125 protein-coding genes and 1 pseudogene (1 of these 126 cut by a window edge) are annotated in these 107,821 nt (G+C 62.4%); 44 read left to right on the top strand and 82 right to left on the bottom strand.

Annotated features, from left to right (window positions below; all coding sequences use genetic code 11):
• Positions 1-154, bottom strand: the start of a protein-coding gene (locus H0241_RS23780) for a YciI family protein (protein ID WP_181060270.1). 176 nt of this gene lie to the left of the window's left edge; only the first 154 of its 330 coding nucleotides appear in the window; the start codon lies at positions 152-154; its stop codon lies beyond the left edge, outside the window.
• 130 nt (positions 155-284) lie between these two features.
• Entirely contained in the window at positions 285-938 is a 654-nt protein-coding gene (locus H0241_RS23775) for a glutathione S-transferase family protein (RefSeq protein WP_181060269.1), read from the bottom strand.
• Between the two features lie 167 nt (positions 939-1,105).
• On the opposite strand from H0241_RS23775, the gene H0241_RS23770 reads away from it, so the two are divergent.
• Positions 1,106-1,285, top strand: coding sequence for a CsbD family protein (locus H0241_RS23770; RefSeq protein WP_181060268.1), 180 nt, complete (start codon positions 1,106-1,108; stop codon positions 1,283-1,285).
• A 49-nt stretch (positions 1,286-1,334) separates the two neighbouring features.
• Here H0241_RS23770 and H0241_RS23765 read toward each other — a convergent pair whose 3' ends face one another.
• Together H0241_RS23765 and H0241_RS23760 are read right to left on the bottom strand one after the other, a co-directional pair.
• A complete protein-coding gene (locus tag H0241_RS23765) occupies positions 1,335-2,273 on the bottom strand; it encodes a tripartite tricarboxylate transporter substrate-binding protein (protein ID WP_181060267.1) in 939 nt (312 codons plus the stop codon).
• Between the two features lie 51 nt (positions 2,274-2,324).
• On the bottom strand, positions 2,325-3,437 hold the full coding sequence (locus H0241_RS23760; RefSeq protein ID WP_181060266.1) for a metallophosphoesterase: 1,113 nt from the start codon (positions 3,435-3,437) through the stop codon (positions 2,325-2,327).
• Between the two features lie 123 nt (positions 3,438-3,560).
• Here H0241_RS23760 and H0241_RS23755 point away from each other — a divergent pair, with 123 nt between their 5' ends.
• Positions 3,561-4,154 (top strand): hypothetical protein, encoded by a 594-nt coding sequence (locus H0241_RS23755; protein ID WP_181060265.1) that lies wholly within the window; start codon positions 3,561-3,563, stop codon positions 4,152-4,154.
• Between the two features lie 15 nt (positions 4,155-4,169).
• Here the strand turns inward: H0241_RS23755 and H0241_RS23750 are convergent, their stop codons facing one another.
• Positions 4,170-4,850, bottom strand: coding sequence for a TetR/AcrR family transcriptional regulator (locus tag H0241_RS23750; RefSeq protein WP_181060264.1), 681 nt, complete (start codon positions 4,848-4,850; stop codon positions 4,170-4,172).
• Positions 4,851-4,933: 83 nt separating this feature from the next.
• On the opposite strand from H0241_RS23750, the gene H0241_RS23745 reads away from it, so the two are divergent.
• Both H0241_RS23745 and H0241_RS23740 read left to right on the top strand, forming a co-directional pair.
• A complete protein-coding gene (locus H0241_RS23745) occupies positions 4,934-5,707 on the top strand; it encodes an NIPSNAP family protein (RefSeq protein WP_181060263.1) in 774 nt (257 codons plus the stop codon).
• A 107-nt stretch (positions 5,708-5,814) separates the two neighbouring features.
• Positions 5,815-6,576, top strand: coding sequence for an SDR family NAD(P)-dependent oxidoreductase (locus tag H0241_RS23740; RefSeq protein WP_181060262.1), 762 nt, complete (start codon positions 5,815-5,817; stop codon positions 6,574-6,576).
• 85 nt (positions 6,577-6,661) lie between these two features.
• On the opposite strand, the gene H0241_RS23735 is transcribed toward H0241_RS23740, so the two are convergent.
• Positions 6,662-7,411 (bottom strand): SDR family NAD(P)-dependent oxidoreductase, encoded by a 750-nt coding sequence (locus H0241_RS23735; protein WP_181060261.1) that lies wholly within the window; start codon positions 7,409-7,411, stop codon positions 6,662-6,664.
• A gap of 117 nt (positions 7,412-7,528) precedes the next feature.
• Here H0241_RS23735 and H0241_RS23730 point away from each other — a divergent pair, with 117 nt between their 5' ends.
• From H0241_RS23730 to H0241_RS23715, 4 genes are all read left to right on the top strand, one after another.
• Positions 7,529-8,428, top strand: coding sequence for a LysR family transcriptional regulator (locus H0241_RS23730; protein WP_181060260.1), 900 nt, complete (start codon positions 7,529-7,531; stop codon positions 8,426-8,428).
• Positions 8,429-8,539: 111 nt separating this feature from the next.
• Positions 8,540-9,937 (top strand): class II fumarate hydratase, encoded by a 1,398-nt coding sequence (gene fumC, locus H0241_RS23725; protein WP_181060259.1) that lies wholly within the window; start codon positions 8,540-8,542, stop codon positions 9,935-9,937.
• Between the two features lie 239 nt (positions 9,938-10,176).
• Positions 10,177-10,599, top strand: a complete 423-nt coding sequence (locus H0241_RS23720) for a DoxX family protein (protein WP_181060258.1) — start codon at positions 10,177-10,179, stop codon at positions 10,597-10,599.
• Between the two features lie 135 nt (positions 10,600-10,734).
• Entirely contained in the window at positions 10,735-11,148 is a 414-nt protein-coding gene (locus H0241_RS23715) for a DoxX family protein (protein WP_181060257.1), read from the top strand.
• Between the two features lie 25 nt (positions 11,149-11,173).
• Here the strand turns inward: H0241_RS23715 and ppx are convergent, their stop codons facing one another.
• Together ppx and H0241_RS23705 are read right to left on the bottom strand one after the other, a co-directional pair.
• Positions 11,174-12,706 (bottom strand): exopolyphosphatase, encoded by a 1,533-nt coding sequence (ppx, locus tag H0241_RS23710; RefSeq protein WP_181060256.1) that lies wholly within the window; start codon positions 12,704-12,706, stop codon positions 11,174-11,176.
• The gene (locus H0241_RS23705; protein WP_181060255.1) at positions 12,706-14,907 is read right to left on the bottom strand and encodes an RNA degradosome polyphosphate kinase; all 2,202 of its coding nucleotides are present in this window, start codon (positions 14,905-14,907) and stop codon (positions 12,706-12,708) included. Before H0241_RS23705 ends, ppx begins: the two co-directional genes overlap by 1 nt.
• A 237-nt stretch (positions 14,908-15,144) precedes the next feature.
• Between H0241_RS23705 and H0241_RS23700 the strand changes: the two genes are divergently transcribed.
• Positions 15,145-15,390, top strand: a complete 246-nt coding sequence (locus H0241_RS23700; RefSeq protein WP_181060254.1) for a zinc-finger domain-containing protein — start codon at positions 15,145-15,147, stop codon at positions 15,388-15,390.
• A gap of 19 nt (positions 15,391-15,409) precedes the next feature.
• Entirely contained in the window at positions 15,410-16,633 is a 1,224-nt protein-coding gene (locus tag H0241_RS23695; protein ID WP_181060253.1) for an FAD-dependent monooxygenase, read from the top strand.
• 24 nt (positions 16,634-16,657) lie between these two features.
• On the opposite strand, the gene H0241_RS23690 is transcribed toward H0241_RS23695, so the two are convergent.
• From H0241_RS23690 to H0241_RS23670, 5 genes are all read right to left on the bottom strand, one after another.
• A complete protein-coding gene (locus H0241_RS23690) occupies positions 16,658-17,323 on the bottom strand; it encodes a TIGR02117 family protein (RefSeq protein ID WP_181060252.1) in 666 nt (221 codons plus the stop codon).
• A gap of 89 nt (positions 17,324-17,412) precedes the next feature.
• On the bottom strand, positions 17,413-18,216 hold the full coding sequence (locus tag H0241_RS23685; protein ID WP_023671483.1) for an amino acid ABC transporter ATP-binding protein: 804 nt from the start codon (positions 18,214-18,216) through the stop codon (positions 17,413-17,415).
• A 21-nt stretch (positions 18,217-18,237) separates the two neighbouring features.
• Positions 18,238-19,395, bottom strand: coding sequence for an amino acid ABC transporter permease (locus H0241_RS23680; protein ID WP_181060251.1), 1,158 nt, complete (start codon positions 19,393-19,395; stop codon positions 18,238-18,240).
• Positions 19,396-19,400: 5 nt separating this feature from the next.
• A complete protein-coding gene (locus tag H0241_RS23675; protein ID WP_181060250.1) occupies positions 19,401-20,588 on the bottom strand; it encodes an amino acid ABC transporter permease in 1,188 nt (395 codons plus the stop codon).
• 63 nt (positions 20,589-20,651) lie between these two features.
• The gene (locus H0241_RS23670) at positions 20,652-21,680 is read right to left on the bottom strand and encodes an amino acid ABC transporter substrate-binding protein (RefSeq protein WP_181060249.1); all 1,029 of its coding nucleotides are present in this window, start codon (positions 21,678-21,680) and stop codon (positions 20,652-20,654) included.
• Positions 21,681-22,140: 460 nt separating this feature from the next.
• Between H0241_RS23670 and H0241_RS23665 the strand changes: the two genes are divergently transcribed.
• Together H0241_RS23665 and H0241_RS23660 are read left to right on the top strand one after the other, a co-directional pair.
• Complete coding sequence (locus tag H0241_RS23665; protein WP_181060248.1) at positions 22,141-23,313, top strand: cystathionine beta-lyase; 1,173 nt, start codon at positions 22,141-22,143, stop codon at positions 23,311-23,313.
• A 224-nt stretch (positions 23,314-23,537) separates the two neighbouring features.
• A pseudogene (locus tag H0241_RS23660) lies at positions 23,538-24,610 on the top strand (HPP family protein).
• A 64-nt stretch (positions 24,611-24,674) separates the two neighbouring features.
• On the opposite strand, the gene H0241_RS23655 reads toward H0241_RS23660, so the two are convergent.
• From H0241_RS23655 to H0241_RS23640, 4 genes are all read right to left on the bottom strand, one after another.
• Complete coding sequence (locus H0241_RS23655) at positions 24,675-25,571, bottom strand: LysR substrate-binding domain-containing protein (protein ID WP_235984433.1); 897 nt, start codon at positions 25,569-25,571, stop codon at positions 24,675-24,677.
• Positions 25,572-25,642: 71 nt separating this feature from the next.
• Positions 25,643-26,758, bottom strand: a complete 1,116-nt coding sequence (locus H0241_RS23650; protein WP_407941768.1) for a branched-chain amino acid ABC transporter substrate-binding protein — start codon at positions 26,756-26,758, stop codon at positions 25,643-25,645.
• 52 nt (positions 26,759-26,810) lie between these two features.
• Positions 26,811-28,133 (bottom strand): serine hydroxymethyltransferase, encoded by a 1,323-nt coding sequence (locus H0241_RS23645; protein ID WP_181060247.1) that lies wholly within the window; start codon positions 28,131-28,133, stop codon positions 26,811-26,813.
• A gap of 137 nt (positions 28,134-28,270) precedes the next feature.
• On the bottom strand, positions 28,271-29,170 hold the full coding sequence (locus H0241_RS23640) for a crotonase/enoyl-CoA hydratase family protein (protein WP_181060246.1): 900 nt from the start codon (positions 29,168-29,170) through the stop codon (positions 28,271-28,273).
• 83 nt (positions 29,171-29,253) lie between these two features.
• Here H0241_RS23640 and H0241_RS23635 point away from each other — a divergent pair, with 83 nt between their 5' ends.
• On the top strand, positions 29,254-29,844 hold the full coding sequence (locus tag H0241_RS23635; RefSeq protein WP_181060245.1) for a TetR/AcrR family transcriptional regulator: 591 nt from the start codon (positions 29,254-29,256) through the stop codon (positions 29,842-29,844).
• On the opposite strand, the gene H0241_RS23630 is transcribed toward H0241_RS23635, so the two are convergent.
• Both H0241_RS23630 and H0241_RS23625 read right to left on the bottom strand, forming a co-directional pair.
• Entirely contained in the window at positions 29,841-31,067 is a 1,227-nt protein-coding gene (locus tag H0241_RS23630) for an anion transporter (protein ID WP_181060244.1), read from the bottom strand. The two genes, H0241_RS23635 and H0241_RS23630, sit on opposite strands and share 4 nt — an antisense overlap.
• An 804-nt stretch (positions 31,068-31,871) precedes the next feature.
• Positions 31,872-32,108, bottom strand: coding sequence for a hypothetical protein (locus H0241_RS23625; RefSeq protein ID WP_181060243.1), 237 nt, complete (start codon positions 32,106-32,108; stop codon positions 31,872-31,874).
• A gap of 272 nt (positions 32,109-32,380) precedes the next feature.
• On the opposite strand from H0241_RS23625, the gene H0241_RS23620 reads away from it, so the two are divergent.
• On the top strand, positions 32,381-32,707 hold the full coding sequence (locus H0241_RS23620; protein WP_181060242.1) for a hypothetical protein: 327 nt from the start codon (positions 32,381-32,383) through the stop codon (positions 32,705-32,707).
• Between the two features lie 22 nt (positions 32,708-32,729).
• Here H0241_RS23620 and H0241_RS23615 read toward each other — a convergent pair whose 3' ends face one another.
• Positions 32,730-34,154: a PAS domain S-box protein gene (locus H0241_RS23615; protein ID WP_328824796.1), complete on the bottom strand. Its 1,425-nt coding sequence runs from the start codon at positions 34,152-34,154 to the stop codon at positions 32,730-32,732.
• A 264-nt stretch (positions 34,155-34,418) separates the two neighbouring features.
• Between H0241_RS23615 and H0241_RS23610 the strand changes: the two genes are divergently transcribed.
• The 5 genes from H0241_RS23610 to H0241_RS23590 all read left to right on the top strand — a co-directional run bounded on the left by H0241_RS23610 (position 34,419) and on the right by H0241_RS23590 (position 37,006).
• On the top strand, positions 34,419-34,736 hold the full coding sequence (locus H0241_RS23610; protein WP_181060241.1) for a hypothetical protein: 318 nt from the start codon (positions 34,419-34,421) through the stop codon (positions 34,734-34,736).
• Positions 34,737-34,869: 133 nt separating this feature from the next.
• Entirely contained in the window at positions 34,870-35,037 is a 168-nt protein-coding gene (locus H0241_RS23605; RefSeq protein WP_023694668.1) for a Thivi_2564 family membrane protein, read from the top strand.
• 100 nt (positions 35,038-35,137) lie between these two features.
• Positions 35,138-35,344, top strand: coding sequence for a hypothetical protein (locus tag H0241_RS23600; protein ID WP_328824795.1), 207 nt, complete (start codon positions 35,138-35,140; stop codon positions 35,342-35,344).
• A gap of 142 nt (positions 35,345-35,486) precedes the next feature.
• Positions 35,487-35,966, top strand: a complete 480-nt coding sequence (locus H0241_RS23595; RefSeq protein WP_181060239.1) for a GFA family protein — start codon at positions 35,487-35,489, stop codon at positions 35,964-35,966.
• Between the two features lie 479 nt (positions 35,967-36,445).
• Positions 36,446-37,006 (top strand): hypothetical protein, encoded by a 561-nt coding sequence (locus tag H0241_RS23590; protein ID WP_181060238.1) that lies wholly within the window; start codon positions 36,446-36,448, stop codon positions 37,004-37,006.
• On the opposite strand, the gene H0241_RS23585 is transcribed toward H0241_RS23590, so the two are convergent.
• The gene (locus H0241_RS23585) at positions 37,003-37,272 is read right to left on the bottom strand and encodes a hypothetical protein (RefSeq protein WP_181060237.1); all 270 of its coding nucleotides are present in this window, start codon (positions 37,270-37,272) and stop codon (positions 37,003-37,005) included. The genes H0241_RS23590 and H0241_RS23585 overlap by 4 nt on opposite strands.
• A gap of 168 nt (positions 37,273-37,440) precedes the next feature.
• On the opposite strand from H0241_RS23585, the gene H0241_RS23580 reads away from it, so the two are divergent.
• Positions 37,441-37,635 (top strand): hypothetical protein, encoded by a 195-nt coding sequence (locus tag H0241_RS23580; RefSeq protein WP_112392710.1) that lies wholly within the window; start codon positions 37,441-37,443, stop codon positions 37,633-37,635.
• 74 nt (positions 37,636-37,709) lie between these two features.
• On the opposite strand, the gene waaF is transcribed toward H0241_RS23580, so the two are convergent.
• The 26 genes from waaF to H0241_RS23450 form a co-directional block, all read right to left on the bottom strand.
• Positions 37,710-38,732 (bottom strand): lipopolysaccharide heptosyltransferase II, encoded by a 1,023-nt coding sequence (waaF, locus tag H0241_RS23575; RefSeq protein WP_181060236.1) that lies wholly within the window; start codon positions 38,730-38,732, stop codon positions 37,710-37,712.
• Positions 38,729-39,670 carry a glycosyltransferase gene (locus H0241_RS23570; protein ID WP_181060235.1) on the bottom strand — a complete coding sequence of 314 codons (942 nt, stop codon included), beginning with the start codon at positions 39,668-39,670 and terminating at the stop codon, positions 38,729-38,731. The genes waaF and H0241_RS23570 overlap by 4 nt, the downstream gene beginning before the upstream one ends.
• A gap of 421 nt (positions 39,671-40,091) precedes the next feature.
• Positions 40,092-40,610 carry a peptide-methionine (S)-S-oxide reductase MsrA gene (gene msrA / locus H0241_RS23565; protein ID WP_181060234.1) on the bottom strand — a complete coding sequence of 173 codons (519 nt, stop codon included), beginning with the start codon at positions 40,608-40,610 and terminating at the stop codon, positions 40,092-40,094.
• Positions 40,611-40,676: 66 nt separating this feature from the next.
• Positions 40,677-41,000 (bottom strand): hypothetical protein, encoded by a 324-nt coding sequence (locus tag H0241_RS23560; protein ID WP_181060344.1) that lies wholly within the window; start codon positions 40,998-41,000, stop codon positions 40,677-40,679.
• A complete protein-coding gene (locus H0241_RS23555; protein ID WP_181060233.1) occupies positions 41,000-41,191 on the bottom strand; it encodes a hypothetical protein in 192 nt (63 codons plus the stop codon). Before H0241_RS23555 ends, H0241_RS23560 begins: the two co-directional genes overlap by 1 nt.
• Positions 41,176-41,415: an ABC transporter permease gene (locus tag H0241_RS23550; protein ID WP_181060232.1), complete on the bottom strand. Its 240-nt coding sequence runs from the start codon at positions 41,413-41,415 to the stop codon at positions 41,176-41,178. Before H0241_RS23550 ends, H0241_RS23555 begins: the two co-directional genes overlap by 16 nt.
• Positions 41,416-41,511: 96 nt before the next feature.
• Positions 41,512-41,715, bottom strand: a complete 204-nt coding sequence (locus H0241_RS23545; protein ID WP_181060231.1) for a hypothetical protein — start codon at positions 41,713-41,715, stop codon at positions 41,512-41,514.
• Positions 41,712-42,413 carry a glycoside hydrolase family 108 protein gene (locus tag H0241_RS23540; protein ID WP_181060230.1) on the bottom strand — a complete coding sequence of 234 codons (702 nt, stop codon included), beginning with the start codon at positions 42,411-42,413 and terminating at the stop codon, positions 41,712-41,714. The genes H0241_RS23545 and H0241_RS23540 overlap by 4 nt, the downstream gene beginning before the upstream one ends.
• An 82-nt stretch (positions 42,414-42,495) precedes the next feature.
• Positions 42,496-43,017 carry a GNAT family N-acetyltransferase gene (locus tag H0241_RS23535; RefSeq protein ID WP_181060229.1) on the bottom strand — a complete coding sequence of 174 codons (522 nt, stop codon included), beginning with the start codon at positions 43,015-43,017 and terminating at the stop codon, positions 42,496-42,498.
• Positions 43,018-43,065: 48 nt separating this feature from the next.
• Complete coding sequence (locus H0241_RS23530; protein ID WP_181060228.1) at positions 43,066-43,965, bottom strand: hypothetical protein; 900 nt, start codon at positions 43,963-43,965, stop codon at positions 43,066-43,068.
• A gap of 1 nt (position 43,966) precedes the next feature.
• Entirely contained in the window at positions 43,967-44,407 is a 441-nt protein-coding gene (locus tag H0241_RS23525) for a hypothetical protein (RefSeq protein WP_181060227.1), read from the bottom strand.
• Between the two features lie 12 nt (positions 44,408-44,419).
• On the bottom strand, positions 44,420-46,294 hold the full coding sequence (locus H0241_RS23520) for a hypothetical protein (protein ID WP_181060226.1): 1,875 nt from the start codon (positions 46,292-46,294) through the stop codon (positions 44,420-44,422).
• 361 nt (positions 46,295-46,655) lie between these two features.
• Positions 46,656-46,862, bottom strand: a complete 207-nt coding sequence (locus tag H0241_RS23515; RefSeq protein ID WP_181060225.1) for a hypothetical protein — start codon at positions 46,860-46,862, stop codon at positions 46,656-46,658.
• A complete protein-coding gene (locus H0241_RS23510) occupies positions 46,859-47,254 on the bottom strand; it encodes an SMI1/KNR4 family protein (RefSeq protein WP_181060224.1) in 396 nt (131 codons plus the stop codon). Before H0241_RS23510 ends, H0241_RS23515 begins: the two co-directional genes overlap by 4 nt.
• 113 nt (positions 47,255-47,367) lie before the next feature.
• The gene (locus H0241_RS23505; RefSeq protein WP_181060223.1) at positions 47,368-47,643 is read right to left on the bottom strand and encodes a hypothetical protein; all 276 of its coding nucleotides are present in this window, start codon (positions 47,641-47,643) and stop codon (positions 47,368-47,370) included.
• A 143-nt stretch (positions 47,644-47,786) separates the two neighbouring features.
• The gene (locus H0241_RS23500) at positions 47,787-48,260 is read right to left on the bottom strand and encodes a hypothetical protein (RefSeq protein ID WP_181060222.1); all 474 of its coding nucleotides are present in this window, start codon (positions 48,258-48,260) and stop codon (positions 47,787-47,789) included.
• A gap of 48 nt (positions 48,261-48,308) precedes the next feature.
• The gene (locus H0241_RS23495; protein ID WP_181060221.1) at positions 48,309-48,593 is read right to left on the bottom strand and encodes a hypothetical protein; all 285 of its coding nucleotides are present in this window, start codon (positions 48,591-48,593) and stop codon (positions 48,309-48,311) included.
• Between the two features lie 72 nt (positions 48,594-48,665).
• Complete coding sequence (locus tag H0241_RS23490; protein ID WP_181060220.1) at positions 48,666-49,283, bottom strand: T6SS immunity protein Tdi1 domain-containing protein; 618 nt, start codon at positions 49,281-49,283, stop codon at positions 48,666-48,668.
• Positions 49,283-52,330 carry a lytic transglycosylase domain-containing protein gene (locus tag H0241_RS23485; protein WP_181060219.1) on the bottom strand — a complete coding sequence of 1,016 codons (3,048 nt, stop codon included), beginning with the start codon at positions 52,328-52,330 and terminating at the stop codon, positions 49,283-49,285. The genes H0241_RS23490 and H0241_RS23485 overlap by 1 nt, the downstream gene beginning before the upstream one ends.
• Positions 52,331-52,870 carry a glycoside hydrolase family protein gene (locus H0241_RS23480; RefSeq protein WP_181060218.1) on the bottom strand — a complete coding sequence of 180 codons (540 nt, stop codon included), beginning with the start codon at positions 52,868-52,870 and terminating at the stop codon, positions 52,331-52,333.
• A gap of 2 nt (positions 52,871-52,872) precedes the next feature.
• Complete coding sequence (locus H0241_RS23475) at positions 52,873-53,535, bottom strand: hypothetical protein (protein WP_181060217.1); 663 nt, start codon at positions 53,533-53,535, stop codon at positions 52,873-52,875.
• A 313-nt stretch (positions 53,536-53,848) separates the two neighbouring features.
• A complete protein-coding gene (locus H0241_RS23470) occupies positions 53,849-56,314 on the bottom strand; it encodes a hypothetical protein (protein ID WP_181060216.1) in 2,466 nt (821 codons plus the stop codon).
• Complete coding sequence (locus H0241_RS23465) at positions 56,311-56,913, bottom strand: hypothetical protein (RefSeq protein WP_181060215.1); 603 nt, start codon at positions 56,911-56,913, stop codon at positions 56,311-56,313. Before H0241_RS23465 ends, H0241_RS23470 begins: the two co-directional genes overlap by 4 nt.
• Before the next feature lie 287 nt (positions 56,914-57,200).
• Entirely contained in the window at positions 57,201-58,190 is a 990-nt protein-coding gene (locus H0241_RS23460; protein ID WP_181060214.1) for a Coat protein, read from the bottom strand.
• A gap of 44 nt (positions 58,191-58,234) precedes the next feature.
• Positions 58,235-59,146, bottom strand: coding sequence for a hypothetical protein (locus tag H0241_RS23455; protein WP_181060213.1), 912 nt, complete (start codon positions 59,144-59,146; stop codon positions 58,235-58,237).
• A 102-nt stretch (positions 59,147-59,248) separates the two neighbouring features.
• The gene (locus H0241_RS23450) at positions 59,249-59,821 is read right to left on the bottom strand and encodes a hypothetical protein (RefSeq protein WP_181060212.1); all 573 of its coding nucleotides are present in this window, start codon (positions 59,819-59,821) and stop codon (positions 59,249-59,251) included.
• A 92-nt stretch (positions 59,822-59,913) separates the two neighbouring features.
• Here H0241_RS23450 and H0241_RS23445 point away from each other — a divergent pair, with 92 nt between their 5' ends.
• From H0241_RS23445 to H0241_RS23435, 3 genes are all read left to right on the top strand, one after another.
• Positions 59,914-60,102 (top strand): type II toxin-antitoxin system HicA family toxin, encoded by a 189-nt coding sequence (locus tag H0241_RS23445; RefSeq protein ID WP_181060211.1) that lies wholly within the window; start codon positions 59,914-59,916, stop codon positions 60,100-60,102.
• Between the two features lie 5 nt (positions 60,103-60,107).
• Positions 60,108-60,509 carry a type II toxin-antitoxin system HicB family antitoxin gene (locus H0241_RS23440; protein WP_181060210.1) on the top strand — a complete coding sequence of 134 codons (402 nt, stop codon included), beginning with the start codon at positions 60,108-60,110 and terminating at the stop codon, positions 60,507-60,509.
• Positions 60,510-60,708: 199 nt separating this feature from the next.
• Positions 60,709-61,026: a YMGG-like glycine zipper-containing protein gene (locus H0241_RS23435; RefSeq protein WP_181060209.1), complete on the top strand. Its 318-nt coding sequence runs from the start codon at positions 60,709-60,711 to the stop codon at positions 61,024-61,026.
• Between the two features lie 111 nt (positions 61,027-61,137).
• On the opposite strand, the gene H0241_RS23430 is transcribed toward H0241_RS23435, so the two are convergent.
• From H0241_RS23430 to H0241_RS23415, 4 genes are all read right to left on the bottom strand, one after another.
• Entirely contained in the window at positions 61,138-61,638 is a 501-nt protein-coding gene (locus H0241_RS23430) for a hypothetical protein (protein ID WP_181060208.1), read from the bottom strand.
• A gap of 164 nt (positions 61,639-61,802) precedes the next feature.
• Complete coding sequence (locus tag H0241_RS23425) at positions 61,803-64,226, bottom strand: hypothetical protein (RefSeq protein WP_181060207.1); 2,424 nt, start codon at positions 64,224-64,226, stop codon at positions 61,803-61,805.
• Between the two features lie 189 nt (positions 64,227-64,415).
• Positions 64,416-64,739, bottom strand: a complete 324-nt coding sequence (locus H0241_RS23420; protein WP_181060206.1) for a Bbp19 family protein — start codon at positions 64,737-64,739, stop codon at positions 64,416-64,418.
• Complete coding sequence (locus H0241_RS23415; RefSeq protein WP_181060205.1) at positions 64,736-66,511, bottom strand: portal protein; 1,776 nt, start codon at positions 66,509-66,511, stop codon at positions 64,736-64,738. Before H0241_RS23415 ends, H0241_RS23420 begins: the two co-directional genes overlap by 4 nt.
• 294 nt (positions 66,512-66,805) lie before the next feature.
• On the opposite strand from H0241_RS23415, the gene H0241_RS23410 reads away from it, so the two are divergent.
• Complete coding sequence (locus tag H0241_RS23410) at positions 66,806-67,420, top strand: methyltransferase domain-containing protein (RefSeq protein WP_181060343.1); 615 nt, start codon at positions 66,806-66,808, stop codon at positions 67,418-67,420.
• 395 nt (positions 67,421-67,815) lie between these two features.
• On the opposite strand, the gene H0241_RS23405 is transcribed toward H0241_RS23410, so the two are convergent.
• Complete coding sequence (locus H0241_RS23405; RefSeq protein ID WP_181060204.1) at positions 67,816-68,385, bottom strand: hypothetical protein; 570 nt, start codon at positions 68,383-68,385, stop codon at positions 67,816-67,818.
• 132 nt (positions 68,386-68,517) lie between these two features.
• On the opposite strand from H0241_RS23405, the gene H0241_RS23400 reads away from it, so the two are divergent.
• On the top strand, positions 68,518-68,889 hold the full coding sequence (locus tag H0241_RS23400) for a nuclear transport factor 2 family protein (protein ID WP_181060203.1): 372 nt from the start codon (positions 68,518-68,520) through the stop codon (positions 68,887-68,889).
• Between the two features lie 54 nt (positions 68,890-68,943).
• Here the strand turns inward: H0241_RS23400 and H0241_RS23395 are convergent, their stop codons facing one another.
• From H0241_RS23395 to H0241_RS23380, 4 genes are all read right to left on the bottom strand, one after another.
• Positions 68,944-69,087: a hypothetical protein gene (locus H0241_RS23395; protein ID WP_181060351.1), complete on the bottom strand. Its 144-nt coding sequence runs from the start codon at positions 69,085-69,087 to the stop codon at positions 68,944-68,946.
• Between the two features lie 177 nt (positions 69,088-69,264).
• Positions 69,265-70,062 carry a DUF3037 domain-containing protein gene (locus H0241_RS23390; protein ID WP_235984440.1) on the bottom strand — a complete coding sequence of 266 codons (798 nt, stop codon included), beginning with the start codon at positions 70,060-70,062 and terminating at the stop codon, positions 69,265-69,267.
• Complete coding sequence (locus tag H0241_RS23385) at positions 70,062-70,880, bottom strand: HipA family kinase (RefSeq protein ID WP_328824813.1); 819 nt, start codon at positions 70,878-70,880, stop codon at positions 70,062-70,064. The genes H0241_RS23390 and H0241_RS23385 overlap by 1 nt, the downstream gene beginning before the upstream one ends.
• A gap of 187 nt (positions 70,881-71,067) precedes the next feature.
• Positions 71,068-71,823 (bottom strand): phage terminase large subunit family protein, encoded by a 756-nt coding sequence (locus tag H0241_RS23380; RefSeq protein ID WP_181060200.1) that lies wholly within the window; start codon positions 71,821-71,823, stop codon positions 71,068-71,070.
• A gap of 150 nt (positions 71,824-71,973) precedes the next feature.
• On the opposite strand from H0241_RS23380, the gene H0241_RS23375 reads away from it, so the two are divergent.
• Complete coding sequence (locus H0241_RS23375; protein WP_181060199.1) at positions 71,974-72,306, top strand: hypothetical protein; 333 nt, start codon at positions 71,974-71,976, stop codon at positions 72,304-72,306.
• Between the two features lie 59 nt (positions 72,307-72,365).
• On the opposite strand, the gene H0241_RS23370 is transcribed toward H0241_RS23375, so the two are convergent.
• From H0241_RS23370 to H0241_RS23360, 3 genes are read right to left on the bottom strand one after another with little or no spacing between them, the layout of a single operon-like run.
• Entirely contained in the window at positions 72,366-73,022 is a 657-nt protein-coding gene (locus tag H0241_RS23370) for a terminase large subunit domain-containing protein (RefSeq protein ID WP_235984439.1), read from the bottom strand.
• On the bottom strand, positions 73,000-73,389 hold the full coding sequence (locus tag H0241_RS23365) for a hypothetical protein (protein ID WP_235984432.1): 390 nt from the start codon (positions 73,387-73,389) through the stop codon (positions 73,000-73,002). The genes H0241_RS23370 and H0241_RS23365 overlap by 23 nt, the downstream gene beginning before the upstream one ends.
• Complete coding sequence (locus H0241_RS23360) at positions 73,382-73,786, bottom strand: hypothetical protein (RefSeq protein ID WP_181060197.1); 405 nt, start codon at positions 73,784-73,786, stop codon at positions 73,382-73,384. Before H0241_RS23360 ends, H0241_RS23365 begins: the two co-directional genes overlap by 8 nt.
• 507 nt (positions 73,787-74,293) lie before the next feature.
• On the opposite strand from H0241_RS23360, the gene H0241_RS23355 reads away from it, so the two are divergent.
• From H0241_RS23355 to H0241_RS23340, 4 genes are all read left to right on the top strand, one after another.
• Positions 74,294-74,734 (top strand): MucR family transcriptional regulator, encoded by a 441-nt coding sequence (locus H0241_RS23355; protein ID WP_181060196.1) that lies wholly within the window; start codon positions 74,294-74,296, stop codon positions 74,732-74,734.
• Positions 74,735-74,775: 41 nt separating this feature from the next.
• Complete coding sequence (locus tag H0241_RS23350) at positions 74,776-74,970, top strand: hypothetical protein (RefSeq protein ID WP_181060195.1); 195 nt, start codon at positions 74,776-74,778, stop codon at positions 74,968-74,970.
• 222 nt (positions 74,971-75,192) lie between these two features.
• Positions 75,193-75,456, top strand: a complete 264-nt coding sequence (locus tag H0241_RS23345; RefSeq protein ID WP_181060194.1) for a hypothetical protein — start codon at positions 75,193-75,195, stop codon at positions 75,454-75,456.
• A gap of 81 nt (positions 75,457-75,537) precedes the next feature.
• Positions 75,538-75,843, top strand: coding sequence for a hypothetical protein (locus H0241_RS23340; RefSeq protein ID WP_142867092.1), 306 nt, complete (start codon positions 75,538-75,540; stop codon positions 75,841-75,843).
• Between the two features lie 12 nt (positions 75,844-75,855).
• On the opposite strand, the gene H0241_RS23335 is transcribed toward H0241_RS23340, so the two are convergent.
• From H0241_RS23335 to H0241_RS23325, 3 genes are all read right to left on the bottom strand, one after another.
• Positions 75,856-76,269, bottom strand: coding sequence for a DoxX family protein (locus tag H0241_RS23335; RefSeq protein ID WP_181060193.1), 414 nt, complete (start codon positions 76,267-76,269; stop codon positions 75,856-75,858).
• A 159-nt stretch (positions 76,270-76,428) separates the two neighbouring features.
• Positions 76,429-77,052: a hypothetical protein gene (locus H0241_RS23330; protein ID WP_181060192.1), complete on the bottom strand. Its 624-nt coding sequence runs from the start codon at positions 77,050-77,052 to the stop codon at positions 76,429-76,431.
• Between the two features lie 231 nt (positions 77,053-77,283).
• Entirely contained in the window at positions 77,284-77,757 is a 474-nt protein-coding gene (locus H0241_RS23325; protein WP_181060191.1) for an Lrp/AsnC family transcriptional regulator, read from the bottom strand.
• A gap of 112 nt (positions 77,758-77,869) precedes the next feature.
• On the opposite strand from H0241_RS23325, the gene H0241_RS23320 reads away from it, so the two are divergent.
• The gene (locus H0241_RS23320) at positions 77,870-78,406 is read left to right on the top strand and encodes an RBBP9/YdeN family alpha/beta hydrolase (RefSeq protein ID WP_181060190.1); all 537 of its coding nucleotides are present in this window, start codon (positions 77,870-77,872) and stop codon (positions 78,404-78,406) included.
• A gap of 359 nt (positions 78,407-78,765) precedes the next feature.
• On the opposite strand, the gene H0241_RS23315 is transcribed toward H0241_RS23320, so the two are convergent.
• Positions 78,766-79,125, bottom strand: a complete 360-nt coding sequence (locus H0241_RS23315) for an SPW repeat protein (protein ID WP_181060189.1) — start codon at positions 79,123-79,125, stop codon at positions 78,766-78,768.
• Between the two features lie 276 nt (positions 79,126-79,401).
• Between H0241_RS23315 and H0241_RS23310 the strand changes: the two genes are divergently transcribed.
• Complete coding sequence (locus H0241_RS23310; RefSeq protein ID WP_181060188.1) at positions 79,402-79,590, top strand: hypothetical protein; 189 nt, start codon at positions 79,402-79,404, stop codon at positions 79,588-79,590.
• A 64-nt stretch (positions 79,591-79,654) separates the two neighbouring features.
• Here H0241_RS23310 and H0241_RS23305 read toward each other — a convergent pair whose 3' ends face one another.
• On the bottom strand, positions 79,655-80,035 hold the full coding sequence (locus tag H0241_RS23305) for a hypothetical protein (protein WP_181060187.1): 381 nt from the start codon (positions 80,033-80,035) through the stop codon (positions 79,655-79,657).
• A 482-nt stretch (positions 80,036-80,517) separates the two neighbouring features.
• Here H0241_RS23305 and H0241_RS23300 point away from each other — a divergent pair, with 482 nt between their 5' ends.
• Both H0241_RS23300 and H0241_RS23295 read left to right on the top strand, forming a co-directional pair.
• On the top strand, positions 80,518-80,829 hold the full coding sequence (locus H0241_RS23300; RefSeq protein ID WP_181060186.1) for a DUF982 domain-containing protein: 312 nt from the start codon (positions 80,518-80,520) through the stop codon (positions 80,827-80,829).
• Positions 80,830-81,019: 190 nt separating this feature from the next.
• Entirely contained in the window at positions 81,020-81,520 is a 501-nt protein-coding gene (locus H0241_RS23295; protein WP_181060185.1) for a hypothetical protein, read from the top strand.
• 16 nt (positions 81,521-81,536) lie between these two features.
• Here H0241_RS23295 and H0241_RS23290 read toward each other — a convergent pair whose 3' ends face one another.
• The 4 genes from H0241_RS23290 to H0241_RS36470 form a co-directional block, all read right to left on the bottom strand.
• Positions 81,537-83,633, bottom strand: coding sequence for an EAL domain-containing protein (locus H0241_RS23290; RefSeq protein ID WP_181060184.1), 2,097 nt, complete (start codon positions 83,631-83,633; stop codon positions 81,537-81,539).
• Between the two features lie 139 nt (positions 83,634-83,772).
• Entirely contained in the window at positions 83,773-84,330 is a 558-nt protein-coding gene (locus H0241_RS23285) for an RNA polymerase sigma factor (RefSeq protein WP_181060183.1), read from the bottom strand.
• A gap of 151 nt (positions 84,331-84,481) precedes the next feature.
• The gene (locus H0241_RS23280) at positions 84,482-84,871 is read right to left on the bottom strand and encodes a DUF427 domain-containing protein (RefSeq protein WP_181060182.1); all 390 of its coding nucleotides are present in this window, start codon (positions 84,869-84,871) and stop codon (positions 84,482-84,484) included.
• 52 nt (positions 84,872-84,923) lie between these two features.
• Positions 84,924-85,016, bottom strand: a complete 93-nt coding sequence (locus H0241_RS36470; protein WP_407941767.1) for a putative RiPP precursor — start codon at positions 85,014-85,016, stop codon at positions 84,924-84,926.
• A gap of 694 nt (positions 85,017-85,710) precedes the next feature.
• Between H0241_RS36470 and H0241_RS23275 the strand changes: the two genes are divergently transcribed.
• From H0241_RS23275 to H0241_RS23260, 4 genes are read left to right on the top strand one after another with little or no spacing between them, the layout of a single operon-like run.
• The gene (locus H0241_RS23275; RefSeq protein WP_181060181.1) at positions 85,711-86,202 is read left to right on the top strand and encodes a Csu type fimbrial protein; all 492 of its coding nucleotides are present in this window, start codon (positions 85,711-85,713) and stop codon (positions 86,200-86,202) included.
• A gap of 25 nt (positions 86,203-86,227) precedes the next feature.
• Entirely contained in the window at positions 86,228-86,950 is a 723-nt protein-coding gene (locus H0241_RS23270) for a fimbrial biogenesis chaperone (RefSeq protein ID WP_181060180.1), read from the top strand.
• A complete protein-coding gene (locus H0241_RS23265) occupies positions 86,922-89,339 on the top strand; it encodes a fimbria/pilus outer membrane usher protein (protein ID WP_181060179.1) in 2,418 nt (805 codons plus the stop codon). The genes H0241_RS23270 and H0241_RS23265 overlap by 29 nt, the downstream gene beginning before the upstream one ends.
• 14 nt (positions 89,340-89,353) lie before the next feature.
• A complete protein-coding gene (locus H0241_RS23260) occupies positions 89,354-90,298 on the top strand; it encodes a Csu type fimbrial protein (RefSeq protein ID WP_181060342.1) in 945 nt (314 codons plus the stop codon).
• Here H0241_RS23260 and H0241_RS23255 read toward each other — a convergent pair.
• The 7 genes from H0241_RS23255 to H0241_RS23225 form a co-directional block, all read right to left on the bottom strand.
• Entirely contained in the window at positions 90,292-91,278 is a 987-nt protein-coding gene (locus H0241_RS23255) for a branched-chain amino acid ABC transporter permease (protein WP_235984431.1), read from the bottom strand. The genes H0241_RS23260 and H0241_RS23255 overlap by 7 nt on opposite strands.
• Before the next feature lies 1 nt (position 91,279).
• Complete coding sequence (locus tag H0241_RS23250) at positions 91,280-92,167, bottom strand: branched-chain amino acid ABC transporter permease (protein WP_181060177.1); 888 nt, start codon at positions 92,165-92,167, stop codon at positions 91,280-91,282.
• 4 nt (positions 92,168-92,171) lie between these two features.
• A complete protein-coding gene (locus H0241_RS23245) occupies positions 92,172-92,876 on the bottom strand; it encodes an ABC transporter ATP-binding protein (RefSeq protein WP_181060176.1) in 705 nt (234 codons plus the stop codon).
• Positions 92,869-93,669: an ABC transporter ATP-binding protein gene (locus H0241_RS23240; RefSeq protein ID WP_181060175.1), complete on the bottom strand. Its 801-nt coding sequence runs from the start codon at positions 93,667-93,669 to the stop codon at positions 92,869-92,871. The genes H0241_RS23245 and H0241_RS23240 overlap by 8 nt, the downstream gene beginning before the upstream one ends.
• The gene (locus tag H0241_RS23235; RefSeq protein ID WP_181060174.1) at positions 93,666-94,874 is read right to left on the bottom strand and encodes an ABC transporter substrate-binding protein; all 1,209 of its coding nucleotides are present in this window, start codon (positions 94,872-94,874) and stop codon (positions 93,666-93,668) included. The genes H0241_RS23240 and H0241_RS23235 overlap by 4 nt, the downstream gene beginning before the upstream one ends.
• Before the next feature lie 227 nt (positions 94,875-95,101).
• On the bottom strand, positions 95,102-95,809 hold the full coding sequence (locus H0241_RS23230) for an SDR family NAD(P)-dependent oxidoreductase (protein ID WP_181060173.1): 708 nt from the start codon (positions 95,807-95,809) through the stop codon (positions 95,102-95,104).
• A 14-nt stretch (positions 95,810-95,823) separates the two neighbouring features.
• Positions 95,824-96,423, bottom strand: a complete 600-nt coding sequence (locus H0241_RS23225) for a YdeI/OmpD-associated family protein (RefSeq protein WP_181060172.1) — start codon at positions 96,421-96,423, stop codon at positions 95,824-95,826.
• A 297-nt stretch (positions 96,424-96,720) separates the two neighbouring features.
• Here H0241_RS23225 and H0241_RS23220 point away from each other — a divergent pair, with 297 nt between their 5' ends.
• Positions 96,721-97,332 (top strand): hypothetical protein, encoded by a 612-nt coding sequence (locus H0241_RS23220; RefSeq protein WP_181060171.1) that lies wholly within the window; start codon positions 96,721-96,723, stop codon positions 97,330-97,332.
• A gap of 263 nt (positions 97,333-97,595) precedes the next feature.
• On the opposite strand, the gene H0241_RS23215 is transcribed toward H0241_RS23220, so the two are convergent.
• Positions 97,596-98,507 (bottom strand): S1C family serine protease, encoded by a 912-nt coding sequence (locus H0241_RS23215; RefSeq protein WP_181060170.1) that lies wholly within the window; start codon positions 98,505-98,507, stop codon positions 97,596-97,598.
• A 378-nt stretch (positions 98,508-98,885) separates the two neighbouring features.
• Between H0241_RS23215 and yghU the strand changes: the two genes are divergently transcribed.
• Complete coding sequence (yghU, locus tag H0241_RS23210) at positions 98,886-99,755, top strand: glutathione-dependent disulfide-bond oxidoreductase (protein ID WP_181060169.1); 870 nt, start codon at positions 98,886-98,888, stop codon at positions 99,753-99,755.
• Positions 99,756-99,959: 204 nt separating this feature from the next.
• Here the strand turns inward: yghU and H0241_RS23205 are convergent, their stop codons facing one another.
• On the bottom strand, positions 99,960-101,159 hold the full coding sequence (locus H0241_RS23205; RefSeq protein ID WP_181060341.1) for an aminotransferase-like domain-containing protein: 1,200 nt from the start codon (positions 101,157-101,159) through the stop codon (positions 99,960-99,962).
• A 248-nt stretch (positions 101,160-101,407) separates the two neighbouring features.
• Between H0241_RS23205 and H0241_RS23200 the strand changes: the two genes are divergently transcribed.
• Positions 101,408-102,148: a sulfotransferase family protein gene (locus H0241_RS23200; RefSeq protein WP_181060168.1), complete on the top strand. Its 741-nt coding sequence runs from the start codon at positions 101,408-101,410 to the stop codon at positions 102,146-102,148.
• A gap of 27 nt (positions 102,149-102,175) precedes the next feature.
• On the opposite strand, the gene H0241_RS23195 is transcribed toward H0241_RS23200, so the two are convergent.
• The 4 genes from H0241_RS23195 to H0241_RS23180 form a co-directional block, all read right to left on the bottom strand.
• Positions 102,176-102,364 (bottom strand): hypothetical protein, encoded by a 189-nt coding sequence (locus H0241_RS23195; RefSeq protein ID WP_181060167.1) that lies wholly within the window; start codon positions 102,362-102,364, stop codon positions 102,176-102,178.
• Between the two features lie 266 nt (positions 102,365-102,630).
• Complete coding sequence (locus H0241_RS23190) at positions 102,631-103,356, bottom strand: Crp/Fnr family transcriptional regulator (protein ID WP_181060166.1); 726 nt, start codon at positions 103,354-103,356, stop codon at positions 102,631-102,633.
• Between the two features lie 171 nt (positions 103,357-103,527).
• Positions 103,528-103,701 (bottom strand): hypothetical protein, encoded by a 174-nt coding sequence (locus H0241_RS23185; RefSeq protein ID WP_181060165.1) that lies wholly within the window; start codon positions 103,699-103,701, stop codon positions 103,528-103,530.
• A gap of 225 nt (positions 103,702-103,926) precedes the next feature.
• Complete coding sequence (locus tag H0241_RS23180; RefSeq protein WP_181060164.1) at positions 103,927-104,082, bottom strand: DUF1127 domain-containing protein; 156 nt, start codon at positions 104,080-104,082, stop codon at positions 103,927-103,929.
• 268 nt (positions 104,083-104,350) lie between these two features.
• Here H0241_RS23180 and H0241_RS23175 point away from each other — a divergent pair, with 268 nt between their 5' ends.
• Together H0241_RS23175 and H0241_RS23170 are read left to right on the top strand one after the other, a co-directional pair.
• Positions 104,351-105,325: a nucleoside hydrolase gene (locus H0241_RS23175; RefSeq protein ID WP_181060163.1), complete on the top strand. Its 975-nt coding sequence runs from the start codon at positions 104,351-104,353 to the stop codon at positions 105,323-105,325.
• Between the two features lie 214 nt (positions 105,326-105,539).
• Positions 105,540-105,800 (top strand): hypothetical protein, encoded by a 261-nt coding sequence (locus tag H0241_RS23170; RefSeq protein ID WP_181060162.1) that lies wholly within the window; start codon positions 105,540-105,542, stop codon positions 105,798-105,800.
• A gap of 138 nt (positions 105,801-105,938) precedes the next feature.
• On the opposite strand, the gene H0241_RS23165 is transcribed toward H0241_RS23170, so the two are convergent.
• Complete coding sequence (locus H0241_RS23165; RefSeq protein WP_328824794.1) at positions 105,939-106,553, bottom strand: class I SAM-dependent methyltransferase; 615 nt, start codon at positions 106,551-106,553, stop codon at positions 105,939-105,941.
• A gap of 217 nt (positions 106,554-106,770) precedes the next feature.
• Here H0241_RS23165 and H0241_RS23160 point away from each other — a divergent pair.
• On the top strand, positions 106,771-107,821 hold a 1,051-nt coding region (locus tag H0241_RS23160), incomplete at its 3' end, for an adenylate/guanylate cyclase domain-containing protein (RefSeq protein ID WP_181060160.1).

Here is a 107,821-nt window from a genome sequence, read left to right as displayed (position 1 = left end):
CGCGCAGCTTGCCGCGCAAATAGTCGGCATGCCGGCCCATCAGTTCCCGCTCCTCCTCCGTGATGGTGAAGGCGAAGTCCGGCCGAGGCGGGATCAGCCGGCAATGGAAGATTGATGGCGCCCTGATTTTGCGCGGTCCGTCATTGCTGGCCATCGGTCTCTCCCCTAGAGCGTTTCACCGTTTCACGGAAACGGCGAACCGCTCTATCTCTTTTTTACGCAATTCCGGACGGAAAACCGCTCACACTTTTCCTGGAATTGCTCTCGGGATGTCGTCAGTCGACCTATTCGTCCGGGCCGGGTTCCGGCCACGTCTCCTTCGCCGCCTCGGCATACCAGTGCCGCATCGCCGGCGTTGCCAGCACGGCATCGACATAGGCGCGCGTATCAGGCGCCAGTTCGCCGCCATAGGTGTCGAAGCGGGTGACGACCGGCGCGTACATAGCGTCGGCTGCGGTGAAATGGCCGAACAGGAACGGGCCGCCCTCGCCATATTGTTCCCGGCACTGGCGCCAGATCGTTTCGATCCGCGCCCGTTGCAATTCGCCTTCGGCGTCGAGCGGCTTGTGGCCCTTTGGCCGGCGCAAATTCATCGGCCAGCCATAGCGCACCTCGCGAAAGCCGGAATGCATCTCGGTCGCCACCGAGCGCGCCATGGCGCGGGCGCCGATATCCTGCGGCCAAAGTTTTTTCTCCGGAAACAGGTCGGCCAGATATTCAAGGATGGCAAGGGTTTCCCAGACGATCCTGCCATTGTGAATCAGCACCGGCACGAGGCCGGTCGGCGACACTTTCGCCAGATTGGCAAAGGTCTCGGGCGTGCGCAGGCGCACGAAGCCTTCCTCGAACGGGATCTCCAAATGCTTCATCGCCACCCATGGCCTCAGCGACCAGGACGAAAAGCATTTGTTGGCGATGATGAGGTTGAATTCAGCCAAGACGGTCTCCCCCGGAAATTTTCGCCACACTAGCCACTGGATACGACGGCGGCAAAGCGTTTCGGCGACCATATAAGCGACCAAAGCGACGATGGCCTGTCGCCAAGGGAACCTAAGCCACGCCTGCCCGTTTGCCTCCTGCAAATGAAATCCCAGGAGATGCAAAGATGGTGAACAAGGATCAGGTTGCCGGCGTGGCCAAACAGGTCAAGGGCTCGGTCAAGCAGGCCGCCGGCAAGGCGACCGGCAACAGGCAGACCGAGGCCGAGGGCACGGCCGACAAGATCGCCGGCAAGGTGCAGAAAGCCTATGGCGATGTGAAGGAAAAGGTCAAGAAGGCGTTCTGATCGGGCGTTCGCCCATCACACTGCAGGGAGGCGGCTTAGGCTGCCTTCTTTAAGGCTTGGCACTGGCGGCTTTCATGAGTCGCGCCGCGCCTTCACTCTCGCTCTGCACGAAGCGCACGAATTCGGGCTGCGTCATGCTCATTGGCTCACCCCCGTGTCCAGCGATCCACTCGCGCAGGTCAGGCTCAGTGAGCACGCGCCCGATGTCATTCGCAAGCGTCTCCACCACGCCGGTCGGAGAGCCAGCCGGCGCCCACATCCCATACCAGATCGGGAAGTCGAAGCTGGCGACGCTCGCCTCCGCGATCGTCGGCACCTCCGGGAGCAAGGTCGAGCGCGTCGCTGTACTCACGCCCAGCGCAACGAGCGTGCCGTCGCGAATGTGGGGCAGGGCAAGAGAGATTGGCACCAAATAGTAAGTGAAGCGCCTCGCTATCGCGTTAGCGATGGTATCGGCATTCGAATCGTTCGGCGAGGAAGGCACGTGCAGCGCCTTGATTCCCGCCGCTTGATTGAATTTCTCGACTCCAACATGTGTGCCGGTTCCTATGCCGGTCGATCCAAACTTGAGCTCACCTGGCTTCGCCTTCGCCGCCGCAATGAGCTCGCCGACGGTGGTCACGCCAGTCGCTCTGCCTGCGACGAGTGCGTAGGCTTGCCTCGTGAGCGGAACGATCGGAATGAAATCCTTCAATGGATCATACGGGAGGTCCTTCAGGAGCGCTGCACCATATGCCTGAGCGTTGGTGTTTATCAGCAGCGTGTAGCCGTCGGCCGGTGACTTCGCGACCTGTGCGGGGCCTGCAGTGGCTCCTGCACCTGGGATGTTCTCCACTGTCACCGGTTGGCCCCACAGCGCAGAAAGCTTCGGGGCCAGGGCGCGAGCCAACAGGTCCGGCCCGCCGCCCGCCCCGAACGGGTCAATTATGCGTACCGGCTTGGCCGGATAGACTCGTGTGGACGCGGCCAGATTTGCTGTGCTTTTCATCGTGTCCTCATGTGCCTTTAAACGTGGGCACCAAGTGTTAGAATCTATCCACTAGAAGTCCCTGGAGAAAGCGTTGGTGAAAGCGACTTCGCCCTGGTCGCCGGTAGCCTCGCCCAGCACGACGTCCATGCTGTCACTGGTCACCCGCCCCAGCGCAAACCCGCCCATATAGGCGGCTTTCGGCTTGAACAGATCGACCCCGCCGCTGCGGTATATCATCGGCACCTCATGCTGGTGGCCGTGAAAGATGGCGACGACATTGTAGCCCTTCAGCGCCGCGAGCAGCGCCTGCCGGTCGGCCTCGCTCCACCAGTGCGGCGCGCCCGAGCCGCCGTCGTCGTAGGTGCGCTTGGCCGAATCCCAGCGTTCGACCGAAAAAGTGTCCCAGCCATAGTGCTGGAACAGGATGACGGGACGGCCGTCCGCGGCGTAGGTCGCCAGATCCTGCTTCAGCCATGGCAGGCTGCTCACCGCGCCATGGCCGATGTCGCCGGCAAAACGGTGCGTCTGGATCAGATGCAGGCCGCCCCAATCCCAGGAATAGCAGTCGGTGTCGACATCGTATTCGGTGGCCGGCACCGGCGGCTTGAAGAACACGCCAGGGCGGTGGTTGACCTCGACATAGTCGCGCAATTCACGCCGGTACCAGTCGACATGCGGCGGCGAACCGTTCTGGTCGAGATCGTGATTGCCGAGCCCGACATAGACGGGCATGTGCACGCGGTCCGGGCCGACGCCCTGGCTGTAGCGCTGGCTGAACTGCAAAAGCTGCGTGCCTTCGCTGGGCTCGGTGATCTGGCCGCCGCCATCGTCGGTGATGTCGCCGCCGACAACGAGGCCGAGCGGCGCACCGATGCGACTGCCGGCCGAACGCAGGCCGGTCGCAACGCCGTCGATCTCGGCCGGCCATTGCCGGTCGGCCAACCCATTGAGGGCCGCGACATTGCGCAACAGCGCGGCGTCCGTTTTGCCTTCCTGCAGGCAATTGGGGCTCAAGCCGCTCGCCATACGGCAGGCATGGACATCGGCGATGAACAAGAAGGTGGCGTCGATGGGCTGGATGCGCTTTCCGGTTTGGCCGAGAGCGGCGCGCGGCAGCAGGCCAGCCATGGCAAGGCCGGCTGCCTGTGCGAGGAAATTGCGCCGGGTGGAGATGCGATTCATGGTGTGAGTTTCAGCACAGCCAGCGCCCTGCCGTCCAGTTGCCACGCGTGGCAGGTCGACACGGCATTGTGGCTCTGGCATTTTTCCGCGCCGGTGCTCAGTGGGCGGGCAAAGGAGGATTTCATGAAAATTGCTTCGATAGGCATGGTGCTGGCTGGGTTGCTGCCGGCGGGTGCGGTGCATGCCGCCGATTGCGTCGACGCAAAATCGGCCAAGGCCGGCTTCGTTCTGGAAATGCCCGGCATCCGCAGCGAGTTTCGGCCGGTGGCCGGCGGCATGGTCTCCGTCGCCAACACTTACGAATCGCAATCGCCGCAGACACAGTTCCTGTTCGGCGGCCTGGTCGAAGTGTTTCGCGACAGCGATACCGGGCGGGTGGCGACGATCCCGTTTTCCGATCTGCGAAAACTGTTTCCGCTGAAGACAGGGGCAAAGAGCACGATAGAATTCGTCGAGCTGTCGCCGAACAAGCAACCGAAGAGCACCAAGACGCTGAGCCTGGTCGTCAAGGGCAAGGAGACGTTCAGCGTCGGCGGCTGCAAATACAACGTGCTGGCGGTCAAGGAGACCTTCAAGAACGGTGCCGGCGAGACGTTGGACACGTTCACCGCGCTTTATGCGCCCGATCTGCAAGCGTCTGTCGCCCGGCGTTACGATGAAGGCACCAGCGCGGAATCGGTAAACGGCTACACGACGATCAAGCCGCTTGCCAACTAGGGCGCGGCCTTCCCCTCAAGGTTTTCCCGGCCGCAGCAGGATTCTGCGACGTCGCTTCGCTCCGAATGGCGGCGTTGGGCTGCCCTCAAGTTCGGCCAGGCAATCGCGCAGCACGCTCGCATCCTGTGCCGTCTTGGCCATCGACATGGCGCCGGAATAAGCGGCGATGGCGAGTGCCGCAAAACGCTCGGGATCAGTGCCCTGCTCTCTTCCCGCCTGCTGGTCGGCCCTGATCTTGTCGGCGATCGCCTGACGCCATCCTGCAAAGATGCCGGCCAAAGCGAGGCGGAAATCCGGATCGGCGAGCGACAATTCATGCGCCAGATTGTTGAGCGGACAGCCGCGGACGAAGCCTTGCCGCTCCAGTTCGGCCGCCACCGCCTCGAACACCGCGCGCACGCCCTCGCGCGCCGAGCCTGCTGCCCGTACCGGGCTGATCCAGGTCTCGTCCAAGGCCGCTGCCACCCGCTCCTCTATCACCGCCAAGGCGAGCGCCTTCTTGGTTGGAAAGTGATGATGCAGCGCGCCGCCGGTGACCCCGGCGGTAGCCATCAGTTCGCCAAGGGCGGATGCATGATAGCCGCGCGCCTGGAACGACGCTTCGGCGACATCGAGCACCTTGTTACGAAGGCCTTCCGGATCGTTGGTGCGTTTTCGCGGCGGCCCTTTTGCGGCCCGGGCAATCTCTGCTGACATTTGAAAACGATAGCAGATTGACAAAACAGGACAACCGGTCTGTTTTATAAACCGGATGATCATCCTGTTTTGGAGACGACACAATGACCGTGCCCCGCAACGTGCCCGCAATGGCCAGTCTGCTCGCCTCACCAGTCGTCGAGTTGCGGCAATACACGCTAAAACCCGGCCGGCGCGAGACGCTGATCGACATCTTCGACAGGCGGTTCATCGATGGCCAGGAAGACGCCGGGATAACCATCATCGGCCAATTCCGCGACTTCGACCGGCCCGACATGTTCGTCTGGCTGCGCGGTTTTGACGACATGGAAGCGCGAAAGGAGGCGCTCACCGCCTTCTATGACGGGCCGGTGTGGACGGCGCACCGCGACGCCGCCAATGCGACGATGATCGATTCCGACGATGTGCTGCTCTTGAAGCCGGCATGGCCAGCCGCCGGTTTCGACCTGTCGGGCTCGCTGCGGGACGCCTTGCCTGCGGATGGAAAGCCGAGCGCGGACAATCACTTGACCGGCATCGTTGTCATCCAGATTCATCATCTGCGGCCTGACGCCGAGGCCGATTTCGCCGGCGACTTCGAAACAGACGTCGTTCCGATCCTTACGGCCGCCGGCGGACGGTTGCTTGGCGCCTTCATCACCGAGCACGCCGAAAACAGCTTTCCCCGCCTGCCGGTGCGCTTGGGCGAAAACGTCTTCATCGCCGTGACGGGTTTCGACAGTCTTGAGGCGCATGGTCGCCACGAAGCAGCGCTTGCCGCCTCGCCCCGGTGGCAACTGTTTTGGCAAGCGGCCGATATGACCAGGCCGACCGAAACCTTGCGCCTGTCGCCGACGTCGCAGTCGTTGTTGCGATAACTGGATTTGTACGCCGCCAACCGAAGTTCATACTGAGCGATAGGCCGGCGGCTTGACCGCCCTCGCCGATCGGCATTGCTTTCGTGATCCAACAGCGAGAGCGTTCGATGCGACTTCACGGCAAACGGGCATTGGTGACCGGCGGTTCGGATGGCATCGGCCTGGCCATATCGGACGCCTTCTTGCGCGAAGGCGCCGACGTGCTGATCGTTGGCCGCGACACCGGAAAGCTCGACGCGGCGCGCCAGAAACTGGCGGCTGCAGGCAGTGTGGGGACCCAGTCGGCCGATCTTTCGACCGCTTCCGGCATCGACGCCGTGGTCGAGCGCATGAAAGCAACCGGCCCGCTCGATATCCTAGTCAACAATGCCGGCGTCGCCTATCTGGTGCCGTTCGAGACCGTCACCGAGGACCAGTTCCAGCAGTCCTTCGCGCTCAATGTGACGGCGGCGTTCTTCCTCACCCAGCGGCTGCTGCCACATTTCGGCGCCAACGCCTCGGTCATCAACATCTCATCCTACTTCGCCAACAAGATGATCCCGAAGCGGCCGTCGAGCCTCTATTCTCTGTCCAAGGGCGCGCTGAATTCGCTGACCAAGTCGCTCGCTTTCGAGCTTGGCCCGCGTGGCATCAGGGTCAATGCGATCGCGCCCGGCACGGTCGACACCACCATGCGGCGCAAGTCGATCGAAAACCTGCCGGCGGCAGCGCAAGCCGAGCTCAAGGCCTATGTCGAGCGCAGCTATCCGCTTGGCCGCATCGGCCAGACCAGGGATCTCGCCGGCATTGCGGTCTATCTCGCCAGCGACGAGGCTGCGTGGACCAGCGGCGGGATTTTTGCCGTCGACGGAGGCTATACGGCTGGGTGAAGAACGATCCACAGCAGGCGAATGGGCACAGGCGCGACATCCATCTCAGGGCGGCGATGACCGATTCGCCACCCTGGATGATCGATCAGCGCTGGCCGCCTGAGACGGTAATTCTCTCTCCGGTCATCCAGGACGACTGATCGGACGCCAGAAACAGTGCGACCCGGGCGATGTCGTCAGGTTGGCCCAGTCGGCCCATGGGAATGCCGACCACAATGACCTTCTCGTATTCGGTGCCGACCGCGCCCATCGCCGTCAGACCTTCCGTGGCGGTGGCGCCGGGGGCGATCGAGTTGACGCGGATCTTCCTGCCGGAGAGTTCGTTGGCAAGCGCCTTGGTTACCGCGTCCACTGCGCTCTTGGATGCGGAATAGACGACCGAATTTGGCACCGGGTTGACGCTCGATATGGTGCTGAGATTGATGACGCTGCCGCCCGACGGCCCGAAATTCCAGACGGCCTCCTGAGTGGTCAGGATCGTTCCCAAGACATTGGTATCGAACTGGCGATGGAATTCGGCCTCGGTCACCGCCTCGAGCGGCTGGAACTGGAAGACGCCGGCATTGTTGACGAGGATGTCGAGTGGCCCGAACGCATCGCTTGCCTGCTTGAACAGGCGCTTCACGTCACCCGACCTGGCGACGTCCGCCTGGATGGAGACCGCCTTGCCGCCATCCCGGACAATGGCTTGCACGACCCGATCGGCGTCGGCTTTGCTGCTGGCGTAATTGACCACCACGGCAGCGCCCGCGGCACCGAATTGCCGGGCGATGGCTGCGCCAATACCTTTGGACGCGCCGGTAACGATGGCGACCTTACCCTTGAGTTCATTCATGATTCTTCTCCTGTTGCCGCCACTTGTGGAACTTGGCTGATGCGGTGATGGGGAGATAGGCGATGTCTGAAATAATAGGTATTGCCGTCGAACCCATATGATATATACGTTTTTCGTATGACTGATCGGCTGCAGCAACTCGCGCTTTTCGTGAGAACCGTAGAAACCGGCAGCTTTTCAAAAACTGGCCGCGAGTTGGGGCTGTCGCAACCGTCGGTGTCGCGCGCGATCGCGGCACTCGAAGAGCGTCTAGGGGTGAAACTCCTCCTGCGCACAACCCGTCGGATAACCGCGACTGATGCCGGACTGGCCCTGCTGATCCGTGCGAGGGAGGCGATCGGAAGCATCGACGATGCGGAAAATGCGGCACGTGGCGCAGACAGCCTTTCCGGCGTGCTGCGGGTTGCTCTGCCGACCGCTTACGGCGTACGCGAGATCGTCCCGTTGCTGCCGGCGTTCCTCGAACGCCACCCTGCGCTGAAGATCAACCTTATGATGTCCGATCGCTACGAAGACCTCATCGCCGAGGGTGCAGATCTGGCGTTGCGGCTCGGCAGGCAGCCGGACTCAAGCTTCGTCACGCACAGGCTGGCGACCACGCGGCGCCTGCTTGTCGCTTCGCCGGATTACCTCATGCGTCGCGGAACACCGCGAACGGTCGCCGAACTCGCGGCGCACCATTGCCTCGGCGGCCCTGCGGACCTCGATCGAGGGGTCTGGACATTTCACAAGAACGGCAAGGTGGAAAGCGTGACTGTCGACAACCGCATCTGGACCGGATCGGGCTCCGGCGTGGTTGCCTGTGCCGTGGCCGGGTTGGGGATTGCCGTCAGTTCGCGTTGGATGTGCGGCGACGAATTACGGGCAAGCAGCCTCGTCGAGGTCCTTGGCGATCAGATACTCGATTCGATCGACGCTTTCGTGGTCTTCCCGGCCGGACGGCGACCATCGCAAAAGGCGCGCACCTTCAGCGACTATCTGTCGGAAGCCCTGACCAGACGATATACGGAAGGGTAAGGGAAGGAACGCACCTTCAACCGATTTGCACCCGACCCGACCGCAATCTCTGCTTGAAGGCCATTGTGCAACACGATACGCCGTTGCCGAATTCGATCGTCGGAGGGACACGTGACCGCTGCCAAGACCAGAACCGAAACCGACACGTTCGGCCCCATCGAGGTCGCCGCCGACCGTTATTGGGGCGCGCAGGCGCAGCGTTCCCTCGGCAATTTCAAGATCGGCTGGGAAAAGCAGCCGGCCTCGATCGTGCGCGCGCTGGGCATCGTCAAGCGGGCGGCGGCCGAAGCCAATATGGAGCTGAAGCGGCTCGATCCCTCAATCGGCAGGGTGATCATCGAGGCAGCGCAAGAGGTCATCGACGGCAAGCTCAACGACCATTTCCCGCTGGTGGTCTGGCAGACCGGCTCGGGCACGCAGTCCAACATGAACGCCAATGAGGTGATTTCCAACCGAGCGATCGAATTGCTGGGCGGCGTCATGGGCTCGAAGAAGCCGGTGCACCCCAACGACCACGTCAATATGAGCCAGTCGTCGAACGACACCTATCCGACGGCCATGCACATCGCCTGCGCCGAGCGGATCGTGCACGACCTGTTGCCGGCGCTGAAGCATTTGCATGCCGCGCTCGAGACCAAGACCAAGGCTTTCGCCCACATCATCAAGATCGGCCGCACCCACACGCAGGACGCCACCCCCCTTACCCTGGGCCAGGAATTTTCGGGCTATGCCGCGCAGGTCGCCTCGTCAATCAAGCGCATCGAGATGACGCTGCCCGGCCTGCAGGAACTGGCGCAGGGCGGCACCGCGGTCGGCACCGGCCTTAACGCGCCGGTCGGCTTCGCCGAAAAGGTGGCGGCGCGCATCGCTGACATCACCGGCATCGCCTTCGTCACCGCGCCGAACAAGTTCGAAGCGCTTGCCGCGCATGATTCCATGGTATTCTCGCATGGCGCCATCAACGCGGCTGCCGCAGCGCTGTTCAAGGTCGCCAACGACATCCGCTTCCTCGGTTCCGGCCCGCGCTCCGGCCTCGGCGAACTGTCGCTGCCGGAAAACGAGCCGGGCTCCTCGATCATGCCGGGCAAGGTCAACCCGACCCAGTGCGAGGCGATGACGCAGGTCTGCGTCCAGGTGTTCGGCAACAATGCATCGCTGACCTTCGCCGGCAGCCAGGGCCACTTCGAGCTCAACGTCTACAACCCGCTGATGGCCTACAACTTCCTGCAATCGGTGCAGCTGCTGGCTGACGCGTCGATCTCCTTTACCGACAATTGCGTCGTCGGCATCGAGGCACGCGAAGACAACATCAAGGCGGCGCTCGATCGTTCGCTGATGCTGGTGACCGCACTTGCGCCCACAATCGGCTACGACAATGCCGCCAAGATCGCCAAGACCGCGCACAAGAAAGGCACGACCTTGCGCGAGGAAGCGCTGGCCACCGGGTTGGTCAGCGCGGCCGATTATGACCGGCTGGTGCGGCCCGAGGATATGACGCATCCGGGATAAACAAATTCCAGGAAAAGCGCTTAGCGCTTTCCCTTTGGAACTGCGTCGACCAGAACCCGGAAATTTGGCGGCGGGAAAATTTACTGCCGTCAAACGCCCGATCCGACACGAATTTTGCGCCTTTTTGCCGATCCCTGAAATGTACACTCTGTGAACAATGCGTCGCCGAACTAGTGGCTTTGGTGAACAGTCGGCTTGGTCTATCTGACAGGGCATCAACCCTTTTCGGAGAGCCCACCATGTCCATCAACACTTCCACCGCAGGCGCCGGCACCGCGTCCAACAGCTCCACCACCATCCTGCTCGGCCGCATCCTGCTCGCCGCCATCTTCCTGCTTTCCGGCTTCGGCAAGCTCACCGCCATTTCCGGCACCGCCGGCTATTTCGGCGCCATGGGTCTGCCGGTGCCGACCGTAACGGCCATTGTCGTCGGCCTGATCGAGTTGCTCGGTGGCCTTGCCATCCTCGTTGGTTTCCAGACCCGCATCGCCGCCTGGGTGCTCGCCATCTTCACCATCGCAACGGCCCTTGTGGCCCATACCGGCTGGGCCGACCAAAATCAGATGATCCATTTCCTGAAGAACGTCGCCATCACTGGCGGTTTCCTTCTGCTGGCTTCCTCGGGCCCCGGCGCCTACTCGATAGACGCCAAGCGCGGCTGAGCTTTCCCCTCCCAAGCCTGAAAAAAGCGGTGTGGAATTTTCCACGCCGCTTTTTCGTTGTCTGTCTAAACGCACGCACGCGCCCCTGCTAGGATCGGGATCAGAACAGCCGGCGAACAGACAACGGAGATGACCATGCCCCGCGACGCATTGCTTCTGCTTTCCCGGCTGCTGCTCGCCGCCCTATTCATCCCATCCGGTTATCATGCGCTTGCCGACATTGCCGGCACATCTGGCTATTTCGCCGGCCTCGGCATGCCGCTGCCGACGCTTGCCGCCTCGGGAACGGGCCTGTTCGAGCTGATCGCCGGTTTCCTGGTCCTAGTCGGCTTTCAGACGCCGGTCGTTGCGATGCTTCTTGCCGCCTTCTGCATCGTCGCGGGCGCCATTGGCCATTACGGCCAGGGCGGCGACGATCCAATGCTCGTCTTCATGCACCAGCAGATGCTGATGAAGGATATAGCCATCGCCGGCGGCTTCCTGGCGCTGGCCATGGCTGGTGCCGGCGCCTGGTCGATCGACGGGCGGATGGCTGCGGGCCGTGCCTGAGCAGTCTGCCGGCTCGGGCCGAAGACTACTTCACCGAGACGCTCTGACCGCCTTCAACCGCCAGCACCAGCCGGCGGTTGGTGACCCGCGCCAGTTGCGCCAGGCGTCCGGCCGGGCGTTCGCCGTAGAGATCGGAGAGCGAAGCCGGCAGCACCAACGCCAGCGGGCCATTGCCGCGGTTTTCCCATTTCAGCCTCGGCATGACGCCTGGCATTGCCGCAGTCAGCAGGTAGACGACGCGCAGCATCGCCGCCAGCACGCGGGCGCGCTCGAGATAGCGAGGCGTCGCCAGCGCGCGGAGTTCCGGCGCCGCATCGTTGAACACACCCTCGTGGCGAAACAGGCCGACCAGCGCCAGGAAGGCGCGGCCGGGGTGATCGACGCCGATGAAGGAGGCGTGGGCGATGATGTTGAGCGACTGCTTGCCACGATATTCCGGATGCGCGCGCCAGCCAATATCGGCCAGCAGGCAGGCGGCGTGGCGATAACGCGCCTCATCCTCGGTCTCGTCGATGCCGAAGGCGGCAAAGGCCTTGCCCGTCCATTCGACAAGCTCATGCGCATGAGTGGTCGAGCGCGAGCGCAGCTGGGCCAACTCCTCCGACGCCGAGATCAGTGGATCGGCCTTCTGCTCGGCCGCACCCAGCAGCGAATAGAGAAAGCCCTCGCGCACGCCGAGCGCAGAGACGATGATCTTCGACGGCTGCATCGCCGCCATAATTTCCTGCAGCACGATGGCACCATAGGGCAGCAACGAGCGGCGGTTCTTGGAGACGCCCTCGATGCCCCTGACCTTTTCGATCTCGCCTTTCGCAACCTGCTTGAGGAAGTTCGCCGCGCTGTCGGCGCTGATTTCGTAGTGGTGCATGACACCGAGCGGATAGGTGCTCATTTCCATATGCAGCCGGGCGAGATTTCGCCAAGTGCCGCCGACGGTGTAGAAGGGCCTGCCCTGGCCGCCCTTCAAGAGCTTTGCCCGCGCCAGCTGTTCGCGCGCAATCTTTGCCGCCTGGGCGAGCGAATTCTTCGCCATGTCCTGCAGCCGCAAGCCGCCCAGCGGCAGCGTGATGCCGTCGCCGATCGCCTCGCCATTGATGTCGATCAGCTCGAGGCTGCCGCCGCCAAGGTCGCCGGCAATGCCGTTGGCCGGGTGGAAGCCCGAAATGACGCCGAGCGCCGAATAGTGCGCTTCCTGGCGACCGCTCAGCACCCGGATCTCGGTCTTGAGCACGTCTTCGGCGCGGTGAATGAAGTCGGGGCCGTTGACCGCCTCGCGAGCGGCAGCGGTGGCAAGCACATATATATGCTCGGCGCCAACTTGATCCGAAAGGGCGCGGAATCGCCGAAACTCCTCCATCGAGCGCGTTACCGCCTCGGGATCGAGCTTGCCGGTCGAAACGATGCCGCGGCCGAGGCCGGCCAGCATCTTTTCGTTGAACAGCGTGGTCGGCGAACGCGCCAGCCCTTCATAGATGACCAGGCGGATCGAGTTCGAGCCGATGTCGATGATGGACAGCGGTCGGCGATCCTGAAGCCGGCCCTGGGAAGTTGCAATCATCAGCCGGACGCTGCAGCGTTTTTCTTGCGGCGCTTGAACTGCGCGATGCGCTTGGGCGCATGCGACTTCAGCGCATCGCCCCGTCCGGACAGGCTAGGATTGGTCATGAAATATTCCTGCGCGTTGAACGGTTCCTCACCCTCCTCCAGCACGACGCGCCGGGAGGTTCCGTCAGCCAATACGTCGAAACTTTGCTGGTTGTCCATGATGTTGCCCAGCATGATCTGGCCAAGTATCTGTTCATGCACTGTTGGATTGGTGATCGGCACCATGGTCTCGACGCGGCGGTCGAGATTGCGCGGCATCAGGTCGGCCGACGAGATGTAGACGATCGCCTCGTCCGAGGGCAGGCCATGGCCGTTGCCGAAGCAGTAGATGCGGCTGTGTTCAAGAAAGCGGCCGACAATCGACTTGACCCGGATGTTTTCCGACAGGCCGGGCACCTGTGGCCTGAGGCAGCAAATGCCGCGCACGACGAGATCGATCTCGACGCCGGCGCGGCTGGCATCATAGAGCGCGTCGATGATGTTCGGGTCGACGAGCGCGTTCATCTTCATCCAGATACGCGCCGGCCGGCCCGCCAGCGCATGGGCGATCTCGTCGGCAATGTGTTTCAGGATGCGGCTGCGCAGCGTGAACGGCGAGATGGCGATCCGCATCTCATCGGTCGGCTCGGCATAGCCGGTGATGAAGTTGAACAGCTGGGCGACATCGCGCGCAATCGTCGGATCGGTGGTGAAGAAGGACAGGTCGGTGTAGATGCGCGCGGTGACCGGATGGTAGTTGCCGGTGCCCAGATGCACATAGTTGCGCAGCTTGCCGTCCTCGCGCCGCACCACCAGCGACATTTTCGCATGGGTCTTCAACTCGAGGAAGCCGAACACGACCTGGACGCCAGCGCGTTCGAGGTCGCGCGCCCAGCGGATATTGGCTTCCTCGTCGAAGCGCGCCTTGAGCTCGACAAGCGCCGTCACCGACTTGCCGGCCTCGGCCGCATCGACCAGCGCGCGCACGATCGGGCTGTCATTGGAGGTGCGATAAAGCGTCTGCTTGATCGCCACCACTTCAGGGTCGGCCATCGCCTGGCGCAGGAACTGCACCACCACGTCGAAGGATTCATAGGGGTGGTGGACGACGATGTCCTTCTCGCGGATGGCCGCGAAACAATCGCCGCCATGCTCGCGGATGCGCTCGGGAAAGCGCGGATTGTAGGGCCTGAACTTGAGGTCGTCGCGCGGCACGGCGACAATCTCGGAAATCTGGCTGAGCGCCAGCGGGCCGGTCAGAACGCTGATGCGGCTCGAAGAGACGCCAAGCTCGCCGGCAACGAATTCGCGCAATTCGCCGGGCATCAACTTGTCGAATTCGATGCGGATGACCGAACCGCGGCGGCGGCGCTTCAGCGCCGTTTCGAACAGGCGCACGAGGTCCTCGGACTCCTCCTCGACCTCGATGTCGCTGTCCCGGATGATGCGGAAGGTGCCGGAGCCCTTGACCTCATAGCCGGGGAACAGCTTGCCGATATAGAGGCCGACCGCCTCCTCGAGCGGAATGAAGCGGACATGCTGCTTACGGTCGGGCAGGCGGATGAAGCGCTTCAGCGCCACCGGCAGGCGCAGAAGCGCGCTCATCTCCTCGCCGTTCTTGCGATGGCGCAATTGCAGCGCCATCGAGAAGCCGAGATTGGGAATGAACGGGAACGGATGCGCCGGGTCGATCGACAGCGGGGTCAGCACCGGGAACACCTGGTCCTGGAAATGGTCTTCGAGCCAGACCTTCTCATCCTTGGTCAGTGCATCGCGGGTGATGCTCTCAATGCCTTCCTTGTTGAGCAGCAGCATCAGCGCCGACAGGCTGTTTTGCTGGTCCTCCTGCAGCCGCTCGACCTCGCGCAGCAATTGTTCGAGCTGCTGCTCGGGCGTGCGGCCGTCGGGGCTCTTGAGCGCGATGCCTTCGCGAACCTGGCCGGCAAGACCGGCGACGCGGACCATGAAGAATTCATCGAGATTGGCGGCCGAGATCGACAGGAAGCGGACCCGCTCGAGCAGCGGATGGTGCTCGTTCTGCGATTCCTCGAGAACGCGCCGGTTGAACTGCAGCCAGGAGAATTCGCGGTTGACGAAACGGTCGGGATTGCCGCCCTCGGGGCTTGCCACCTCGACATTAATGAATTCGCTCTGCACCGGCTTCAGTTCATTCATGGTTTCCTGCCCGCAACCCGTTCCCTTGGAGCGCTGCACATGCCGAGATGGCCATGGACGCTCTAACATGCCTTTGTGACGCATAATCCGTCGCGGAGTAGCTCAGCTTCCGGGGTCATGCGCTTAACCGGCTTAACTTATCCTCTGACAGGGTTTTACGACAGTTTCATTTCATCGATCTTGCAAACAGAGCTGTTATGATCCAGATGCAGACGAGACTGCGTTAAGGAGACGATGATGGCAGGCGGTTCCATTCCCCATTTCCAGAACGATGCAGGCCATCCGGCCATCGACATCGGTGTCAGGGAATTCATGTGCACCGGCGCCAACCCACCCTTCGACCATCCGCATGTGTTCCTCGACATGGGCGACGACAATGAAAAGGTCTGCCCCTATTGCTCGACACTCTACCGCTATTCGGCGAAGCTGAGGGCGACGGAAACGGTGCCGGCCGGCTGCATTTACATCGACCAGGCCGCCTGATCCTTTCGCGGCAAGCCCGATGGAAGACATCAGGTCCCGGCAGGTCATAATCGCCGGGGCCGGCGTCGCCGGGTTGACGGCTGCCCTTGCCTTCGCCGAACGCGGATATCCCGTAAAACTCTTCGAACAGGCGTCGCGCCTCGAAGCGGCCGGCGCAGGCATCCAGCTTTCGCCCAACGCAACACGCATTCTTCGAAAACTCCGCGTGCTCGACCGGCTGCTGCCGGCGGCCTTGCGACCGGAAGCGGTGGTGCTCAAGGACGCAGCGACGCTGCGCGAACTGGCGCGGGTGCCACTTGGGCAAGTCGCAGAAGTGCGCTGGCAGGCGCCCTATCTCGTAGCCCACCGCGCCGATCTGCAGGCAGCGCTGCTGGCGCAGGCCGCTGACCGGCCGGAGATTGAGCTTGTCACAGGTGCCCGGGTGACCGATATCGCCACCAACGCGCAAGATGTTGCCGTGACCGCCGAAGCGGATGGCCGCGCGGTCGAGGCGCGTGGCCGGCTCCTGGTTGGCGCCGACGGTGTCTGGTCGTCGGTTCGGGCGCAGCTCACGGGCTTCGGCAAAAGCCGCTTCTCGGGCGAACTCGCCTGGCGGGCCACGATCGCGACCGAGAGTGCCGCCGGAGAGGCCTTTGCGGCCATCGGCGCCGCCGACTGCGTCACCACGTTCCTGCATCCCGGCTTCCACATGGTCGCCTATCCCGTCAGCAAGGGCCGCGCCTTCAATCTCGCCGCCTTCACCAAGGGCGAGCGTATAGCCGAAGGCTGGTCGGGCCGTGCCGATCCCGCCATCCTCAGTACCGCCCTGCGCTACACCGCGCCGGGCCTGGCGAAGCTTGTGGCGCTGGCCGGCCCCTGGACGGCCTTTCCAATCCACACCGTCGAACAAGCGCGGTGGACGAGCTCGCAGGGCATTGCCCTGATCGGCGACGCCGCGCATGCGATGACGCCGTTTGCGGCGCAAGGTGCCGCCATGGCGATAGAGGATGCCGTGACGCTGGCTGACGTCATTGCCGATTTCCCCGCCGATCCGGCGAAAAGCCTTCAAATCTGGGAAAACCTGCGGCGGCCACGGGTCGCCAAGGCCGCCCGTCGCGGCGCCGTCAACCGCCTGGCCTGGCACGCCGCCGGTCCGGTGGCGATCGCCCGCAACCTGTTCCTGGCAATCCGCTCGCCTGAAAAGCTCGCAACCGATCTCGACTGGCTCTACGGCTGGGAGCCGCAGAAAATCATTCGGCGCTGAGCGGCGCCGGGATGCCGTTTTTGCCTAGTTGTAAAGCCGCATCGACAGGCCGAGCGAGGCCGGCAGTGGGTTCCACCAGCCGGTGCGCAGGCCAGCGGTGCGCAGACCCGCCGCCGTCCAGGTGTTGCAGCCGACCAACGCGTTGAAATGGCCGTTCGCCTCGAAGAAGCGGTCGAAGCGGGAATAGGCGGCATTCTCGATGACAACCGGACCGTTCGGCCCTTGCTGGAAGCTCGCGTCGATGTAATCAAGCAGTGCTGCAAAACGCCCCTCATCGATGTCGAAGCCGGTGACGTCGGGATGCGGCTCGGCGATGGCGCCGGCGATATCCACATGCATGACCGAGGCGTCCAGCGTCAGCGCCTTGAGCACAGGCACTGCTTTCAGCTCAGACCAGCTCGGCGTCTCCAGATAGAAGGCGCGGCCGCCCCAGCCGAAGACGATGTAGCGCACCTCAGGAGCGTCCGCGGGGATGCCGGCATCGACCAGGAAGCGGAAGCGTTGGCGTACCTCGTCGTCGACGGGAATGGCGATGTCGGTGTGGATCGGATTCTTCAGCACCAGAATGTGGCGTGTGCCCTCACCCGCCGCCGATGCCGGCCAGAGCGGGCGCGGCACCAACGTGCCGAGCGTGGTGGCAAGCACGACCGCGACAACCAGCATGGCCAGGAAACGCAGGGCTTTTCTCATGCGGTCTCCCGGCGTCATCGTCCGGCCCCAAAAAAGCAAAAAAGCCCGGCCGCATTGCGGCTGGGCTCTTTTTGTTTGCATCGAAACGATCAGTGCAGGATCTGCGACAGGAACAGCTTCGTACGCTCGTGGCGCGGATGGTCGAAGAACTCGGCCGGCGTGTTCTGTTCCACGATCTGGCCCTGATCCATGAAGATCACCCGATTGGCGACCTTGCGGGCAAAGCCCATTTCGTGGGTGACGCAGAGCATCGTCATGCCTTCCTCGGCGAGACCCACCATCGTCTCCAGAACTTCCTTGATCATTTCGGGATCGAGCGCCGAGGTCGGCTCATCGAAGAGCATGATGCGCGGGTTCATGCACAGCGAGCGCGCAATCGCCACGCGCTGCTGCTGGCCGCCGGACAGCTGGCCCGGATATTTGTTGGCCTGTTCGGGGATTTTCACGCGCTTGAGGAAGTGCATGGCGATTTCCTCGGCCTGCTTCTTCGGCGTCTTGCGCACCCAGATCGGCGCCAGCGTGCAGTTCTCCAGGATGGTCAGGTGCGGGAACAGGTTGAAGTGCTGGAACACCATGCCGACCTCGCGGCGCACCTCGTCGATCTTCTTCAAATCGTTGGTCAGTTCCTTGCCGTCGACGATGATCTTGCCCTTCTGGTGTTCCTCCAGCCGGTTGATGCAGCGGATCATCGTCGATTTGCCGGAGCCGGATGGACCGCAGATGACGATGCGCTCGCCGCGCATCACCTTCAGATTGATGTCCTTCAGCACATGGAACTCGCCATACCATTTGTGCATGCCGATAATGTCGATGGCGACATCGGTGGTCGAGATGTGCATCTTCTTGGCATCGACCTTGATCTCTTCGGCGCTGACGGCGTTTTCTATGACCATGGCAGGTTCCCCTTTTTGTTCTTAGCGTTTGTGGCCGGTGTCGAGCCGGCGTTCCGTATACATGGAATAGCGCGACATGCCGAAGCAGAACAGCCAGAAGACAAAGGCTGCAAAGATCAGGCCGGACTTGGTGGTCTGCGGCGTCGCCCAGCTGGGATCGGAGAAGTTCTGCTTGACGACACCAAGCAGGTCGAACATCGAGATGATGATAACCAGGCTGGTGTCCTTGAACATGCCGATGAAGGTGTTGACGATGCCGGGAATGACCAGCTTCAGCGCCTGCGGCAGCACGATCAGAACCATCTTCTGCCAGTAGCCGAGGCCAAGCGAATCCGCACCCTCATACTGACCCTTGGGGATCGCCTGCAGGCCGCCGCGCACCACTTCGGCCATATAGGCAGCAGCAAACAGCGAAACGCCGATCAATGCCCTGAGATACTTGTCGAAGGAAACGCCGGCGGGCAGGAACAGCGGCAGCATGACGCTGGCGAAGAACAGCACGGTGATCAGCGGAATGCCGCGAACGAATTCGATGAAGACCACGCACAGTGTCTTGACGATCGGCATCTTGGAGCGCCGGCCAAGGGCCAGCACGATGCCCATCGGCAGCGACACGGCGATGCCGACGAAAGACAGGCTCAGCGTCACCAGCAGGCCGCCCCACAACTGCGTCTCGACATGCGGCAGGCCGAACATGCCGCCGACCAGCAGCACGAAGGCAACGATCGGCAGCACCAGGAAGAGCAGGATGGCGTTCAGCCCCTTGCGCGGCACGCGCGGGATCAGCAGCGGCACCAGCAGCGCCACGAACAGGATGGCGACCAGGATCGGCCGCCAGCGCTCTTCTATGGGATAGCGGCCGAGCATGAACTGGCCGAACTTGGCGTTGACGAAGGCCCAGCAGGCGCCGGACCAGCCGTCCGGCTGAATGCCGCCTTGCGCCGCCGTGGCGCATACCGTGCGGTCCGCTCCCACCCATTGGGCGCTGATGAAGGCCCAGTTGATGATTGGCGGCAGGATCAGCACGACCAGCGCGATGCCCAGGACGGTCAGGATGATGTCGCCCACAGAGCCGACCAGGTTCTTGCGAACCCAGGCCAAGGGGCCGCGCACTCCGGCCGGCGCCTGTTGCGCCAGTGCCATTTCGGTCCGCACCCAGGCGGTATCATGTTCCTGCATGGCCGTTACCTCTCCACCAGCGCCATTCTGGCGTTGACCACGTTCATGACTGCCGAGGTCACCAGGCTGATGACGAGATAGACGACCATCATGATCAGAACGCCCTCGACCGCCTGGCCCGTCTGGTTCAGCACCGTGCCGGCTGTCGCCGTCAGGTCGGGATAACCGATGGCGATGGCCAGCGACGAGTTCTTGGTCAGGTTGAGATACTGGCTGGTCAGCGGCGGGATGACGATGCGCATGGCTTGCGGAACGACGACAAGCCGCAGGATCGATCCCGGCCGCATCCCCAGCGCTCCCGCCGCCTCGGTCTGGCCCTTGCTGACACCGAGAATGCCGGCGCGCACGATCTCGGCGATGAAAGCCGCCGTGTAGCAGGACAACGCCAGATAGAGCGAAAGGAACTCCGGCTTGACCTGGAAACCGCCGGTCAGGTTGAAAGTCGATTGCTTCGGGAAATCGAAGGTCAGCGGAAAACCGCTCAGCACGTAGGCGAGCAGCGGCAGGCCGATGATCAGCGCCAGCGAGGTCCAGAACACTGGAAACTGTTGACCGGTCGCCATCTGCCGCTGGCGCGCCGTGCGAGCGACGAACCACGCCAGGGCGATACCGACAAGCAAAGCGACGAAGATCAGCCAGGAGCCGTCGCCCCAGACAGCGCGTGGAAAATAGAAGCCGCGCTGGTTGAGAAAAGAGCCGAACGGCAGGTTGATGCTTTCGCGCACCACGGGCAAGACCGCCAGCACGCCGGAATACCAGAAGAAGATCACCAGCAGCGGCGGGATGTTGCGGAAGACCTCGACATAGACCGTGCAGATCTTGCGGATCAGCCAGTTGTGCGACAAACGGCCGATACCAACAATGAAGCCGATGATGGTCGCGGTGATGATGCCGGCAACGGCGACGATGAGGGTGTTGATCAGTCCGACGACAATAGCACGCCCATAAGTGCTGTCCGAGCTATAAGCGATGGCGCTTTCAGAGATGTCGAAGCCGGCGCGGTTCTTCAGGAAGCCGAAACCGGAGGCAATGTGCAGGCGCTGCAGGTTCTCGATGACGTTGTGGACGATCCACCAGACGCCCGCCACCAGCAAGATGACGACAACCGCCTGGAAGAAAATCCCGCGGACTTTCGGATCGTTGATAAAGGAACCTCGGCTCGGTTCCTCGCGAAGAACTTCCTGCGACGCCATTGGACCATCCCCTGGAAAGAGAAACCGGAAGGCAGACGATCTGCCTTCCGGATCACATTTCGATCAGCGGATCGGTGGCGCGTATTGCAGGCCGCCCTTGGTCCACAGCGCATTGATGCCGCGCGCAATCTTCAGCGGGCTGCCCGTGCCGACATTGCGCTCGAACATCTCACCGTAATTGCCGACTGCCTTGACGATGTTGACGACCCAGTCATTGCTCACGCCAAGGTCGGTGCCGATCTTGGTTTCAGCTTCCTGACCGAGCACGCGCTTGATCTCCGGGCTATCCGAGGTCTTCATCTCTTCGACATTGGCCTGGGTGATGCCCAGTTCCTCGGCCTGCAACAGCGCGAAGTAGGTCCACTTGACGATGTGGTACCACTGGTCGTCACCCTGGCGCACGGCCGGGCCGAGCGGCTCCTTGGAGATGATCTCGGGCAGCACGACATGATCGGCCGGCGCGCTGAGCGTCAGGCGGATGCCGTAGAGGCCCGACTGGTCGGTGGTGTAGACATCGCAGCGGCCGGCGTCATAGGCGGCGTTGACCTCTTCCAGCTTTTCGAAGACGACCGGATTGTATTCCATCTTGTTCGCCTTGAAGTAGTCGGCGAGGTTGAGCTCGGTGGTGGTGCCGCTCTGCACGCAGACCGCCGCGCCCGAAAGCTGCAGCGCCGAATTGACGCCCGGCAACTTCTTGGCGTTGATCATGAAGCCCTGGCCGTCATAATAGGTGACGCCGACGAAGTTCAGGCCAAGCGCGGTATCGCGATTGATGGTCCAGGTGGTGTTGCGCGATAGGATGTCGACTTCGCCCGATTGCAGCGCGGTGAAGCGCTCCTTGGCGCTGAGCGGGGTGAACTTGACCTTGGTGCCGTCACCGAAGACGGCGGCCGCGACAGCGCGGCAGAAATCAGCATCGATGCCTTTCCAATCGCCCTTGTCGTCCGGCGCCGAGAACCCGGCCAGACCGGTCGAGACGCCGCACTGGATGAAGCCTTTCGCCTTGACGTCGTCGAGCGTGCTCGCCGACGCGGCTGACGCCATAAATCCGAGAGCGGCAGCGCCAAGAATGCCAATTGCAATGTGTTTCATAACCCACAGACCCTTTTCTGTTTTCAGGTAAACCCTGATCCTCAGGCAAATCCTGATCTTTTTCCCGTGTGAACCCGGCTCCCATCCGGTGCATTCCGGAACCCCGCGTCGTAACCGACGCCCGGCCCCTCCCATTCACGAACTGCATCGAAGGCGATTATTCCTGTGAGGTCAAGGGAAATGACCGATTCACGACAGCTTTGAAAACCAATTGCCGCAAATGCCTGAATTGCAGACAACAGCGTCATGAAAGCAGCAAGCCGCGCAAACAAAACCGGCAAAGTCCATCGACACTAATCCGCATCCGCCGGCGAAATCCGCGGCCCTGGATTACCAGGCATCCCAGACTGTTCATGGGGGAATTGGCCTATGCAAAGGGCGTCGCCTGGCGGGCGCCCGGCTGTTGCGCGACCCATGCCGCCGCACTATGGCTAGCGCTTTCACCACAAGGCGAACAGCTATGGCGACAGACGGCGGCGAACTGGGCATCAACACGCGGCTCGCCCATTCAGGCAACAACCCGCACGACTATTTCGGCTTCGTCAATCCGCCGGTCGTGCATGCCTCGACCGTGCTTTACCCCAATGCAGCGACAATGGCGGCCCGCAGCCAGAAATACACCTACGGCACCCGCGGCACGCCGACGACCGACGCGCTGGCGCATGCGATCGACGCGTTGGAAGGCTCGGCCGGCACCATCTTGGTACCGTCGGGCCTGGCGGCGGTGACGATCCCGTTGCTGGCGTTCCTGTCGGCGGGCGATCACATCCTGATCGTCGATTCGGTCTATCACCCGACCCGCAATTTCGCCGACACGATGTTGAAGCGGCTGGACGTCGAGGTCGAGTATTACGATCCATATACCGGCGCCGGCATCGCCAGGCTGATCAAGCCGAACACCAAAGTCGTGCTCACGGAATCGCCGGCCTCCAACACCTTCGAGGTGCAGGACGTCCCGGCCATTGCCAAGGCGGCGCACGCGGCCGGCGCTATCGTCATGATGGACAACACCTGGGCGACGCCGCTCTATTTCCGCCCGCTCGACCACGGCGTCGATATCTCGATCCATGCGGCGACGAAGTACCCTGCCGGTCATTCCGATGTGCTGATGGGAACGGTGTCGGCCAATGCCGATTGTTGGAAACAGCTTTGCGAGACATTCTACACGATGGGTTGCTGCGCCGGCCCCGACGACGTCTACCAGGTGCTGCGAGGCCTGCGCACGATGGGCGTGCGGCTCGATCACCATCAAAAGAGCGCGCTTGCCATCGCCAGTTGGCTGGAAGGCCAGCCCGGCGTGGCGCGCGTGCTGCACCCGGCGCTCCCCAGCCATCCCGACCATGCCGTGTGGAAGCGCGATTTTTCCGGCTCGAGCGGCATCTTTTCCATTGTGCTCAGGGGCGGCGGCCAGAAACAGCAGCACGCCTTCCTCGATGCGCTGAAGATCTTCGGCCTCGGCTATTCATGGGGCGGCTATGAGAGCCTTGCCGTCCCGGTCTTCCTCGGCGATCGCACCGTCGCCAAAGGCCCCTATGACGGGCCGCTGATCCGCCTGCAGATCGGGCTCGAGAATGTCGAGGACCTCAAGGCCGATATCCTGCGCGGACTGGCCGCTGCGGCTGCTGCGGTATGAACCGCAACCTACCAAGCTGAATCCGCAAACCGGCACAAAGGCCTGAAAAGACTGGCTGGAAGCTTTGTGAGACGCCCGATGTCGCAAAGCCGCTCATCGCTTGACCACGCGCAATGTTATTTCCCAAGTGCGCGCTTTTTCGGATCGGTTTGACTTTCAAAGTCGGCGATCCGGCATCATTGCAGGGTGCTTCGAGCTGCAATTCCAGCCATCCCGAGCTTGCCATGGCCTTTCGTCTCTTTGTCCCCATTCTCGCCGGCGCGACGCTGCGCGAGCGCCTCATCGCCTGTATCGGCGCGATGATCGGCATTGCGCTGACCGGGGCGATCGGCGCGCTGGTGCTCGGCAACGGCCCGCATGTGCCTCTGCTGGTGGCGCCGATGGGCGCGTCGGCGGTGCTGCTGTTTGCGGTGCCCGCGAGCCCGCTGGCGCAGCCATGGTCGATCATCGGCGGCAACACCATATCCGCGCTGATCGGCGTGATCGTTGCGCATTTCGTGCATGAGCCGGCTCTCGCCACGGGCATAGCCGGGCGCTGGCGATCGCCGCCATGTCGTTCACGCGTTGCCTGCATCCGCCGGGCGGAGCCGCCACGCTGACCGCCGTGCTCGGCGGACCAGCCGTGACCAGCGCCGGCTTCCTGTTTCCCTTCGTGCCGGTGGCGCTGAACTCGATCATTCTGGTCGCGCTCGGCTACGCTTTCCATAGGCTGTCGCGACGCAGCTACCCGCACCGGCCCTCTCCTGTCGCCAACAGCCACGGAACGGCCGACCCGCCGGCGGTGCAGCGCGTCGGCTTCCAGCCCGAGGATATCGATGCCGCGCTCGGCGCACTGGACGAGAGCTTCGATATCGATCGCGGCGATCTCGAACTGCTGCTGCGCCAGGTCGAATTGCAGGCCATGGTCCGCTCGCACCGGACGTTGCTGTGCGCCGACATCATGTCGCGCGATGTGGTGTCGGTGCCTGAGCATGCTTCCGCCGACCAGGCGCGACAGCAACTCCTCGATCACAACGTCCGCACCTTGCCGGTTGTCGACGCAGAGGCAAGGCTAGTCGGCGCCGTCGGCCTGCGCGAATTGACGAGAGCCACCGAAACGGTAAGAGGCGTGATGTCGAACGCCGGCACCGCCTCCCCCGACACACCGGCGATGAGCCTGCTGCCCATACTCACCGACGGGCGCAGCCATGCCGTGGTCATTGTTGACGGCGAGTGGCACATTCTCGGTCTGATCACGCAGACGGATCTCCTGGCAGTAGCGGCGCGAATACAAACGACGCCTCTGGTGACCGCCTAGCGGCGGCGCTGGCCCGCCTTGCTCGCCTAGCGCTGGCGAGATCGCCGAACGGGCTGCCACCACGTCAGTCCCGTTTCGTGCCGTCCTGCGCAAGCAGCCAGTCGATCATCTGTGCGGCTTGCGCGGGCGGACGGTCCGGCGCCAGGATGGACAGGCTGAGGCCGGTGGCGACGCGCCTCGGGAACGGCGCCACCAGCGAACCGGCGGCAAGTGCGCGCGACACCAGCGCCTCATGCCCCATCAGCACGCCGGCGCCATCGATCGCCGCCTGCAGGGCCATGCTGTAGAGCGAAAACTCGGAGCCGGTGTCGATCGATGGCCCCTTCACGCCAGCAGCCTCGAACCACAGGCTCCAGTCGCCGGTCCAGGTGGTGTCCCAAAGCAGAAGCTGCGACGACAGATCGGCCGGCGTTTTCAACTGCTGCGCCAAGGCTGGCGCGCAGACCGGAAAGATGGCGTCGTCGCAGAGCTTGAACGCGCGGCTGCCGGCCGGGGCATGCCTGGTCAGGAAGATGGCGAGGTCGAACGGTTCGCGCCTGAAGTCCGGCGGCTCCTCCAGTGTATGAATGGATGGGCGAAGCGCCGGAAGAGCTGTGCGCAGCGCCGGCAGGCGCGGCGCAAGCCAAAGCTGGGCGATCGACGGCAGCGCGGCGATGCTGACCTGCGGCCTCGGCGCCGAGATGCGCAGCTCCTGAACGGCAAGGCCCATGGCGTCGAATGCCGTGGAGAAGGCCGGCAGCGCCGCGCGGCCGGCCTCGGTCAGATGCAACCCCTGTGCATGGCGCGCGAACAGCGGCGAGCCCAGCCATGCCTCGAGTGCCTTGACCTGATGCGATACGGCCGCAGGCGTGACGCCGAGCTCGTCGGCAGCCTTGGCAAAGCTTTGATGACGGGCGGCCGCCTCAAAAGCCCGCAAGCTGTTGAGCGGTGGCATTCGGGGTCGAGGCGGATTGACGGCCATCGTCCGGCTCCCTGGGGCATCGGCGACCGGTGCCCCAGACGCCGATGCAAGGTTCTATTCGAGGGCCCTCTCTACTTAAGGGCCACTGGGGTCAGCTTGCCGTTGACCTCCCGCCACTCGAATACGACGAAGCCCGGCTGCTTGATATCCCCCTTGCCGTCATAGGAGATCGAACCGAGCACGGTCGAGATGCTGGCGCCGGAATGGAGATAGTCGGACGCGGCCTTGGGATCGTCGGCCTTGGCCTTGGCGATCGCCTCGGCGATGATCTGCGTCGCGGCATAGGCATAAAGCGTCACCGCCTCAGTCGGCACGTTCTTGGCTTTCAGGTCGGCAACGGCGTCCTTGGCCTCGGCGAAGGTGGCAGGGTCCGGGAACGACGTCATCAGGGTTCCGGCAGCGCCGTCGCCGCCGATGGCGCCGAACTCGCTGTTGGAGATGCCGTCGCCGCCCATCAGGATCGTGGCGGCGCCCTGGTCGTGCATCTGCCTGACGATCAGCCCAGCCTCGGTGTGCTGGCCGCCATAGTAGACGAGGTCCGCGCCCGACTGCTTGATCTTGGCGACGAGCGAGGCGTAATCCTTCTCGCCGGGGTTGATCTCCTCGTGCAGGACTTCCTGGCCGCCGCCGGCATTGTAGGCCTTGGCCATCTCGTCGGCGAGGCCCTTGCCCGCCGTCGACTTGTCGTCGACGATCGCGACCTTCTTGTCCTTGAAGCGTTCGAGCACGAATTTGGCGGCGATGATGCCTTGCTGGTCGTCGCGGCCGCAGGCCCTGAAGGCGTTCCACAGACCGCGCTCGGTCACCATCGGATTGGTGGCCGTCGGCGTGACGAACAGAACGCCGTTTTCGGCGTAGACTTCGGAAGCCGGAATGGTGACGCCGGAATTGTAGTGGCCGACGACATAGTGGACGCCGTCGGCAATGAATTTGTTGGCGACGGAGACGCCCTGCTTCGGGTCGGAGACATCGTCGCCAATCGAGACGGCAAGTTTCTGGCCGAGCACACCGCCATTGGCGTTGATGCGCTCGACCGCGGTTTCGACGCCGATGCGATACTGTTCGCCATAGGCGGCGTTCGGTCCCGACATCGGACCGGCCACCCCCAGCACGATATCTGCCCTTGCAACACCGACGGCGGCGGCCGTCATCAGGGCAGCAGTCATCATCCGCAAGATCATGCGCATTTTATTCCCCTTTGTTTTTGAGAAAGCGGGCTTTGCCCGCGGGTTCAGGCGGTCAGTTCACGAAATGCATTTTCTGGAACCGGCGCCGGAATAGCGTCACATCGGCTGCGACCGCTTCGCTGGCGTCGTTGCCGCGCAGCCCCCTGGCGATGAGGGCGGCCAGTTCGGGCATATCGTCTTCGGTCATGCCCCAGCGCACGATCTCCGGCGTGCCGAAGCGCAGGCCGTTCATGTCGCCCTCGACCGCGTCGATTGGCAAGCCGATGCCGCAGGTCAGAATGTTGGCCCGCCGCAGTTTCTTTGCCGCCGCCTGGCCGCCGCCGAATTCGGCGGCCGCAATGGCGAACTGGTGCGAGGTCGTATGGCCCTTGCTCGTCGAGAAGACCGGCAGGCCGCGATCCGCGAGTTCGCTCGCCAATGCCTTGGCCGTCCCCGCCATAGTGGCCGCGTAAGCCTTGCCGTGGTCTTTCCAGTCGAGCAGCGTGATGGCCAAGGCAGCCGATTTGGCGGCATCGAAATTCGCCGTCATGCCGGGAAAGGCGATCCTGTCCAGCTTCTCGGCGACGTCGGCGTCGTTGGTCACGATCAGGCCCGAAGGCGGTCCGCCAAGGCTTTTATAGGTGCTCATCGTCATCAGATGGGCGCCCTCTTCCAGCGGCTGCTGCCAAGCGTGCCCGGCGATCATCCCACAAAGATGCGCCGCATCGAAGAGCACCAGCGCGCCGACCTCGTCGGCGATCGCGCGGATCTCGCGGATGGGATGCGGCAGAAGGTTGAGGCTGCTGCCGATCGTGATCATCTTCGGCCGGACCGAGCGGGCGAGCTCGCGCAGCTTTGCGACATCGACCGTATAGCCATCTGCATCGACGGGCGCGGCATGGATGTCTAGTCCATAGAGCCCGGCGCAGCCCGCCATGTGATGCGTGACATGGCCGCCAATGGCAGGCGAAGGCACAATGATCGCGTCCCCCGGCCGTGCTGCGACCATGAAGGCGTAGAGGTTGGCGATGGCGCCCGACGGCACGCGGATTTCGGCATATTTGGCGCCGAAGATTTCAGCCGCGAGCTCGGCCGCGATGACCTCGACCTGCTCGACGCCTTCCAGTCCCATCTCATATTTGTCGCCGGGATAACCGAGCGACGGGCGGGAACCGAGGCCGGACGCAAGCGCCGCCTCGGCCTTCGGATTCATCACATTGGTTGCCGGGTTGAGGTTGATGCAGTCGGCCTCATGGATCGACCGGTTGAGCGCGATGCCGCTCTCGATCACGCCAAGCACGGCCGCGCTCCGCTGTTCGCTTGTCGTCCTGGCGAGTTGCTGCGCGAAGTCGTCGCAATGCAAGGGAACCCAGGACCTGCGAGCAAGAGCGACCATTTCCGCCTCCGATCTGCCAACCGCCGATACCGGCATTGGATGAGGTATGGTGGCTTTGGCAGCTGGCCCGACGCAAACGAGTAGTTCTAGCGCCTAGGCTTAGAAAAACGAGGTCTATCGGTGCCCCGTTCGACCCGTCATCCCGATTTCGATCGCGGTGTAGATCGCTGCGGAGCGCCATCCTGCCCGGCGTGGTCGAGCCGCAGCGAAGCCGACCTTGCCTCGTCCGGCCGCGTGATATGGGTCCATGAGCCATCATAAGCGGGCCTGCGTCGTTCGATCCATGCGTCGAGCCCTTCGCGCAGGTCGGCGGTCGGCGCCATGCTGGCGAACTGCTCGGCCTCGACCAGCAACCCCTCCGCTATGTTGTGGTTGAGGCCGCGCGCCACTGCGGTGAGGATTGAGGCAATTGCCGCCGGGGAGTGCGCGACGATGCGTCGGGCGAGATCGAGCGCGGCCGGCATCAGATTCTCGTGCGACACCACCTGGTTGACGAGGCCGAGTTCGAGGGCGCGCGGCGGCGGGAACCAATCACCGGTCAACAGCAGTTCGAGCGCCCGCTTCCGCCCGGCCAGTCTCGGAAGCCGCTGCGTGCCGCCGAAAGTAGGCGGCATTGCGAGACTGATCTCAGGCTTGGCGAACAAGGCGCGGTCGCTGGCGATGGCGAGCGGCACTGCTTCGGTGATCTCGCAGCCGCCGCCGAAGGCGATACCGTTGACGGCGGCGATGACGGGTTTGCGAAACGCTTCCAGCCTTGCCGTCAGCCGCTGTCCGCGCATGACGAAGTCGCGCAGCGCGACATCGGCGCCGCGGGCCACACTGGCAGAGAATTCATGGATGTCGCCGCCGGCGGAGAAGGCGCGATCTCCTGCCCCGGTGAGGATGATGGCGCGGATGGCATCGTCTGTCTCGATCGCATCCAGGAGCACAAGCAGGCGATCGATCAGCGCATAGTTCAAGGCGTTGAGTTTTTCGGGGCGATTGAGTGTGAGGATGGCGATTCCGTTGCGGGCCTCGGTGAGCACAAGCTCGGTCATGTCTCTTCCCTTTCCTGCGTTTATCGTCGGAAAGGATCAGGCTTTCGATTGTATGTATATTCACTAGTCGGTATACTTGACGGATGAGCGAAGCACCGATCCCTACCCGCAAACGCATTGTCGATGCCGCGACGAAGCTGTTCTATGCCGAGGGGATCGGCCGCGTCAGCGTCGATGCGGTGGCTGAAAAAGCCGGGCTGACCAAGCGCACGCTCTACTATCACTTCAAGAGCAAGGACGATCTGATCGCCGCCTATCTCGACGGCCGCGACCAGCCGAACATCAGGCAGATGGCCGGCTGGTTCGATGCGGCCGAGGGCGATGTCGAGCGCAAGGTCGAGGCGATCTTCATCAATCTGGCGCGTGTGGCGCGGCATCCCAAATGGAAAGGCTGCGGCTTCCTGCGGACGGCAGCCGAACTCGCTTCGATGCCCGGACACCCGGCGGTCAAGGCGGGGTCACGGCACAAGAAGAATTTCGAGACCTGGCTGGCCAGTGAACTCTCCGGCCACGGCGTCGGCGAGCCGCAGACCTTGGCGCGCGAAATCGTGCTTTTGATGGACGGCGCCTTTTCGATCATGCTGATCCACCGCAACCCCGATTATGTCGAGGCGGCCGGACGTGCGGCTGCAACGCTGGTTCGGGCAAGGCTGGTCGAGGGGACTGCCCCCTAAAAGCCAGCCGCCAGCCAGGCCGTGCCGGCGGCAAGCGTCAGCAGCGTCAGCGGCAGACCGACCTTGAAGAAGGCCGAGAAGGATAGCTGCGTGCCGGCCGCCCGCGCCTGCTCTGCGACGATCAAATTAGCGACCGAGCCGAGCAAAGTGAAGTTGCCGGCCAGCGTCGAACTCATCGCCACCACCAGCCAGGCGCGCCCGGGGTTTTCAAGGCCAGATATGAACGGCCTCAACGCCAGCACCGCCGGAACATTGCTCATGATGTTGGAAAGCACAGCGGTAAAGCCGGACAGCCGCCAGACGTCGTCCAGTCCAAGGTTCTTGGCCGAGGCGATGATATCCGGCGTCAGCAGCGTCTTTTCAGCTCCGGCGACGACGATGAACAGGCCGGCGAACATGAACAGCAGCGGGCCGTCGATCTCGCGGTAGATGCGCGCCGGCTTGATGGCGCGGGTGACGAGCAGGATGGCGCCGCCGATCAGTGCTGCCTTGGCGACCGGAACGCCGGCGAAGAATGCGACCGCCAGGCCAATGCAGACAACCACTGCCTTCAGCACCTGCCCGGGCAGCATGCGGCCGCGATAGACTTCCGGGCTGAGCTCGGCACTGCGCGCGAATTCGGCCCGGTAGACGATGCGCACGATGACGATGACGGCGACGAGGCCGAACAGGGCAACCGGCGCAAGTGCTGCCGAAAAGGCCGGATAGGAAATTCCCGACAGCGCACCGATGACCATGTTCTGCGGGTTGCCGGTGATGGTAGCGACGCTGCCGCAATTGGACGCGGTGGCGGTAGCGATCAGATAGGGAATGGGATTGCGGTTGATGACACGGGTGACGTGGACGACGATCGGCGCCATCACCAGGCAGATCGCGTCGTTGACCAGAAACGCCGACAGGATGCCGGTCAGGAGCGTCACCATCACCAGAAGCATGAACGGCGCGTGCGCGTGCTCGATTGCGTAAGCGCCAAGCGCCCGGAAGGCGCCTGACACCTTCAGATGCGCCACCACGATCATCATGCCGAGCAGTAGCGTGATGGTGTCAAAATTGATGGCGCGATAGGCGTCTTCCATACTGAGCGCGCCGATAGCGATCATCGCCGCACCGCCGAGCAAGGCGATCCCTGCCCGGTCGAGACGCAGGCCCGGGATGCGGCCGATCGCGACGCCGGCATAGGTCAGGATGAGGATCAGCAATGCCGCCGCGCCCATCAATGTCATTGGCAGACCATCCCTGTTCAAACGAACCGACGCCGGAATGGATTGTTCCCGCTCAGCATCTGCCCCGCAGCTTTAACGCCGCTCCGGCAAAGCGAAAGCGCCTGTGACGATCCGGATGTGAAAATCGGTGGGCAAATCGCGGGCCGACCAACGCCGGGAGCGGCCGGAACATTATCCTGACACGGCCGAGATTGTGAATGAGACAAGCGCAGTGGCCTGCCGTGGCCTGACATTGCCGCTCGCGAAACTGCGCTGTTGCCAAGGTCGTGGTTCATATAATTAAATTCTAATTTAGGCTTTCCGGGTATGGATAGCTTAGCTGTATTTCGGCCTCGGGGTTTTCAGATGGTCCAGGTCCTTGAGAGGGAATGCCGTGTTTCGGAGAACGAGACCTTGCTGGCGCGCCCGTTGGAATGTCCGCGCTGCCAAGGAGCCCGCAAGGTCTTTGTTTGCGCCCGGTGGATGAGTTCGAACGGCCATTGCTGCCCCGGAGGAACGCACCGGCTCAGCTGCCCAGGCCACAGTGTCGTGTGCCTGGAGTGCGGCGGACGAGAATCTTGAGCTGATCTGAAAATGATGCCGACAAGATTGGTGTGAGACGTCCAGCATGTCCCGGTTCGACGTGCCGGTGCGCAAATGTCCCGGAAACGAAAAAAGCCCGCCCCGGCGGACCGGAGCGGGCTTGCAATCATAGCGGTAAGTATCCTGCCGAGCGGGCCGCATGCGTTTTCCCGCCACACGGTCGCACATAAATTGATAGCGGGCATTTCCAGACGAAGCGATTATTGGCCAGTCGCCGCCGAATTATTCGCCCGGCGATACGTCGCCATTCGCACTGCTGCTCAGAATTCCAAAGTCCTGAGACTTTGTTCCCTGGCCAGCTGTCAGAAATCCATCCGCGTCCAGGCCGCGCCGCAGCAGTTCCCGCACCGCCGCGGACCGGCTTGGCATGCGCCTTTCGAAGCGCCAGTTCTCCAAGGCAGCCAATTCCTCAGCTGTCAGCATGATCTGCAGTCGCTCGGGTCGTTCCAGTTCGGCCATTTGCGCCTCCAACCGCCAGGACCAAAAATACGACGAGTTAGTATGTATCTCAATAACAGTATAGTTAGGAGTCTCAGCGTTTCGCGTCAAGGGCTGTCGATAGGTAAGTCACATACAAGACCAACGATGCGGATGAAGCGTCGATTGCACAACTCACGCCATCTACTAACTAATTGATTTATTTGATAATATTTCAGATTCTTCTTGCCATCCGGAAACCGCTGGCGCATCTTGTTCACAAGGGACGAACCGCTCCTGAAAGGGAGGTTTCCATGCGCTACGGATATTCGGCTCGGCTACGAGAGGATCTCAATTCCCGGGTCCTGGCGGCCCTACGCTCCCACGGAATGGTCAATATCGCCCTGGTTGCCGAGGAGGTGCGATTGGCTAACCTGGACGAGAACATCGCCCTTGAAGACGTCGAGCGGCTTGTGATGCAGACAGCCCAACTCTACGGCGCGGTGATGGAATTGGATGGCCTGATCGCCGTTGAGGCAGGAAGATTGACTTCGCTTGCCGACAATCAGCACGAAATGCTTGGCATTGACAGTTTCGACACCATAGGTGGCCAAACCGCGCGCCCTCCCCTGCAGGGATAGTCCCGGGAGGACGCTATCCGCTTCACGTCCCTTCAATCGACTCGAAATCCGCGAAAGAGGCCTGGACGGAGCGCAGCGGCGCTTGGAGCGTCCAGACGACGCCTTGTTCCCCAAATTCCAGTTGTCCGGTGCCGCTAAGCGCTTGTGGCGCAACCCGCTTGAGCACGACGGAGCCAAAACCGCGGTGCATGGTCCCGCTGATGCCCGGCCCATCCAACTCCCGCCAGGTCAAGCGAAAGGCGTCGGTGCGGTCGGTTGCCGGGGCCGTATCCCATTCGATTTCGACTCGTCCGCCGTGACGCGACAGCGCTCCATACTTTGCCGAATTGGTGGCCAGTTCGTGGAAGGCGATGCCGAGATATTGCACGGCATTTGGTTGAAGTATGATCACCGGCCCGGCCACCGACAGACGGTCCTGCGCTGCAAAGGCTTTGAGTTGCGCCTTGATCAGGTCGCCAATGGTCGCACCGCGCCACTCGGCATCGACCAGGAGATCGTGGGATTGCGAAAGCGCCGAGATGCGCTCTCGCACCTGTTCGAGGAATGTCGCTGGCGTGCCCGCCGATCTGCTGGTTTCGCGGATCATCGAGATGATGACCGAATATTGGTTCTTCACCCGATGGTTGACTTCGCGCATGAGCAGACGGATGCGTCGCTCGCTCTCCTTGTGGGGGCTGATGTCGCGCGCGATCTTGGAAGCGCCGACGATCCGCCCGATGCCATCGCGGATCGGTGAGACGGTCAGCGAGACCGGGACGAGGCTGCCGTCCTTGCGCAGGCGCATGGTTTCGTATGACGGCACACGCTCGCCGGCGCGTATTCGCGAGATGATCGAGGCCTCCTCGCCGAGGCGCTCGGGTGGAATAAGCATCGTTACCGGTCGGCCCACTGCCTCGGCGGGTGTGTAGCCGAACAAATGTTCGGCTGCATCGTTCCAACTGGTGATGATGCCGTTGATGTCTTTCGAAACGATCGCGTCCATGGACGATTCGACAATTGCAGCAAGTCGCATTCGCGCCTCGTCGGCCTGCGTCTGCGTGCGCAGGTCAAGCAGCGTGTTGATGGCGCCGAGAATTTCGCCCGACTTGTCGCGAAGCAGGCGTGGGTGAGCTCTGAACGGAACAAGTTCGCCGTCCGGTCGCTCGGCAATCGCCTGATCCCACGGGATATCGCGTCCTTCAAGCATGGAGATCGCCATTGGGCACTCGCCATGCGCCATCGGCCGGCCGTCGAGATGGCGCAGCTTCCAGCAGCCGCACCAAAGGTCTCGGCCTATTACCGGACGGTGCCCCCACAGATCAGCCGCTGCCTCGTTGAAGAATGTGATGCGACCCTGTTTGTCGACTGTGTAGACGGCAACGGGCAACGCCTCCATCACATGGGCAGAGGAGATTCCTGGAATTCCAGGCTCCAGCTGTCGGACGACATCAGCATATTCCCCTGCCACGAATTCCCCTACCGCTCCATTTTTGCAGCTCGCTGCGGTAGCTGAAATGCACGTGCGAGCTTTCGGTTCCCGTCGCACCCTTTGTGCGACGGTTGTTCTCCCGACGAGAAAGGCTATTCCCTACGCGGGACGCCGATCCTGGGGCTTGCGCAAATGCCAACAAAGCGAAGCGCAACTCAGGTCATTTTTGCCGGAACCTTCGCCAACCCGAGCGGTTCTCCCCTTAGTCGCAGCGCGACGAATTTCGACAAATGGAGAAAGACCATGTTCATGAAAATCCTTGCGGCTTCAGCCCTTACGATCGGTCTGGCGACCTCGGCGATGGCGCAGAGCACGGGTGGTACGAACGCTGGCAGCGACAAGACCGGCAGCGGCAAGTCCGTTGTCGTAACGCCCAATCCGGCCGATCCCAATGCTGTTGACCCGAGCGCTACCTACAGCACGGACGGCACCAATGGTGCGATGAATTCGAACGCGGATGAAAACTGCGCCGCCAGCCCGCAGGGCGCTCAGCCGGATGCGAGCACGAAGTCGCCTGGAACCGTGTCGCCAACGGTGAACGACAACCACTGCGGCAAGTAAGCTGCGATTGCCGACCGCAGTTTCGCGGCCTTGCTGTTAACCGGTCAGCTTCGCACCGACAGGAACCAATCAACGGCCGGAGCGTTTGCCGCTGCGTACCTTTTTTCAGACCTAGCCAAACGGAGTGAGGGACATGGCTTCATCGGTACTTATCGGCATCCTGATCACCTTTCTGGTGATCATCCTGGTGCTCTATCTCGTCCAGCGCCTGCCTCTCGACGGTCGTACGAGACAGATCGCGCAGATCGTCGTCATCATTATCGGCATCATTTCGCTGCTGAAATATCTAGCGGTGTTCTAGTATAAGGACCGCTATGAGATTCCACAGGCTCGCATGGATCGTCGGAACAGCGTTGGTTGCAGTAACAACCACGGCCTACGCTCGTCCGGACACGCGCAGGATGACCTGCGAGGAGACACAGCGCCTGATCCAGAGCCATCGCTCGGCCGTGCTGACGACAGGCCGAAACACTTACGATCGCTACGTTCGTCAATTTGGCAATGACTGCGACTGGCCGGATGTGCCGGTCGCCGACACGGTTCCAACACGTGATGGACAATGCCGCGTCTATTGGTGCCGGGAGCCGGTGTTCGACCTCCCGAACTGACAGAACCAACTGGGGTGCTGACGGCGCCAGCAAATGCACTCCGCGCGACGACGTGGAACCCTTGCGCTTCGCGTGAATTGATTCTGCGCATGGCGCTGCGAGGCGTTAGCGGTGTGATGCCCAACAAGACGGAGGAGCGGTCATGGCCAATGATACAAGGCGAAGCGGCAGCTGCCTTTGCGGCGGCATCCAGTTTTCGGTGACGGGAGATCCCTATCGGGTTGGCCTCTGCCATTGCAAGGACTGCCGCAAGGCGAGCGGGTCGACTTTTTCGGCATTCGCGGTGTGGCCGCTCGAGGCGTTTGAAACGGCGGGTATCGTCAGTACCTATGGCGACAGAAGCTTTTGTCCAACCTGTGGCGGCCGGGTCCCTTTGGTTCGTGAGAATGAGGTGGAGGTGACGATTGGCAGCCTCGATGAGGTCCCCACCGAAGGATTGGAGCCCAGCTATGAACTCTGGGTCAACCGCCGTGAACACTGGTTACAGCCTTTGCCCGGTGCCCGGCAGTTCGAGCATGACCGTGTGGATGACGGGGCGAAAAATGATGGCCTGACAGCCGATCTGATTTCTGAAGGGGCCGAGACACAGTCGAGCAACTTGCCGCGACGCAAGTCGGCATAGTGCAAGCGCTGCGGACGGCCTTGGCCAGTCGAAGGCTGGAATTCGTTTCCTGAACACCGCCCGATGCGACAAGGCCGGTTTCGACAACATTTCACCAGGCGGAAGCCAAACGCAAAAAAAGCCCGCCTTGGCGTTAAGCCGAAGGCGGGCGGTAGATTGTCTGGCTTGTGCTGCCGGTTGCCACGGAACCATGGTTGCCCCATGCCTAACTCGAGGCTCGGTGTCTTTTGTAGCCGGCGATCGATTTACCACGGCGGCTGTGGGTAGCTGGAATTCGTCTTGCGGTTGCAGAGCGGTGCTGGTTTTGTTTAAAAACGAGAGCTTAAGACCACGTAATATCGTTACGTCAACTATGCTGTCCAAGTATGTTTTGGCGTGACATAAGGAAATCTTGCCGCCTCGTACAAAAGGACAAGTTTGTTTATTTCCTTTTTTGCCACATAGTGTAGCGAATCTTGAAGCCGAATGGGGCGGTTTTCATGCAGCTAGCGCTTAGGCAGGGTCGCGGTCCGCACGTGCAATATCCACCGATTGATGGGTTCTGGACCTGGGACATCAAGCGCAACCGTGTTTACGGCGATGCCAATCTTTCCGACTATTTCGGGCTGACGCTCGAAGAGTTCTCGCATGGCGTATCCATGGAAAGATGCATGCAGAGCATCGACGCCGAAGATCGGCTCCGGGTGCATACCGCGATCCGCAAGGCGGTGGAGCGGAGAGCGGGGTTCAGGGAAATCTATCACGTCCGCTCAGACAAGATGGGGATTCGCAGGATCCTGGCGGTTGGCCAATGCTGTGTAGACGGTCAGGGAGAAGCAGCCTTGTACCCCGGCTGGTTCATCGATCTGACCCACAACATCGATTCGGGGGAGACAGCGCTTCGCGAGGTCCGCCGCCATATCGAGCAGGCCAAGGAGATTTCACAATCGATGGGGCAGGACCTGCTGTTCTACCTTCTCGAAAATGCCCAGGAAGAGGCGCAGCAACGCCTTGACGGCAGGGTGATGAGGCGCAAATCGGCTTGGAGCAGATCTTGTTAGCTTTTGCGGGAAACCTTGCCGCGGCCGCGGAGTTCAGCCGTCACCATGCGGGCAAAATGGTTTTGAGGCGAGCGGCGCTCCAGCAGGCTGGCGCGCTCAAGAGCAGCGTCGCCGTAAAACGCGACCAACACCGTCGCGGCGCTGGCGGCGTCGACCCTGAGCCGGCCAAGATCGGCGTGACCGTCCCGACTGGACGATACGCTGCCGGCAATGACATCCAGCATGGCCTGCAACTTGTCGGGGAAACTGCCCTCGTCTTCGTGCATCGTCGCGGTCCGATTGGCGGCGTAAAATATCGACATTTTCGCAAAAAATGCAATAGGGTCGTTGATCAAGCGCTAATACAACCTGATACAGCTCCAACGTGAGCTTCACCGCAATCTTCATGCAAGCATAGTCAGCGCAAAGTTCATGCGCAGACATTGGGGGCACCGATGGACCAGCCGAGCAAGATGGAGAACCTGCAGTTCGCGCAAGGGATACTGCGGGAACTTCGGCAGAAAGCCGAAGCCGACGGCGAGAAGCTTCTGACCTATCTCATCGATATGGCTTACCTTGAAGCCAGCGATCGCATTCGCGCGCATTGGGTCGGCAACCACGAGCCCGAAAGCCGCAGGGCCAAGGGGTAAAGCCGAAACGGAGCGATGGCGGCGCGCTCATCGGCGCGTTTTGGATCAGGCGCCCGAGGCCGTCCAGACCACCGTCAGCTGTGAATACCGGCTGAAAGGCCAGCCAGCGCCTCCCTCACCCGGGTTTCGCTGATCCCGCGCGTATCCTTGACCCAGCTGGGCGTTGAGAGCGGCGGCTCGATAAAGCGAACATGGTTGTTTACGGGACCGTGGACGTAGGGGCGATTTAGCCCGTAGATGAGCGCACATGGGACGTTCAGGGCAGCGGCAGCGTGGGAAATGCCGCCGTCAACGCCGAGGAACATGGTCGACGCAGCGATCTGGCACATCGCGTCAGCAATCGACGGGGTCGAGGTGAAGTCGATTGCCTCAGGAATGGCGGCGCGGATTTTTGCGGCGCCGGCGCGCTCGCGCGGTCCGCCGACAATCCAGATTGCCCAGCCGCGATCACGATGGTCCCGGGCGACCGAAATGAAGCGCTCGATGGGCCACGAGCGGAAATTCTCGATGTCGGCCGTATAGAGCGCCAGCGCCGGCTGGCCGGCATCGATCTTCTGGCGCTGGCGCCATTCGTCCAGCTCGACCGGATCGACCACAAGCCGGGGCGCGGGCCATTCCGTGCTCGCAGCCGGCTTGTCGCCAAGAGAGGCTATCGAGCAGACCTCCTCGAAGAGTCGCGTCTTGCGCGGGCCGAAAGCCCACAGATGTGCCAACCAGCCGACGGGGAAGCGATTGAGGAGGCCGAATTGCAACTCCTGCGGATAGCCGATGCGCTCCTCAATGCCGGCCATGAACGCCATCAGCGCCGCCTTGGTGCTGCTGGTCATCAGATAGGCCGTGCGATAGTTCTCCTTGCGCAGCTCGCGGACGAGGCGGCCGCGCTCCGCAAAACCGGGCCGCTGATGACGCTTGGCAAGCGCCCAACCTTTCCGGACATGCGGCATCAGGCGCGCCAGCGGCGCGGCGACCGGCGAGGTGACGACATCTATGGGGCGACCAGGAAATCGCTCGGCAATGATCTGGATGGCGGAGTGGCAACGGACGAAGTCGCCGACTGCCGGAAAGCCGACGAAGAGGATTGGATCGGTGGTCGTCAAGGAAGCGCTTCGCCGTCAAGGATGCGGGCATAGAGATCCAGATAGCTACGCGCCGCTTTCTGGATCGGAAATCGCGTCGCGGCCGATTCGCGGCATTGCTGAGGCGTAAGGTCGGCGACCGCTTCGAACGCGGCCGCAAATTCATCATCGGTTTCAAAGAAGCGTCCGCTGTCGGCATCGACGGTTTCGGGCAACGCGCCTCGCGGAGTCGTCAGCACCGGAGTGCCGCACAGCATGGCTTCGACCGGTGCGTTGCCGAACGGCTCCTCCCAGGCGATCGGGTTGAGGAAGGCTCGCGCTTCGCCGAGAAGGCGAAGCTTGGGCTCGCCGTCAACGATGCCGTGGAAATGGTATCGGCTGCCAAGGCTCTTGAAAAACAAACCTTCGCGGCGGGTCTGGCTTCGGCCCAGCAGCTTCCAACGCGAACCACCGGCGATATCGAGACCGAAGTCGAACTTTTTGGCGAGATCGACGGCGCGGTTGAGGCCTTTGCTCGATCGCGCAATGCCGGCGAGAAACAGCAGGCGGTCGCCCTTTGCCGCCGACAAACGATAGTCGTCTACCGGAAAGCCATTGTAGACAAAGGTTTTGCGGCCATGCTGGTGGGCATGATTGGCGCTGATAAAGCTCCAGTTCGCAACCGGCATGGGCTGATCCGGCATAAAGCCGCGCTGGGTATTCAGCGTTGGAAATGGCACCTCGACGGGCCAGCTGTGTGTGTGGACGATTTGCGTGTCGTGCGGAATGGCCGCCCGGCATTCGGCATCGGTCGAAGCGTGCCGTACTTCGAAGAGCGAGTGGCTGGAACCAGGACCGGCGATCACCACGACATGATGGCCGAGACGAACCAGTTCCGTTGCCAGCCATTCGACCTGACGCTGAATCCCGCCGTAACCCCGACAGGGGATTACGCCCTTCAAAACGAGCGTCACCCGCATTGACCTGCCTCACAATCCGCTCAAAGACGGTTCAGTTGCGTCACGGGCTGGGCATTGTCAAGGTCGCGCCGGAATCGCGAAAAGCCGCGCCCGCTGTCAGCATTGCGCCCTTATCACCGGGTTACGGAATCGTTAATCAGCACTTGCTACTATGCCCAATGACCAAGAATCTCGGCAATGCATCCAGGAGCATCCCCAGGCAACAGCCTAAGAACTCCGCTCTTGGTCGGCTGGCGCCTGCCCTGTTTCCCCTCGTGGTCGTTGCGCTTGGATACATGATCGGCCGGCAATTCTTCGGCTTCTAGGCGAGCCTCTCCGGATGCGCTCGCGGTGGAAACGCCACGAACAAACGCAAAAAACGCCACACCCTTTCGGGTGCGGCGTTCTGAACCGATACCGGTATCGGCCGGTTATGACTGTGTTACGAAACGGCCTTTTCGCGGACCGGAAGCTTCCAGCCTGGCCTGACAAAATGGCAGGTGTAGCCGTTGGGATATTTCTCGAGATAGTCCTGATGCTCGGGCTCCGCTTCCCAGAAATCACCGACCGGAGCCAGCTCGGTGACGACCTTGCCCGGCCATAGCCCGGAAGCATTGACATCGGCAATGGTGTCTTCGGCGACGCGCTTCTGCTCGTCACTGGTATAGAAGATCGCCGAGCGGTAGCTCATTCCGACATCGTTGCCCTGGCGGTTCCTGGTGGTCGGATCATGGATCTGGAAAAAGGATTCGAGCAGCGTGCGAAAGCTGATCCTGGCCGGATCGAAAATGATCTCGATGGCTTCGGCATGGGTGCCATGGTTGCGGTAGGTGGCATTGGGCACATCGCCGCCGCTGTAGCCGACGCGGGTCGAGATCACGCCGGGATAGCGCCGGATCAGATCCTGCATGCCCCAGAAACAGCCGCCGGCAAGGACTGCACGTTCGGTGGACGTCGCCATATGATACCTCCTTTGGATTGCTCCTTAAGTAGGCATTGTTGCTGGCTTCTTCCAGCACCTCAAGCATCACTCGTTGCCGGCTGGGCCGAACCGCCGCACGATCACCTCGAAGACGATGTCGGAAATCCACATGGCCGAGACGCCGATCAGGAAGGCGGCGGCGAGCGTCGTAGTGTCGTCGGCCGAATTTGGAATAGGCATGCCTGTCGCCTTGAACCAGGCGACGGCGGGCAGCGTCAGATAGGCCGCAGCCAGCGCCCCACAGATCGGCGAAGCGATCATTTCGCGCAGCTTGTAGCGATGGCGCGACAGCGCCCGCAGCACGCCGCCGGCCAGTCCGGCGGCGACGACGGGCCCCTTGATGCCAAGCATATCGAAAAGGTCGTGCATCATGGCCTCCATCCGCAAAGCTTTTGTCCCTTGCGGTTGTGCGCCAAGAGCGCCCGCGCCTCGGCGTCCGAGAGCGCATCGACGGCTTTGGATGACAGGCGCAGCGGGCTCGAGACCGTGCAGAAGCCGCCAGAAGCAGTCGTACAGCCGGCCAGCGCCACAAGCAGCGCAAGCATCAGTCCCTTGCCCATGATTTCAGCTCCTTTCGAACAGCGTCCGCCGGCAATGCGCCGATATCGTTCTGTACCTTGTCGGCAACAGCGCGCGCCGCGGCTTCAGCGGCCGCCTGTTTGGTGCGTTCGGCCCTGGCCCCGGCCAGGCGCTGGTGAAAGCCCCAGCAAAGGGCGGCGATGACGGATGCGAAGAAGCCCAGCAGCGCTTTGTTGCCGAGCAGGAAGGCGAGAAGCGCGCTCACAGCAGCCACCCGGCGATCAGCCCTGCCGCAAAGCCGATGGCATAGGGTTTGGCGGCTTCGAGATAGGCGATGAGCAGTTGTTGCAGCCCTTCCATGTCAGTGCTCCCAGTCGAATTTGCGGGAAAGCCAGTGCCAGGTCTCGGCGACCGAGGCGATGGCAAGACCGGCGGCGATCTCCAGACCGGCCTCAATGTCGGGGTCGGAAGAAAATGCCGCCGCGTCGTCGGCGCCGAGCAGGCCACGCGCGACCAGAACGCCTGCGCCGTAACGCAGGCCGATGCGGATGAAGACGGCGATCATGTCGAACTCCTTGCGAGAATGGATTTCAGGATCTGAAGCAGCGTGTGCCAGAACGGCAGGCGTTCGACGGGAGGCGCAATGGGAGCCTCGGAGGGGGCAGGCGATGGCGTGGTGCCGGGTGCGGGGGACGGCTCGAGCGGATGTCGTGAGCCCGATGAATCCGACGAAGGTGCCGGGGCGGGCTGAGGGGCAGACATCAACAGCGCCTGGGAACGGACCGACCGGACGCGGTCGCTCCAGCCCTTGCCGAAAACCGGCCAGGTCGGCAGCCGCCGCAGGAATGCCAGGCGAGCGTCGCAGAGGTCGTCGATGACGGCACCCGATGGCCTGGCGCCGACAGCCCTGAGCGTGGCCGGGCCGATCCTGCCGTCCTGCGCCGCGCCCACCGCCGCCTGCAGATATTTCGCAGCCCTGCCCGGCCCGCTGTTCACAGCGAAGTCGAACACGGCATAGTCGACGCCGCCGGGAAGTTCCGCGCCGGCCACGGCGTCCCAATAGAAACGGCGATAGACCGTCGCCACCTGCTCGCCGCTAATCTCTCGCAGATCGGCCTTGCTGGCATCCGCCTTCACATAGCGGCGGAAGTTGACCAGCGTCACGCCCTTCATGGTGGCGCCGCCCGGATCGGCCGGATTGTCGGACCAGCCACCTTCCGATTTGAGGACGAGCGCAAGCGCCCGCGCGAAATTGCGGTCCATGGATGCTCCTTTCCGCCCTCGAGGACAGTTGGTGGAGAGTTATGTGGATGGTAGGAGCGACCTCGGCCTCAGGCCGGAAGTGTCATGCTTGCCTTCGCGGCAAAGCCCAGAGCGTGAACACTGCGCGCTCTAAGAGACGACCCGTGGCGCCAAAGTCAATTCCAGCTATTCGCTTTCGCAACCGGATCGCCGTGGCCCCGTCAGAGTAATATCCAGGTCGCTCACCGGCCCGCCGAAAGCCAGCCTTCCAATAAAACTGGAGCGCCCGAAGATTGTCGGCCCGTACTTCCATTTGCAGCAGCCGATATCCTCGACGTGCCGCCTCGTGCTCGGCCGCCGCCAGCAGCCGCGTGCCGAAACCCTTCGCGCGCGCGGTCTCCGAAACCGCGATAGTGGCAAGATGTACCGTTGGCTTTCCAGGGCGGAAACGGATTACGCAAAACCCAGCCACATCTTCATTGAAAACAACAACGATGACTTTGCCATCTGCGATGTAGCGATCAAGTTTCGCTCGACCGAGCCAATCGGTCTTGAAAGCCGTTGCCTCTATACTGACAACGGCGTCAAGATCGCTACTTTCCGCAGCTCGGATAATCACGCCCACTCTCTTCTAGCCCACTCCCACCGTTTAGTATGCTCCCAGCAGGCTCGTCTAGATAGTTGTGAAACGCCGCTTGAGTGCTAAGCGCAGCGCGTCAAATTCTGCCTGTGACAGCATCTTGTTGAACATGACAAAGCCGTAGAACCTCCGCCCGCTACCCCAGCTTATGCCCATCGTCGCAGTGGCGGAGGCATTCGAAGTGGATGGCGTCCAGCTGGGTGAGGTGTACGTGTTGGTCTCATAGGTTCCGTTCACGTACCCTACGAATGTCCGGCTGGTGTTGGATGTATGCGTGTAGCCAACTCCAACCATCAGCATGGTGTTGGTGGCCATGGGTGAGCCGCTAGTTAGCACGTTGGTCCCGACACTGGCAGACCCATTGCCGATGGTGAAACCCGGCCGGTTTGCCGTCGTATAGACACTTATGCCAACCGCCGTGTTGTTGGATGCGAACGCACCGGATTGAGTGACAAGAGTAGGACCGTAAGCTGACGTAAAATACTCCACAAAGACAATGGACCATGCCGCACTAGCTATATGCAGCCCGTTGAACCAACTATCGTTGGCGGATGCTTTGGTGAGCCCATCTCCGCCGTCAGACGAAAAGTAGGTATTGGCATCCTCTGACCCAATAGTCCCGTTGAACGCCGGGTCCGCCGCGTCACTTCCTGAGCCAGATCCGAGGTAGAAGTCCCTGCCGTTCCCGCTGATGTCCTTGAGCGTTTGGGTTGAGCCCTGTGGCCAGCTAGTGGCCGCGCCGGGATCAAGGCAAAGCTGTAAGTTGGGCAGTAACCCTACCGACGTGACCATGCTCCGCAACGACTTCGATTGCGATGCGGGCAGAGGCGCGAAGCCGGGCAGAGCGGCCCGCTTGATATCTGATGCGCAGCGAATGATCGCCGGCTGAGGCGGGAGCCAAAGCCTGGAAACTGGAGGCAGATCGATCGGCATTTCAGATCTCTAAGCCGAGAACAGACTTAAGCTCGCTCAATGACAGGTTGTAGCTTAACAACATCGCCGTCGCCTTCTCATCAGCTGTTGGAGGCGGCGGCGGTGGCGGCACGTCCTCTGTCTCAAAGACTTGCCGGATATGCCCCTCCGCCTCGACATAGGACGGTGCACCGACTGTTTGCTCGCCCTCAGGAACCTCGAAGGGCAGGGCGATGTCGCCACCGGTCGCCTGCACCTCTTCCAGTGTCCAGATGCCTTGGTCGTACAATCCGCGCAGGCTGTCACCGTTCATCTGGATTTCGACGGGATACGGATCGCAGGGTGTATCAACCTGACGGCCATCGCCATAGACGGCGGTATAGGTGCTGACCATCTGGGTGACGATGGACGAGCCGTGCCACTCCTGCCAGACGTCATCGATCTTTCGAACGAGAATAGACATTGCAAAGCTCCTTTAGGTGCGGATCACGCCGGTGATGACGAGACGGCTGGTTGTATCGACGAAGCCGACGAGAAAGACGGTTTCGCTCGTGGTGACGGTAATCGGAAAGGCTTCGACGCCGGTGGCAACGACAAAGTTTGCGCTGACGGTCAACGTTCGTGACGATGTCACCGCCGTGACTTTCAGCACAAAGCCAAAGAGCTGATTGGCATTCGTCGGGTTGCCAAGGGTGGCGTTGGTGGACAGCGCCACCGAGCCATTGTTCCCGAGCGACATATCCCAAGCCACTGTCGTGCCCGACGTCAGCGTCTGGTATGCGACGGTCGATTTGAGCGCCGCCGCCGTCAACAGCTTGCTCGCGGTCCCCAACTGGAATTCGCTATTCGAGGCGATGGCGGCAGAAGCGACCATGGCATAGGTGAGCATGCCGGCCGGTACCATGCCAGCAGTCAACTGGCCGAAGCCCAGCGCTGAGGAAGCTCGCCGCAGCAAAGTGTCATCCGAGCCGGCGATGATGTCTGCGCGAGCGCCTGAAGAGTTGGAAGCTCGACCGAGCAATGTAAGCGCCGCCGCATCGACCAGCGTGTTGAGTGCGGTGCTGTTGGTTGGAGGACCGAAGGTGCCGGTGAAGGATGCGTTCGCCTTCGGCGCAAGGCTCGACACCGCAACCCCACTGTCCTTCCCCACCTTGCCCGTCGTGCCGGCGAAAGTGACAATGTTGTCGATCACCGAAGACGCGGGCCCCGTGAAATCTCCCGCCCCTGTCCCGTCGGCGCCCTTGTCGCCGGCGCGGTCGAACATCAGCCAGATGCCGTTGGCCGTCGTCGGCAAAGTTCCGGCGCCGCTGACATAGGTGAGCGTCAGCTTGCGGTAGCCTGTGCCATCCACCACCGCGCCGCTGACATTGTAGACATATGAGATGGCGGCGGAGGCTTTCGAGCGCAGGGTCAGCTGGCCCTTGATGAGATTGGTACTGTCGTCGAAAGCATCGAGGATACCGCTCACCGTGGCGCCGCCGGCATCGAGATTGTCGATATAGGCCGCGGTCGCCGAGGCGGCGCTCACATTGTTCAGCCGCAAGGTGCCGTTGCCCGGATCGGCGTCGGCCGTGGTCGTGGAAAAGGTATAGCCGAGTGCGGCCACCGAGGTTGACGCCGCCGTTGCGCTGGTTGCGGCATTGGTGGCAGAGGTCGCGGCATTGGTGGCCGAGGTGGAGGCCGCGCTGGCCGAGCCCGAGGCAGCACTCGCCGAACCGGCTGCAGCTGTGGCCGAGTTGCCGGCGTTGGTCGCGCTGGTCGCCGCGCCCGATGCCGAGCCGGAAGCCGCCGTCGCCGAATTGCCGGCATTGGTGGCGCTGGTCGCGGCCGTCGTGGCGGAGCCCGCCGCTGCCGTGGCCGAGCCGGAAGCGGCGGTGGCCGACGTGCCGGCGTTGGTGGCGCTGGTAGCGGCAGCGTTCTTGGAGGTCAACGCCGCAGCGGCGCTGGCCGCCGCCGCGCTGGCCGCGTCCACTGCATCGCCCAACGTGTCCTCCGAAAGGTAAAAGGCGATCGTGATCGCGTCGGTGCCGATCACCGGGTCGAGCGTTTCGAAGACATAGACGAAGTCGGCCGAGACGGCGCCCTGCTGCACATGCACGGTGGTGCCCTTCTGCAAGGTGCGGGCCGAGCGGGCATCGGCGGCGCGAAACCACGCGCCTTCGCTGGCGGTGTAGATACCGTTGTCGCGGGCATCGGCCTGGTTCTTGACCAGCACACGGTCGCCGATCTCGGCCGGCACACCGTCGATGGTCTGCAGGCCGTAAAGGGTGATGTTGCCGGTCGTCGCCAGGCGAACGGGTTCGCGTTCGCCGGTCAACAAGCGAACGGCGGCAGTTGCAGGTCGGGCCATAAGGCTTGCTCCATGAAAAAAGCCCCGCGAAAGCGAGGCTTGAAGGTTTTGGGTCAGTTGGCGGACTGGCTAAATGGAATGATCGTCCGATCCGTTCCGGATTTCTCTTCCTCCTAAGCCGAGGCTTCGGGCTCCCGCTCGGCTTGAGCCGACGTGACCTTGATACATTTGGGTATTTATAGGTCATTTATTGGGTAGAAGCGTTAACGAGCGGGCAGGTCGATGATTACCGAAAAACTATCGAATTACGGTGACAGTGCACTCTTCTCCATTTGTCAGGTTGAGAGGTTCCGCTCTGCCTCACACCAGGGTGCGGCCACTAAAAGTGCACTGTCACCGTAATCGCAGTGCTCCTTGCACCCTATTCCCCGTTTCGTGCCGCCTTTTCCAGTGCCGCCTTACGCTGAATTTCGATAGTTCGATTCCAGAAGCGCACCGCTTCAAAATGCTCTTGTCTGGTCAACCAGATCTTGTTCTCCAAACTAACTGGATCGCCGCCAACCGCAATCGGTTTGATCTCGAACAGTTCCATGCCCTTGGAGCGCGAATCTGTATCTTGGACTTTCATTTCAAGTCCTTCAGCGTACTAAATAGACCGGCGAGGTCTCGCGCTATCGCGTCGGCGGATTGCCGTTCCATAGGTATAAACGGGATGCGCACGATTGGCATTTCCACATCGTTGGTGTCGAAGCCATAGGCTTCCCCTCCTCCGTTCGATGCGAACAAGAGGATGCCTGGTGCGTATTTTTCAACCTCATATTCTCGATTGAATTCTACCAACTCTTCGGCTTTGAAAAGAATTATATAGCTGTCGCCGATGAAGCCTTCACCTCCATTATGCTTCCTAAGGAAATTGGTGTAATCCTTGGGCAGCGTCACTCCCAGGTTTGCGGACAGGCCATCGACAACTGCGGCTTCAGCCGGTGGATCGAAACGTCCCTCAATTAGACTATATTCCACTGCTATTCTCCTATGTCTTTCGAATTACGGAGACAGTGCACTCTTCTCCATTTGTCAGGTTCAGAGGTTCCGCTCTGCCTCACACCAGGGTGCGGGCTACTAAAAGTGCACTGTCACCGTAATCGGGGCTGTCGCTGGTGGAATTCCTCGGAGGTGGTCACTTCCGCCTCGGCAAATTTCGCACCAGAAATGCCAATTTTGAGCAACCCTCGCTTGGCTTCGTCGGTCACGAGGAAACAGGGAAAGGTGGTCACGATAGAGTCACCAAACCATCCCTCCACCTGATAGACAAGTTTGCTCACGACAGGCGGATGAACGCTTCTATCCATGACGGTGCCACGACCTATTCCGCCCGCGGCGTCTGGTTCAATTTCAAAGTATCTCGTCATTCACCTACCGGAGGTCAAATAAGGAAATTGTTGGTACCTTGGCACAAGTTGCATCACCCGGGTTCTTGGGCGTGATCACTGGCAAAGCTTTGCCCGGTCTGGCTGATATATTGTTTATCAAATCCATCGCACGCTTCTTGGCATCACCCTTGAAGCAGCGGCAGAATCCTCTCATCGAGGAACTTGAGGCGGCCAGCCAACATCTCGGCGTTGGCGGGAGTGGCATCGACATTGACTGGAATCAATTTCGCCACGAACTTTCCCTGACGCGCGGCCTCAACCCAGTCTTCAAGCGCACCGATGTAGCCATCCAGAGCCTCGAACGGGGTCCTGGTGTCGTCGGCCGGGATATATGTCAGCGGCACGTCGCCGACGATCACCCAAATCCATCCAGGTATGTCCGGCCTCCCAGGCTCGATCTCGAACAGAAAGATGTAGATGATGCCTTCGGCGCCGTAGCCGAGATACTCGCCCTTGATGGACAAAACCCAATCGAAGAATTCGAGGTGTTCGCGAGCCTCAACGCGGGCAGAGTCAAGTTCGCTTTCACCCGTGCTGACATTCACCGGCGGCAATCGCACGACACTCGCGAGGTCTGGTTTGGCTTCGTTGGCCAACAGCCAACTCCCGTGAAACAGTGCTTGAAGGTCAGCAGCCGCGCGCCGTCAGATCGCAGGCTTGCTCAGCTGGCGACGGGCGCGAACGAAATCTACAATGAGCCAGATCAGTTGGGCAACGATGTAGACGGTGCTGTAGGACCAGTTCGGAGCCCCAGTATCCGAGTGGCCGTAAGCGGAGGCGGTACAGCTGAGCCCTCCCGAAATGACGTGCACCAGCAAGAGGCGCAAAAGGCCGCCGTTCCAGCGCTTAGTGATCCACAGCAGCAAGCGGCTCACAAGAAATGTCGGAACCAGCGCACCGAAAAGTGCCGCAGCATAACCTGCACCCATGTAACCCCCTAGCAGCACGCTGCGCTATTTAGTGACTTCCATCACTCGCGTAAGTAGATCGGCCGGCGCTTCTCAGCCACCCCTGAGATTTACCGGCGTCCCCGGCGGAAGCCCTTTCACCTTGGCGATGACCTGGCCCATAATGTGCCAGTAGACTTCCAGATCCGTCAATTCCTGGTTTGAGATGTCATCCTCTCCCCCAAGGAATAGCGGTTTCTTATAGCCAATGCACTGATCAAAGGCAGGCTGCGCGCCGCCAGCCGGAAGCCAGTCCTCGACGTATATGTTGGCCGTCAGCGCAGCATCGGGATTTTCAATGAGCAGCGCATCGTGGAACGATTCGATATTCGCAGGAACCTCAAGTATTTCGGCTGTCCCGGGCTCAAACATGAGAACACCGGGTTGCCCTTCCTCCAACCGCTGCGTGTCGAGCGCAAACGCGGTGCCCTGCCAGTCATAACCAAAGCACCTGATCCGCCCGGCGGCCTCGGGAAAACCGAGGTTGACCCTCGCGTTCCAGGCTGGGAGGTCCTGTGCCCTGATGATGCGATACATGCCTTGCTTAAATGAAGCACCGCCGAAGCTGGTGAGCAATTCATTCAGCCCCGATATGCCCGAATCCGGAAGAGGATTTCCGTCCGTCGGCACCCTGCTTTCGATGGGGAAATTTTGTTGGAATGTCTCGAACATCAGCGCTCTCCAATCGTGACTTTATTTATGGCAGTTCCAATAGGTAAGTCTTTTATTTGATTCCATATCTGCGCACCCAGACTTCGATTGACGCTCGAATCCAATACGGCAAAATTGGATAAGACATGAGCCCCTCCCAATTGCAGGTCAATGACATGGTCAATGTCGTTGCCGAATGGGATTAAAGAACCTGCCTTCTTAAAGATTTTTCTGGCGGATTTCCCTATGCGAACCGCACGGCTAACCACAGTGGCAGCTTCCGTCAACATCTTCACTTTGATATCTGCAGCCGCCCGCTGTGCCGCGTTCCAATGAGGCATATAGGTAAGATGCAGGTCGTGGCCAGCGGAGGCCCCATTGGTTGTAGCAAGGCCCGGCACCGGGCTAGTTGGGTCCCCCGCTGGTGAACTTGAACTAGCCTCTAGGGTCGGAGGATCTGAAGTAAGCTCCGTCGCTGTTCGGTCACCAATTGGTTCGCGAGAAAACGAACGTCGCTTTATCCACTCTGCGGCTTGGCGATAAACGGCACCAAGGCCTTCTCCAACAACGTTGCTACCAGCCCCTCCAAGGAAACCGAAAGCTGTTCCAGTTCCGATGGATTCGTCACGGCCGGCGGCTTCCACGGCGCCATACCCAGCCCCCTCAGCGGCCACAAGGCCAGTGCGGGCAAGGAGGCCAGACAACCCCTTCATAGTGGCCGTGCCGAGCCTACCGCTGAGGGTGATGCCGGCCTCTCCGAGACCCCGGCCGGTCAGATAGGCGCCAACCAACTCCGCCGCGGTACCCGCCGACCCAGCTCGATCCCGCGCATTTTGTGTCCAGGCACGCTCAGACGCGAGTTCTTCCTCGTAGCTGCTCCCCGAGATTAGCGAGTTCATCGTAGCGGCGAATTTGTCCGCGTATCCAAATGTCATCCCGTCCGCCATCAGACGAACGGTGTCATCGAGCGCTACCAGTGGCTTCAAAGGCAGCGGTAGGGCATCAAAAGCCGCCAGATTTCGGCTCACACGCTCCTCTGCCGATATCGGAGCTGAATTGTTTGCGATGCTTCGCCCTATTCGAGACTGGTTCTCGCCGGTCAGTTGAAGCGCCATGGCTGCCTGAACACCCGGATCCGAGGTGCCTGCGAACAGATCGCGCAGGATCACGTCTCGTTCGCGTTGTGGCACCCTGTCATCGTTCAAGGTGTCGACCAGGTCTTTGACGACAGACATTGGCAGCGGCTGGATCTTCTTGATCCCAAGCTGCAACTGCACCGCGACAGAGCGGGCCACCGCCTTCTGATAAGCAGCTGGATCGTAACTGTCCTTGCTCGATATCGCGTTCCAGTCGGCATCCGATGCCTGGTCGATTTTGCGGACAAAATCGGCGGGATCGGCGGCGCGAGCCTGCAAAACCTGCCTGGCTGCGGACGTGGTTATCTCAAACTGCGCCTGATCCTGCTCCGGGGTCGCACTGCCTGGCTTGGGCCTGGCCGCGAGCACTTTCGTCTCGATGGCGTCCTCAGGCATTCTGACCATCTCGAATGCCTGAGTGCCAGCCTTGAACGTGCGATCGACCCCAAGAGACTGCTTTCCACCCTCCTCGACACCATAGACCGCAGTGAGGTCTTCATCGTCCGGCTTCTTTCCTGAATAGGAGCCGGTATACATGAGGGCGCTCGGCGCATTCTGGTAGGCGAGTTGGACATTGGTGCGCGCGTCGAAGAGCTGCTCCGTCATCGCGACCTGGGCCTTCTGGCCAAGATCCTGCAGATCATTCGGTGGCAGGTCAGCAATCCATGGAGCCGCCGCCCAGACGAGCTCGCCGTCGGCTTGCCTGGAGGCCTGCGTCGTTTTTACGTTCGACGTCGGTTTGCCGACGGTGTCACCCTGTGCCGAGGCGCCCATTTTGCTGTCGGACCATGCGCGGGTGTCGGCGACGGTCTTGCCGGCGAGGAAAGGATTGGCGCGCACTGCGTCCTGGCCGACAACGCTGGCGATCGGGACCCCCGGATCGGCCTTCAGCACACTCACGGCGCCAGCCGAGCCGAGGAAATGCGCGAGATAGAGGTTACCCGGTGTGGTCGGAATTCCACGGTTGGTCAGGTACTCGGCATTGTCGCGCGTCAGTGCAGCCGTCATCTGCCTGCCAAGCTCAGCGTCGCCTTTCAGCGCGATAATCTCGGATGCACTTTTGCCAGCAGCGATGTCGGGGCGGTGCGAGCGAACAGTCTGCACCCATGTCGAGTCGAGGAACTGCCCGACGCCTGAAGCGGACGAATTGGGATTTTTTTCCGCGGCATTGCCGCCACTTTCGACACCGATGATCTTGTCCACGACCGTATCGACGGCAGGTTTCGCACCCGTCACCGCACCCAGCATCTCGGCAGCGCGCTTCGGGTTCTGAGCGATTATCGCCTGGACGAGCGCCTTCGCCGTGTTGGTGCGCCAGGCGGCTTCGGCGGCTTGCCTGGCAAGCGGGTTGCCGATCTTGGCGATCAGGTCGAAGCCGCTCTGCCGGATCGCCTCGAAATTTGCGGTGTCGTTCGGGTCGCTCTGTGCGATGGCGCTGGTGGACATGTTGTCGACCTTGGTCCACTCGGCCATCTCGTAGTCGTCGCGTTTCGCCTGCTGCCGCCGCGCCATGCGCAGCGAACCCGCAGCGCGCAGCGCTTCCTTCTGCTTGGCAAAGTTGGCGCGCTTGCTCTCGGGCATGTTGGGCAAGGCATTGCCGAACAGCGTGTCGAACAGGCCGGGCTTGACCACCTTGCCGGTGTGCGGGTCGACCTGCCCGTACATGGCATCATGCAGACCGCTGCCATCGGCCGAGGCGTTCGCCGTCACCTGGTCTTCCGCCTGTGCAATCTGGCCGTCGAACCGGCGGCGTGCGAGGTCGGCGTCGAACGCCTCCTGCCGCTCTTTCATCTGCCGGTAGTGCTCGGCGAGAGCGGAAAGCTCGTCGCCAAAACCCTGCATCGCCCTGCCGACGGGAGATCCCTCGGGATAGGAAACGACATTGCCGGTATCGAGCCGGCGCTGGGCAAGTTGGAGAGGTATGGTCGCCATTTAATTGTTCCCCGCCCACGGCGCCCTGAGCGGCGAACTGCCGAAGATCACGGAGCGCGTCGGCACCGTGCTGGCGGCCATGCTCGACGTTGGGCTTTTCGTCGGGTCGTAGAGCCCGGAGAGACCCGACACGAGGCTGCTGCCGGCCTTGAAGATCGACGCCGTCACCGCCTGCTTGCCGGAGAAGCGTGAGATGGCGGCCTGGGTGTTCAGATTGTTCTGGCGCAGTTGCGATCCGTACTGGATCGTCTTGAGGTCGAGCTGGCCTTGCCTGGCATTCGCCGCCAGCACCTCGGTCGGCGAGCCGGCAATGCCGACGCCGGACGCGCCGGCCTGGGCGCGCGCCTGCGCCTGCAGCAGATCCTGCTTGCGGCGCTCCTGGCCCTGTTCGAAGGCAGCACTTTGCGCATCGGCCTGCGCCTGCTGTTCATAGGCCTTGGCCTGATAGTCGGCCATCTGCTTCGACTGCTGGCCCTCGACCAGCGCGCCGCCGACGGACAAAGCGGTCCCTGCCAGTCCGAGAAGAGCAAGTGTGCACATGGTCAGCCTCGTTCGCTCAGGGTTTTGCTTGCGGCAATGAATTTGGTTTTGACGCCGGCGACCGGCGCGCCAAGTTGAGGGCGCGGGTCGAGCGCGCCGCCGGGGGCGAGCAAGGACAAAAGCAGCCGGTCGGCATGGAGCCCGGCGCGGCTGAGGCGGGCGGGTGCTGCGGCGCGTGCGACGGCCATGGCGGCGCGGCGGGTCGCGGTGAGGTTTACCTTCAGCTCGGCGACGCCGGCGGCGTCGAACAGGCCGTTGGCGGTGGCGATGGCGCGGACAAGCGCATCGGCCTCGAACAGTTCCTGGCGAAGCTGCTCGACCAGCCGGCGCGCGCTTCGCCAACGCTCGGTCAGGGTGGCGGCCTTGGCCGCGATCTCGTCGCCAAGAGCGGCAATGTCGGCGCGAGCTTCGCTCTCGGCGGCTTCGATGCGGCGCGTGTCGGCGACGCAGATGGTCTTTTCCAGCACGGTGATGACGTCGTTGCAGGCATCGAGCGCGGCGCGCGCAGCGGCAAGGTCGCCGTCGCCGAAGACCGCCCGGTCCTCGGCCTGCTCCAGCTCGCGCCTGTGGGCGACGGCATGGTTGATGTCGGTATCGAGCAAGGCGATGACAGCTGCAAAATCGGCAGCCGTCCGCGCCTTGCCGAGGGCTTCGGCATGGGTCATTGGGGTGGGTTCCTTGTGAGGAGGGATGGGCGCGACAGCGAAGCTGCCGATCTCCCCACTAGAGGGGGAGATGCCCGGCAGGGCAGAGGGGGGCGCCGTGGAGCGCCGGGCTTTGCTTAGCTGCGCTCAGATGATTCTCTGCAGAATTCGGCGTGAGGAAGCAGTTGCGATTAAGCGGATATCTCGGCGGGACAGCGCCCCCCTCTGTCCTGCCAGACATCTCCCCCTCAAGGGTGGAGATTGGCCGTCACGTCGGCCTTCGCAAATCTCCAATGCTGCAGAAAGAGCGCCAACCGCTGAGCCGCTATCTCACCTACGGCTCGGCATCGAACACCGGCGTAAACGCCCGGATCGTGCAGGGCGTCGGATTGACGTGGCGAATCCTGACCCTGCCCTGCCCTTCCCAACTGTCGTCGACCGGCACATCGACATTACCGGTGTAAAGCTTCGCCTTGCCGTCCGGCGCGACGATGCTTGGCATGCGCACGCTCTCCCAGCGGCCGCGGATGAAGGATTGCACCTGCAACCCCGTCGTGTCGGTCTCGAGCAGCGACAGGATGACTTTCGCCACCTTCTTGCGGCGACCGATAACGGAACCGTCCTGGCCGCCAACATCGAGCTCCAGCGTGTTTGCCTCGGACTGGAAGGGCAGCCCAACCTGCCACTTCGCTGCCGTGGCGCCGCCGGGCAGCGTTACCTGGCCGGAAGCGACGGGCAGGCCGCGATAGACTGTGCCGCCGGCCAGCACGTCGACCAGCTGGCCGTTGAGATGGCCGAGCCCGGAGACGACGTTGACGGCCGCACCCGAATAGGTCAGCCCGCAGTCGACCTGGAAAGCATCCTCCAGCAGGCCATATTCGAACGGCGTGGTCATGATTTCGATGTAGCGCCTGGTGACCCCGCCAATGGTGCGCTTGACGACCAGCCAGATGTCGTCGACGCCGTTCTGGCCGGGGGTCACCACCGCACTCTCGACGATCGGCCACCCCGAACCAGCGAAGGTGCCGCCGAAGCGATGGCGGTGCATGCCGCGCACCTCCTGGCTCGGCTGATGGGTGTAGCCGCCGAGCTCACCGTTCTCGAGCGGGAACCACAGCACCGGGTCGGGATCGGTCTGGAAGGCCAGTTCGACCACGCCCTGCTTGGGGATGTGCTCGGAAATCTGGCCGATGTCGTCGGAGGTGAATTTGCTGGTCGAGGTCTGCGTCAGTTCGGCGATCGATTTGCGCGAGCGGGTGACATAGAGGAAGGATTGCCCCGCATCGACCGGGCGGATACGGGCGCAGCCGAAGGTGCGCGAGCGGCGGTTCTTGAACGAAGACGGCGTCAGCGCCTCGTCGAGGCCGGAGCCCGATAGCGCGCGGATACCGCCTGAGGTGCCGATCAAAAGCGCGCCGTCGGAATCGGCGATCCAGACGATATCGTTGGCCTGGCCGCCGCCGGCCTGGATGAACTCAAGCGCATCGTCATCCTTTTCGCCGAGCGCGAAATTGTCGAAGTCGCCGGTCGCCGATGCATAGACCGAGAAGCGCCGGCTGAAGGCCAATCGCTCCTCATAGAGCGAGCCCGCCTCGACATATTTGCCAGGCACGAAAGTGCCGAGCCGCCAGCGCGTGACCGGATTGGTGTTGGGCAGCGCATGGCCGTAGAGGATGATCTTGACCACGGTCGTGCTGGTGCGGCTGGTGATCTTGGCCCAGCGCCACAGACCATCGGCGCCGAGCAGGCGCACGGCGCGGCCGACATCGGTGGTCTGAAAGCCGGCGCCGCCATTGATGCCAACGGCCGAGGACGCGGTGAGATCGAAGGGAATCTGGTCAGTAGCGGCAATGTGGAAGGCGATCTCGGCGAGATAGGTGTTGTTGGCATCGTCGCCGCCGCCGCCGGAAAAGACGAACTGGTGGTATTCGTAGGCGTTTGCGTTGGTGAACTCGTAGTAGCGGGTTTCGCCGTTGCCCCAGCCGGCTTCGCCGGTCCTGGTGTCGAGCGTCACCCAGTTGGTGCCGTCGTTCGAGCCCTGGATTTCCCAGGCCGTCGCATAGTCGAAGGCACGGGTCGCCTGGTTGGCGGCCGTGACCCAATAGGCGTCGACCACACGCTGGGCGCCGCCGGCGTTGCGAAAGCGGACATAGCCGTCGCCGCCGCCGGAGATCAGGATATTCTGGGTCTTGTCGCGGTCGAATATCGCCCAGGCATTGGCGCTGCCGCCACCATCCGAAGCGGTACCGCTGGGCGTGGTGTTGCTGGTCATGTCGGGCGTGAGATGGCCGGTATCGGACGGCGTCAGCGTGGTGCTGGTTGTATTGATGTCGTCATAAGGGCCGTCGAGGAATTCGAAGTCGGTCAGCGCCCATGCCGTGTGCGCGGTGCGCGTCAGCACCTTGGGCGGATAGTTCCTGTGCGTGATCCACATCTGGTCGGCCGACTGCACATAGGCGAGGTCGAACAGATCGGCTTCGAGATAGGGCGAGGCCACCTCGACGGTCCCGACGCGTGCGCCATAGGCATAAACGCGGATGTAGAGGTCGCCGAATTCGAGGCAGTAGGCCTGTTCGGAGGAAAAGATGAAGGGGATGGCGCGCGTCTTCCTGGCCGAGTTCTTCACCTCGTTGACGAAATAGCTGCCGCCGCGGGCGCGGATGCCGCCATGCGGCAGCGTGACGAAGTTCTCGCATTTCGCCAACGCGGCGCGATAGAAATCGAGCGAAGCGCGCGCGTGCAGCCTGGGCGAAATCTCGCCACGCGTAAAAACGTCCTGGATCGGGTAAAGCGCGGTCATCGGCCAAACACCCTGAAGTCGCCGCGCTGCTGCGCCCATGAGTCGGTGTAAAGCCGGCCGCCGCGCTGGACGGCGTTGGCGGCAAAGGCGGCGTCGAGCGCGCGGTCATAGGCCGAACGGGCGATGTCGATCATGCCGGCCTTGTGGGTCAAGGGATGCGCGATCTTGATGGCGAGGGCTGCCACCAACACTTCGGTGAACAGGGCGTCCCAGTCATTGGGGTCGGTGAGATTGGCGATGTAGCGGATGATCAGCGGCCCGGACTGGTCGCAATAGATCAGTCCGGCTTCCTGGCGCCAGGAGACCGGCACGCCGTCCGGCTCGCCATTTGCCGTCTGCGGCAGCGGACGCAGACAATCGGCGGGCAGTTCATAGGCGAAATTCAAAGTGCAATCGCCGCTGCCGGTGTCGGCGCCTGCGACGCTGGCGGCGAGGATCGCGAACACCCAGGCGTGCCTGATGAGTTCCGCTTCCCGCGTCAGGTCGAAATGCAGGTTCAAGAGACGCGCCGCCTTGACGTCCTGATCGAGACTGTCGATCGGCGCCTCGTCGAGGACGGCGAGCGCCATGTTGGCGATGTCGAGCGGGGTGACGGCCATGGTCAGGCCTCCGTGATGGGTGGATGGGTGAAGTGCGGATACGCAAATCGCTGTGATTAGCGCTCTACGGCGCCCCCCTCTGTCCTGCCGGACATCTCCCCCACGAGGGGGGAGGTTGGCAGCTTCGCCGACGCTGCTCTTTCTTCAACGCTGGAGATTGGCGAAAGCCGGCGCCATAGCCGATCTCCCCCCAAGTGGGGGAGATGTCCGGCAGGACAGAGGGGGGCGCGAAGGAACGCTGCCTGGAAGGAGGCGGGGCCTCGGCCCCGCCTCTCGCGAGCAAGCGCTCAGGCCTCGCTCGTCTTCAGCGCGATGAACGTCATGTTCTTGACGCTGGACGCCGTGCGGTCCCAGTTCGCCGCGAGCGCCAGTTCGGCGTCGGTGGCGAATTCGCCGGCCGAGGACGCATCGAGGAAGCGGGTGCCGGGCACGTGCGGCACGAAATGCCGGCGGCCGACCATTTCGGTAACGCCGCCGCCATGGCCTTGGCGCGGCTTGCGGTCGAACTCCAGCGGCCCGCCTTCGGTGTTGACCGGCAGCTCGTTCCACAGGATCGCCTTGTCCTTGAACATGAAGGCGGTGTAGACGCCGGCAGCCACCGGAATGTCGTCATCGACCACGCAGCGCAGCCCCATGTAATAGGGGATGAGCGGACCGCCCTGCTCGGACGACGGTACATAGTCGATGAGGTCGGCGAGCTTCAGCGCCTTCATCTGTTTCGAATGCATCCAGATCGTCTTGAATTTGTCGGCACGGTCGCCCATCAGATAGGCGGCTTCGATGATGTCGGTGTCGACGATGGAAGCGCCGGTGACGCGCACCAGGTCGCCGGCATCATTGGCGATGTTGTCGGCCACGACCCCCTTGAGGATGCCGAGCAAGGTCAGCTTGTTGGCGCGCTGCCAGTACTCGGTCTGGCGCTTGACGATCAGCTTCTGCGGATCGTCGCCGGCCAGGATCGAGGTCAGGTCCGGAACGCCCCAGGCCTGGGCGCGGACATTGCGGGCGGCGACCTCGCGGCGGGCGCCGATCTTCTTCATCTCGATGGAATCGGCCGGATCGTCATTGACCGGTTCGGACGGATCGTTGCCGAGATCCTTCCAGCCGGGCATGTCGACGGAGCGGCCGCCCATCGACAGCTTGGCGGTGATGGCCGGATCGTTGAACAGGATGCCGGCCTGGAAGATTTCCAGCGACTGGACATGCTCCTCGAACGAGTACTGGGCATAAACGGACGGAACGATCGCGTCCGCGATGCGGGTATAGGCGTCTGCCATTTTTCACTTCCTTTGAGGTTGGGTTGGTGGCGGGTAGCTCGGGATCAGAGCGGGTTGTTCGGCATCCATAGATCCGGGTTTTCACCCGCTTCCCGCGCGAGCCGCCGGGCGCGGGCGGGGTCGCTTTTGACAAGGGCTGATATCGCCGAAATGTTGCGGTCACCAGTTGCGTTGCGTTTGAACGGATTGCCGCCACTCAAAGCCGTACCGCCGTCGATCGTGTCTTCCCTGAACATCGCCTCGCCGACGGCGTGGAACGCCTTGGCGATCTGCGGATCGGTCAACGCCCCGTCAGGCAGAAGGATGCCCTTGGCCTTGTAGGCATCGACCAGGCCGAGCTTCTTCATCGCCCGGTTGGCGACCTCCAGCTTCTGGCGAAAGCCATCGCTGTCGGTCGGTCCCCAGTCGCGCACGAGATCGTCGTGAGTGGCCTCGACCGAGCGGGCAAGCGCGACTTCCTGGCGCGCGGCCTGCTCGGCCATGTAGCCGACGAAGCGGTCGTGATAGGCCTGCGCCACCTTGGGCGTGGCGCCGGCCTCGACCGCCCAGGCCTTGGACGCCTGGGCAAGCTCGTCCGAATAGGCGAAGTTTTCAGGCAGGCCATCCGGTCGCCTGTACTCGACCTTGTCGGGCGATGTCAGCGGACGCATGGTCTCGGGCAGCCGGGCATGAAATTTCTGCCAGTCTTCCGGGGATGCGTCGGCGGCGGGAATGCGCAGGCTTTCGCCCTGCTGCCGCTCCAGCTCCGCATAGGAGTTGAAAACCCGATCGAGGTTTTCGGCCTTGGTCCAGCCCTTGGCTTCAGCGAGCTTGCGGTTGCCTTCGGAAAGACCGTCAAACCAACTTTTGGCCGGAGGCGCGGCGGACCCGTTATTCGCACCTGCCGGTGGCCGTACTGGGTTGCCCGCCGGCTGCGCACGCGCCGCCACGGACCCGGCGTCTGCCAGATCTGTCATGTTGTTTTCCTTGTGTTGAGGTTCTGGAGTTGTCGTTGGTAAGGCGCCGGCGGCGAAGCTACCGATCTCCCCCACTTGGGGGGAGATTAGCAGTTTCAACGCCTACGCGTTATCGCCCCAGTTCTCCCACAGCAGCGTGATCGTTCCCGTCACCGCCAGCGTGCCGTCGGCATCGATGTCCGTGCCGGTGGCAAAAGCGAGGTTGAGGTAGAGGTCGACCGGCGTCACCGTGCCGTCCAGCGTCACAGCGGCAGCGACATCGGCGGTCGAAGCCGTGGACAGCGTCGCACCCACGCCGTCCAGCGTACGGGCCGTGGAAGCCAGCACATTCACCATGGGGCCGGAAAGCGTCGCGCTCGATGCCGCGGCGGAGCCGAGCGACCAGGTCAGCGCGGCATTGTCGTTGATGGTCGACGCGCGCGGCGTAGGCACGGCGAATTGCAGCCTGGCCGTTCCGCCCTTGATGCGTACCTTGCCGTCGACGAAATCGAACAGTTTCTGGCTGGCATAGGCCAGCGCGTCAGCCACCGGCACCTGCATGCCGGCAAGGGTTAAGACGGTGCGGTACGATCCGCCCTGCCCTGTGGTTACGGCCTTGAGGCCGAATTTGGGCGGGGCAAGTCCGGCCTCGCGTGATGCGGCACGCGACAGCGTCCGGGGAAGACCTCGGGTCATGGCATTTCTCCAATCTTTAGGGGGAATTTTCTCGACTTATGAGTCAAACTACAGATGGACAGTCAGGCCAATTGTGTGTATCTATACACAACATGAAGAGTGCCGATGTCATCGACAGGTTGCTGGCGGATGGCTGGTACGAGGTGGCCCGGAAAGGCAGTCACGCCCAGTTCAAGCACCCGACCAGGCCGGGCCGGGTGACGGTTCCGCATCCCAAGCGCGATATTCCAATCGGCACGCTGAAAAGCATCGAAAAGCAATCCGGCCTGAAGCTGAGGTAAGGGCAATGCGTCACTACATCGGACTGATCCACAAGGAAGCGGACAGCGACTTCGGCGTGTCCTTTCCCGATTTTCCGGGCGTGATCACTGCCGGCATCAGCCTGGACGACGCCCGCGGCATGGCCGAGGAGGCACTGGCCTTCCATGTCGAGGGTCTGGTCGAGGATGGCGAAGCCATTCCTGAGCCATCGTCCCTGGAAGATGTCATGTCGGACAAGGACAATCTCAGCGGTGTCGCCATCCTGGTTGCCCTGAAAGCCGAGGCAACCAAGGTGGTGCGCGTCAACGTCACCATCCCCGAAGATGTCCTTAGCCAGATCGATCAATATGCAGAACGCCATGGCTACAGCCGGTCTGGATTTCTGACCGCCGCCGCGAAAAAGGCGATGCGCAACGAGGCGGCGTAGCTGCTTCTCAAACGGATTCAAGCCGAGGCGCTATCGTTTTGTTCGCGCAAGGCGTTTCCGCTTTGGCGACCATCATCTTCAAGGCCTGAGAAACCATGTCTCATTTCGTGAGCCGGCGTGCCGCCGTTTGGCCGCAATGCGCCAGCAACTGGCAACCATTCGCTCCAATCCGCGTTTGGGGCTTCAAAGGAGTTCCAAGATGATCATCAGACAAGCCATTGCCGCCGTGCTCATGACTGCCGCTCTGGCAGGCTGCGCGACACAGACCGAACAGCAGCAGAGGGCAACCACCGGCGCGCTCATCGGCGGCGGTGTCGGCGCGCTGGCCGGCCAGGCGCTGGGCGGCAACACCGAAAGCACGGTCGTGGGCGCCGCCGGCGGCGCCCTGCTCGGCGCCGTCATCGGCCAGTCGACCACGCCGCAGCGCCGCGGCGAACAGCTCTGCCGCTACCAGGACCGCCGCGGCCGCATCTACACCGCGCCCTGCGACGACCGGTACTACAACGGCGATTATTGAGGACTGGCGCCCCCTTCTCCCCGCTCACGGGGAGAAGGTCCCGGCAGGGGGATGAAGGGCAGCGCGACATTCCTCGATGCTGGGCGTCCCATATTAGTTCCACTGCCTCGCTTAACGAGTGTACTCCTGCACTCTCATTGAATATTTTTCACCGCAAATGGGTATCAACTCAGTTGCAATCTGGTCCTGCTCGCGATGCTTGCGCAGATATCGCAACCGTTTTCGCTGGGCCGGTGTCATGTAGCCATCCCCGATCTCGGCCAGAATGCGCTCTTCTTCGGTTGGCACCCTGTCCAGCCCGTATGGCAGCCCGAGTTCGACGCGCAAGGCCGCCCCTGCCGGCGTATGTTCCCCCATAACGCTTCGCTCCATCTCATCGAGATCGAGGGTTTCATGGAAAGAAGGAAACCAGCGCACCTCCCATCCCAGGCGGCGGTGCACTTCCTCCTGAATCTGTGCGCGCTGGTCGGCCTTGGCTTGTAGCGCCGGCTTCTCCGCTGGATCGCAGGTCCTCAGGCGCCAAACCCAGGCGGCCTGTACGAAGTCCCAGCTGTAAGCGAGCCGCGCGTCCTCGCTCACCGGTTCGTCTTTCTTCGACTTCTTCTTAGCCATGCCGCCCTATCCGACACTTAGTAAGTGAGACCAAAGCATGATCAAATCAATCTCAAGTTGCAATCCCCCTCAATTGGCCTGATCGGAACTTAATGCAAGCTGGCTCCAAAGTCGCCCGCCGCAGAAATCTATCACCGATCTGATCCTTTTATATATTAAATGGCTTATCTCATGGGAGAGATTGTCACCAACTTCCCCCGATCCGATAGATCACCCCTAAGAACTATCCGCAAATTTCCAGTTTCTGGATTTATTCCAATACCTCCCACAGGGAACGCTTCTGGATCTTTTGCTATCTCTCGCAATTCCGCCGGCGTTTTAGTTTCTATTTCCGACACGCCCATGCTGTTCGCCAGCGACCTGAATTGATCAAAATTCAATCCTTTGTCGGCCCCTTTGTATTTTCGTCTTCCAGCGGTAAGCCGAGCAGCGAGACGATCGCCGGCGGTATCAACAAAAAGCAAGCCAGTCTCGAGATCATAATCAGGAATAGCCGGGTAGTCCCATCCAAATGGACGCTTCTGTTTCGCCGGTACATCCATAGGCGTCAGTGCCATATCTGCAGATCCTTTCTCCGCCGTCGGCTGAACTGGCGCCGCTTTCCCGCTGCCTGACGTCTCCACGGGAGTTTGGCCGGACGCAGCTTCCGGGACTAAGGTATCTGTCACCTCAGGACGCGCGAGGTGTTTGGTGGCGATGGTGTTTTCGGCGCGTTCCGCCGCCACGGCGCCAATCCGCTCAATCGCACGCGGTATTGCGCTCTCGACGGCTCTACCAACCCCGGGCATCGGTATCGCCCAGCCCAATGCGTCATCTATCTGACGCATCATCACCTTCTCGGTATTGTTTGAAGGCTCGTAGTAGGCACCCTTGTAATCTGGAGGGCTGATCGTTCCTCCGGACATGCCGTAGGCAACCCAATCGTTTGCGTTGGCTACACCAATCCCGACATTGGCTATCTTCTTGCCAAGGGCTTTGGCGTCAGCTCGAAACACCTCGCCCGCTGAAAGGCCAGGCTTGCCGCCGGGGAGTATCCCGCCCAGGCCGGCATCATCCAATTCCCGGACCAGAGCTGCTCGCGCGACTGGATCTTTCGTGCGCGCGAACAACTCGCTTGCCTTGGCGTAGTTGTCCATGAAGTCCACGCTTCCGCTGTCGCGCTGTTCGGCAAGCTTGAGCAGGTTGGAAAACGGTATGGGCTGAAGATTTTCATCTTCGATGCCCAATGCTTTTTGCTGGGCGACGGACAAGGCTATCGTCTGATCGTAAAGGTCAGGATCGTAGCTCCCCGGATTCGAAGGCTCATTGCCAAACACGGCTTCCCAGCCTCCGGCGATCTTTGGAGACAATCCGCTGACGTAGTCACCCGAGGCAACCTGCCGCTTCTCAAAGACCAGCTTTGCCGCGACGGCTGTTGTCTCTTGGTTCGCCTGATCCGCTGGTGAAGCGTCCGGCCCCGGCTCGGCATTGACCACGGCGGCATTGATCGCCTGGTTCGACATGGTCCTCATGTCGAAAATCTTCTTCCCGACATCGGCCCGCCATTCGAAAACCTGCCGGCGCCTGTCGCCCTCGTCGAGGCCATAGATGATCCTGTAGGCATCCTTGCCCGGCATTGCGCCGGAATAGGCGCCCGTGCGTGCGATCTCGTCTGGCGCGTCCGCCTCGGCGCGACCGATCGCGACGCGCGTCTCGATGTCCTGAGAGAACTTGGCCACCTTTGCCTTTAGGGCCAGCGCTTCCTGTTCCTGTTGCGGAAGGTCGTCCCTGAACGCCTGTGCGATGCGTTCATCCGGAGTCTGCGTGCCAACGCGGCCTTCTTTTCCGCCGGCCATCGTTGGGCCATCCGACAAGAAACGGCCCTGCGCGCTATCGCCGGCGGTCTCGCTGCCGGCGGCCGGCATGCCGACACCAAATATCGCCAGCGCGCGTTTCGGATCCTTGGCAATCAACGCCTCGAACCGCACCTTGGCGGCGGTGCTGAACCAGTCTTTCACCAGCTGTTGCCGGATCCCCGGATCGACCCCCATCTTGTCGATGAGGTCGAGCCCGTCCTGTCTGGCCGCTTCGAAGGTGACGTGGTCGCCGGGGTTGGCCTTGCCGATGGCGATGGCGTTGGTTTGCAGCGCCGTGTCGACTTGTGCCCGTTCATAGTCCTTGCGGCGCTGGAGCTGCTGCATCGCCGTGCGCGCCGAGCCTGCCGCGCGCAGCGCTTCTCTGCGCTCGGCAAGGCCAGGGCGCAGATCGGCTGGGGACTGATCCAGGAAACTATCAAACAGCGTGTCGAACTGGCCGGCCTTCACCGCTTGGCCGGTGTGCGGATCGACCGCTCCGTAGACGGCCTCGTGCAGGCCAGCGCCGTCGGCCGAGGCGCCCGCCACGGCCTCGGCTTCGGCCCTGGCAATCTCGCCGCTCAGCCTGCGGGCTGCAATCTCGGTGTCGAAGGCCTGCTGCTGCGCCTGGCGCTGCTCGTGGCGTACGGCCACCTCTTGCCAGTAGCCGTCGAGCTGTTGCGCCGCTCCGCTCACCGGCGAGGCATCGGCATCGCGTCGGCGCTGGGCAACTGAGAGGGGGATGATGTGTACCATTGGCTGTTCCCTGCCCAACCGGCTTTGAACAAAAGCGCGCGCGGCGGTGGTCACGGCACGGCCGGGTCGCACGCACGCGGGCTGTCGCGTTCGCGGGTTTGTCGGATCGGGCGTTTTTTAGGAACCAGCGAGACGCTCGACAGCAAGGCCGGCAGGCCAGAGGGGGGTGCCTCGCGCCTCCGGTTCGCCCTACCCCTCCTCCGCCCTCGCCGCTTTCTCCAGCGCCGCCAGCTGCGCCTCGTCCAGCGTCAGAAACCCCATGATGTGCTGCACCACTTCGGCGCGCGCATTGCTCAAGGCACTGTGCAGCTCGAAGCCAGCGGGCGTCCTGGTCCTGGCCATCCATTCGCCATAGGACGGGCGGCGGTAGTAGCCGACGGTTGCCGCGAGATCGGCCAGCACCATTTCGCCGTCCTCGCCGGAGAAGACCCTGAGGTAAGCCTTGGTCAGCGCGTCGCGCGCCTTGGCGGGACCGCCGGCTTGTCCCGAACGGGCGAAGCGTTTGCCGCTCATGCGCCCTGCCCCGGCGCGGCCGGCACGGCCGTCGCTTGCCCGCCTGCTTCACCAGCCGGCGCCTGTCCGCCGAGCAGTCCCTGCAGACCGTCGAGCAGGCCGCTGTCGCGTGCCTGCACTGCCGCCGGCACGGCATCCTTGGCGACCTTGCCGGCGGAGGCGATCGCCGCCATGCCGGCCTGCGCGGTCTGCGCCTTGGCTCTCGCATCGCGCAGACCGTCCACCTCCTCCTTGCGGCGAAAGATGCGCTGCGGGCTGCGGCCGGCGCTTTGCACGATCTTCAGCGCTTCGTCGCCATCGATATTGTCCATGATGCCGGGATCGAACTGCGCCATCTGCATGGCCGTCGTCACCACCTGGATGGTGTCGCGCGCTTCGGCCGAACGCCTGAGCACATCGAGCGGGCCGGTGAAGGTCGGCCGCACCGCCTTGCCGGCGAGGCTTTCCGGCGGCGCGAAGCGGCTGTCCTCGTCATAGAGGCCCTTGTCCTCGAGAATGCCGAGCTCGCGGTCGAGATTGCTGGCAAAACCCGCCTGGATGATCGAGCCCGAGGGGCCGAGCAGCGCGCCCTTTTCCTCCTGGCGGATCAAGGCTTCGGTCGCCGTCATCTGCGGGTTCTGCACCAGCGTCTGGAACAGGTTGACGAACATCATGTCGCGGATTTCCTCCGCCCGGCTGGCCGCATAATTGAAGGCATAGGTCGGGTTCTGTCCGGTCGCGATCGGCTGGATCAGCGGCCTTCCATTGTCGTCGATCAGGCCCGGATAATTCTCGCCGGGGTTGAGCACCGGCACATAGTCCAGCCTGGCCTTCGACGCCGTGGCCGGATCGGTGATCTGCTGCAGCGCGCGCAGGCCGGAGCGGCGCACGGCGTTTTCCTCGCGCACCGTGGTCAGCGCCTCGATGGTCGGCGAGATGCCATAGGGATCGCCCTCGTAGCGGCGCCAGTTGAAGGTCGACACCGGGAAGGAACGAAAGCCGCTTTCCCTGACGATCTCTTCCTCGTCCTCGATGACGTGATAGGAAGCGAATGCCGTATCGAGATACTGGTAGGCGCCCGACAGTCGGTACATCTTGCGCTCGTCGCGCGGCTGGATGCACTGGATCAGCGAGATCTTGGTCTCGCATTTGGCGGGATCGTCGACCAGCATTTTGATCCGCGCCGGCAGTTTGTCGTAGCCCAGCAGCTGCGCCGCCTGCCTTGCCGTGCGCTCATAGCGGCGGTGGAAAATATCGACCTGGCCCCAGCGGTTGCGGGCAAGATAACCCTCGACGACGGGGATCGAGGCATAGCGGATCAGTGTGCCGCCAAAGCCTTCCTCGGCATAAAGATAGGCGGGACCATAGCGCACGACATTGCGCAGGCAGGCCTGCGTTGCCGGCACGAAGTTGGAGTTGGCGGAATAGCGCAGAGCAAACAGGAAATCGCGCAAGCCCTCCGCCCATTCCTTTTCCTCGTCGGTCTCCTCGTCGTTCATTTCGGCGGTGGTCAGCCCGTGCCATTTTTCCGACTGCGGAATGATCAGGCTTTCCAGCCCGGCGGCCAGCCGGTTGGCGGCCGAGTTGATGGTGTTGGCGTAGACGCGAGAACCGCGCCGCTCCTGCCGCTCGGCCTGCGAGTCCGGCCCGCCGGTCCTGGGGCCGCTCCAGACGTCGGGCGCATCGGGATCGCAGAATTCCGCCACCTGCTCCCACACCGCCTCATATTGGCAGCGCTCGGTTTCGAGCTCGGACTGGCGGGACAGGATATCGCGGGCGCGGGAATCGGTCATGAGGGGCTCACTTGTTTGGCGCGGATGCGGGAGCTGCCAATCTCCCCCCTCGTGGGGGAGATGTCCGGCAGGACAGAGGGGGGCGCGAAGGATCGCCGGCGTTTCAGATTGATGGCAGAGAGCCAGCAGAGGGTGACGCCCAGGAGTTGCTCGACGGGTCGGAGGGACAGCGCCCCCCTCTGCCCTGCCGGGCATCTCCCCCACGAGGGGGGAGATCAGCTCTCTGTCATCTTTTGCCCACTTGGCAGTGATACGAAACGTCCACGGCGGGTCTAGGAGGAGGTCGACGTGACAATGACGTTAAGCCTTGCCGGCACTTTGAAAACCCGCGGCAAACAGGCGGCGAAGTGGCTCATCGGCTACGATTCCCGCAACTGGCTGCGCATCAGGCAGATCGAGGCGTTCACCGCTTTCCTGGAAACGGACGGCCGCAAGTCTTTGGCGGTGATCGAGATCTCGCCGGGCTGGAACCGTTACTGGAAGACGCTGTGCTCCGACTATCGCTCGGTCGACTTTCCCGAATTCGACATCTGCAAGGACCGCAGTGACCGGCAATATCCCATCGTCATCGCCGACCAGGTGCTGGAGCATGTGCAGCGACCGATTGCGGCGGCCGGGAATATCCATGCCATGACCAGGCCAGGCGGCTGGGCGATGGTGGCGACACCCTTCCTGTTCAGGGTGCACGCCAGGCCGCACGACTACAACCGCTGGACGCCCACCGGCCTGAAGCAGCTGATGGTCGAAGGCGGTTTTGCCGAAGCCGACGTGCAAACCTATGGCTGGGGCAACAAGGCCTGCGCCAAGGCGCATATTGGCGGACCGGTGCGGGCCTATGGTCTGTGGCGGGATCTCAGCAATGACGAGGAATACCCGCTGATGGTGTGGGCGTTCGCGAAGAAGGGGTGACGTGGCGTCCTTCCCTTCTCCCCTTGTGGGAGAAGGTGGCCGAGCGAAGCTCGGTCGGATGAGGGGTGTTCCAGCTTGGCGACTTCGTCTGTCCAGCGACAAGGCGCGGCGACAAGATAACCAGCGCCTTATTCCGTCCAACACCCCTCATCCGTCTCGGCGCTACGCGCCGATCCACCTTCTCCCACAAGGGGAGAAGGTAAGAGCGCTCACCCGCGCCGCTTCAGCAGCCGCGCATGCTTTCGCCAATACCACCACGCCAGCACGCGCTTCCTGAAACTGCGCTTCATCGCGGTCATGGTCATACCCCCAAAAGCACGCGGCGCTGGCCGGTGAGATCGCCGGGCGCGAGGTCGGTTTTTACCGTTGCCGCCGTGCCCTGGCGCTGTTCGAGTTCAGCCCGCAAGGCTGTCTCGCGCGCCTGCACGTCCTTGTCGGCAATGGTCGGGGTCGGTGGCAGCGGCTTCAGCGCCGGCGGCTTTTGAAAGAGACACATGGTTCCAGCCTTCTCTTGTCCAGTCATAGAGGAAAAAATCTTCGCCGTTGCGGCCGTACCCCGGCAGCCGGCAGCGTTGGGTGGCGCCGAGCCGGTCGAGCCAGCGCAGCGCGAGGTGATTGGCGGCCAGCGCCCGCGCCTCGACCCGCCAGGCGCCGCATGCGGCAACTTGCGGCCCGAGCACGGTGTGAAAGTACTGGGTAATGCCCGGCACGCAGCGCTTCATGCGGCGCGTACCCCAGCTCCAGGCGATCCACAGGCCGCTGCGCTGCTCGGCAGCGCCGAAGCCAGCCTCCGGATTGCCGTCGAGCTCGGCGACCCAGGCAAACCCCTGCAGCGCGGTGAGCGCCAGCAGCGCCGGCGACCAATGGTCAAGCTGGCAGTCGATCTCGGCCCGGTCCTGCGGGCGCAGATTGGCGGCGATGTAGGAGAGGTCGCGCAGCGTGGCTGGGATGATGCGAAGGGTCATGCAGTGGCTCGAGCCATGGGAGTTCGCTCCCGCTGTTGGGCCGGGGAGAGCCGCGGCCTTGACCGGCCCTCTTGCCGATGACCTATTTCGGATAGCGAAACTAACAATTGGGCGACTGGAGGAGACGGGCGAATGGACATTCGATCGACACTGAGGGAGCTATGCGATGCCTTCAACGCGCACGACCTCGATCGCATCATGGCGTTCTTTGCCGACGACTGCGTCCTGGAGATGCCGAGGGGAAACAACCCCTGGGGCTCGCGCTTCGAGGGCAAGCGGAACGTGCGCGACGCGCTGGCGACACGCTTCGAAGGCCTGCCCGATGTCCACTACGGCGACGGCGAGCATTTCGTCGATGCGGCTGCCGATACCGGCATGTCCAAATGGATGCTGACCGGCACCACCCGCGAGGGCGTGAAAAAGGAGGTCCGAGGTTGCGACTTTTACACGTTCCGCGACGGCAAGGTGATCCGCAAGGATTCTTACTGGAAGATCGTGGAGTAACCCACGGCGTCAATTCGCGGGATCGCAGCAATGCGGTCTCGACGCAAAAGCTGATTACGTCAGCGCCACCAAGTCCGGCGACCACTGGTCGAACTGACAATCGATCTCGGCCCGGTCCTCAGCGCACAGATTGGCAGCGATGTAGCTGAGGTAGCGCAGGGTTGCGTGAATGATCTGGACCGTCAAGGCCAGAGGCATGGAAGAGCTCTCCCTTGCGTAGCGGCGAAACGTGCTTATCAGCTAAAAGGACAAAGTGTTTCGTGGAGAGCATCCGTGCGGTTCAAGAGAACCGCTCGGTGGCTTGAGGATTGACGATCAGAGCGTGGATTTCAGGTATCCAACGTCAAGAAACCATGCCCCGCAGGTGGACAAACCCTAGTGATGAATAGCGTAGTTCTCGCGTATATCTCTCACCAGCGGTTCGATCTGATCGATCGTGTAAAATCTCACATGGTGGCGCTCCATCTGCGCCGAAACCATATCTAAGAATGCCGAATCCTGGCTGTCACCTTCATCACCAATCACCACCAGTTGCTTGCGATTAGCTAGAGCCGTTTCTTGATAGAGTAGTTCACCTTCAATCATATGCGGACTTGCCCGGTTGAGAGCTTTGTCAGGATCACCAGCCAGAGACACCGCATCAATCAGATTGAATGAACCATTCTGATAGGCGAACGGCGCCTCAATCTTCACGCCTCCAGGCAAATGAACCGGCTCCGGCTTCAAAAGGAGTTTGTCAACGCCGCACATTTTAAAAGCGTGCGCAAGTTTGGTGGATGGCCGCTGTCCTCTCCTGACATTGGGCACATCGCCGACCAATCGCTGAAAGAGATCCTCGATCAACTCCACTGGGTTTTTGACTAGGATTGAGCGGACTGGCGACAGGCGAACCTTACCAGATCTCAGCGCGACAAATTGCTCGATCCGTTCTTTGCTCCAACCAGAGCCAAATTCTAGCTTAATTCGGCTCTCCATTGACTCCTGCAAAAACTTGAAATGATTACCTAAATGCACGTTGAATGCCTTTTCAGCGCGCCGGGGCCGTTGGCTAAATTTAGCGAGCACGTACGGCTCCGCACTGGCGAAAAGGATAACGCCAATGTTCACGAACTCCGCGCGCTCGGGGAACTCCGAGTACTGCACGAGCGAGTAGTATCCTTGCGATTCACGCATCACTGGACCAATCCTGGGATCTCTGGTGCATCCACCAATCTCGCAGATATGGTGTTCATCACAAAACCGGCGCGGTCACAAATCAAATCGACAAGTGACTTTGCGGCATTGAGACCCAAGCCCCATTCTGCAGGTACGGAGTTAACAACTTCGACCACGAAATTGCGTTGTAATTGCGCCAGTTTATGAGTGGCTTGGGTGACAGACCGGGCATCGATGTAAGAATCGAACTCAGGAAATTTCCCATACACCTTGGGGTCAGTTACCCAATCGGCTGGTGCCGGACCAGTAGGAAAATCGACATCATCGCCGATAAAGCAATTCGAATGATCTATCGGAACGAGGTCGTATTTTCGACCGCCAGGGGTCCTCACATAGAGGAGGTTTTCGGAGTTGGCTTCGCCATCCAGGAAACGATCCCAATTTCGAATCCACGTGTCGAATACGACTAGTCGCGCTATGTCGCCCGGGTCACGGAGACGGGAGGGGAAAGTGTCTTGGCCATCGCGTGGAGTTCCGTCCACCGCATAAGAGAAGAATAAAGGAGGCAGCATCGCGACCCCATTCTTGGGCATGATTATGTCGATCGACATTTGTCGGATTATGGCAAATGGAGGAATCTTCAGTCCGAACCATGTCGCCAACTCGGCTGCCACCAATTCGGAGATGAGCGCAGCAGCACCCATCGGGTTTCCGAGCGATTTTAAGAAACCCTCTCCCTTGTCAGTAGCCACCCGCACCGGACTTGTACTTGACTGAAATGCCTCTATTTCCCGCTGAATCTCGGTCGGCTGGCAAGCTATTCCGCACGCAAGCATACCCACCCCACAAATAGACTGCTCCGTAATCCCATAAAGAGCCGACTGTCAAAAAGCGAGTCGTGGGTGCGCTAGCATAGTGAACTGTTTTTACTGCTGGATTGTTATTTACCTCCCCAGAGACACCGCCAACCATTTCGACGTCGCCGCCAATTTTTCCTATCAACCGTCCTGACCTTCACCGCCCCTATCGAAACGCCCCCAGCGGATCGCTCTGCCCCACCGGCCGTCGCGCCGCCTTGAACTCCGCCGGATCGACCAACGCTTCCCTCAGCATCATCACGCCATAACGCGTCGCGGCCATCAGATCGTCCCGCAGCTTTACAACCTGGCCGTCCTTGCGGTGGTAGAGGCGGAATTCCTCGAACCAGGGCAGCAGCGTCGAGAACACCTTGAAGCGGCCGGACTCCATGCGGTCGAGCATCTCCATCAGGCCGGCCTCGACCGAGACCGAGCCGTCGGCAAAGCGGGCGTGGCCCGACAGCATGTTCAGCCCGTGCGCGGTGTATTGTCTGGCGAGCGCGGTGCCCGCCCCTTCCAGCGTTTCGCGGCGGCCGTCGCGCGGCCAGGCCCAGGGCAGCCACTCGCCCCACGGCTTCAGCGCCAGCACCTGCATGGCCGGTGTCTGCTGCGAGGCGCGGGCAGCCTTGGTGACGTAGACGACATCGGCCTCCGTGTCCCAGGCGAGTTCGACCGCGGCCGAGGGGTGGTCCCAACCAAAATCGAGCGCGCCTAGGCGCGGCCAGTAGCGCGGCAGCCGGAACGGCTCGCAGGCGATCAGCTGTTCGGAAATCGGAAAGATGCGGCCGGAGCCGAGAACCGGAATGCCCTTGGCCCTGGCCTCGCGCTCATGCTCGGGATAAGCGGCAATGATCGCGGCGCGCTCGTCTGGCGAATAGTGCTCGGCATCGTCGATGGTCATGAAGGTGACGTGACGGGACATGCCTCACCTCGGTCATTGATGGCCAGGAAGGGTCAAACCAATCTTGCCGGAGCTGCGTCCGTCAGTCGGCGGCCAATGGTATTCTCAACGGGACGCTAATATACGTAGACGTTCCAACGAGCAGCGCCTGCCAGATGCTTGAGGAATGCCATGCGAAGATTCATCTTCACGGCGATGTGTATCGCCGCCGCGACGGCCGCCAGCGCCCACGATTGGTACGAAGACAGGATTGACCCACAGACGAAATTCAAGTGTTGCGGCGGCACTGATTGCCGCGCCATACCTCAGTCTTCGGTGCTGTCCAGGATCGACGGTGGTTACATCTATTTGCCGCATAATTTCATCATCCCACCGGACCGTGTGCAGGACTCCCCAGACGGCCAATTCCATATCTGCGAAAGTACCTACGTCATAACCAATCAGCTGTATTTGCGTTGCTTCTTTGCACCTCGCGTAAAGGTCTCTCTACTTCTTCCGCATTGAGTTAGATGCCGAGCGTCGCTGCGGCAGCACCGGCGTCCTCCCTTGCGGGCGGCTCTACTTCAACCCCCCGCCCTGCCCTCCACCTCCTGCGCCGACAAAAACCGCAGCACCACATCCGACATTCCGAGCAGCGGCGTGAACGTCACGATCGTGATGCCGCCCGTGGCGTTGGTGCGGGTCAGGCCTTCGGAATAGATATCCAGCGGCGGCTCTTCGTCGAACCAGACGCCGTGCAGGGTTTCGCCCTGCCACTTTTCGCGGCCCTTCTCATAGCTCTTGAACGACAGCACGGATTCATCGGCCTGCACGTCGCCGCCGCCGCCCCAGCGCACCACGACGCTGTCGAGCGCACCCGGCGCGCCGCGGCCCATGGTGGTGTGCAAAATGGCGTCGGCCGGGATCATGCCGGTGCCCCAGGCGGCCTGCTGCTGCGGCGGGCCGACCAGCACGCGCTGCGGATTGTCGCGCGTGCCCTCGCCGGTCACCCCGGTCGCCCATAGCCGCACGGCGCTGTCGAAGGTCTTGCCTTGCCACCACCAGGGATAGCGGCCGGTGAGATGCATGGCCCATTCGGCGCCGCCGGCCCTGGTCTTGCCGAGCTGGTTGCCGGCCATGAACAGCCGCTCGCGGTTCAACGCTCCCGCCGCGTGGAATTCAGCCTGTCTGGGATAAGGCCGGTAGGCGGCGAGCTGGTTACTCCTGCGCCTGCGGTCCAGCTCCTGCAGCAGCGCCAGATAGTGGCGCCGCGCCGATCGGCTTGTCGCCGAACGGCCCGAGGACGGCTTCGAGGCCGCGGATACGGCGGCGGATTTCGTCATCACTCAAGACTTCCAGATTGTCGGTGGAGACATGCAGGTCCTTGGCCAGATCCTTGGGCAGCACCGATTGCACGATCTTCAGATACTGATCGGGCTTGTCGGCCCGGACCGTGGCAATGACACCGGCGCCATGGGCGCGGAAATCGGCGCGCACCGCGTCGAGAAAATCATCGCCAAGCGTCTTCTTCGTCCACTTCGTTGTGGCAGGGGCGCCGGCGGGCGCTTTGCGGCTAGGGCGCGCACGCGGCGCCGTCCGGTCAGCCATGATCCGGGATCCCGGCAGGCTCTGCCGTGGGCTGCTTCACCGGCCTTGCCCGCTTGATCTTGCCGGCCTTGCGTCGGGCCGGCTTTGCTCTTGATCGTTTTTGCGTGGCCTTGCTGGCAGCGGCATCGGCCGGCGCGTAGCCCTTTTCGGCAGGCGCGGCTTTCAGCCTTGCCCTGGCAAGACCGATCGCCCGGCCGTCGGGCGCACCGCGCGGAAATCCGAAGCCGCCGATCGCATCGACGGGACCGCCGCGGATCATGCCGATCAGCACGCCTGGCACGACCGACTCGATGCGGCCGATACGCGCCTGCGGGGTAGCGCCTTCGAACACGCCGATGGCGCTGACGAGCTCGCGGCCGTCATCGTCGGTGATGATGGTGGCATAGCGGTTGGACATGGGGTCCTCGAGGATAGTGCGAAATGGGGTCGCTAGTTTGACCGGAGGATAGCGTTCCTTCACGCCCCCCTCTGTCCTACCGGACATCTCCCCCACTTGGGGGGAGATTGGCGGCATCACGGCCGCGCCCCGCCTTCCGGTGTTTGATGATTGGCGAAAGCCGTCGTGACATCCGATCTCCCCCCGTGTGGGGGAGATGTCCGGCAGGACAGAGGGGGGCGCTGTCCCGCCAACATTCGATATCGGCACCTTGCGGGCAGTCAGAAAAACAAAACCCGCCTCGGCGGCGGGTTGTTGGCGCAAATCAGCACCATGGAGAAATAATACGATAGTTGCCCTCATCCGTCAACAGGAAATAAGAAACAATTCCTACATCAGCCAGAGACTCAGCGATGTTAGCGCTACCATACTCGGCGTCAAGTCATATGCATATGTTCTAAAGTGCCATGCCGCCGGCGGGTTTTGTCTGATAATTTGTTCTTTGGCATCAAGGGGGTAACAGAAACCATGTCTGACGACAAAATCCGAAATATAAATTTGACCGCCGACATCGTCGCGGCCTTCGTGCGCAACAATTCAGTGCCTCCTGAAAGTCTGCCGGCGTTGATCGAGAGCGTCAATTCCGCCCTGGCGGCCGTGGACAATCCGGTTGCTCCCCCGCAACCGGCACCCGAGCCCGCCGTCAGCCGCAAGCGCTCGGTGACGCCGAACTTCATCTTCTGCCTCGAGGATGGCAAAAAGTTCAGGTCGCTGCGGCGCCATCTCGGCTCCGCCCATGGCATGACGCCGGAGGCCTATCGCACCAAATGGGACCTGCCCGGCGACTATCCGATGACGGCGCCCAGCTACGCCGCCAAGCGATCCGAGCTGGCAAAGGAGTTCGGGCTCGGCATCAGAACAGAGGCGCCGGCCGCCAAAGCCGCGGCCAAGCGCAAGACCAAGGCGTAACGCGACGCCCCTCTGCGCCGTTCGCCTGCCGGAGCACGATCATGGTGGCCGGAGAGCCCGATGACGTTCGTGTCGAACGCGTTGGCCGCCGCCAATGGGCGGTGCTGGTTGCCGAGAATGGCACGGTGACCCAACAACTGTTCGAGGCCCAGGCAGCGGCCGAGGATTTTGCCGATGGCGAGCGGACAAGGCTCGGCCTGCCCGCCAGGCCGCCAGCGGGGGATTCGCTGGCCTGAGCGCGATGACCTTCAACTGGCTACGGGATATCGCCGGAAACGAAAAACCCGCCTTGCGGCGGGTCGCTGGCGCAAATCAGCACCATGGTCAAATCATAGCATAACCGCCCTCATCCGGCAATCGCAGCGGATCGCAACACGCAGCCTTCGACAGGGATCGACCGACTGGTCATTAGCTGGCTCTTATGGAATCATTCCGCTCCGACTCGGGGAGAATGCAGCATGGACAAACCAGCCATGGCATCCGTGTTCAGGCTGCGGCATGCGCCAGCCACTGTTTCGGGCGTTCGCAGTGTCGGCCAGGGCCAGGCCGATCCCGTCATCAGCAGAAGACCGCTCGGCGAGGCGATCCGCTTCGTCATCGACGCCCACCCCCACTACGACATCAGCGCCGTGTCGATCGCCTATGGCGATGGCTCGGCCCTGGGCAGCAGGGAGGTCAAGGCCCTGTGGGCCGAATATGGCCGCCGGTGGATGGAGGAATAGCGCGCGGCCTCCCCGGCATTCGCCTGTCCGGATCGTAATACAGGCTCATGCGTTGAGCCTGTGCCAATGGGAGCAACAGCTATGAACGTCGCCAATCTGCAACTCGAAGGCCTGTTGATGGCCGTCGCCTCGATCAACCAGGTGCTGGTGCGCAAGGGCGTGCTTACGGTCGAGGAGATCGACATCGCGCTGCGCAAGGCCGAGGCCATCGAAACCGGCGAGGAACGGTCCGGCGGCATGTCGGAGTCGAGCCGCGATGCCGTCAATTTCCCGATCCGGCTCCTGGAGCTGGCCAATCAGTGCCAGCCGGAGACGGACATGCCGTCCTTCTCGAAGCTGGCGCGCATGGTCGGCCAGATGAAGGAACCCTACAACGACCAGATGTGAGGCTGGACGGCCTCACGCCCTGCCGAGCTTCGACGCCAGCACGCTGCCCGGGCCGTGCACGGCGGCAAACAGCAGGCCGGCGGCGAACGGGAAATGCGACATGAAGGCGCCGAACTCGGCCTGGTTGCCGGCCCAGTGCGACGGACCGTGGAAGGCAAAGCCGAGGAAGACCACGTAGACGGCGGCGACCAGGGCCGCCGGCGTGAAGAACGCGCCGGTCAGGAAGGCGATCACCAGCAGCGTTTCAAGGATCGCGGCGCACCAGGCCAGAAACAGCGGGAACGGGAAGCCGGCAGCGGCGATGTAGCCGGCGGTCATGTTCATATCCATGAACTTGAAGGCCACCCCCATCGCGAACATGGCGGCCAGGATCAGGCGAGCGATGAGAATGGCGGCGGTCTGCCACGGCGATTGAACGGTTTCCATAATGTCCTCCAAGATTTGTAACGGGTTTCGCTCCAAGGACGAGCGACACGCCGCCGATCCGACATCATCCGGCAAAAATTCCTTCCCGGCAAAGCAGGGCGCTGATTTTCTCGCCCCACAAATGTGGTGAGAGGTGGCGCGGCAGCGCCGCAACGACCCCTAATAAAATCCGTCCAGCAATTTCTTTTCGGAGCACTGTATGTGGGTGTCAGGAGGGCTCATCGTCGTTTCGTTTATGTCCGAGGTATCGACCTTGTCCAGCAACCTTCCAAAGCAGACGTCGAAATTGTCGACGCCCTGCTCGAGTCCCGGCGGTGTATTTCTGCACGTTTCGAAGGACGGAGCGTAGTACCTGCTTTCCTTGTTCGAAATCAGGTGCTGAATCCAGGCCTCAACCACCGCCAACGGAAGAAACAGCGAATCCTGTTCGTATTGGTTTTCCAGTTTCTGAAGTGCATTGACGCTGAGAATTTGCCCGTGCCGATAGGCAAGAACCGCGTACTTGAAAGCGATTTCACTGTCTTCGAGATCGCCGGCAGGCTGCCAAGGGTGCTCGCCCGCAACGGCAGAAGAAGACAGGAGCATATACGGCTGGATCTTGTCGTTGCCGCGATTTTTCCAAACTAACCGCCAAGCGCCGTCGCAATCCTTGGCAGCGAAGAGGCTTCCCAACTTTGCCTGCATCGTCTCGAAAGTCTCTTCCGACCTCGTCTCGGCAGATGAGGTCGTAGTGGCTAACGCCGCGAGCAAGATGGCTGTCGCAAGAACACGTTTTGCAGGCATCCCCTTCACCACCCTTTTCGCTCTATTGGATTTATCAAGAACTCAAAGAGACAAGAACAAATTGACCCAGCCGTCTTATACCCCGACGACAAAGCAGCATGCTCTCAGGTAAATACAGTTACTTTATGTCGACAGGCTCCAGCCTCCCTCGCCTCACTGCCGCGATGCCGCCGCGCCGAACTGCAGCCGCGAGCAAGCCTTCGCTAGCACCCAAGTCCCGACCCACCTCGCTCAGAGCTTCGCCATCAGCTCCCGTCCCAACCGCTTCTGCGGCTCTGCCCTTAACACCACATTGGTCGTCACCGCACCGTAGCGGCCGATGGCGTCGACGATGCTTTCGAGGTCGGGCGGCGACGGGACGACGACCTTGACGAGAAAGCAGTCCTCGCCGGTCACCCGCAACACCTCGACCACTTCCGGCATGGCAGAAAATTTCTTCAGGCAGGTCTGGATGTGCTCATGCGTGGTGCGCAGGCGGATCATGGCCATGGTGCCGAGACCAAGGGCGGCGGGATCGATCGCCGCCCGGTAGCCGGCGATGATGCCGCGCTCCTCCAGCCGCTTCACCCTTTCCGAGGTGGCGGGCTGGGACAGGCCGACGCGGCGGCCGAGTTCGGAAATGCCGATGCGCCCATCCTCCTGCATGATCTCGATGATCGCCATGTCGGTGGGATCGAGCCGCGGCCGATAATCGCCATTTGCCATGAGCACCTTCAATCCATCGGAATTCTTCTCCGCTTTCCGATGATCTCTCATTCCATCAATGAGGAGAAGACCTAGAATTGGCGCTATCTCTGGCGAACAGACAGGACTTTCCATGACCGACTTCATCATTCTGCCGGGCAGCGGCGGATCGGGCGAGGCCCATTGGCAGACGCGCTGGCAGCAGGCCAATCCGGCGATGCGCCGCTTCAGCCCGGCGAGCTGGGACCTGCCGGATTTCGACGACTGGGTGGCAGCGCTGGACATCGCGGTGTCACAGGCAACAACGCCGCCGGTGCTGATCGCCCACAGCCTCAGTTGCCTGCTGGTGGCGCATTGGCAGGCTGTGTCGCGGCTGAAGGTTAGCGGCGCGTTCCTGGTTGCGGTTCCCGATCCGGCATCGCCCGTCTATCCCGCCTACGCGACCCCCTTCGCCGATACGCCTCGCCAGGCGCTTCGCTTTCCCTCTTTGGTCGTCGCCAGCACGGACGACCCCTATGACCCGCATGGCTATGCCAGCGCGAAGGCCGGGCAATGGGGCAGCGCGCTGCATATTGCCGGGCCGCTCGGCCACATCAACGGCGACAGCGGCCTCGACGACTGGCCGGAAGGAATGGCGCTGCTTATGGCTTTCGTCAGAAGCATCGAATGAAGGGCGATTGTCGAGCATCGGCTGACGCCGGCGGCCGCTCGTCTTCGCACAATGTCCTGAATTCAGGTGGCTAGAAGTCCCTCACGCGCAGGGCCCTGCCCCTGCTGCTCTTTCCGCTGCCGCTCGGCGTCGGCTTTGCGCTTCGGGCAATCCTCGTAGTCATGCTCGCGCGAACCGCAATAGGAGCAGCATTTTGCCGGCGTGTCGGAGTGGAGCATCGAGGCCATTCCCAAGAATGCACGAAAAACTTTCCGGTTGCAGCAATTCGTGAAGCCGCTCCGGTCATAGCCCTGTGCCCCGATAGTCCAAGGAGCCCGCCGCTCCCGCGCCGGGCCCCCCGCTTACCCTGCCATCACCGGTCACGCATGCGCGTGCGGGTGACGGAAGTCCCAGACCGCCCAGGCCGACGCGGCAACCACCAGCACGCCGAGGACGACATGCGTCGCCATCGCGTTGGTGCTGGCCATGAAGCCAAGCAGCCAGGGCGAAACGATCAGCCAAAGCCCGATGACGAGGTTCACCCACTCTTCCCATTCGGCGAACACCGAAAGCGTCGCGAGAGCCAGGCCGCCGAGCACGAAGCCGGCAATCCAGGCGTTCCACGCAGGCGTGGTTTCAGCGGTAAAACCGATGATCCAGGGTGAGATGAACAGGCAGATCGCAAGGACCAGATTGATCCAATCCTGGCCCTTTCTTCCTTCCATCAGTTTCATTGCCATGACAACCTCCATGAATGAAGCTTGACAAAAGCACTGCGTTTCGCGTGCACCGCACGCTTAGTCATTGATATAATTACGCTTCAATGGACCTTCAAGGGCGCGGCCCCGGCGCCACTGTCCGGTGGAGTTGCAGCTGCGTCGGCGCCGCCGGGCGTCGGTCGCCGACGGGGCCTGTCGCATCGCCTTGCCTACCATCACGTGGCACAATATCGAACTTTTGCATTGGCAAACAAGGACACTATATTAGCTAACTATTGATTTAGCGCTTGCGAAGCCATGGCCAAGAAGAAATCCAGACCGGTATTGCCCGGCATGTCGGCGGTCTCCCAGGCGGAAGCCTATGAGGAGGCGAGCTATTTTGCGCGCAAATGCGGCCTGACCCGGGACGAAGCGCTGAGGATGATGCGCGAGGCGCAAGGCTCGCTGAGCATGGCGAAGGCGGCCGCCGGCCGGCGGAACAAGTAGCCGAGCCCGCTCCCGCCTGCCCTCCTCCTCAAAAGCGGGGAGATTGCAGCTTCAGCGGCGTAGATCAGTCGTCGCCGTCGCCGCTATCGCCGCCACCGTCACCGCCCCCATCGCCACCGCCGCCGCCGTCATGGCCATCATGGCCATCGCCATCGTGATCGCCGCCCTGATGATCGCCATCTTCGTGATCGCCTTCATCGTCACCCTGGTCGCCCTGGTGCGAGCCGCTGTCGACGCCGTCGTCATCGTGATCGCCTTCGTCATTTTCAACGGCGGCGTGATCGCCCTCATGGCTGGCGGTGGCGCCCTGGTCGTCTTCGTCCGATACGGGCGCCGTCACTTGGTCGCCATGATCCGAGAACTCGCCTGCGAACGATTGCCCCGCTGCCAGAGCGCCAAGCAGGCTGACCGAAGCCACCGCTACCAGCAGAGGAAAAGCTTTCATCGTCGTCTCCCATCCGGCACACCTGGCCGCCATTGTCGATGGCGGATCATTGGCCGACCGGATTACGACGCCCTTAAATGAGTGATTGCAATTTTAGCAGTTGCTTATTTTTCTATTCGGCGATGCGTCAAACAGGGTCGCCAGCCATCCGCGCCATGGGTCGAGCTACGAAGCGAAATTCCGAAGCGTTCGAGAAAGCCCGACAGAAGGGATTACGCTGGCCGCCTCTTCGGCGAAGCCCCCTGTCCGCTCGCCCTTGCGACGATCGCTTCCCAGCGGTTCCGGCCGGCAAGCAACATGTAGCGTACCAAGCCTGCAACCACTCTGCGATTTCCTCGTTTATGGCGATCCCGTTTTGCAGAGGCCATCCATGGAATCGATATCAACAAACATTCTGGTCCTGGGCGCCGCTGCCTTTCTGGTCGCGCCTTTCGCCGGGCTTTTGTGGCGGACGCGGGAATGGTTTGGATGGTGAGTTTCCGATGAGCAGATTTCTGCCCCTGACGATCAAATTCGTGGATTGCAGTTCGATGACGGTGTCGTCGATCGCCGACGCCAGGAAGGCGCTGGGCGGGACATGGAAGAACAAGGAAGCGGCGGCCTACAAGGCGGCCGTCAGGCTGGTGGATGACGCGTTGAACGGCACTTGCCGCCCCGACATCGCCTTTGCCGCTTTCAAGAATGCGGCCGCCCAACAGGGCTTGCTGAAGCCTTCGAAGCCAAGCGCTGCTCTTTCCATACTCGACGAACTGGCGTCGCCGGACGGAGCCAAGGGCCAGCCAAAAGCCGGCTGACCGGTTGCCCTCGGCCGTCGACATCTCCGAATGCGGACATCCTATCTCGGCTCGCGTTCGGCGCCTGTTCTGGAGCTGAACACTGCGACGTCATCGGCCACCGCATGGAACCACTTGCCCTCCCCTCAGTTTCCTAAGGGCCAGCGGCAGCCGCCGCCGGCAGGACGGTCCTGAGTGGAGTCAAGCAACAATGTCCCTGCAAAAGCTTCATCCCGAGCAAGTCGACGAGACGCGCCGGCAAGCCTATTCGACCTTCGCCCCGGTGCTCGTCAGTTTCCTGGCCAAGCGGCTGGCGCGTTGCCAGGGGACCAAGGAACTGGGCGATGTGGAAAAGTCGCTGATACGTCTGATCGAAGGCTCCGAGGTCGATGAACCGCAAGCCGAGGCGATGAAGGAGTTCACCATCGAGCTGGTGGTGTCGACGATGAAGGAGGCCCGCGATCACCCAGACAGCAAGAGCGATGTCGAGGCCGTTGGCGAGCGCCGCGCCGAAGGCCGTTCCGAGAATCCCGATACGCTCGAGGAGCAGCTGCAATCGGGCCTCGAGGACAGCTTTCCCGCCAGCGATCCTCCGGCCGTCGTCTCGACCTCCATTTCGGGCGGTTCGAAGGACCTTGTCGGTACCGACGAGGTGCTGCGCCGCAAGAAGGAGGCAGCACAGCGAAAGCAGGAAAAGGCCGACGCCGGTTGAGCTGCGGAATACCGCGTCAGCCGAACCGCTTGCGCTGCGCCCCGGCACTCGCCCTTGCGACGATCGCCTCCAGCGGCTCCGGCCGGTGCAGCAGGAACCCCTGGCCGTAGGCGACGCCCATGCCTTCAAGGATTTCGAGCGCGGCTTGCTGCTCGATCTTCTCGGCCACCACGGAGCAGCCGAGGCTTCTGGCAATGCCTGATATCGCCGAGACGATCTCGCGGTCAAAACTGTTCTGGGCGATGTTTTCGATGAAGGAACCGTCGATCTTGATCTGATCGACGGGAAAGCGGCGCAAATATTCGAACGAGCTCATGCCGGCGCCAAAATCGTCGAGACTGACGCGGCACTTCCGCTCGCGCGCCTTGCGCACGAACTGTTCGGCGGCATCGAAATTGGTGACGGCGGCGGTCTCCGTGATCTCGAAGCCGATGCCGGAATGCGGCGCCCCGGTCTCGGCGATGACGGTGTCGACGAAATCCCATAGCAGCGGGTCGCTCAGCGTCTGCGCCGACAGGTTGAAGCCGAGCGTGATGGCGCCCGATTTCATGGCCGGGCCATGCCGCGACAGTGCGGTCTTGATGATCCAGCGGTCGAGTCGCGAGGCAATGCCGAAGCGCTCGGCGACCGGAATGAACTCGCCCGGCGGGATCAGCTTGCCATTGCGCCCGACAATCCGCGCCAGCACTTCGACATGACGGCTCTCCCGCCAGGGTTTCCCAAGCAGATGGATCTCCTGGCCGAACAGTTTCAGCCGTCCGTCATCCATCGCGTCAACCGTATCGGCGGCGACACGCGCGGCGTTGAGGCCGCCGGAACCCGATGCCGCGTCGGCCGAAAACACCGCGAAACGGTTGCGCCCGGCCGCCTTGGCCGCGTAGCAGGCGTCGTCGGCGCAGGCCAGCGCATCGGCCACCGTCGTGGTGGTGTCGTCGACGAAGGCGATGCCGATGCTGGCCGCGAGCTTGCGCGACGTCGCCGGCAGGCCGAGGTCGGCGTCGCGGACCGCCGCAAGAATGGCGCCGGCTAGCGCCTCGGCCGCGGCCGGCTGGCAATTGGGAACCAGCAGCGCGAACTCGTCGCCGCCTAGGCGCGCGGCTCGGGCCGATGCCGGCAGGCAGCCCAGTATGCCGGCGGCGACGCCCTTCAGCGCCAGGTCGCCGGCGGCGTGACCGGCAAAGTCGTTGAGCGCCTTGAAGTAGTCGAGATCGACATAGAACACCGCCAGCGGCAGAAGCCGCTCCGTGGTGATGTGTTCGGCCAGCAGCCGGTCGAAGGCGGCGCGATTGAACAGGCCGGTCAGCGCATCGTGGTGAGCGGCATAGGCGAGTTCGCGTTCGCGCTTCTTGTCCTCGGTGATGTCGCGCACGGTGCCGAGAATCTGGCCCGCAGAGTCCGGGGCTGCGATGAAGCGCACCAGCGATTCGACATGACGGATTTCGCCGTCTCGCCGGATGATGCGGTATTGCGAGGCAACGACGCCGTCTGACGCAAGCGGCGCCAGATGGGCGCGCTCGGTGGCGACTTTGTCGTCAGGGTGCAGATAGGTGTGCCAGAGATCGGCGGTCACCTCGTCGGTGTCGGCGACGAGGCCGAAGATTTCCCTGGTGCGGGCGTCCCAATAGCTCTTGTTGGCGTCGATATCGTGATGCCAGATGCCGGTGCCGCTGGCCGCCAAGGCCAGGCGAAAACGCACATTGACCCGCTCCAGTTCGGCTTCGGCTTCTTTCTGCCGGCTGATGTCGGTCTGGACGCCCATCAGCCTGACCGGCTTGCCTGTCTCGTCGCGCTCGACAATGCCGCCGCGGTCCAGCACCCAGATCCAGTGGCCGTCCTTGTGCTTCAGGCGCAGCTCGGTCTCGATCGATGCGGTCAGGCCGGCAATGTGGCGCTCGCCGCTGGCCAGCGCCCGCTCGCGGTCGTCGGGATGCGTCAGCTTCAGCCAGAGATCGCTGGTGTCGGCAAGCTCGCCATCCTCATAGCCGAGCATGTGCGACCAGGTTGGCGAATAGAAGCAGTCGCCGCTCAAAATATCCCAGTCCCATACGCCGAGATGAGCGCATTCGAGCGCCAGCGCCCAGAACTCGCCGTTGCGTCTTTTCTCTTCAGCCATGTCCTGGTTTCGTCCACCCCATCGCTGCCATTATGCACGGAAGCAGACAAGAAACCGTTACCGGATGCGTGCCCGCACGAGGCGCAAAGCCTGCAATCGGCTCGTATCATGCCGTGTGTCATCGAGCGATCGGGGTTCCTCATGCCATGGGCGCCCTGATTGGAGCCGCCCGGCCCGGCCCGGGTTCGACGATCCTTATCGCGCGGCGGCGCGCATTGTCCTCGAGCAGGCCGCGCAGTTCGTCACGGCCGCGCGCGATGCGCGACATCAGAGTGCCGGCCGGTACGCCGAGCATCTCGGCGGCCTCGGCATAGGAGAAGCCCTCGATGGCGACCATGGTCAGGGCGGCGCGCCGGTCGGGACTGATCGCCTGCAGCGCGTCGATGATCTCGCGGGCGGCGACGTTCTCCAACTGATCGGCGGGCGAGGCCTGCACCTCGCCGGCTTCCAGCGGCAGCATCGAGGCCTCGCCACGCCGGTTCACCTTGCGCATCTGGTCGATGAACAGATGATGCATGATCGTGAACAGCCATTTTCGCGGGCTCTCTCCCGTCTGCCAGTTGTCCAGCCGCAGCAGCGCCCGTTCCAGGCAGTCCTGGACGAGATCGTCGGCGGAATCGCGATCGCGCAGCAGCGAGCGCGCATAGCGGCGCAGACGCGGGATTTCGTCGAGGATGGCTCTCTGCTTTTCGTCCATGACCTTTTGTCTTCGTTTCGGCATGCCGTTGCCGCAAAACCGCTGCGCCCTCGGGCGACGGCAGCTTTGGCTGGCCTGAAAATTCCTCTGTTCATGCAATGTCGTTGGCTCCAAAAACGCGGCGCACTTTTGGGCGACAGTCATGACGCGCTCAGCGCGATGCGGCGTCGATGGTGACCCGGTCGGGATAGAAGGCGCCGTGGTCGCGAATCCCGGCCATCTCGTCGAATGGCTGTTCGTAGGCCCACATCGCATCCTTGCCCGCCTCGCCCGCCGGCAGCACGTTCCAGTAACTGGCATCGCCCTTGTAGGGGCACAGCGTCGACAGCTCCGTCTTCCTGAGCTTGCGGAAGTCGATGTCCTCGAACGGGATGTAGAAGCTGAAGAGATGGGGCGGCTCGATCACCATTTTGGCTTTCGCCGAGGACGCGATGATGGTGCCGTTGGCAAACACGACGACGCGTCCCTTGAAGGGCTCGACGGTGATCACCTTGCCCGGATTGCGCCTGAAGCCCGGTGACGGGTTCGCGTGCTGATCCATGGCCATTCTCCTTATCCCGTTGGTTCGAAAATCTTGAAGGCAGGACTTCAGCTCAGAGCTCGCCGGCCGACGGCGCGGCCACCGCTGTCACGGAGGACAGCTTCTGGCGCTTTTCGAGGCTTGGCTTTTCATAGGTCTTCTTCATCGTCTTTCCTTTTTCTCGACGTCTGGCAGTCGGTGCGCGCCGCTACCGGTGTGCGATCATGGCTCCAAGGGACAACAGGCGCATCTCCCGCCCGGCGGATGCGCTCCCCAAGGAAACCGGGGCGAGCGTGGCAACAATGATTCGCATGTTGTCCCCGCGATCCGACGGCGGTGGATTTATCTCAGCCGGGACGGCGATGCTTGGGCTGGGCGGAACACGGTTTTGGGGAATGCGGCCCTCGCATCACAGGCTTGGGCAGGCCGGAACAGCGTTTTGGGCCATGCGGACCAGCGGCGCGGCGAGGGCGACGGCCGCTTGGCGTCGGTATACGCCGCGAAATAATCGATAATAATAGTCGACAGATAAAATTCTATCAAATTAAGATGATCTAGCTTGGATCTTCGCCTTTTCAGCCAAGCAACTAAAATAAATTATCGATGGATGAATTTTCACTTCTGGAAAATGTCGATTTTACACCTATTAACCAAATCTTAACCAAAATCACCTGATGTACCTTGAAGTTATTCATCTATGGGAATCCGAATCTAAGTTGGATTAATCATTGCGCAGCTCGCTTTGACATTACCGATATCGTTGATGTCATTGCGGAGTATGCAGCGGGAGGAGCTGCAGGGGTGAAATCCGGGTCAGGACCGTTTGCGAGGAACAGTCTGCCCGACGGAGGGACATTCGCATGAGATTGCTGAAATACGCGTTGCTGGCGGGAGCGTCGCTGCTTCCAACCCTGCCCGCGATCGCCGCCACCGCGTCCGGCAACATGACGGTACGCATCACCATTATCGACGAATGCAAGGTGCAGACGGCAAGCGATCTTGATTTCGGCACGCACGGTGTCATCGATGCGAATGTCGACCAGACAAGCACCATTGGCGTGCAATGCACGACCGGCAAGACCTACGATGTGGGCCTGGGTGTCGGGCTTGGCGCGGGCGCGACCACCGCGGTCCGCAAGATGACCGGACCGGCGTCGGCGACAATCAACTACACGATCTACAGGGAAAGCACCCGCACGCAGCTCTGGGGGACAACGATTCCCACCGAAACGGTTTCGGGAACCGGCAATGGCAGCGTGCAGAACATCACGGTCTATGGCCGTGTTCCAACGCAAACGACGCCGGCGGCAGGCGTCTACACCGACACCGTTGCGATCACCGTAACCTACTGACCAACGACGCTAATACGAGGACGACATGCGATCCATGCTTTCATGCATTGGCGCCACGGCTGTTCTGTTGCTGTGCGCCGGTCTCTCACACGCCGCTTCGCTCAGAGTGGCGCCGACGGGTCTCGAACTGATCGCTCCTGACGCCTCGGCGGTTCTCAACCTCAGCAACGATGACACCGAGCGGCCGATCAATGTGCAGATCAGGGTCTTCGCATGGAGCCAGTCCGGCGGCATCGAGACGCTGACGCCAACCACGGTCGTGGTCGCCAGCCCGCCATCAACCAAGCTCGGACCCAACGCCCAATACGTGGTTCGCGTCGTGCGCGTCTCGAAGGCGCCGGTGCGGGCCGAAGAGAGCTACCGCGTCATCGTCGACGAACTGCCGGACCCCTCGCGCAAGAGGGCCGGTACGGTCGCGCTTGCGCTGCGCTATTCGGTGCCGGTGTTTTTCCGCAACGCCGACGCAGCCGCGCCGGCGATCGCGTGGAGCCTTTCGCGCAATGGCGGAAGCCTGATGCTCACCGCCAGCAACAGCGGCGAGAGCCGCTTTCGCCTGTCCAACCTGATGCTGACCCAGGGCGGCAAGAAGCTCGGCAACCGAAACGGGCTTGTCGGCTATGTGCTGGGCGGCGCGACCATGCAGTGGCCGATCGGCAGCAGCAAATCACTGTCCGCGGGCTCCGTGCTTTTGAAGGCACAGAGCGATCTTGGACCCTTCGATGCCAAAGTTGCCGTCAAGGGCCGCTAGCACCGCGATTATCGTAGCGCTGGCGACTTTCACACCTTGCCCGGCAGTGAACTCGCAAGAGCTGCCGGCCGTGACGAACCCCGAAAAGCTTGATCCCGTTCTGCCTGCCGGCCGCAGCCTCTATCTGGAGGTTTTCATCAACGACGCCTCTACGAAACTGATCGGCAATTTCACCGAAATGCCGGATGGCGGCCTGGCGGCGACGCCGCAAGAGCTGAAGGAAGTCGGGCTGAAGTCGCCGGAGGGTGCTGCCGACGCTGGCGGCCTGGTCAGGCTCGACCAGCTGGCGGACGTGTCGTTCCAGATCGACGAGGCGGCGCAGCGCCTCTACGTCACCGCCGCCAATGACAGCCGCGAGGCGCGCATCGTCGATCTCGGCTTGCGCCTGCAGGACCGGCCGGCGCCGCAATCGGGCTACGGCGCGGTGCTCAACTACTCGCTTTTTGCCAGCTCCAACACACTGTTCGACGGCGACAACGAACTGTTCCAGGGCATCTCGGGCGGCTTCGACACGCGTGTTTTCAGCCCTTATGGAACGCTCGGCCAGTCGTTCATCGCCGGCTATTCCGACGGCAGGTTCGGCGGCTTCACGCGGCTCAACACGACCTGGAGCTATTCAGACCCCGACCGGCTGATGACCTACCGGGCCGGCGACTTCGTCTCCGGTGGCCTGTCGTGGACGCGGCCCGTCTATCTCGGCGGCATCCAGGCGCAGCGCAATTTCAGCCTGCGTTCGGATCTGGTGACATTGCCGCTGCCGTCCTTCGGCGGCACGGCGGCGGTGCCGTCGACACTCGAAGTCTATACGCAAAACGTGCGCACCTATTCCGGCGACATCCAGCCCGGGCCGTTCCAGGTCACCAATCTGCCGGTGTTCACCGGCGCCGGGCAGGCGCAGGTGGTGCTGCGCGACAGCCTCGGCCGCGAGACCACCGCCACCTTGCCGTTCTATGCCTCCAACATGCTGCTGCGCCAGGGATTGCTCGATTTTTCCGTCGAGGCGGGCATGGCGCGGCGCAATTTCGGCATCGCCTCCGACGATTATGACGGCCGCATCATGGGCGTCGCCACGGCGCGCTATGGCCAGAGCGACCAGCTGACGCTGGAAGCCCATGCCGAGGGCGGCGCGGACCTGATCAATGGCGGCATTGGCGCTGCCTTTCCGCTGGGCCCCTATGGTGCGGCGTCGGCGGCCGTGGCGGGCAGCCATCATGACGGGCGCACCGGCTCGCTGGTCGATGCCAGCGTCGAATTCGGCTATGACGGCTGGGCGGTCAACGCGCACATGCAGCGGGCTTTCGGCGGCTATGAAGACATCGCCTCGGTGACGGCGCAGCCGGTTCTCGACCCCGACGACTTCGCCCGTTTCAGCGCCGGCGTGCCGCGCGCGATCGACCAGGTGACGCTCAGCGTGCCGATGCCGATCGATTTCTCCAGCCTCAACCTCTCCTACACCCATTTGAAGAGCGCCGAAGGTGAGACCAGCCAGATCGTCGGCCTGTCCTACAGCCAGTCGATCTTCAAGCGCAGCACGCTCTACGCCACGGCCTTTGCCGATCTCGACGACGACAGCAGCTACGGCGTGTTCGCCGGGCTTTCGATCCCGTTCAACGACGACATCACAGCCTCGACAGGCGTTGAGCAAGGGCCTGACGGCTTCAATGTCGTTGCCGACCTAGCCAAGTCCGAACAGGCGGAGGTCGGCAGTATCGGCTGGCGGCTGCGCACGTCGGAAGGTGAAACGCCCAACCGCTCGGCATCGGTCAGCTATCGGGCGCTGTTTGCGCGCCTGGCGGCCGCCGCCCAGCAGTTCGACAAGGATTTTCGCGTGACCGGGCAGATGGACGGTGCCATCGCGGTCGCCGGCGGCGGCGTGTTCGCCACCAACCGCATCGACGATGCCTTTGCCGTCGTCGATGTCGGCACGCCTGACGTCGAGGTGCTGCATCAGAACAGGCCGGTCGGAAAGACCGACAGCAAAGGCCGCATCCTGGTCACCGGTCTCAATTCCTATGAGCTGAACACGGTCTCCATCGACCCGAAGAATCTGCCCGTCGATGCCGATGTTCCGACCACCAAGGAGACCGTCGTCCCGGCCGACCGCAACGGCGTGGTGCTGAAGTTCGGCGTATCGGAGGCGGCGCAGGCAGCCCTGGTGACCCTGGTCGATGCGAGCGGAACGCCGCTCGAAGCCGGACTGCCGGGACGCCTCGACGGCGGCGCGGAAGACTTCGTCGTCGGCTATGACGGGCAGGCCTACATCAAGGGCCTCGCCCGGCAGAATTCAGTGCTGGTCGATCGCGGCGACGGCAGTTCGTGCCGGGCAAATTTCCCCTTCGAGGCGGTGCGCGGCCGCCAAGTGACGATCAAGGACGTGGTGTGCCAATGACAATGCCAGGCCAAATGCTGCGCGCCGCAATCGTTGCCATGCTGGTGGCGATGTTGCCATCGCTGGCCCGCGCGCAGAGCTGCAGTTTTAGCGTCACCAACATCAATTTCGGTCTCATTGACACGCTGTCAGCCACCGCTGCCACCGCGACGGCGACGTTGAACATCAATTGCACCGGTGGCGTGTTGCGCATCCTGGTCTGCCCGCATATCGGCGCCGGCAGCGGGGGTGCGACGTCGGCAGCAGCCAGGCAGATGGTGAGCGGCGCCAACAGCCTCAACTACCAGCTCTATTCGGACCCCGGAATGAGCGTCGTGTGGGGTTCCTATGCCTGGCCCTATGCATCACGCCCACCGGTCATCGCGCTGCCCGTTCTGATCGGCAACGCATCAGGCACCGCAACGATCTATGGCCGGGTGACAGGCGGTCAGTCGACGGTTCCGCCCGGCACCTATCTGTCGACGTTTTCCGGCAGCCAGCTCGAGTTTCGCTACCAGAACGACCTGCTCGGCAACAGCTGCAACACCGGGTTCGGCTTTACGGCGCCGTCTCCGACGTTCACCGTCAATGCCACGGTGCCGGCCAATTGCCTGGTCGCCACCCAGAACATCGATTTCGGCCCCAAGGGCGTGCTCGACGCCAATGTCGACGCCACCGGCCAGGTTTCGGTTACCTGCACCCCGTCGACCGCCTATACGGTCTCGCTGAATGGCGGCACGACAGGCGGCACGCCGACCAACCGCAAGATGTCGAAGGGCGCCGAACGGGTCACCTACGGCCTCTACAAGGACCTGGCGCGGACGCAGCCCTGGGGCGATGCGGGAACGCCGGGAAGCACCGTCGCCGGCACAGGGACCGGCGCGGCGCAGCCGCTTACCGTCTACGGTCGCGTGCCACCGCAGACCACACCCTCGGCTGGCGTCTATACCGACACGGTGGTGGTGACCATAACCTATTGAGCGCGGCCGCCCTCGCCGCCGGCCGGCGCCAGAAACCGCGCGTAGATTTCGCCGACGATGCCGCGGCGAAAGACCAGCACGCAGATCATGAAGATCAGCCCGGTGGCGATGGTCACCGGGAAGCCGGAGGTGGCGAGCGTGTTTTCCAGGCCGACGACGAGGCCGGCGCCGACGACAGGACCGACCATGGTGCCGATGCCGCCGAGCAGCGTCATCAGGATCACCTCGCCCGACATCTGCCAGGTGACGTCGGTCAGCGTGGCGAACTGGAAGACGATCGCCTTGGTGGCGCCGGCAAGCCCGGCGAGCGCCGCCGACATGACGAAGGCGGCGAGCTTGTAGCGGCCGACCGAATAGCCGAGCGAGATGGCGCGGTTCTCGTTCTCGCGGATCGAGCGCAGGATCATGCCGAAGGGCGAGTTGACGATGCGCCAGACGGCGAAGACGCCGAGGAGAAAAACGGCGAGCACGAAGAAATACATGTTGAGCGTGACGTTGAGATCGACGATGCCGAACAGCGTGCCGCGCGGCACGCCCTGAATGCCGTCCTCGCCTTCGGTGAACGGCGCCTGGACGCAGAAGAAATAAAACATCTGCGCCAGCGCCAGCGTGATCATCGAGAAATAGATGCCTTGCCGGCGGATGGCGAGGAAGCCCATGACCAGCCCGAGCACAGCCGCACCGGCGGTGCCGAGCAGGATGCCGGCTTCCGGTGGCCAGCCCCATGCCTTGACGGCGTAGGCGCAGAAATAGGCGGCGGCGCCGTAGAAGGTGGCATGGCCGAAGGACAGAAGCCCGGTGTAGCCGAGCAGCAGGTTGAAGGCACAGGCAAACAGCGCGAAGCACAGCATCTTCATCAGGAAGATCGGGTAGACGAAGAAGGGCGCGGCGACGAGCGCCAGTATGGCCAATGCTATCAGTACCCGCTCAAGCCGAACGGAAGCGGCGGTGCGCTGCTCGTGAAGGGTCGCCTCGCTCATCTCAGGCATCCCTTCCGAACAGGCCGGCGGGGCGCAAGAGCAGCACGATCGCCATGATGACGAAGACGACGAGGTTCGACGCCTCGGGATAAAATACCTTGGTCAGGCCTTCGGCGAGGCCGAGCATGTAGCCGGTGACGATGGCACCGAGGATCGAGCCCATGCCGCCGACCACGACGACGGCGAAGACAACGATGATCAGATCGGAGCCCATCAGCGGGCTGACTTGGTAGACCGGCGCGGCGAGGATACCGGCGAGACCGGCAAGGGCTGCGCCGAGCCCATAGGTGAGCGTCAGGAGCAACGGCACGTTGACGCCGAAGGCCTGCACGAGCTCAGGGTTTTCAGTCGCGGCGCGTAGGTAGGAACCGAGCCTGGTCTTTTCGATCAACAGCCAGGTGCCGATGCAGACGATGAGCGAGGCCACCACCACCCAGCCGCGATAGTTGGGCAGGAACATGAAGCCGAGATTGGTGCCGCCGGCGAGCCGCGGCGGCACGGCGTAAGGATTGCCTGACACACCGTAGTAGAACCGGAACACGCCTTCGATGACCAGCGCCAGGCCGAAGGTGAAGAGCAGGCCGTAGAGCGGATCGAGGCGGTAGAGCCGCGACAGCGCCAGGCGCTCCACCGCCATGCCGAACACGCCGACGACGAGCGGCACCAGGATCAGTGCTGGCCAATAGCCGATGCCGAGATGGACGAGCAGCAGATAGCCGATGAAGGCGCCGAACATGTAGAGCGCGCCATGGGCGAAATTGATGATGCGCAACAGGCCGAAGATGACGGCCAGCCCAAGGCTCAGCATGGCGTAGAAGGAGCCGTTGATCAGCCCGACCAGCATCTGGCCGAGCAAAGCCTGGACGGGGATGCCGAAGATCATCGTCATGGCGTCATACCCCCAACACCTCGTGCAGCTGTTGCGTGTGAGCAGAAAGCTCGCTTACGGCAAAACCCTCCACCACCTTGCCATGCTCCATCAGATAGAAGCGGTCGGCGATGCGGGCTGCGAAGCGGAAATTCTGCTCGACCAGCAGGATGGTCATGCCGCGCTTTTTCAAGGTCGCCAGCAATTCGCCGATGCGCTGGATGATGACCGGCGCCAAGCCCTCGGTCGGTTCGTCGAGCAGCAGCATCTGAACTCCGGTCCGCAGGATGCGGGCGATGGCCAGCATCTGTTGTTCGCCGCCGGAGAGTTTTGTGCCGGGGCTGTTGCGACGCTCCTTGAGGTTCGGGAAGAGGTCGAAGATTTCCTCGACACTCATGCCGCCCCTGGCCACCACCGGCGGCAGGATCAGGTTCTCATCGACCGTCAGCGTGGCGAAGATGCCGCGTTCCTCCGGCACGAAGCCGATGCCGCGATGAGCAACGCGGTGCAGCGGCAGGCGCATCAGGTCGCTGCCGTCGAAGGTGACGCTGCCGCTGCGCTTGCGGACCAGCCCCATGATGGCGCGCAAGGTGGTGGTCTTGCCGACGCCGTTGCGGCCGAGCAGCGTTACTGTCTCGCCGCGAAATACGTCGAGGTTCACGCCGTGCAGCGCATGGCCCTCGCCATACCAGGCATGCAGATCGCGCACGGCGAGCAGCGGCTCACTCATGCTCGGTCCCCATGTAGGCGATGCGGACGCGCTCGTCCTTGCTCACCGTTGCGTAGTCGCCGGCGGCGAGCACCTGTCCGCGCTGCATGACGGTGATCCAGTCGCAGAGATCGGCAACGACGGTAAGATTGTGCTCGACCATCAGCACGGCGCGGTCTTTTGCCAGCGAGCGGATGATGCCGGAGATGGTGCCGACATCCTCGTGCCCCATGCCGGCCATCGGCTCGTCGAGCAAAAGCACTTTCGGATCGAGCGCCAGCGTGGTGGCGATCTCGAGCACGCGCTTCCTGCCATAGGAAAGATCGCCGGCCAGACGATGCGCGACATCGTCGAGGCCGACGATGGCGAGAAGCTCGCGCGCCCGCGGCGTCAGTTCGTCGAGTGCCGACAGCGAGCGCCAGAATTGGAAGCCCAGCCGGCTCGGCCGCTGCAGGGCGACGCGGACATTGTCCAGCACGCTCAGATGCGGAAAGATCGCCGAGATCTGGAACGAGCGGACGAGGCCCATGCGCGCCACCTTGGCCGGCGCGGTGCGGGTGATGTCGTTGCCCAGCAATTCGATCCTGCCGCTGCTCGGCTGCAGGAACTTGGTCAGCAGGTTGAAAATCGTCGTCTTGCCGGCACCGTTCGGCCCAATCAACGCATGGATCTGGCCGTGGTGGACGTCGAGATCGACATTGTTGACGGCGACGAAACCGGCGAAGTCACGCCTGAGGCCGCGGGCGGAAAGCACCACCCGCGGCGTGTCCTTTGTGCCGTCCGACTGGGCGGCTACAGCTTCTACCGTCGTCACTTGGTGACGAGCGGGCAGCCGCTGTCTTCGGCCTTGATGAAGGCCTTGTCGCCCGGAATGGTCGCCAGATAGGTGTAGTAGTCCCAGTCCTTCTTGCTCTCTTCGGGCTTCTTGACCTGGTAGAGATACATATCGTGCACCATCGCGCCGTCGGCCTGCACTTTGCCGTTGGCGGTGAAGACGTCGTCGACCGGCAATTCATGCAGCTGCTTGGCGACAGCTTCGGTCTCGTCGGTGCCGGCCTTGTCGATGGCCTTCAGATATTGCAGCACCGCCGAATAGGTGCCGGCCTGGACCATGTTGGGCATGCGGTTGGTGCGCTTGAAGAAGCGGTCGGCGAAGTCGCGGCTCTTGTCGTCGCGGTCCCAGTAATAGCCTTCGGTGAGCACGACGCCCTGGGCGGCCTGCAGGCCGAGCCCATGCACTTCGGCAAGGGTGAACAGAAGTGCAGCCAGCCGCTGGCCGCCGGCGACGATGCCGAACTCGGCCGCCTGCTTGATGGTATTGGACGTGTCGAGACCGGCATTGGCAAGGCCGATGACCTTGGCGCCGGAGGACTGCGCCTGCAGCAGGAAGGAGGAATAGTCCGTCGAGCCGAGGGGATAGCGCACTTCGCCGAGCACCTTGCCGCCGCTTGATTCAACCAGCTTTGCGGTCTGTTCCTTCAGCGAATAGCCGAAGGCATAGTCGACGGTGATGAAATACCAGCTGTCGCCGCCCTGCTGCACCAGCGCGCCACCGGTGCCGACCGCCTGGGAGTGGGTGTCGTAGACCCAGTGGAAGCCGTACGGCGAACACTGCTTGCCGGTCAGGTCTGCCGATGCGGCGCCGGTGACGATGTCGATCTTCTTCTTTTCCTTGGACAGCCCCTGGACGGCGAGCGCCACCGAGGAGGTCGTCAGTTCCATGATCGCGTCGACCTGCTCGGTGTCGTACCACTGGCGCGCGATGTTGGAGGCGATGTCGGGCTTGTTCTGGTGGTCAGCGTTGACGATCTCGATCGGCGCGCCCTGGACCTTGCCGCCGAAATCCTCGACTGCCATCTTGGCGGCCTCGACCGACCATTTGCCGCCGAAATCGGCATAGACACCCGACTGGTCGTTGAGAATGCCGATCTTGACCTTGCCGTCGGAAATTTCGCCGGCCGCCGCCGGCATCGCAGTCGCCGCAAGCAGCGCGGCGGAGACGAGATAGAATGCTTTCACAGGTGGTTCCTCCCTTGTGGCCGACGCCGGGAAACGCGGCCGCCTTGCAATGGTTCAACAGTTCCGTCCGATTCTCGCTGAAATTCGGGCCGTCGCGCCCGCCACTTCTCCTCTTGGCAACCCCTCCGCCCTGGGTGCGCCGGGAAGGTAGCATCACATTTCGCAAGGCGAGAATGCTATTTTCTTAGCATGGCGTGCGGGCCAAATGGGAAGGCCTGGTCAGCCAATCACCAAGGCAGCCTTTTGCCGTCGCGGAAGAAGCCGCCGGTCGGGCCGTCATCCGGCAAGGTCGCGGCCCAGACGATGCCGGCGGCACCTTGCGCCACCGGGCGTCCGCCGGGACCGCCCATATCGGTCGCCACCCAGCCGGGGCAGATGGCGTTGACCAGCACGCCGGCGCCGCGCAATTCGGCCGCCAGGATGCAGGTCAGCGCGTTGAGCGTCGCCTTGGTCGTTGAATAGGCCGGCGCGCCGGCGCCCATCGAGGCGAGCGAACCGCCCTCGGACGAGACGTTGATCATCCGGCCATGGCCGGAGGCGCTGAGCAGCGGCGCGCAGGCGGCAGCTATGCGCCAGGCGCCGAAGACATTGGTCTCGAAAGCCTCGCGGATCACCGTCCAGTCGGGCTTCAGCGCCCGCGCACGCGGGTCGTAGTGGATGGCGGCATTGTTGACGAGCATGTCGAGCCGGGCGAAACGGCGCTCGATCTCGGCTGCAGCGAGTGCTGCCGCGTGGGGTGACGCGACATCCAACGCGATGGCCTCTACCTTGCCGCCCAGTTGTCTCGCCGCCGCCTCGCCCTTGGCGAGATCGCGTGAGCCGAGCAGCACGGTGAAGCCAAGCGCCGCGAGCTGGCGCCCGGTCTCGAGGCCAATGCCGCGATTGCCGCCGGTGACGAGTGCGACCTTGCCGGAGTGGGGTGTGGTGGTGGTCATCGCCCGGTCCTCAGTCACTTCTTGCCTTGCGGATAGATCGTCTCGCCGCGCTTCAGCATCTCGACGAAAGCCTCGATCTTCTTCCTGCGCCCGGCCTCGGTCTTCATGTTGTGGGTGCGGAAAGCGAGCGAGAAGCGGTTCTGGGCGCTGAGTTTTGCCAGCATCTCTTTCGCCTTGGGCTCGGCGTCGATGGCAGCCTGCAGATCGTCGGGGATCTTCATGTCCTTGCCTGAGCCATAAGCGCGGTCCCAACGGCCGTCGGCCTTAGCCGCCTCGACCTGCCGCAACCCATGTTCGGTCATGCGGCCCTCCTCGACCAGCCGGGCGACGTTGTCGATGTTGATCTTGCTCCAGATGCTCTTTTTGCCGCGCGGCGTGTAGCGCTGCAGAAAGCTCTTCTCGTCGAGCGACTTGCGCACCGCATCGATCCAGCCGAAGCACAGCACCACGTCGATAGCCTGCTTGGGCGTGATTGAAGGCAGGCCCGAGCCGACCTTGTGGACCTTGATCCAGACCTCGGTTTCACCGGCGTGGTTCTCCCGCAGCCAGGCGTAAAAACTTTCCGGATCGGGGAATTCGCGAACCTTGTCCGGATCGACCTTGATCGGCGCCATCATCACCTCGTTTGTTTCCCGGCTGTATCAGTTGTCGATGCCAATTCTGTCAGCAGCGTTGACAAGGCAAGGGACCGGACTTCGCATCGGCGCTAATCTGGCGTCGCGGAAACTCGTTCGTAGCGGCGCAGGGATATCAACTCCGGCCGGCCGCCACCACCGGTTTCAGTTGGTTTGCGAACGGACCCGCGGCCCCCTTTGCGTCTTCCGAAGGAGGCTTGCGCCTGAGCTGACGCCCATGGCAGTTTCCCGACTGGTCGAGCCGGGCAAGGCAGACTGCAACTCGGGGGATATGCCATGCGTTCGCTGTTGTTCTGCCTGGCGCTTTTGCTGCCGGCTTCGGCACTCGCCGACCCCATCGAAAGCCAAAAGATCATCACCGCGGCCACCGGCGACTGGAACGGCGACGGCGCCATCGACCTGGCGATGATCGTCGAGACAGAACCCGGCGTTGCCATGGATATGCGGTTTTTTCTCAGGGACAAGGATCACAATTTCCTCAAGCCCGCCGGCATCGTGCAGGAGCAAATGTATGGCGAATGGAACGGCTACGACCGGCCGGGCTATGAGGCGTCCTACATCGAGCCGGAGCTGACCGCGCTGCCGAACGGCTCGATCAAGCTCTATATACCGGCGATACCGATCGATGGCGCGAAGACTGACCAGACGCTGACCATCGCCTGGCGCAACGGCGCCTTCGTCGTCGCCGGCTTTGCCTATGATTATCACGACTACATGAAAGACAATGTCGCCAGCGACTGCGATTACAATTTGCTGACCGGCAAGGGCAAAAGCAGCAAGATGCAGCCGGACGGCACAAGCGTGCACAAGGTCGTGTCGGTGAAAGGCAAGGTCGTCCCGTTCGCCGAGTGGGACAGCGGAGCCAGCTTTACCGATTGCGGGGCGTGAGCAGGCGCCCGGTGGCGGCCCTTCCCGCCATGACGTAGCTTGCGCAAAACCTGCTATCCCACTGTTTTCGTTCCGGACATCTCACCCCTTGGGAACCGCCGCGAGCTTCTTGCCTTCTCCCCTTGTGGGAGAAGGTGGATCGGCGCGCAGCGCCGAGACGGATGGGGGGTGTTCCAGCGGAGTGAGGCGCTGGCGTTCCCTGGAACACCCCTCATCCGTCGCCTTCGGCGACACCTTCTCCCACAAGGGGAGAAGGGAAAAGCCTACTGCAAATGCGGCTTCTTCAAAAAACTGTTGCGGTCGGCGGATTTTACCCTGAGCCAGGTTTCGCGGCCGTCGCGCACAACCCTTAGCGGGATCTCCGACCCTGCCGGGTTCTGCCATAGCTTGCGGTAGAAATCGGCGAGACCGTCGACCTCGCCGTCGCGCACGTCGGAGATGATGTCGCCCTGGCGCAGGCCCGCCTTGGCGGCGGGGCCGCCTTCGGCGACGCTCATCACCACGACCGCACCGTTGCTCTCGGCCGAGAAGGCGCCGAGCCACGGGCGCGGCGGCTTCGCCACCTGGCCGCGCGTCAACAGGTCGTCAAGGATCGGCGTCAGAAGGTTGATCGGCACGACCATGTTGATATCGGCGACCTCGCCGTTGCGGCTCATCTGCAGCAGCAGCGAGCCGATGCCGAGCAGGCTGCCGTCCTGGCCGATCAACGCCGCGCCGCCCCAGGACGGATGCGCCGGTGCGATGAAGATCGCCTCGTCGAGCAGATACTCCCAATAGCCGGCGAATTCCTGCTTGGTGACGATGTGCGCCTTGACCGCGCGGCCGGTGCCGTCGGCAAACACCACGGGATCGCCGACCTTGGCCTTTTCGGCATCGCCGAGCGCTACCGCCGGCAGGCCGAGCGGCGCCAGCGCCTGCACCAGGCCAAAACCGGTTTCCTGGTCGTAAGCCAGCGCATGTGCCGGCACGACACGGCCATCCTGATCGGTCAGCCAGACTTCTTCCGCCTCGGTGATGAGATAGCCGATCGTGAGCACCAGCCCGTCGCCGCGAATGACGACGCCGCTGCCTTCCCGGCGCGTCCCCAGTGCGTTCGCCGTGAAGGCGTCGTCGGGAACCGTGGCGCGCACGGCGACGACCGAACGCAAGAGCGGGGAAACGGGATCTATGGGCATGCTTTCATCCTGGCGGGCGGGGATTACCCTCTATAGGTATGCCGCGCTGCACGAGACGCAAGGGGGCTTCTCCTTCTCCCCCTGTGGGAGAAGGTGGATCGGCGCGATAGCGCCGAGACGGTTGAGGGGTGTTCCAGCGGAGTGAGGCGTCGGCGCTCCCTGGAACACCCCTCATCCGTCCGAGCTTCGCTCGGCCACCTTCCCCCACAAGGGGGGAAGGAAGAGGTTCACATTGATAATAGTTCAACGGAAGTTGAACCTTTCTGAATTGCACCTATCTCTGTCAGTACTTAGCTTCGAGTCGACTTTTTTCCGCCGTCAGTCTCGCGCCTGTCGCGGAAGCCGTTTCCGCCCCGCCAAATTCAAGGAATTTCTCGCATGACCGAATACACCCCACCGAAAGTCTGGAGCTGGAAGAAACCCAATGGCGGTACGTTCGCCAGCATCAACCGGCCGATCGCCGGCCCGACGCATGACAAGGTGCTGCCGGTCGGCAAGCATCCGCTGCAGCTCTACTCGCTGGCGACGCCGAACGGCGTCAAGGTGACTGTCATGCTGGAGGAGCTCTTGGCGCTCGGCCACAGGGGCGCCGAATACGACGCCTGGCTGATCCGCATCAACGATGGCGACCAGTTCGGCTCGGGCTTTGTCGACATCAATCCCAATTCCAAGATCCCGGCGCTGCTGGACCGCAGCGGCAAGACGCCGGTTCGCGTGTTTGAATCCGGCTCGATCCTTTTGTACCTGGCCGAAAAGTTCGGTGAGTTCCTGCCGACAGAACAGCCGGCGCGCGCGGAAACCTTGTCCTGGCTGTTCTGGCAGATGGGGTCGGCACCCTATCTCGGCGGCGGCTTTGGTCATTTCTATGCCTATGCGCCGGAGAAATTCGAATACGCCATCGACCGCTTTTCCATGGAGACCAAGCGCCAGCTCGACGTGCTCGACCGGCGGCTGGCAGAGACCGAATATCTCGGCGGCGCCGGCTATTCGATCGCCGACATGGCGGTGTGGCCCTGGTATGGCGGGCTGGCGCTCGGCCGCATGTACAATGATTCCGCCGAATTCCTGTCGGTGCAGGACTACAAACATGTGCAGCGCTGGGCCAAGGCGATCGACGCCCGCCCGACGGTGCAGCGCGGCCGCATGGTCAACCGCGCCTTCGGCGATCCGGCGATGCAGCTGCACGAACGCCACGACGGCGGCGATTTCGAGACGAGAACGCAGGACAAGCTGGTGGCGGCGGGGTGAGACGCTGAAGCTGCCGATCTCCCCCCATGTGGGGGAGATGGCCGGCAGGCCAGAGGGGGGCACGAAGAAACGCGACCTCCCGTTAGACCTGCAATTGGCCTAGGCAAGCTGTAGTAGATCGTCGCAATAGAAATCTGGAAATGCCGGCGGGACAGCGCCCCCCTCTGCCCTGCCGGGCATCTCCCCCACGAGGGGGGAGATTAGCTAACCCTTCATCAACTTCGCCAACCTCGGCACGCCCTCGCCCACCGCGCGCTCATCGGCCAGCGTAAAGCTCATCCGCATCGTGTTGCGGCCTGTGCCGTCGGCGTGGAAAGCATTGCCCGGCACGAACGCCACGCGGGCTTCCTTGACCGAGCGGGCGAGCAGCGCCGTGGCGTCACTCCCCTCAGGCAGCGTCAGCCAGACGAACATGCCGCCTTCGGGGCGGCTCCAGCTCACACCGTCTGGCATTTCGGCCTCCAGCGCGGCAAGCAGAGCATCGCGGCGACCGCGGTAGGCGCCGATCAGCTTTTCCACCTGGCCGTCGTACACGGCCTCGGAGACGCGGTGCATGACCAGCTGGTTGATCGACGGGCTGTGCAGGTCCGAGGCCTGCTTCATCAGCACCAGGCGCTCGACGACGCGGCGCGGCGCGCAGACCCAGCCGACGCGCATGCCCGGCGACAGAATCTTGGAGAACGAACCGCAATAGAGCGTGCGGGCGTTTTCGATGCCGCCCGAGCGTTCGCAGTCGAGCGCCAGGATCGGCGGCTCGCCCTCGCCGTCATAGCGCAGGGCGCGATAGGCGGCGTCCTCGATGACGGCGATGTCGAGCTCACCGGCAAGATCGAGCACCGCCTCGCGTTGCGCGCGGTTCAGCGTCTCGCCGGTCGGGTTGGCAAAATCCGGAACGAGATAAGCGAATTTCACCTTGCCGCCAGCAGCTAGAGCCGCCGCCTGGTAGGCGGCCGGCGTCATGTTGCCGCCATCCGGTGTCAGCCGGTCGTAGCGCGGCTCATAGGCATTGAAGGCCTGCAGCGCGCCGAGATAGGTCGGCCACGTCACCAGCGCCGTATCGCCGGGCGACAGAAACAGTTTGCCGAGATAATCCAGCGCCTGCTGCGAACCGGAGGTGATGAAGATGTTGTGCTCATCGCAGGCGATGCCGAGCTTGCCCATCTGGCCGGCCAGCCAGCGCCGCAGCGGCAGATAGCCTTCCGAGACCTGGTATTGCAGTGCTGTGCCCGCGTCCGGGCCGCCCAGCACCGAGGCATAGGCATCGGCGATGGCTTGCGACGGAAACAAAGCCGGGTCGGGAATGCCGCCAGCAAACGAGATGATGTCGGGCTGGTCGAGCAGTTTCAGCAGCTCGCGGATTTCCGACGCCTTCATGCGCGAGGCGCGCGACGCCAACAGGTCCATCAAACTCAAGAGCCCACCTCCCCTGGATGTTGCCGGGTTGTCCAGCGCAATTTAGGTCAATCTACCTGACCTATTATCAGGCTCGCCGTTCCGCTGGAATAGCCAGAATGCCATTCCGCGTGGCCCAAGCGAAAAGCAAAGACATTTTTATCGCCGCGCGTGGAAAATTGTTGCGCGTCCAAAGGCGCGGATGCAACCTCATTCCTGGCTGGCCGAACAAAAAGAGACCGGTCTAAGGGGGATGCAGAATGACGCTCAAGCTCATCGGGGCCGGCTTCGGCCGCACCGGCACGTGGTCGACCTTTGCCGCGCTGAACAGGCTCGGCTTTCCCAGCTACCACATGCAGGAAGTCATCATCAACAAAGCCAACAAGGGTCATCTCGATTTCTGGCGCAAGGTGGCGAACAGTCCGCCCGGCAGCCAGCATGACTGGAACCGGGTGTTCGCCAATTACACTGCGACCGTCGACAATCCCGGCTGCTGCGTGTGGCAGGAATTGATGGCCGCCTATCCCGACGCCAAGGTGCTGCTCACCCTGCACCCGCGCGGCGCCGAAGCCTGGTACGAAAGCACCATCGACACGATCTACTTCACCAAGAATGTCTGGCAGTTCAAGATCCTGGAATGGCTGACGCCGTTCGGCCGGAAATTCGGCGACATGTCGAGCAAACTGGTCTGGGGCCGCACGCTGGCCGGCGTGATGGACGACCGCGCCAAGGCGATCGCACGCTACAACGCCTATACCGAGGAAGTGAAGGCGGCGGTGCCGCCGGAAAAGCTGCTTGTGTTCAAGGTCAGCGACGGCTGGGCGCCGCTCTGCGACTTCGTCGGCGTCGCGCTGCCCAACGAACCCTTCCCCAACCTCAACGACCGCGAAAGCATCAAGAAGATCATCCGCGACATCATCAAGGGCAGCTACATCATGCTGGGGCTGTCGATCGCGGCGATCGTGGTTGTGCTGGCGGCACTGTGGTGGTGGCTGGGGTAGCGGCCAACCAGAGCCGTCAGATTCCAGCTACTTACGCGTGAGCCAATCCAGCAGGTCGGTCTCGACGTCTTCTTGGCCGGTCAGGTCGCGAACCAGCGAGGCGGCAAGCGCACGCCACCGCTCTTCCGGAACGTTGCCTTCCACGACCGATTTGATGAAGGCAGAGCGCAGGATGTCGCAATCGAAGGCGGATACATCGAAAAGCACTTCTGCCATTTCGGTTTTCCCCGTACATCAGGGGCGGGAGCTTGTCGAATTCTCAAGCGCCAGCGCCCCATACAATGACCGACGACATCAGATTCATACTCCGGCCAAGCCACGATTCAACACGATTCGACTGTACGTTTTTTACCAAACAGCGGCGCCTCGTTGCCCACTGTTTGGCCAATGCTAGATATGCCGGGCGGCCTCTCCCCAGATGGCCGCAAATGGCCGGCGCGGGCTCAGGCAACATGCTTCACCGGCATTCGCGCCGGCCATTTTCAGCCTGAGACTGCGCCAAGCTTACCCAACAACCGGTCGTATTCTGCCTCCGCCTGGCCGTAGAACCCGTCGGCGACAGCGATCAGCCCGTCCCTGTCGCGAATGACAATCTCGCCGCGCCTGGACCGGATCAGGCCGCGCCCTTCCAGGATCTGCAAGCCGATGGTGACGCCCGGACGCCTGACGCCGAGCATCACGGACAGGAATTCATGGGTGATCAGGATCTGGTCGCCGACGACCCTGTCGTCACACATCAGGAGCCATCTGGCCAGCCGATCCTCAAGCTTGGCGCGGGCATTGCTCAGCGCCGTGGATTTGGTCTGGCTGTGCAGATAATGGGCATAGCGCAGCAGGAAGGCGCGAAGCGTCGGGCTTTTCTGCAGCGCTGCCTTGAACGGCTCAAGATCGATGCAGACCGCCTCGCCCGGCATCTGCATATAGCAATCATGGGGCGCCCAATCGGCGCCCATCACCAAAGCCGTGCCCGACATGCCTTCGTGACCTATGATGCCGACCTCGGTATCCATTCCCGGCCGGTTCCTCGCCACCACCGAGGCGAGGCCGCTTTCCAGGAAGCAGACCGATTTGATCGGCTCTCCCGCCATTTCGAGCGGGACTTTGAGGTCGAGCACACGATGGTGCAAATGTGGTGCAAGCAATGCGAAGTCAGCCGGGTTCATACGGCGCAAAAGGCCGCTTTTCTCCTTACTGACCGACTGGTCCATCGCTCTCTCCCGTCAAGGGCAAGAGCACATGTAATCTCCCAGCCGTCGGCGCCCTGGCTAAATGCAACGGTCATTGGACGATAGCTGACTCGAAATCAGCCATTGTACTTCGTACAAAACCGACAAATCAGGGGGCGACGCCCCATAAATCCATCCGGCATCTTTTCCGGATCAGCGCTTTGAGCGGTCAGCCGCAGCCATGCGCGCTTCCCGCAGGATCGACGCGCGATCGTTGCCGATCAGCGAAGCGATCTCTTGTATCTGCTGCTCGGAGGCCCCGGTTTCCCGCGCCAAAGCCGCGAGGGCTTCAGTGCTCAGGCCGGACTGTCTTGGTTGCTCCACCATGACGCCAATGCCTCCTGTCGGGGCGGAGTGCGATGGTCGCTCCCAAGCGCCGGCGCCCGTTTTCAGTGGCCGACGATTTCGCCACTGTACGCTTTCGGACGGTCCATAGCGAGCGATTATATTAGCGGCGCTGGAAATGTGTAATGGAGCGCGGCGAGCCCGCCTTCCCTTTGCCATGGCCGCGATGCAGCGTGTGCGATTTCGGCGCCGCAACCATTGCTGCGCCTAGAATGGCAGGCGTATCTCATCGATCGCCTTCGACTCTGTCCAGCCAATGTCCTTCTGGATCTCCGTCGGCAACGCATTCAGTGCACGCACGGTCTTCCTGTGCTTGCTGGCGCGCGCGAAGGCGGCGCGAATTCTGGTGAGACTTTCAAACATCGGTAACCCCTATGCAGCAGCAGAGCGCTGCCCCGGGCACGCTCTTGAACCGGTTCTGTAACCGATCGATTGCGCGGCAACGGTGAAACGCTTCACGTAGCGATGCCGGCCGGAAACATTTGTATGCAAATTAATTTCCGGCCATCGCATATGGGTTTTGTGAAGAGCGAGCAGTTGGCACTATGGTTGCCGAGGGCGAGAACCTTGACGGCGCAAGTAGCGGCAGTCTGTAGTCGCGGCAGGCTCGGCCGACGGAGGAAATACCACCATGGAGAAGATCATTCTCGACTGCGACCCTGGGCATGATGACGCTATCGCCATCCTGCTTGCGGCAGGCAATCCGAACATCGATCTCCTCGGCATCACCACGGTTTCGGGCAACCACAATGTCGAGAACACCACGCGCAACGCGCTTTCGGTCTGCACCGCCTATGGCATCAAGGTGCCGGTGGCGAAAGGCTCTCCCGGCCCGCTGCTCATCGACCAGGTGCTGGCCATCGAGATCCACGGCGAGACCGGGCTCGACGGCCCCGTGCTGCCGCCCGCATCGTTCGAGCTCGACAAGCGCCATGCCGTCGACTTCATCATCGACACGGTCATGGCGCATGAGCCGAAGACGGTCACGCTGGTGCCGGTCGGTCCCTACACCAACATCGCGCTTGCCGTTCGCAAGGACCCGCGCATCGTCAGCCGAGCGAAGCGGGTCGTCGCCATGGGCGGCGCCTATACCAGGGGCAACATTACGCCTGCGGCGGAGTTCAACATCTATGGCGATCCGGAAGCCGCCGACGTGGTGTTCCGGGCCAACTGGGACGTCACCATGGTCGGGCTCGACCTGACGCACCAGGCGCTCGCCACCAAAGAACTTCAGGACCGGGTGCGCGCCGTCGGTGGCCCGATGGCCAAGTTCATCCTCGATATCTGGGAATTCATCGCGACCACGCATGGCGGCCTGCTGCAGATCGAGTATCCCGCCGTGCATGACGCATGCTGCGTCGCGGCCATGATCGACCCGACCGTCTTCACCACGGAGAAGGCCGATATCCGCGTCGAGCTTGCCGGACGTTGGACCAAGGGCATGACGGTCTGCAATTTCGAGAAGATGGGCGGCATGCACCATTTCGGCGGCACGGCGAGCGAGCAGACCGACTTCCGCCACACCGTGGCGATGAAACTCGACCATCCGAAATTCTGCGATCTGATTGTGGATGCGCTGGAGCGGCTGGTGAAGGCCAAGAGGTGAGGTGCCAGGCAGACGGCCCCCGGAGCATGTCAAAGAGCGGCGGTGACATCCGTCGGCAACGCTAGCCTGCAGACTCCGTGAAACTGGTTTCCCTGAACGGTTCCCCAAGAGAACGAAAATATTAAACTGGCCGCGAGCGTAACGTTTTTTACCTGTCACCGAAACAACAAGGGGGAGATTCATCCCCTTTTCGGAAAAGGTAGGAGAATAAATCATGCTGAAATCCATCCTTGCAGCAGCTGCTTTGGCAGTGGTCGTCGCTCAACCGGCGTTCGCAGACGATGCGATGATGAAATGCGACGACGCATCGATGATGAAGATGCAGGCCGACATGGACGCCATGACCGGCGACGCCATGAAGAAGGAAACGGCCATGAAGGAAATGGACATGGCAAAGGAGGCCATGAAGGCCAACAAGGCCGACGATTGCGTGATGCACCTGGATATGGCCATGAAGGCAATGAAGAAGGGCTGACAGGCCAGCCATCGACGAGACGAGGCCTGTTCGCGGGCCTCGTCTTTTTCAAGGAGGGTCGCATACCGAGGCTCGCCAGACGCCATCACTTGGGCCGTGCGCCGGTGCCCTGCATCGCCTGCCGCGAAGAAACCCAGCCTATAGCTTGCTGAAAAAGCCGGACAGAATATTCGGCCCCACCTCGCCCGGCCGCAGCCTGATCCCGTCCTCGAAGCCATTCAGCGTCACGCATTCGAAGCCATGGTCAGCGAGCAGCGCCACCAGCGAGTCCCGGTCGAAATGGTGCAGGTGCTCGTTGGGCAGACGCATGCGCCACGTCTCAAACCACGCGTCGCCATCGGCGCCGAGCTCACGCCAGCGGCAATAGGGCACGGCGATGGCCAGATGGCGGGTCTGAAGGCGGGCGAGAAAACTCAGGTCAGGGATGTGCTCGAGCACGTCGAACATGGCGACGAGATCCCACGCGCCGGCAAGCGCCTGCTCCCAATCGACAAAACGGACGCCCTTGGGCAGCGGAAACCTGGTGATGTCGCAGCCGGCGCAGTCGGCAACTCCGGTAATCTTGGCGGCTTCGATAAATGTGCCGGTACCATATCCAATCTCGAGCACCGACCGCGGTATCTCACCGGTGATCCCCAGCACCCAGCCAAATCGCTGATAGCCGAGCTTGATCGTGCGGTCGCTCAGATCCTCGTAATAGGACATGTATTGCTTGTCGTATTTGATCGGCGTGACGTCGATCTGGTGGATCACCCCAAACCGGTCGACCTCGTAATTGTCTAGCATTGGCGTACGGCCCCCTGGGAGTGCGAAGCCTTACATGGTGGAGCTGAACGCAAAGTAAGTGGCCAGAGGGGGTACGTGGTTGCATTGACCGCTGCCCCAAGGGTGCCGAGCGTGCTCGCAATCAAAGTAGTACTAGAATACGCTCGTCGGCGAAGCTTTGACCAGGGAGGCGGGACACCCGCACATGGAGCGACGGCTCACCGCAATCCTTGCCGCCGATGTGGTCGGATACAGCACGCTCATGGGCGAGGACGAGGTCGGTACGCTCGAGCGGTTGAAAAGTTGCCGTCGCGAACTGGTCGATCCTGCGATCAAGGAATTCCACGGGCGCATGGTCAAACTCATGGGCGACGGCGCGCTCGTCGAGTTCGCCAGCGTCGTCGATGCCGTCCAGTGCGCTGCCGCGATTCAGCGCCGGATGGCTGTCCGAGACCAGGGCACCTCCGACCCCCGCCCCATCAGGTTTCGCATCGGCGTCAATCTTGGCGATGTCATCGTCGAGGAAAATGACATCTACGGCGATGGCGTCAACATCGCCGCGCGCCTCGAGGCTATGGCCGAGCCAGGCGGAGTCTGCATCTCCGGAACCGCATTCGATCATGCCGTCCACAAGGTTGATGTCGGCTTTGCCAGCCTTGGCGAGCAGCGCCTCAAGAACATCGCCGATCCGGTTCGCGCGTATCGGCTGCTGCTCGATCCCGCGGCCTCGGGCAAGGTCGTGACCGCGCCACACCGGCCGGGTCCGCGCGTCATGATCCTGGCAGGCGCCGCCGCCCTGACGATTGCCGTGCTTGCCGGCATTTTCGCATGGCAGACGTTCTCGGTGCCATCGCGGCCATCGGTTGCCGTGCTGCCGTTTGCAAACCTCGGCGGTGATCCGAGCCAGGACTATTTCGCTGACGGCATCACCGAGGATCTGATCACCGACCTCACCAAGCTTTCCGGTCTCGACGTCATCGCGCGCAACTCGGTGTTTGCCTACAAGAACAAGCCTGCAGCGCTGGCGGACGTCGCGCGCGACCTTGGCGTCCGCTTCGTCGTCGAAGGCAGCGTCCGCCGCACCGGCGAGCAGATACGCCTCAATGCCCAGCTCATCGATGTGACAACCGGCGACAATCTGTGGGCCAACCGGTTCGACCGTGGCATGGCCGGCGTGTTTGCCGTCCAGGACGAGATGAGCGGGGAGATCGCCAAAGCGCTCGGCATCCAGGCTTCCGCAGCGGAGAGCGAACGCA

The sequence above is a fragment of the Mesorhizobium neociceri genome (genome assembly GCF_013520985.1).
GTDB lineage: Bacteria > Pseudomonadota > Alphaproteobacteria > Rhizobiales > Rhizobiaceae > Mesorhizobium > Mesorhizobium neociceri.
The sequence above is the reverse complement of the archived record's forward strand: the minus strand, read 5'-3'. Positions and strand labels throughout refer to the sequence as shown.

Coding starts and splice junctions, on each gene's coding strand:
- H0241_RS23770 (WP_181060268.1), top strand. CDS start 1,106: ATGGTGAACAAGGATCAGGTTGCCGGCGTGGCCAAACAGGTCAAGGGC.
- H0241_RS23765 (WP_181060267.1), bottom strand. CDS start 2,273: ATGAAAAGCACAGCAAATCTGGCCGCGTCCACACGAGTCTATCCGGCC.
- H0241_RS23760 (WP_181060266.1), bottom strand. CDS start 3,437: ATGAATCGCATCTCCACCCGGCGCAATTTCCTCGCACAGGCAGCCGGC.
- H0241_RS23755 (WP_181060265.1), top strand. CDS start 3,561: ATGAAAATTGCTTCGATAGGCATGGTGCTGGCTGGGTTGCTGCCGGCG.
- H0241_RS23750 (WP_181060264.1), bottom strand. CDS start 4,850: ATGTCAGCAGAGATTGCCCGGGCCGCAAAAGGGCCGCCGCGAAAACGC.
- H0241_RS23745 (WP_181060263.1), top strand. CDS start 4,934: ATGACCGTGCCCCGCAACGTGCCCGCAATGGCCAGTCTGCTCGCCTCA.
- H0241_RS23740 (WP_181060262.1), top strand. CDS start 5,815: ATGCGACTTCACGGCAAACGGGCATTGGTGACCGGCGGTTCGGATGGC.
- H0241_RS23735 (WP_181060261.1), bottom strand. CDS start 7,411: ATGAATGAACTCAAGGGTAAGGTCGCCATCGTTACCGGCGCGTCCAAA.
- H0241_RS23730 (WP_181060260.1), top strand. CDS start 7,529: ATGACTGATCGGCTGCAGCAACTCGCGCTTTTCGTGAGAACCGTAGAA.
- H0241_RS23720 (WP_181060258.1), top strand. CDS start 10,177: ATGTCCATCAACACTTCCACCGCAGGCGCCGGCACCGCGTCCAACAGC.
- H0241_RS23715 (WP_181060257.1), top strand. CDS start 10,735: ATGCCCCGCGACGCATTGCTTCTGCTTTCCCGGCTGCTGCTCGCCGCC.
- ppx (WP_181060256.1), bottom strand. CDS start 12,706: ATGATTGCAACTTCCCAGGGCCGGCTTCAGGATCGCCGACCGCTGTCC.
- H0241_RS23705 (WP_181060255.1), bottom strand. CDS start 14,907: ATGAATGAACTGAAGCCGGTGCAGAGCGAATTCATTAATGTCGAGGTG.
- H0241_RS23700 (WP_181060254.1), top strand. CDS start 15,145: ATGGCAGGCGGTTCCATTCCCCATTTCCAGAACGATGCAGGCCATCCG.
- H0241_RS23695 (WP_181060253.1), top strand. CDS start 15,410: ATGGAAGACATCAGGTCCCGGCAGGTCATAATCGCCGGGGCCGGCGTC.
- H0241_RS23690 (WP_181060252.1), bottom strand. CDS start 17,323: ATGAGAAAAGCCCTGCGTTTCCTGGCCATGCTGGTTGTCGCGGTCGTG.
- H0241_RS23685 (WP_023671483.1), bottom strand. CDS start 18,216: ATGGTCATAGAAAACGCCGTCAGCGCCGAAGAGATCAAGGTCGATGCC.
- H0241_RS23680 (WP_181060251.1), bottom strand. CDS start 19,395: ATGCAGGAACATGATACCGCCTGGGTGCGGACCGAAATGGCACTGGCG.
- H0241_RS23675 (WP_181060250.1), bottom strand. CDS start 20,588: ATGGCGTCGCAGGAAGTTCTTCGCGAGGAACCGAGCCGAGGTTCCTTT.
- H0241_RS23670 (WP_181060249.1), bottom strand. CDS start 21,680: ATGAAACACATTGCAATTGGCATTCTTGGCGCTGCCGCTCTCGGATTT.
- H0241_RS23665 (WP_181060248.1), top strand. CDS start 22,141: ATGGCGACAGACGGCGGCGAACTGGGCATCAACACGCGGCTCGCCCAT.
- H0241_RS23655 (WP_235984433.1), bottom strand. CDS start 25,571: ATGGCCGTCAATCCGCCTCGACCCCGAATGCCACCGCTCAACAGCTTG.
- H0241_RS23650 (WP_407941768.1), bottom strand. CDS start 26,758: ATGCGCATGATCTTGCGGATGATGACTGCTGCCCTGATGACGGCCGCC.
- H0241_RS23645 (WP_181060247.1), bottom strand. CDS start 28,133: ATGGTCGCTCTTGCTCGCAGGTCCTGGGTTCCCTTGCATTGCGACGAC.
- H0241_RS23640 (WP_181060246.1), bottom strand. CDS start 29,170: ATGACCGAGCTTGTGCTCACCGAGGCCCGCAACGGAATCGCCATCCTC.
- H0241_RS23635 (WP_181060245.1), top strand. CDS start 29,254: ATGAGCGAAGCACCGATCCCTACCCGCAAACGCATTGTCGATGCCGCG.
- H0241_RS23630 (WP_181060244.1), bottom strand. CDS start 31,067: ATGACATTGATGGGCGCGGCGGCATTGCTGATCCTCATCCTGACCTAT.
- H0241_RS23625 (WP_181060243.1), bottom strand. CDS start 32,108: ATGGCCGAACTGGAACGACCCGAGCGACTGCAGATCATGCTGACAGCT.
- H0241_RS23620 (WP_181060242.1), top strand. CDS start 32,381: ATGCGCTACGGATATTCGGCTCGGCTACGAGAGGATCTCAATTCCCGG.
- H0241_RS23610 (WP_181060241.1), top strand. CDS start 34,419: ATGTTCATGAAAATCCTTGCGGCTTCAGCCCTTACGATCGGTCTGGCG.
- H0241_RS23605 (WP_023694668.1), top strand. CDS start 34,870: ATGGCTTCATCGGTACTTATCGGCATCCTGATCACCTTTCTGGTGATC.
- H0241_RS23600 (WP_328824795.1), top strand. CDS start 35,138: ATGACCTGCGAGGAGACACAGCGCCTGATCCAGAGCCATCGCTCGGCC.
- H0241_RS23595 (WP_181060239.1), top strand. CDS start 35,487: ATGGCCAATGATACAAGGCGAAGCGGCAGCTGCCTTTGCGGCGGCATC.
- H0241_RS23590 (WP_181060238.1), top strand. CDS start 36,446: ATGCAGCTAGCGCTTAGGCAGGGTCGCGGTCCGCACGTGCAATATCCA.
- H0241_RS23585 (WP_181060237.1), bottom strand. CDS start 37,272: ATGCACGAAGACGAGGGCAGTTTCCCCGACAAGTTGCAGGCCATGCTG.
- H0241_RS23580 (WP_112392710.1), top strand. CDS start 37,441: ATGGACCAGCCGAGCAAGATGGAGAACCTGCAGTTCGCGCAAGGGATA.
- H0241_RS23570 (WP_181060235.1), bottom strand. CDS start 39,670: ATGCGGGTGACGCTCGTTTTGAAGGGCGTAATCCCCTGTCGGGGTTAC.
- msrA (WP_181060234.1), bottom strand. CDS start 40,610: ATGGCGACGTCCACCGAACGTGCAGTCCTTGCCGGCGGCTGTTTCTGG.
- H0241_RS23560 (WP_181060344.1), bottom strand. CDS start 41,000: ATGCACGACCTTTTCGATATGCTTGGCATCAAGGGGCCCGTCGTCGCC.
- H0241_RS23555 (WP_181060233.1), bottom strand. CDS start 41,191: ATGGGCAAGGGACTGATGCTTGCGCTGCTTGTGGCGCTGGCCGGCTGT.
- H0241_RS23545 (WP_181060231.1), bottom strand. CDS start 41,715: ATGATCGCCGTCTTCATCCGCATCGGCCTGCGTTACGGCGCAGGCGTT.
- H0241_RS23540 (WP_181060230.1), bottom strand. CDS start 42,413: ATGGACCGCAATTTCGCGCGGGCGCTTGCGCTCGTCCTCAAATCGGAA.
- H0241_RS23530 (WP_181060228.1), bottom strand. CDS start 43,965: ATGCCGATCGATCTGCCTCCAGTTTCCAGGCTTTGGCTCCCGCCTCAG.
- H0241_RS23525 (WP_181060227.1), bottom strand. CDS start 44,407: ATGTCTATTCTCGTTCGAAAGATCGATGACGTCTGGCAGGAGTGGCAC.
- H0241_RS23520 (WP_181060226.1), bottom strand. CDS start 46,294: ATGGCCCGACCTGCAACTGCCGCCGTTCGCTTGTTGACCGGCGAACGC.
- H0241_RS23515 (WP_181060225.1), bottom strand. CDS start 46,862: ATGAAAGTCCAAGATACAGATTCGCGCTCCAAGGGCATGGAACTGTTC.
- H0241_RS23505 (WP_181060223.1), bottom strand. CDS start 47,643: ATGACGAGATACTTTGAAATTGAACCAGACGCCGCGGGCGGAATAGGT.
- H0241_RS23495 (WP_181060221.1), bottom strand. CDS start 48,593: ATGGGTGCAGGTTATGCTGCGGCACTTTTCGGTGCGCTGGTTCCGACA.
- H0241_RS23490 (WP_181060220.1), bottom strand. CDS start 49,283: ATGTTCGAGACATTCCAACAAAATTTCCCCATCGAAAGCAGGGTGCCG.
- H0241_RS23485 (WP_181060219.1), bottom strand. CDS start 52,330: ATGGCGACCATACCTCTCCAACTTGCCCAGCGCCGGCTCGATACCGGC.
- H0241_RS23480 (WP_181060218.1), bottom strand. CDS start 52,870: ATGTGCACACTTGCTCTTCTCGGACTGGCAGGGACCGCTTTGTCCGTC.
- H0241_RS23475 (WP_181060217.1), bottom strand. CDS start 53,535: ATGACCCATGCCGAAGCCCTCGGCAAGGCGCGGACGGCTGCCGATTTT.
- H0241_RS23470 (WP_181060216.1), bottom strand. CDS start 56,314: ATGACCGCGCTTTACCCGATCCAGGACGTTTTTACGCGTGGCGAGATT.
- H0241_RS23465 (WP_181060215.1), bottom strand. CDS start 56,913: ATGGCCGTCACCCCGCTCGACATCGCCAACATGGCGCTCGCCGTCCTC.
- H0241_RS23460 (WP_181060214.1), bottom strand. CDS start 58,190: ATGGCAGACGCCTATACCCGCATCGCGGACGCGATCGTTCCGTCCGTT.
- H0241_RS23455 (WP_181060213.1), bottom strand. CDS start 59,146: ATGACAGATCTGGCAGACGCCGGGTCCGTGGCGGCGCGTGCGCAGCCG.
- H0241_RS23450 (WP_181060212.1), bottom strand. CDS start 59,821: ATGACCCGAGGTCTTCCCCGGACGCTGTCGCGTGCCGCATCACGCGAG.
- H0241_RS23445 (WP_181060211.1), top strand. CDS start 59,914: ATGAAGAGTGCCGATGTCATCGACAGGTTGCTGGCGGATGGCTGGTAC.
- H0241_RS23440 (WP_181060210.1), top strand. CDS start 60,108: ATGCGTCACTACATCGGACTGATCCACAAGGAAGCGGACAGCGACTTC.
- H0241_RS23435 (WP_181060209.1), top strand. CDS start 60,709: ATGATCATCAGACAAGCCATTGCCGCCGTGCTCATGACTGCCGCTCTG.
- H0241_RS23430 (WP_181060208.1), bottom strand. CDS start 61,638: ATGGCTAAGAAGAAGTCGAAGAAAGACGAACCGGTGAGCGAGGACGCG.
- H0241_RS23425 (WP_181060207.1), bottom strand. CDS start 64,226: ATGGTACACATCATCCCCCTCTCAGTTGCCCAGCGCCGACGCGATGCC.
- H0241_RS23420 (WP_181060206.1), bottom strand. CDS start 64,739: ATGAGCGGCAAACGCTTCGCCCGTTCGGGACAAGCCGGCGGTCCCGCC.
- H0241_RS23415 (WP_181060205.1), bottom strand. CDS start 66,511: ATGACCGATTCCCGCGCCCGCGATATCCTGTCCCGCCAGTCCGAGCTC.
- H0241_RS23410 (WP_181060343.1), top strand. CDS start 66,806: ATGACGTTAAGCCTTGCCGGCACTTTGAAAACCCGCGGCAAACAGGCG.
- H0241_RS23405 (WP_181060204.1), bottom strand. CDS start 68,385: ATGACCCTTCGCATCATCCCAGCCACGCTGCGCGACCTCTCCTACATC.
- H0241_RS23400 (WP_181060203.1), top strand. CDS start 68,518: ATGGACATTCGATCGACACTGAGGGAGCTATGCGATGCCTTCAACGCG.
- H0241_RS23395 (WP_181060351.1), bottom strand. CDS start 69,087: ATGCCTCTGGCCTTGACGGTCCAGATCATTCACGCAACCCTGCGCTAC.
- H0241_RS23390 (WP_235984440.1), bottom strand. CDS start 70,062: ATGCGTGAATCGCAAGGATACTACTCGCTCGTGCAGTACTCGGAGTTC.
- H0241_RS23385 (WP_328824813.1), bottom strand. CDS start 70,880: ATGCTTGCGTGCGGAATAGCTTGCCAGCCGACCGAGATTCAGCGGGAA.
- H0241_RS23380 (WP_181060200.1), bottom strand. CDS start 71,823: ATGTCCCGTCACGTCACCTTCATGACCATCGACGATGCCGAGCACTAT.
- H0241_RS23375 (WP_181060199.1), top strand. CDS start 71,974: ATGCGAAGATTCATCTTCACGGCGATGTGTATCGCCGCCGCGACGGCC.
- H0241_RS23365 (WP_235984432.1), bottom strand. CDS start 73,389: ATGGCTGACCGGACGGCGCCGCGTGCGCGCCCTAGCCGCAAAGCGCCC.
- H0241_RS23360 (WP_181060197.1), bottom strand. CDS start 73,786: ATGTCCAACCGCTATGCCACCATCATCACCGACGATGACGGCCGCGAG.
- H0241_RS23355 (WP_181060196.1), top strand. CDS start 74,294: ATGTCTGACGACAAAATCCGAAATATAAATTTGACCGCCGACATCGTC.
- H0241_RS23350 (WP_181060195.1), top strand. CDS start 74,776: ATGGTGGCCGGAGAGCCCGATGACGTTCGTGTCGAACGCGTTGGCCGC.
- H0241_RS23345 (WP_181060194.1), top strand. CDS start 75,193: ATGGACAAACCAGCCATGGCATCCGTGTTCAGGCTGCGGCATGCGCCA.
- H0241_RS23340 (WP_142867092.1), top strand. CDS start 75,538: ATGAACGTCGCCAATCTGCAACTCGAAGGCCTGTTGATGGCCGTCGCC.
- H0241_RS23335 (WP_181060193.1), bottom strand. CDS start 76,269: ATGGAAACCGTTCAATCGCCGTGGCAGACCGCCGCCATTCTCATCGCT.
- H0241_RS23330 (WP_181060192.1), bottom strand. CDS start 77,052: ATGCCTGCAAAACGTGTTCTTGCGACAGCCATCTTGCTCGCGGCGTTA.
- H0241_RS23325 (WP_181060191.1), bottom strand. CDS start 77,757: ATGGCAAATGGCGATTATCGGCCGCGGCTCGATCCCACCGACATGGCG.
- H0241_RS23320 (WP_181060190.1), top strand. CDS start 77,870: ATGACCGACTTCATCATTCTGCCGGGCAGCGGCGGATCGGGCGAGGCC.
- H0241_RS23315 (WP_181060189.1), bottom strand. CDS start 79,125: ATGGCAATGAAACTGATGGAAGGAAGAAAGGGCCAGGATTGGATCAAT.
- H0241_RS23310 (WP_181060188.1), top strand. CDS start 79,402: ATGGCCAAGAAGAAATCCAGACCGGTATTGCCCGGCATGTCGGCGGTC.
- H0241_RS23305 (WP_181060187.1), bottom strand. CDS start 80,035: ATGAAAGCTTTTCCTCTGCTGGTAGCGGTGGCTTCGGTCAGCCTGCTT.
- H0241_RS23300 (WP_181060186.1), top strand. CDS start 80,518: ATGAGCAGATTTCTGCCCCTGACGATCAAATTCGTGGATTGCAGTTCG.
- H0241_RS23295 (WP_181060185.1), top strand. CDS start 81,020: ATGTCCCTGCAAAAGCTTCATCCCGAGCAAGTCGACGAGACGCGCCGG.
- H0241_RS23290 (WP_181060184.1), bottom strand. CDS start 83,633: ATGGCTGAAGAGAAAAGACGCAACGGCGAGTTCTGGGCGCTGGCGCTC.
- H0241_RS23285 (WP_181060183.1), bottom strand. CDS start 84,330: ATGGACGAAAAGCAGAGAGCCATCCTCGACGAAATCCCGCGTCTGCGC.
- H0241_RS23280 (WP_181060182.1), bottom strand. CDS start 84,871: ATGGATCAGCACGCGAACCCGTCACCGGGCTTCAGGCGCAATCCGGGC.
- H0241_RS36470 (WP_407941767.1), bottom strand. CDS start 85,016: ATGAAGAAGACCTATGAAAAGCCAAGCCTCGAAAAGCGCCAGAAGCTG.
- H0241_RS23275 (WP_181060181.1), top strand. CDS start 85,711: ATGAGATTGCTGAAATACGCGTTGCTGGCGGGAGCGTCGCTGCTTCCA.
- H0241_RS23270 (WP_181060180.1), top strand. CDS start 86,228: ATGCGATCCATGCTTTCATGCATTGGCGCCACGGCTGTTCTGTTGCTG.
- H0241_RS23265 (WP_181060179.1), top strand. CDS start 86,922: ATGCCAAAGTTGCCGTCAAGGGCCGCTAGCACCGCGATTATCGTAGCG.
- H0241_RS23260 (WP_181060342.1), top strand. CDS start 89,354: ATGCTGCGCGCCGCAATCGTTGCCATGCTGGTGGCGATGTTGCCATCG.
- H0241_RS23255 (WP_235984431.1), bottom strand. CDS start 91,278: ATGAGCGAGGCGACCCTTCACGAGCAGCGCACCGCCGCTTCCGTTCGG.
- H0241_RS23250 (WP_181060177.1), bottom strand. CDS start 92,167: ATGACGATGATCTTCGGCATCCCCGTCCAGGCTTTGCTCGGCCAGATG.
- H0241_RS23245 (WP_181060176.1), bottom strand. CDS start 92,876: ATGAGTGAGCCGCTGCTCGCCGTGCGCGATCTGCATGCCTGGTATGGC.
- H0241_RS23230 (WP_181060173.1), bottom strand. CDS start 95,809: ATGACCACCACCACACCCCACTCCGGCAAGGTCGCACTCGTCACCGGC.
- H0241_RS23225 (WP_181060172.1), bottom strand. CDS start 96,423: ATGGCGCCGATCAAGGTCGATCCGGACAAGGTTCGCGAATTCCCCGAT.
- H0241_RS23220 (WP_181060171.1), top strand. CDS start 96,721: ATGCGTTCGCTGTTGTTCTGCCTGGCGCTTTTGCTGCCGGCTTCGGCA.
- H0241_RS23215 (WP_181060170.1), bottom strand. CDS start 98,507: ATGCCCATAGATCCCGTTTCCCCGCTCTTGCGTTCGGTCGTCGCCGTG.
- yghU (WP_181060169.1), top strand. CDS start 98,886: ATGACCGAATACACCCCACCGAAAGTCTGGAGCTGGAAGAAACCCAAT.
- H0241_RS23205 (WP_181060341.1), bottom strand. CDS start 101,159: ATGGACCTGTTGGCGTCGCGCGCCTCGCGCATGAAGGCGTCGGAAATC.
- H0241_RS23200 (WP_181060168.1), top strand. CDS start 101,408: ATGACGCTCAAGCTCATCGGGGCCGGCTTCGGCCGCACCGGCACGTGG.
- H0241_RS23195 (WP_181060167.1), bottom strand. CDS start 102,364: ATGGCAGAAGTGCTTTTCGATGTATCCGCCTTCGATTGCGACATCCTG.
- H0241_RS23190 (WP_181060166.1), bottom strand. CDS start 103,356: ATGGACCAGTCGGTCAGTAAGGAGAAAAGCGGCCTTTTGCGCCGTATG.
- H0241_RS23185 (WP_181060165.1), bottom strand. CDS start 103,701: ATGGTGGAGCAACCAAGACAGTCCGGCCTGAGCACTGAAGCCCTCGCG.
- H0241_RS23180 (WP_181060164.1), bottom strand. CDS start 104,082: ATGTTTGAAAGTCTCACCAGAATTCGCGCCGCCTTCGCGCGCGCCAGC.
- H0241_RS23175 (WP_181060163.1), top strand. CDS start 104,351: ATGGAGAAGATCATTCTCGACTGCGACCCTGGGCATGATGACGCTATC.
- H0241_RS23170 (WP_181060162.1), top strand. CDS start 105,540: ATGCTGAAATCCATCCTTGCAGCAGCTGCTTTGGCAGTGGTCGTCGCT.